The 89,168-nt window shown below is 60.8% G+C and carries 81 protein-coding genes; 37 read left to right on the forward strand and 44 right to left on the reverse strand.

Features of this window, described 5'->3' with window-relative positions:
* Window positions 1-134: 134 nt before the first annotated feature.
* On the reverse strand, window positions 135-1,676 hold the full coding sequence (locus AC3WMV_RS25110; protein ID WP_027611209.1) for a phosphoenolpyruvate carboxykinase: 1,542 nt from the start codon (window positions 1,674-1,676) through the stop codon (window positions 135-137).
* A gap of 181 nt (window positions 1,677-1,857) precedes the next feature.
* Complete coding sequence (hslO, locus tag AC3WMV_RS25115) at window positions 1,858-2,760, reverse strand: Hsp33 family molecular chaperone HslO (RefSeq protein WP_103368669.1); 903 nt, start codon at window positions 2,758-2,760, stop codon at window positions 1,858-1,860.
* A gap of 104 nt (window positions 2,761-2,864) precedes the next feature.
* Between hslO and AC3WMV_RS25120 the strand changes: the two genes are divergently transcribed.
* The gene (locus AC3WMV_RS25120) at window positions 2,865-3,665 is read left to right on the forward strand and encodes a phosphatase PAP2 family protein (protein WP_103368668.1); all 801 of its coding nucleotides are present in this window, start codon (window positions 2,865-2,867) and stop codon (window positions 3,663-3,665) included.
* Window positions 3,666-3,754: 89 nt separating this feature from the next.
* On the opposite strand, the gene AC3WMV_RS25125 is transcribed toward AC3WMV_RS25120, so the two are convergent.
* Window positions 3,755-4,159 (reverse strand): RNA-binding S4 domain-containing protein, encoded by a 405-nt coding sequence (locus tag AC3WMV_RS25125; RefSeq protein WP_027611206.1) that lies wholly within the window; start codon window positions 4,157-4,159, stop codon window positions 3,755-3,757.
* Window positions 4,160-4,375: 216 nt separating this feature from the next.
* Between AC3WMV_RS25125 and rimB the strand changes: the two genes are divergently transcribed.
* Both rimB and rimK read left to right on the forward strand, forming a co-directional pair.
* Window positions 4,376-4,855: a retropepsin-like aspartic endopeptidase RimB gene (rimB, locus tag AC3WMV_RS25130; RefSeq protein ID WP_003220644.1), complete on the forward strand. Its 480-nt coding sequence runs from the start codon at window positions 4,376-4,378 to the stop codon at window positions 4,853-4,855.
* The gene (gene rimK / locus AC3WMV_RS25135; RefSeq protein ID WP_007949201.1) at window positions 4,852-5,757 is read left to right on the forward strand and encodes a 30S ribosomal protein S6--L-glutamate ligase; all 906 of its coding nucleotides are present in this window, start codon (window positions 4,852-4,854) and stop codon (window positions 5,755-5,757) included. The genes rimB and rimK overlap by 4 nt, the downstream gene beginning before the upstream one ends.
* Before the next feature lie 200 nt (window positions 5,758-5,957).
* On the opposite strand, the gene AC3WMV_RS25140 is transcribed toward rimK, so the two are convergent.
* Window positions 5,958-7,271, reverse strand: coding sequence for an ATP-binding protein (locus AC3WMV_RS25140; RefSeq protein ID WP_027611205.1), 1,314 nt, complete (start codon window positions 7,269-7,271; stop codon window positions 5,958-5,960).
* A 114-nt stretch (window positions 7,272-7,385) separates the two neighbouring features.
* Window positions 7,386-8,126 carry an osmolarity response regulator transcription factor OmpR gene (gene ompR, locus AC3WMV_RS25145; protein ID WP_003220637.1) on the reverse strand — a complete coding sequence of 247 codons (741 nt, stop codon included), beginning with the start codon at window positions 8,124-8,126 and terminating at the stop codon, window positions 7,386-7,388.
* A gap of 358 nt (window positions 8,127-8,484) precedes the next feature.
* Between ompR and AC3WMV_RS25150 the strand changes: the two genes are divergently transcribed.
* The 7 genes from AC3WMV_RS25150 to tauD all read left to right on the forward strand — a co-directional run bounded on the left by AC3WMV_RS25150 (window position 8,485) and on the right by tauD (window position 16,871).
* Window positions 8,485-10,809: a Tex family protein gene (locus AC3WMV_RS25150; protein ID WP_103368667.1), complete on the forward strand. Its 2,325-nt coding sequence runs from the start codon at window positions 8,485-8,487 to the stop codon at window positions 10,807-10,809.
* Entirely contained in the window at window positions 10,809-11,192 is a 384-nt protein-coding gene (locus tag AC3WMV_RS25155; RefSeq protein ID WP_086793980.1) for a PaaI family thioesterase, read from the forward strand. Before AC3WMV_RS25150 ends, AC3WMV_RS25155 begins: the two co-directional genes overlap by 1 nt.
* 270 nt (window positions 11,193-11,462) lie before the next feature.
* A complete protein-coding gene (gshA, locus tag AC3WMV_RS25160) occupies window positions 11,463-13,046 on the forward strand; it encodes a glutamate--cysteine ligase (RefSeq protein WP_103368666.1) in 1,584 nt (527 codons plus the stop codon).
* A gap of 221 nt (window positions 13,047-13,267) precedes the next feature.
* Window positions 13,268-14,245: a taurine ABC transporter substrate-binding protein gene (gene tauA / locus AC3WMV_RS25165; RefSeq protein ID WP_103368665.1), complete on the forward strand. Its 978-nt coding sequence runs from the start codon at window positions 13,268-13,270 to the stop codon at window positions 14,243-14,245.
* A 16-nt stretch (window positions 14,246-14,261) separates the two neighbouring features.
* Window positions 14,262-15,056: a taurine ABC transporter ATP-binding subunit gene (gene tauB, locus AC3WMV_RS25170; protein WP_103368664.1), complete on the forward strand. Its 795-nt coding sequence runs from the start codon at window positions 14,262-14,264 to the stop codon at window positions 15,054-15,056.
* Window positions 15,053-15,886: a taurine ABC transporter permease TauC gene (gene tauC / locus AC3WMV_RS25175; RefSeq protein WP_103368663.1), complete on the forward strand. Its 834-nt coding sequence runs from the start codon at window positions 15,053-15,055 to the stop codon at window positions 15,884-15,886. The genes tauB and tauC overlap by 4 nt, the downstream gene beginning before the upstream one ends.
* A gap of 142 nt (window positions 15,887-16,028) precedes the next feature.
* Window positions 16,029-16,871, forward strand: coding sequence for a taurine dioxygenase (gene tauD, locus AC3WMV_RS25180; RefSeq protein WP_103368662.1), 843 nt, complete (start codon window positions 16,029-16,031; stop codon window positions 16,869-16,871).
* A gap of 159 nt (window positions 16,872-17,030) precedes the next feature.
* Here the strand turns inward: tauD and mgrA are convergent, their stop codons facing one another.
* The 3 genes from mgrA to AC3WMV_RS25195 form a co-directional block, all read right to left on the reverse strand.
* Window positions 17,031-18,068 (reverse strand): L-glyceraldehyde 3-phosphate reductase, encoded by a 1,038-nt coding sequence (gene mgrA, locus AC3WMV_RS25185; RefSeq protein ID WP_103368661.1) that lies wholly within the window; start codon window positions 18,066-18,068, stop codon window positions 17,031-17,033.
* 174 nt (window positions 18,069-18,242) lie between these two features.
* Complete coding sequence (locus AC3WMV_RS25190; RefSeq protein WP_103368660.1) at window positions 18,243-19,562, reverse strand: LLM class flavin-dependent oxidoreductase; 1,320 nt, start codon at window positions 19,560-19,562, stop codon at window positions 18,243-18,245.
* A 1-nt stretch (window position 19,563) separates the two neighbouring features.
* Window positions 19,564-21,789 carry a TonB-dependent receptor gene (locus tag AC3WMV_RS25195; RefSeq protein WP_103368659.1) on the reverse strand — a complete coding sequence of 742 codons (2,226 nt, stop codon included), beginning with the start codon at window positions 21,787-21,789 and terminating at the stop codon, window positions 19,564-19,566.
* Between the two features lie 205 nt (window positions 21,790-21,994).
* Between AC3WMV_RS25195 and AC3WMV_RS25200 the strand changes: the two genes are divergently transcribed.
* A complete protein-coding gene (locus tag AC3WMV_RS25200) occupies window positions 21,995-23,032 on the forward strand; it encodes a LacI family DNA-binding transcriptional regulator (RefSeq protein WP_103368658.1) in 1,038 nt (345 codons plus the stop codon).
* Between the two features lie 35 nt (window positions 23,033-23,067).
* Here the strand turns inward: AC3WMV_RS25200 and AC3WMV_RS25205 are convergent, their stop codons facing one another.
* Window positions 23,068-23,469: a type II toxin-antitoxin system HicB family antitoxin gene (locus AC3WMV_RS25205; RefSeq protein ID WP_003220616.1), complete on the reverse strand. Its 402-nt coding sequence runs from the start codon at window positions 23,467-23,469 to the stop codon at window positions 23,068-23,070.
* A gap of 59 nt (window positions 23,470-23,528) precedes the next feature.
* Window positions 23,529-23,711, reverse strand: a complete 183-nt coding sequence (locus tag AC3WMV_RS25210) for a type II toxin-antitoxin system HicA family toxin (RefSeq protein WP_027611194.1) — start codon at window positions 23,709-23,711, stop codon at window positions 23,529-23,531.
* 299 nt (window positions 23,712-24,010) lie between these two features.
* On the opposite strand from AC3WMV_RS25210, the gene AC3WMV_RS25215 reads away from it, so the two are divergent.
* The gene (locus AC3WMV_RS25215; protein ID WP_025110994.1) at window positions 24,011-24,271 is read left to right on the forward strand and encodes a hypothetical protein; all 261 of its coding nucleotides are present in this window, start codon (window positions 24,011-24,013) and stop codon (window positions 24,269-24,271) included.
* 24 nt (window positions 24,272-24,295) lie between these two features.
* Here AC3WMV_RS25215 and betT read toward each other — a convergent pair whose 3' ends face one another.
* Together betT and epsC are read right to left on the reverse strand one after the other, a co-directional pair.
* Entirely contained in the window at window positions 24,296-26,257 is a 1,962-nt protein-coding gene (betT, locus tag AC3WMV_RS25220) for a choline transporter BetT (protein ID WP_166496387.1), read from the reverse strand.
* A gap of 402 nt (window positions 26,258-26,659) precedes the next feature.
* Window positions 26,660-27,586, reverse strand: coding sequence for a serine O-acetyltransferase EpsC (gene epsC, locus AC3WMV_RS25225; protein ID WP_103368657.1), 927 nt, complete (start codon window positions 27,584-27,586; stop codon window positions 26,660-26,662).
* A 190-nt stretch (window positions 27,587-27,776) separates the two neighbouring features.
* On the opposite strand from epsC, the gene AC3WMV_RS25230 reads away from it, so the two are divergent.
* From AC3WMV_RS25230 to AC3WMV_RS25285, 12 genes are all read left to right on the forward strand, one after another.
* Entirely contained in the window at window positions 27,777-28,775 is a 999-nt protein-coding gene (locus AC3WMV_RS25230; protein ID WP_103368656.1) for a D-cysteine desulfhydrase, read from the forward strand.
* A 332-nt stretch (window positions 28,776-29,107) separates the two neighbouring features.
* Window positions 29,108-29,908: a cystine ABC transporter substrate-binding protein gene (tcyJ, locus tag AC3WMV_RS25235; protein ID WP_103368655.1), complete on the forward strand. Its 801-nt coding sequence runs from the start codon at window positions 29,108-29,110 to the stop codon at window positions 29,906-29,908.
* Window positions 29,908-30,573 carry a cystine ABC transporter permease gene (tcyL, locus tag AC3WMV_RS25240; RefSeq protein WP_003220607.1) on the forward strand — a complete coding sequence of 222 codons (666 nt, stop codon included), beginning with the start codon at window positions 29,908-29,910 and terminating at the stop codon, window positions 30,571-30,573. The genes tcyJ and tcyL overlap by 1 nt, the downstream gene beginning before the upstream one ends.
* 4 nt (window positions 30,574-30,577) lie before the next feature.
* The gene (gene tcyN / locus AC3WMV_RS25245) at window positions 30,578-31,327 is read left to right on the forward strand and encodes an L-cystine ABC transporter ATP-binding protein TcyN (protein ID WP_103368654.1); all 750 of its coding nucleotides are present in this window, start codon (window positions 30,578-30,580) and stop codon (window positions 31,325-31,327) included.
* A gap of 465 nt (window positions 31,328-31,792) precedes the next feature.
* Window positions 31,793-32,557 (forward strand): hypothetical protein, encoded by a 765-nt coding sequence (locus tag AC3WMV_RS25250; RefSeq protein ID WP_103368653.1) that lies wholly within the window; start codon window positions 31,793-31,795, stop codon window positions 32,555-32,557.
* Between the two features lie 395 nt (window positions 32,558-32,952).
* The gene (locus AC3WMV_RS25255; protein ID WP_103368652.1) at window positions 32,953-34,194 is read left to right on the forward strand and encodes an SfnB family sulfur acquisition oxidoreductase; all 1,242 of its coding nucleotides are present in this window, start codon (window positions 32,953-32,955) and stop codon (window positions 34,192-34,194) included.
* Between the two features lie 23 nt (window positions 34,195-34,217).
* Window positions 34,218-35,411, forward strand: a complete 1,194-nt coding sequence (locus AC3WMV_RS25260) for an SfnB family sulfur acquisition oxidoreductase (RefSeq protein ID WP_096797454.1) — start codon at window positions 34,218-34,220, stop codon at window positions 35,409-35,411.
* A complete protein-coding gene (locus tag AC3WMV_RS25265; protein ID WP_103368651.1) occupies window positions 35,411-36,763 on the forward strand; it encodes an LLM class flavin-dependent oxidoreductase in 1,353 nt (450 codons plus the stop codon). The genes AC3WMV_RS25260 and AC3WMV_RS25265 overlap by 1 nt, the downstream gene beginning before the upstream one ends.
* A 118-nt stretch (window positions 36,764-36,881) precedes the next feature.
* A complete protein-coding gene (locus AC3WMV_RS25270; RefSeq protein ID WP_083367342.1) occupies window positions 36,882-37,691 on the forward strand; it encodes a MetQ/NlpA family ABC transporter substrate-binding protein in 810 nt (269 codons plus the stop codon).
* A gap of 2 nt (window positions 37,692-37,693) precedes the next feature.
* A complete protein-coding gene (locus AC3WMV_RS25275; RefSeq protein ID WP_103368650.1) occupies window positions 37,694-38,815 on the forward strand; it encodes a methionine ABC transporter ATP-binding protein in 1,122 nt (373 codons plus the stop codon).
* A complete protein-coding gene (locus AC3WMV_RS25280) occupies window positions 38,805-39,449 on the forward strand; it encodes a methionine ABC transporter permease (protein WP_027611182.1) in 645 nt (214 codons plus the stop codon). The genes AC3WMV_RS25275 and AC3WMV_RS25280 overlap by 11 nt, the downstream gene beginning before the upstream one ends.
* Window positions 39,450-39,621: 172 nt before the next feature.
* The gene (locus tag AC3WMV_RS25285) at window positions 39,622-40,251 is read left to right on the forward strand and encodes a class I SAM-dependent methyltransferase (protein ID WP_103368649.1); all 630 of its coding nucleotides are present in this window, start codon (window positions 39,622-39,624) and stop codon (window positions 40,249-40,251) included.
* A gap of 101 nt (window positions 40,252-40,352) precedes the next feature.
* On the opposite strand, the gene AC3WMV_RS25290 is transcribed toward AC3WMV_RS25285, so the two are convergent.
* The 3 genes from AC3WMV_RS25290 to AC3WMV_RS25300 are packed head-to-tail and all read right to left on the reverse strand — an operon-like array spanning window position 40,353 to window position 45,567.
* Window positions 40,353-43,406: an efflux RND transporter permease subunit gene (locus AC3WMV_RS25290; RefSeq protein ID WP_027611180.1), complete on the reverse strand. Its 3,054-nt coding sequence runs from the start codon at window positions 43,404-43,406 to the stop codon at window positions 40,353-40,355.
* On the reverse strand, window positions 43,403-44,467 hold the full coding sequence (locus tag AC3WMV_RS25295; RefSeq protein ID WP_103368648.1) for an efflux RND transporter periplasmic adaptor subunit: 1,065 nt from the start codon (window positions 44,465-44,467) through the stop codon (window positions 43,403-43,405). The genes AC3WMV_RS25290 and AC3WMV_RS25295 overlap by 4 nt, the downstream gene beginning before the upstream one ends.
* The gene (locus AC3WMV_RS25300; RefSeq protein ID WP_096797448.1) at window positions 44,464-45,567 is read right to left on the reverse strand and encodes an efflux RND transporter periplasmic adaptor subunit; all 1,104 of its coding nucleotides are present in this window, start codon (window positions 45,565-45,567) and stop codon (window positions 44,464-44,466) included. Before AC3WMV_RS25300 ends, AC3WMV_RS25295 begins: the two co-directional genes overlap by 4 nt.
* 202 nt (window positions 45,568-45,769) lie before the next feature.
* Here AC3WMV_RS25300 and AC3WMV_RS25305 point away from each other — a divergent pair, with 202 nt between their 5' ends.
* Window positions 45,770-46,966 carry an AAA family ATPase gene (locus AC3WMV_RS25305; protein WP_103368647.1) on the forward strand — a complete coding sequence of 399 codons (1,197 nt, stop codon included), beginning with the start codon at window positions 45,770-45,772 and terminating at the stop codon, window positions 46,964-46,966.
* Window positions 46,967-47,086: 120 nt separating this feature from the next.
* Here AC3WMV_RS25305 and AC3WMV_RS25310 read toward each other — a convergent pair whose 3' ends face one another.
* The 15 genes from AC3WMV_RS25310 to AC3WMV_RS25380 all read right to left on the reverse strand — a co-directional run bounded on the left by AC3WMV_RS25310 (window position 47,087) and on the right by AC3WMV_RS25380 (window position 60,899).
* Window positions 47,087-47,959: a transporter substrate-binding domain-containing protein gene (locus tag AC3WMV_RS25310; RefSeq protein WP_103368646.1), complete on the reverse strand. Its 873-nt coding sequence runs from the start codon at window positions 47,957-47,959 to the stop codon at window positions 47,087-47,089.
* Window positions 47,956-48,738: an amino acid ABC transporter ATP-binding protein gene (locus AC3WMV_RS25315; protein WP_103368645.1), complete on the reverse strand. Its 783-nt coding sequence runs from the start codon at window positions 48,736-48,738 to the stop codon at window positions 47,956-47,958. The genes AC3WMV_RS25310 and AC3WMV_RS25315 overlap by 4 nt, the downstream gene beginning before the upstream one ends.
* Window positions 48,735-49,394 (reverse strand): amino acid ABC transporter permease, encoded by a 660-nt coding sequence (locus tag AC3WMV_RS25320; RefSeq protein ID WP_027611174.1) that lies wholly within the window; start codon window positions 49,392-49,394, stop codon window positions 48,735-48,737. Before AC3WMV_RS25320 ends, AC3WMV_RS25315 begins: the two co-directional genes overlap by 4 nt.
* On the reverse strand, window positions 49,375-50,040 hold the full coding sequence (locus AC3WMV_RS25325) for an amino acid ABC transporter permease (protein ID WP_027611173.1): 666 nt from the start codon (window positions 50,038-50,040) through the stop codon (window positions 49,375-49,377). Before AC3WMV_RS25325 ends, AC3WMV_RS25320 begins: the two co-directional genes overlap by 20 nt.
* 653 nt (window positions 50,041-50,693) lie before the next feature.
* Window positions 50,694-51,491, reverse strand: a complete 798-nt coding sequence (locus AC3WMV_RS25330) for a MetQ/NlpA family ABC transporter substrate-binding protein (RefSeq protein ID WP_027611172.1) — start codon at window positions 51,489-51,491, stop codon at window positions 50,694-50,696.
* Between the two features lie 167 nt (window positions 51,492-51,658).
* Entirely contained in the window at window positions 51,659-52,591 is a 933-nt protein-coding gene (locus AC3WMV_RS25335) for a sigma 54-interacting transcriptional regulator (protein WP_027611171.1), read from the reverse strand.
* 56 nt (window positions 52,592-52,647) lie between these two features.
* Window positions 52,648-53,229, reverse strand: a complete 582-nt coding sequence (locus AC3WMV_RS25340; protein ID WP_003220572.1) for an alpha/beta hydrolase — start codon at window positions 53,227-53,229, stop codon at window positions 52,648-52,650.
* 291 nt (window positions 53,230-53,520) lie between these two features.
* Window positions 53,521-53,922 (reverse strand): ExbD/TolR family protein, encoded by a 402-nt coding sequence (locus AC3WMV_RS25345; RefSeq protein WP_003220570.1) that lies wholly within the window; start codon window positions 53,920-53,922, stop codon window positions 53,521-53,523.
* Between the two features lies 1 nt (window position 53,923).
* A complete protein-coding gene (locus AC3WMV_RS25350; protein WP_027611170.1) occupies window positions 53,924-54,649 on the reverse strand; it encodes a MotA/TolQ/ExbB proton channel family protein in 726 nt (241 codons plus the stop codon).
* Window positions 54,650-54,693: 44 nt separating this feature from the next.
* Window positions 54,694-55,509, reverse strand: coding sequence for an energy transducer TonB (locus tag AC3WMV_RS25355; RefSeq protein WP_103368644.1), 816 nt, complete (start codon window positions 55,507-55,509; stop codon window positions 54,694-54,696).
* Window positions 55,510-55,783: 274 nt separating this feature from the next.
* Window positions 55,784-56,119, reverse strand: coding sequence for a hypothetical protein (locus tag AC3WMV_RS25360; RefSeq protein ID WP_103368643.1), 336 nt, complete (start codon window positions 56,117-56,119; stop codon window positions 55,784-55,786).
* Between the two features lie 50 nt (window positions 56,120-56,169).
* Window positions 56,170-56,493 (reverse strand): hypothetical protein, encoded by a 324-nt coding sequence (locus tag AC3WMV_RS25365; protein WP_103368642.1) that lies wholly within the window; start codon window positions 56,491-56,493, stop codon window positions 56,170-56,172.
* A 162-nt stretch (window positions 56,494-56,655) separates the two neighbouring features.
* A complete protein-coding gene (locus AC3WMV_RS25370; RefSeq protein WP_103368641.1) occupies window positions 56,656-56,982 on the reverse strand; it encodes a hypothetical protein in 327 nt (108 codons plus the stop codon).
* A gap of 189 nt (window positions 56,983-57,171) precedes the next feature.
* Window positions 57,172-58,515 (reverse strand): aryl-sulfate sulfotransferase, encoded by a 1,344-nt coding sequence (locus AC3WMV_RS25375; protein WP_103368640.1) that lies wholly within the window; start codon window positions 58,513-58,515, stop codon window positions 57,172-57,174.
* A 23-nt stretch (window positions 58,516-58,538) separates the two neighbouring features.
* Entirely contained in the window at window positions 58,539-60,899 is a 2,361-nt protein-coding gene (locus AC3WMV_RS25380; protein ID WP_103368639.1) for a TonB-dependent receptor, read from the reverse strand.
* Between the two features lie 165 nt (window positions 60,900-61,064).
* Between AC3WMV_RS25380 and AC3WMV_RS25385 the strand changes: the two genes are divergently transcribed.
* Together AC3WMV_RS25385 and AC3WMV_RS25390 are read left to right on the forward strand one after the other, a co-directional pair.
* Window positions 61,065-62,009, forward strand: a complete 945-nt coding sequence (locus AC3WMV_RS25385) for a LysR family transcriptional regulator (protein WP_027611164.1) — start codon at window positions 61,065-61,067, stop codon at window positions 62,007-62,009.
* 215 nt (window positions 62,010-62,224) lie between these two features.
* On the forward strand, window positions 62,225-63,841 hold the full coding sequence (locus tag AC3WMV_RS25390) for an alkaline phosphatase family protein (RefSeq protein WP_103368638.1): 1,617 nt from the start codon (window positions 62,225-62,227) through the stop codon (window positions 63,839-63,841).
* Between the two features lie 110 nt (window positions 63,842-63,951).
* On the opposite strand, the gene AC3WMV_RS25395 is transcribed toward AC3WMV_RS25390, so the two are convergent.
* Window positions 63,952-64,872 (reverse strand): TauD/TfdA dioxygenase family protein, encoded by a 921-nt coding sequence (locus AC3WMV_RS25395; RefSeq protein ID WP_103368637.1) that lies wholly within the window; start codon window positions 64,870-64,872, stop codon window positions 63,952-63,954.
* Between the two features lie 181 nt (window positions 64,873-65,053).
* Here AC3WMV_RS25395 and AC3WMV_RS25400 point away from each other — a divergent pair, with 181 nt between their 5' ends.
* Window positions 65,054-65,974: a LysR family transcriptional regulator gene (locus tag AC3WMV_RS25400; protein ID WP_096797773.1), complete on the forward strand. Its 921-nt coding sequence runs from the start codon at window positions 65,054-65,056 to the stop codon at window positions 65,972-65,974.
* A gap of 122 nt (window positions 65,975-66,096) precedes the next feature.
* On the opposite strand, the gene AC3WMV_RS25405 is transcribed toward AC3WMV_RS25400, so the two are convergent.
* Window positions 66,097-67,110 carry an ABC transporter substrate-binding protein gene (locus AC3WMV_RS25405; protein ID WP_097086835.1) on the reverse strand — a complete coding sequence of 338 codons (1,014 nt, stop codon included), beginning with the start codon at window positions 67,108-67,110 and terminating at the stop codon, window positions 66,097-66,099.
* Between the two features lie 408 nt (window positions 67,111-67,518).
* Between AC3WMV_RS25405 and AC3WMV_RS25410 the strand changes: the two genes are divergently transcribed.
* From AC3WMV_RS25410 to AC3WMV_RS25420, 3 genes are read left to right on the forward strand one after another with little or no spacing between them, the layout of a single operon-like run.
* The gene (locus AC3WMV_RS25410) at window positions 67,519-69,117 is read left to right on the forward strand and encodes an ABC transporter permease (protein WP_103368636.1); all 1,599 of its coding nucleotides are present in this window, start codon (window positions 67,519-67,521) and stop codon (window positions 69,115-69,117) included.
* On the forward strand, window positions 69,114-69,929 hold the full coding sequence (locus AC3WMV_RS25415) for an ABC transporter ATP-binding protein (RefSeq protein WP_027611158.1): 816 nt from the start codon (window positions 69,114-69,116) through the stop codon (window positions 69,927-69,929). The genes AC3WMV_RS25410 and AC3WMV_RS25415 overlap by 4 nt, the downstream gene beginning before the upstream one ends.
* Window positions 69,930-69,942: 13 nt before the next feature.
* Window positions 69,943-71,553, forward strand: a complete 1,611-nt coding sequence (locus AC3WMV_RS25420) for an arylsulfatase (protein ID WP_103368635.1) — start codon at window positions 69,943-69,945, stop codon at window positions 71,551-71,553.
* Window positions 71,554-71,656: 103 nt separating this feature from the next.
* On the opposite strand, the gene AC3WMV_RS25425 is transcribed toward AC3WMV_RS25420, so the two are convergent.
* Window positions 71,657-72,730 carry a fatty acid desaturase gene (locus AC3WMV_RS25425; RefSeq protein ID WP_027611156.1) on the reverse strand — a complete coding sequence of 358 codons (1,074 nt, stop codon included), beginning with the start codon at window positions 72,728-72,730 and terminating at the stop codon, window positions 71,657-71,659.
* A gap of 100 nt (window positions 72,731-72,830) precedes the next feature.
* Here AC3WMV_RS25425 and AC3WMV_RS25430 point away from each other — a divergent pair, with 100 nt between their 5' ends.
* Window positions 72,831-73,835 (forward strand): AraC family transcriptional regulator, encoded by a 1,005-nt coding sequence (locus AC3WMV_RS25430; RefSeq protein ID WP_103368634.1) that lies wholly within the window; start codon window positions 72,831-72,833, stop codon window positions 73,833-73,835.
* Window positions 73,836-73,838: 3 nt separating this feature from the next.
* On the opposite strand, the gene AC3WMV_RS25435 is transcribed toward AC3WMV_RS25430, so the two are convergent.
* From AC3WMV_RS25435 to AC3WMV_RS25450, 4 genes are all read right to left on the reverse strand, one after another.
* Window positions 73,839-75,062: a type II toxin-antitoxin system HipA family toxin gene (locus tag AC3WMV_RS25435; protein ID WP_103368633.1), complete on the reverse strand. Its 1,224-nt coding sequence runs from the start codon at window positions 75,060-75,062 to the stop codon at window positions 73,839-73,841.
* Entirely contained in the window at window positions 75,055-75,303 is a 249-nt protein-coding gene (locus AC3WMV_RS25440) for a helix-turn-helix domain-containing protein (protein ID WP_103368632.1), read from the reverse strand. Before AC3WMV_RS25440 ends, AC3WMV_RS25435 begins: the two co-directional genes overlap by 8 nt.
* Window positions 75,304-75,416: 113 nt before the next feature.
* Entirely contained in the window at window positions 75,417-76,805 is a 1,389-nt protein-coding gene (locus AC3WMV_RS25445; RefSeq protein WP_103368631.1) for a heavy metal sensor histidine kinase, read from the reverse strand.
* A complete protein-coding gene (locus tag AC3WMV_RS25450) occupies window positions 76,795-77,475 on the reverse strand; it encodes a heavy metal response regulator transcription factor (protein WP_027611153.1) in 681 nt (226 codons plus the stop codon). Before AC3WMV_RS25450 ends, AC3WMV_RS25445 begins: the two co-directional genes overlap by 11 nt.
* Before the next feature lie 136 nt (window positions 77,476-77,611).
* Between AC3WMV_RS25450 and AC3WMV_RS25455 the strand changes: the two genes are divergently transcribed.
* Together AC3WMV_RS25455 and uraH are read left to right on the forward strand one after the other, a co-directional pair.
* Entirely contained in the window at window positions 77,612-78,097 is a 486-nt protein-coding gene (locus tag AC3WMV_RS25455; RefSeq protein ID WP_103368630.1) for a GlcG/HbpS family heme-binding protein, read from the forward strand.
* Between the two features lie 11 nt (window positions 78,098-78,108).
* Entirely contained in the window at window positions 78,109-78,519 is a 411-nt protein-coding gene (gene uraH, locus AC3WMV_RS25460) for a hydroxyisourate hydrolase (RefSeq protein WP_097086822.1), read from the forward strand.
* 126 nt (window positions 78,520-78,645) lie between these two features.
* Here the strand turns inward: uraH and AC3WMV_RS25465 are convergent, their stop codons facing one another.
* Complete coding sequence (locus tag AC3WMV_RS25465) at window positions 78,646-79,323, reverse strand: Crp/Fnr family transcriptional regulator (RefSeq protein WP_097086821.1); 678 nt, start codon at window positions 79,321-79,323, stop codon at window positions 78,646-78,648.
* A gap of 82 nt (window positions 79,324-79,405) precedes the next feature.
* Between AC3WMV_RS25465 and AC3WMV_RS25470 the strand changes: the two genes are divergently transcribed.
* Window positions 79,406-79,930 (forward strand): Mpo1 family 2-hydroxy fatty acid dioxygenase, encoded by a 525-nt coding sequence (locus AC3WMV_RS25470; RefSeq protein ID WP_096796908.1) that lies wholly within the window; start codon window positions 79,406-79,408, stop codon window positions 79,928-79,930.
* An 81-nt stretch (window positions 79,931-80,011) separates the two neighbouring features.
* On the opposite strand, the gene AC3WMV_RS25475 is transcribed toward AC3WMV_RS25470, so the two are convergent.
* The 6 genes from AC3WMV_RS25475 to dibA all read right to left on the reverse strand — a co-directional run bounded on the left by AC3WMV_RS25475 (window position 80,012) and on the right by dibA (window position 86,510).
* Window positions 80,012-81,001, reverse strand: coding sequence for a sulfate/molybdate ABC transporter ATP-binding protein (locus tag AC3WMV_RS25475; protein WP_003220514.1), 990 nt, complete (start codon window positions 80,999-81,001; stop codon window positions 80,012-80,014).
* Between the two features lie 3 nt (window positions 81,002-81,004).
* Entirely contained in the window at window positions 81,005-81,877 is an 873-nt protein-coding gene (cysW, locus tag AC3WMV_RS25480) for a sulfate ABC transporter permease subunit CysW (protein ID WP_103368629.1), read from the reverse strand.
* 12 nt (window positions 81,878-81,889) lie between these two features.
* Window positions 81,890-82,708: a sulfate ABC transporter permease subunit CysT gene (cysT, locus tag AC3WMV_RS25485; protein ID WP_007952818.1), complete on the reverse strand. Its 819-nt coding sequence runs from the start codon at window positions 82,706-82,708 to the stop codon at window positions 81,890-81,892.
* A 229-nt stretch (window positions 82,709-82,937) separates the two neighbouring features.
* Complete coding sequence (locus AC3WMV_RS25490) at window positions 82,938-83,951, reverse strand: sulfate ABC transporter substrate-binding protein (protein WP_027611146.1); 1,014 nt, start codon at window positions 83,949-83,951, stop codon at window positions 82,938-82,940.
* Between the two features lie 147 nt (window positions 83,952-84,098).
* Window positions 84,099-84,281: a sulfur starvation response protein OscA gene (gene oscA / locus AC3WMV_RS25495; protein ID WP_039772974.1), complete on the reverse strand. Its 183-nt coding sequence runs from the start codon at window positions 84,279-84,281 to the stop codon at window positions 84,099-84,101.
* A gap of 309 nt (window positions 84,282-84,590) precedes the next feature.
* Window positions 84,591-86,510, reverse strand: a complete 1,920-nt coding sequence (gene dibA, locus AC3WMV_RS25500) for a phosphodiesterase DibA (RefSeq protein WP_103368628.1) — start codon at window positions 86,508-86,510, stop codon at window positions 84,591-84,593.
* Between the two features lie 147 nt (window positions 86,511-86,657).
* On the opposite strand from dibA, the gene desA reads away from it, so the two are divergent.
* Window positions 86,658-87,842: a delta-9 fatty acid desaturase DesA gene (gene desA / locus AC3WMV_RS25505; RefSeq protein WP_027611144.1), complete on the forward strand. Its 1,185-nt coding sequence runs from the start codon at window positions 86,658-86,660 to the stop codon at window positions 87,840-87,842.
* 247 nt (window positions 87,843-88,089) lie between these two features.
* Window positions 88,090-89,079, forward strand: coding sequence for a GGDEF domain-containing protein (locus AC3WMV_RS25510; protein ID WP_103368627.1), 990 nt, complete (start codon window positions 88,090-88,092; stop codon window positions 89,077-89,079).
* Window positions 89,080-89,168: the final 89 nt, after the last annotated feature.

Here is an 89,168-nt window from a genome sequence, read left to right on the forward strand (position 1 = left end):
GCTCCGCCTTTTTCCGGTATCCATTGAATCCTCCTGAAGATTGGTCAGAAGGTGTAAACCTTATTCAGGACGCGACAACACCCACAAAAAAGCCGCCCCTAAGAGGCGGCTTTTTCATTCACCAGAACTAAATCTTACAACTTAGGCCCGGCAGCCTTGATCGCATCGCTCACTTCGAACTTCTTGAAGTTCTCGATGAACAGACCGGCCAGCGCCTTGGCCGCTTCGTCGTAGGCAGCTTTGTCAGCCCAGGTGTTGCGTGGGTTGAGCAGGTTGGTTTCAACGCCCGGTACGGCCAGTGGCACGTCGAGGTTGATGGTGTCCAGGTGCTCGGTGGCGGCACCGATCAGCGCGCCGCTCTGGATCGCTGCGATCACCGCACGGGTGGTCGGGATGTTGAAGCGTTTGCCGACGCCATAGCCACCGCCGGTCCAGCCGGTGTTGACTAGGTAGACCTTGGAGCCGAAGCCGCGGATGCGCTTGATCAGCAGTTCAGCGTATTCGCCAGCCGGACGCGGGAAGAACGGTGCGCCGAAGCAGGTGGAGAAGGTCGACTTGATGCCGCTGCCCGAACCCATTTCAGTCGAGCCCACCAGCGCGGTGTAGCCGGACAGGAAGTGATAGGCCGCTTGTTCTTCATTGAGGATCGACACTGGCGGCAGCACGCCGGTCAGGTCGCAGGTCAGGAAGATCACCGCGTTTGGCTCGCCGCCCAGGTTCTTCTCGGAACGCTTGGCAACGTGCTCCAGCGGGTAGGCCGCGCGGCTGTTCTGGGTCAGGCTGACATCGGCGTAGTCGGCATGCTTGGCGTCGTCGATGACCACGTTTTCCAGCACAGCGCCGTGCTTGATGGCTTTCCAGATGACCGGCTCGTTCTTCTCCGACAGGTCGATGCACTTGGCATAGCAACCGCCTTCGATGTTGAACACCACGCCTTCGCCCCAGCCGTGTTCGTCGTCACCGATCAGGTAACGGCTTTCGTCGGCCGACAGGGTGGTTTTACCGGTGCCCGACAGACCGAAGAACAGGGTCACGTCGCCTTCTTCGCCGATGTTGGCAGCGCAGTGCATTGGCAGCACGTCAGCGGCCGGCAGCAGGAAGTTCTGCACGGAGAACATGGCTTTCTTCATTTCACCGGCGTAACGCATACCGGCGATCAGCACTTTCTTCTGCGCGAAGTTGATGATCACGCAACCGTCGGAGTTGGTGCCGTCACGCTCAGGCACGCACTCGAAGTTGGCCACGTTGAGCACTTGCCACTCGTCACGACCGGCCGGGTTGTACTGGGCCGGGTTGATGAACAGGCAACGACCGAACAGGTTCTGCCAGGCAGTCTGGGTGGTCATTTTGACGGCCAGGTAGTGATCTTCAGCCGCACCTACATGCACGTGGGAAACAAAGTGCTCTTGCGCGTTGTTGAACGCCTCGACACGAGCCCACAGCGCGTCGAACTTGTCGGCCGGGAACTTGCGGTTGATCGGGCCCCAGGCGATAGCGGCCTGGGTGGAAGGCTCTTCAACGATGAAACGATCGACTGGCGAACGGCCGGTGCGATGACCGGTGCGGACTACCAGAGCGCCGGTATCGGCAAGCTCGCCCTCACCGCGTTGCAGGGCTTCTTTAACCAGATCATCAACACTCAGATCGGTGTACACGGCGTTATTGGCTTGCGTCATGAGGTTCCCCGTCGGCCAGTGGCCGAGTGTGCTCCAAACGTTTTGTAGTAGAAAGTCGTGCACTACTACCGCGAAAAAAGTGGGCCGGATTATGCCAGAAAAGCCCAAAAAGAGTAGGGTCCTCCCGTCGTAACGGCGAAATTCCGTCGTTACGCAGTGAATTTACCTGCGCTGAACCGTTTTAGTGCCGGGTATCTGACGGCGTGTCGACGCCTGCGCCAGCGAACAATTGAGCAATATCGGCCGCATCAAACAGGTAACGCTGGTTGCAGAACTGGCAATCGATCTCGACTTCACCACCGCGCTCAGCCACCAGTGCCTGCGCATCTTCCAGACCCAGACTGACCAGCGCATTGCCTGAGCGTTCCCGCGAGCAGCTGCAACGGAAGCGCAGGTTCTGCACATCGAACAGGCGCACCTGTTCTTCGTGGTAGAGGCGATGCAGGACGGTTTCGTTGTCCAGGCTGAGCAATTCATCGGCAGTCAGGGTGCTGGCCAGGGCGGTGATGTGCTGCCAGCTGGCAGCGCGGTCTTCTTCGTCTTTCAGGCGGTCGGCCGGTAGTTGCTGCAGCAGCATGCCACGGGCACGACGGCCGTCGGCGAACAGCTTGAAGCGCGTGCCGACCTGTTGCGACATGACGAAATAGTTGGTGAAGCACTCAGACAGGGTTTCGCCGTCGAGATCGACGATGCCCTGGTAACGCTGGCCGATCGTCGGGTCGACGGTCAGGGTCAGGTCACCGCCCGGCATCAGGTCGGCAAGCGTGGCATCCGCAGCGATCTGCTCGGCGTTGTATCGCGCCAGACCACGGATCTCGCGCTCGCTGGAGCATTCGATCATCAGCAGCGGAATCGGCCCTTCAGAGCGTGCCTGCAAAATCAGCAAGCCGTCGAACTTCAGGGTGCCCACGAGCAGCGAGGCGGCCGCCATCAGTTCGCCCAGCAACTGCGCGACCGGCTCCGGGTACGGGTGCTTGGCGAGGACTTCGGCGTAGCTGCGTTCAAGCGCAACCAGTTCGCCGCGCGTGTCGCTGTCATCGAAGATGAAACGTTGAGTGAAATCGGTATCCGCTAGGTCGGTCATAATTTTGGGTATCTGAATGTGGTGACAAAATGGTTACAAGACGTGAAAATTTGCGCTTCTTGGCACTCTTTTTGGTGCCAGCGCTAAGCCATGGGAGGCATTTTATGAACAATCCGGGTTTGTTCCAATCAAGGTGGAACCTCGGCCGGCTGGTTCTGTGCAACGTAGTGCCACTGGCGCTACTGGCTTTCTGGTTATGGCCTACGGGCAACTCGCTGTGTGTGATTTTCGACGAGTGGCTGTTCCGCTCGCTCAATGCACCACTGGCCAGCAACCCCATATGGCTCCACATCTGGGCAATTGCAAGTCTGCGTCCGTTCGACATCGTCGTCGGACTGATTCTGCTGACGCTGCTGATCAAGGGTGACTGGGTGTTCAAGGCGATTGATGTACGTCGCGCCTTCTTCGGTTTTTTCTCGATTCTGCTGCTGATGGTGGTGATTCGCGCGCTGTTTTCCAAATTCGCCGATCACATGGACTGGCAGCACAGCAGCCCATCGATGGTGCTGGAAGGCGCGGTGCACCTGAGTGACTACTTCCCGCATCTGGAAAAAGCCTGGGAACTGAAGGATCGCTCGAGCCAGAGCTTCCCCGGTGACCACGCTTCGGTGTTGCTGATCTGGGCGCTGTTCATGGGGGTCTTCAGTCGCTCAGTCGGCCAGTTCCTGACGATCTGGGGCCTGGCGTTGCTGTTCATGCTGCCACGTCTGGTGGCCGGCGCGCATTGGGGCCAGGACGATTACATCGGCGGCATGCTGCTGGCGGTGTGGGCGTTGGGTTGGGGTTACTACACACCGTTCGCTTATCACGCCGCCAACTTCTGGCTGAAGGTGACTGCGCCGATTTTCGCTTTGCTGGGCAAGCTGCCGCTGGTTTCGCGGATGAGTGTGGTGTCTGCCCGTTAATGGGTTGAATGCTGAAAAGATCGCAGCCTGCGGCAGCTCCTACATGTGAATACATTTTCCTGTAGGAGCTGCCGCAGGCTGCGATCTTTTTATTCGTGGCTGTTCCCACGAAATTTAAACAGATCCCGCCGCTGCTTCTTGCTCGGTTTGCCGTCGGTACTCACACCTAACGCCCCGGCCTTGCGCATCGCCGCTGCCGCTTCACGTTTGGCAATACTCGCCTCGGTCTCGGTATACAGCGTCTGCGCCTCGGGTGCGCCGCGACGTACGATCGACAAGGCTTCAACCCTCACCGTGCGCTCTTCAAAGCCGGTACGAATCTCGAATTCATCGCCAATGCGTGGCTCTTTGCCAGGCTTGCAGCGGTCGCCTCGGCAATGCACCTTGCCACTTTCGATGGCCGCTTTGGCCAGGGCCCGGGTTTTATAAAAGCGCGCCGCCCACAACCACTTGTCGAGACGGACCTTGTCGTCCTCTTCGCTTTTTTGTGCCATGGAATTTCCTCATTCTGAAATATTGATGAACTGTACTACCGTTTCTGTCGTGCCATGAATGACCCCGTCCCGGATTAGAATGCACACCAGCCGACACCTGCTTGAGGGGTCGGCGATCCGGGCCGTAGATATCTGTCGCCTTTTAACCCTTATTCTGCGTGAATACCGCGAATTCGGCCGCACGCGGCCCGAGCGGTTTCTGCCGGCTGAGCACCTTTGAAGACATTTGACCATTTGACCGTTGTCGGTCTGCGCGAGTGGGTGGCGCTCCCTGATCTGGGAGTCGCCGGCCTGCGGGCGAAAATCGATACCGGCGCCAGCACCTCCAGCCTGCATGCCACCGACATCGAGCCGTTCGAACGCGACGGCGAGAAGTGGGTGCGTTTCACCGCGCACCTGGGCACGGTGGTGCAGTTACGTCACCGGCGCTGCGAAGCGCCGCTGGTTACGCGCAAAACCATTAAAAGCTCCAACGGCCAGGCGCAGGTGCGCTATGTGATCAGCACCACCCTGGCCCTCGGTGATCGGGTCTGGGCAGTCGAGTTCACCCTCGCCTGCCGCAAGTCCATGCGCTATCGCCTGTTGCTCGGTTCCAAAGCCCTGATCGATGGCCAACTGGTGGTCAATCCGGGCATCAAATATGTACAAGACAAGCCGGTGTTCCCGGTATCTACCTCCTCCACAGGTGTTGCATGAAGATCGCTGTGCTGTCGCGGAATCCGCGTCTGTATTCCACCCGTCGTCTGGTCGAGGCCGGCACCGAGCGCGGGCATGAAATGGTGGTGATCGACACTTTGCGCGCCTACATGAACATCGCCAGCCACAAGCCGCAGATCCACTATCGCGGCAAGCCGCTGGAAGGCTTCGATGCGGTAATCCCGCGGATCGGTGCGTCGGTGACGTTCTATGGCTGCGCGGTGTTGCGCCAGTTCGAAATGATGGGGGTGTTTCCGCTCAACGAATCGGTGGCCATCGCCCGCTCGCGGGACAAACTGCGTTCGCTGCAACTGCTGTCGCGGCGTGGCATCGGCCTGCCGGTCACCGGCTTCGCTCACTCGCCGGATGACATTCCCGACCTGATCGACATGGTCAACGGGGCGCCGCTGGTGATCAAGGTATTGGAAGGCACTCAGGGCATCGGCGTGGTGCTGTGCGAAACCGCGACCGCAGCCGAATCGGTGATCGAGGCGTTCATGGGCCTGAAGCAGAACATCATGGTTCAGGAATACATCAAGGAAGCAGGCGGTGCGGACATCCGCTGCTTCGTGGTCGGCGACAAGGTGATCGCAGCGATGAAGCGTCAGGCCAAGCCTGGGGAATTCCGCTCCAACTTGCACCGTGGCGGCAGCGCCAGCCTGATCAAGATCACCCCGGAAGAACGCATGACCGCGTTGCGCGCGGCCAAGGTCATGGGGCTGGCCGTGGCGGGTGTGGATATCCTGCGTTCGAACCACGGGCCGCTGGTGATGGAAGTGAACTCGTCGCCGGGCCTGGAAGGGATCGAGACCACCACCGGCAAGAACGTGGCGGGGATCATCATCGAACACCTTGAGAAGAATGGCGGGCCGAATATGACCCGGACCAAAGGCAAAGGCTAAAGCGAGGAGCAAGAGCCCTCACCCTCACCCTCTCCCAAAGGGAGAGGGGACTGATTGGGGGATGCTTAAAAGATACGTCGACCTGATCCTACTGTGCCGAATCCGCAATCGCCCCAGTCTTTCAGGTCGATGTATGACGCCAGACACCTCGGTCAGCTCCCTCTCCCTCTGGGAGAGGGCTGGGGTGAGGGTTTTATGGTTTAAACGGCATCCCGAGGCAACATCAACCCCAGCGGTAACCTGACTCGCGCTTCCAGTCCGCCCCCGGAGCGGTTGCGCAGCTCGACATTGCCGCCATGCATCGAAGCAATCCGCTTCACGATCGCCAACCCCAGCCCGGTACCTTTCCCGCCCCGGGCACGATCGCCACGGGTGAACGGGTTGAAGATCGCCTCAAGCTCCGACGGATCGATCCCCGCGCCACGGTCCATCACGCTCAGCACCACATACGGCGCGCTGGTATCACCGGACACATAAGCCGCGACCTCGACGCCGCTGCCGGCATGGTTCAGGGCGTTGCCGATCAGGTTGTTCAGCAGGCGTTTCATCGACACCCGGCGCAGCGGAAACGGCTGGATCGGTTCCAGACGCAGACGCACTTTCTCTTCGCTCTGGTTGTACGGCGCGGCCACTTCACGCACCAGATCGCTCAGATCGACTTCCTCCACCGACTCGTCACGACCGTCGCGAATGAACGCGAGGAACTGATCGAGAATCGCGTCCATGTCTTCGATGTCGCGCACCATGTCGTCGGTCAAATCGTTGCGATCGCCCATCAGTTCCAGCGACAGACGCAAGCGGGTCAACGGTGTGCGCAAGTCATGGGAGACCCCCGCCAGCATCAGCTCACGCTCGCGACCGGCCTGTTCGACGTCTTCGGCCATCTGGTTGAAGGCGCGATACACCTCGGTCATCTCGCTCGGTGTGTCGCTGATCGGCAGGCGCACGCTGCGACCCTGACCGAGTTGCCGCGCGGCATATACCAGACGTTTCAACGGCTGGTTGAGCTGACTGACGAAAATCCATGCAGAGGCGGTGGACAGCAAACCGATGGCGAGGAACCAGCCGAGTACGTTCCAGATTTTCTGCCCGCGCAGCGGATGCGGGTACAGCGGCACTTTCAGCCAACCGTCGCCGAGGCTTGGCGCACGCACCCACAGCGCCGGCGGCGAGTGCATGCGCAAACGCACTTCGGTGTCGGCGCCCAGCTCCGCCTGCATCTGCCGCTGATAGATTTCACTGTACGGCCAGTGCTGCTCGCCCTCCGGCACTCCGGCGCCGACCACCCGGATCAGGGTCGCGGCATCGGCGATCTTCGCGCGGTTTTCTTCATCAGCCGCCCAATAGGCGCGCAGCGTCAGGGCGACGCCGTGGCTGTATTGGCGATCCACCAGCACGTCCTCGTTCATCAACAGATAAACCAGGGTCAGCGCCTTGGAAAACAGCACGACGATGAGCACCAGCCAAAGGGTGCGGGAGAAAAAACTTTGGGGGAACCAGACGGGGGTTTTCATCGATAACCGTTACACACTTGCAGGAGCGAGCCATGCTCGCATATTGCGGATTGCGAGTCTGCGTAGAGGGTCGATCAACCCGATCGGCGCAGACCCGCTCCTACAAATCGCCGATCACTTGGTGGCGGCGCCGTCCGGTACGAACACGTAGCCCACACCCCAGACAGTCTGGATATAGCGTGGTTTCGACGGATCCGGCTCGATCATCCGGCGCAGGCGGGAAATCTGCACGTCGATGGAACGCTCAAGGGCATCCCACTCGCGACCACGGGCCAGGTTCATCAGTTTGTCGCGGGTCAGCGGCTGACGCGCGTTCATTACCAGCGCCTTGAGTACCGCAAACTCACCGGTGGTGAGCATGTGCACTTCTTCGCCACGTTTCAGTTCGCGGGTCGCCAGCGACAGCACGTAATCACCGAAGGTGACGTTTTCGTCTTCGCTGCCCGGCGCGCCCGGCACCGGTGCGGCCTGACGCCGCAGAACGGCTTTGACCCGTGCCATCAGCTCGTCCGGGTTGAACGGCTTGGCCAGATAGTCATCGGCGCCCAGTTCCAGGCCCTTGATGCGGCTCATCTCATCGCCCTTGGCGGTGAGCATGATGATCGGAATCTGATTGTTCGCCGCCCGCAGGCGACGGCATGCGGTCAGGCCGTCTTCGCCCGGCAGCATCAGGTCGAGGACGACCAGATTGAACACTTCACGCGACAGCAGACGGTCCATTTGCTCGGTGTTCGGTACGGCACGGGCGCGGTAGCCCTTGCTGACGAAAAAGCGTTCCAGCAGGCTGCTCAGCCCCGGATCGTCGTCAACAATTAGAATTTTTTCGCCTTCAGCATTGTTTGCAGTGCTGCTCATTGGATGCTCCTTTTAGCTCGGCGCGCATTATGGCGTAGCTGCCGTTATACGCACCGTGTGCATTGTTAGCAGATTTTTCCTTCACTGCCAGAAAACCGGGGTTTCTACCTACAGACTGCTACACCCCCGAATGACAGAACGCTGGTTATAATGCGCGGCGTTTTGTGCCAGGCAACGTCTGAATCGTTACCGCAGGTGGCCGCGATATTTTCCGGGCCTGCGCAGTAATTATTCGATTTCACGGGTCAATGGGGTGCCTTTTGACCCAGGCAGCGGCAATTTTCTAGCCGCTCAACCAGACTCCGGGCCTTTATTTCCGTGCCTGCGAGCCTGCTTTCACAATATGTCAGGTGGTTTTATGGACAGCATCAACAGCCGCATCGCCGAGGAACTCGGCGTACGCCCGCAACAGGTCGAAGCGGCCGTCGCGCTACTCGATGAAGGCTCTACCGTTCCCTTCATCGCCCGTTACCGGAAAGAAGTCACCGGCAGCCTCGATGACACCCAGTTGCGTCATCTGGAAGAGCGTCTGCGCTACCTGCGAGAACTCGACGAACGGCGCATCAGCATCCTCGCCAGTATCCAGGAGCAGGGCAAACTCACCCCTGCCCTCGAACGCGACATCAAGCTCGCCGACACCAAGACCCGCCTCGAAGACTTGTACCTGCCGTACAAGCAGAAGCGCCGCACCAAGGGCCAGATTGCCCTGGAAGCCGGCCTCGGCGAGTTGGCCGATGGCCTGTTCAACGACCCGAACCTGACGCCAGAAACCGAAGCCGCACGCTTCGTCGACGCCGAGAAAGGCGTAGCCGACGTGAAAGCTGCGCTGGAAGGCGCCAAGTACATCCTGATGGAGCGTTTCGCCGAAGACGCCAGCCTGCTGGAAAAGCTGCGCAACTTCCTCAAGCAGGAAGCGACCATCAGCGCCCGCGTGATCGCCGGCAAGGAAGAAGAAGGCGCGAAGTTCCGCGATTACTTTGAACACGACGAGCCGCTGAAAAGCATGCCGTCGCACCGCGCACTCGCGATTTTCCGTGGCCGCAACGAAGGAATTCTCAGCTCCGCGCTGAAAGTCGGCGACGAACTGCCGGGCACCATGCACCCGTGCGAGGGCATGATCGGCCAGCAATTCGGCATCCAGAACCAGAACCGCCCCGCCGACAAATGGCTCGGCGAAGTGGTGCGCTGGACCTGGAAGGTCAAGCTTTACACCCACCTCGAAACCGACCTGCTCGGCGAACTGCGCGACAGTGCCGAAACCGAGGCGATCAACGTCTTCGCCCATAACCTGCACGACCTGTTGCTGGCCGCTCCGGCCGGCCCGCGCGCCACCCTGGGCCTCGACCCGGGCCTGCGTACCGGCTGCAAGGTCGCGGTGGTCGACTCCACCGGCAAGCTGCTCGATCACGCCACGGTTTACCCGCACGTGCCGCACAACAAATGGGATCAGACCATCGCGATTCTGGCCGCCCTGTGCGCCAAGCACTCGGTTGACCTGATCGCCATCGGCAACGGCACCGCCAGCCGCGAAACCGACAAACTGGCGATCGAGCTGATCAAAAAATACCCAGCAATGAAGATGACCAAGGTCATGGTCTCCGAGGCCGGTGCATCGGTGTACTCGGCGTCGGAACTGGCGGCCAAGGAATTCCCGGATCTGGACGTGTCGATCCGTGGCGCGGTGTCCATCGCCCGTCGTCTGCAGGATCCACTGGCCGAACTGGTGAAGATCGATCCGAAATCCATCGGTGTCGGCCAGTACCAGCACGACGTGTCGCAGTTGAAACTGGCGCGTGGTCTGGATGCGGTGGTCGAGGACTGCGTAAACGCCGTCGGCGTCGATGTGAACACCGCCTCGGTGGCCTTGCTGGCGCGGATCTCCGGCCTCAACGCGACCTTGGCGCAGAACATCGTCGCTCACCGTGACGAGCACGGCGCCTTCAAAACCCGTGCGGCACTGAAAAAAGTTGCGCGTCTGGGCGAGAAAACCTTCGAACAGGCCGCAGGCTTCCTGCGCGTGATGAATGGCGACAACCCGCTCGATTCCTCGGCCGTTCACCCGGAAGCCTATCCGCTGGTACAGCGCATCGCCGCTGAAACCGACCGCGACATTCGCTCGCTGATCGGCGACGCCGCGTTCCTCAAGCGTCTGGACCCGAAGAAGTTCACCGACGAGACCTTCGGTCTGCCGACCGTCACCGACATCCTGCAAGAACTGGAAAAACCCGGTCGCGACCCGCGTCCGGAGTTCAAGACCGCAGAGTTCCAGGAAGGCGTCGAAGACCTGAAAGACCTGCAACTGGGGATGATCCTCGAAGGCGTCGTCACCAACGTGACCGCGTTTGGCGCATTCGTCGACATCGGCGTGCATCAGGACGGCCTGGTGCACATCTCGGCGCTGTCGGAGAAGTTCATCAAGGACCCACGCGAAGCAGTGAAGGCCGGTGACGTGGTGAAAGTGAAGGTCATGGAAGTCGATATCCCGCGCAAACGCGTCGGTCTGTCGATGCGCATGAGCGACACCCCGGGCGAGAAGATCGACGGTGCCCGTGGTTCGCGTCCGGGCTCGGCACCGCGCCAGTCTTCGGGCAACACGCCGCGCAAGGAAACGCCCGCAGCGGCGCCGGTGAACAACGCCATGGCTTCACTGTTCGCCAACGCCAAGCAGTTGAAGAAACGCTGATGGAGATTCCGGCCGGGCTCGTCGAGAGCGCGTTTTTCAAGCTGTTGGGCTGCCGCCTGCACAGCCTGGAAACCGGGGTGGCGCAAGTCGCCCTGGTGCTGGAACCGCAACTGCGCAATCGCGGCGGCAAATTGCACGGTGGCGCGCTGTTCAGTCTGGTCGATATCGCCATGGGGCTGGCCTGTTCCAGCACCCACGGCTTCGATCAGCAGAGCGCGACCATCGAGTGCAAGATCAACTACATCCGCGCCGTATCCGACGGCGAGGTGCTGTGCACGGCGCGGGTGATCCACCCGGGCCGCCGCACGCTGGTGGTCGAGGCCGACGTGATGCAGGGCGACAAACTGGTCGCAAAAGCGCAAGGCACGTTCGCTGTCCTGTAGATGTTGTTCATCATTTTGAGTTAATTTCGGCGCAACGAATCCTGTGGGAGCGAGCCTGCTCGCGAAGACGGTGTGTCAGTCGACGGTGATGTTGGCTGCAATACCCTCTTCGCGAGCAGGCTCGCTCCCACAGGGATTGTGCAGTTCTTGACTGACCGGCAAATGGCCTGCCGCTACAAAACCAGGCGAAAACGCCAGTTTCAACTTCACCCTTGTAGACCGTCCTGCCCACCCCCATATTGGGGCGACTGACGCGTGAAGGAATCCAAATTGAGCGAACTTCTCAACCGCCGCCTGGCTCTGCTCGGCGAGCGCGCCAACCTCTCTCTGCTCGAACAGTGCCTCCACGGTATCGAACGTGAATGCCTGCGCGTGACCAGTAAAGGTCGTCTGGCGCAAACGCCGCACCCGGAAGCCTTGGGTTCCGCGCTGACCAATGAACAGATCACCACCGACTATTCCGAGTCGCTGCTGGAATTCATCACCCCCGCCCTGCCCGATCCGGCCGATACGCTGGCGAGCCTGGACAAGATTCATCGCTTTGCCTACAGCAAGCTCGGCAACGAGTACCTGTGGAGTCCATCGATGCCGTGCCCGTTGCCGGCCGAGGAAGACATCCCGATCGCCTATTACGGCACCTCCAACATCGGTCAGCTCAAGTACGTTTACCGCAAGGGCCTGGCCCTGCGGTACGGCAAGACCATGCAGTGCATCGCCGGGATTCACTACAACTTTTCCCTGCCGGAAAAGCTCTGGCCGCTGCTGCGCGAAGCCGAAGGTTTCGTCGGCACCGACCGCGATTTTCAGTCGTCGTCGTACATCGCGCTGATCCGTAACTTCCGCCGCTACAGCTGGCTGCTGATGTACCTGTTCGGGGCTTCGCCAGCGCTGGATGCGGGCTTCCTGCGCGGCCGTTCGCACCAGTTGGAACAACTGGATCCGGACACCCTGTACCTGCCGTACGCCACCAGCCTGCGCATGAGCGACCTCGGTTACCAGAGCAACGCCCAGGCCGGCCTGACGCCGTGCTACAACGATCTGGCGAGCTACACCGACAGCCTGCGCAAGGCCGTGGCCACGCCATACCCGCCGTACGTGGAAGTCGGCACGCACCAGGATGGCGAGTGGGTACAGCTCAACACCAACATCCTGCAGATCGAAAACGAGTACTACTCCAACATCCGCCCGAAACGCGTGACCTACACCGGCGAGCGACCGATCCAGGCCCTGATGGCCCGTGGCATTCAGTACGTCGAAGTGCGTTGCCTGGATATCAACCCGTTCCTGCCGATGGGCATCGACGTCACCGAATCGCGCTTCCTCGACGCGTTCCTGCTGTACTGCGCGCTGAACGACAGTCCGCTGCTGACCAACACTTCGTGCGGCAATGCCACTTCGAACTTCCTCAGTGTGGTCAAGGAGGGTCGCCGTCCGGGCCTGCAATTGCAGCGCGACGGTGAAGCGGTCGAATTGAAGGTTTGGGCAGCCGAGCTGCTGGAAAAAATCGCCCCGCTGGCGGCATTGCTCGATCAGAGCCATGGCGGCGACGCACACAGCAAGGCGCTGGATGCGCAACTGGCCAAGGTCAAGGATTCGTCCCTGACCCCGTCGGCCCAAGTGCTGGCGGCCATGGCCGAGCACAAGGAAAGCTTCGCGCAATTCTCCCTGCGCCAGAGTCAGGCGCATGCCGAGTTCTTCCGCAGCGAGCCATTGGCGGCGGATGAACAGGCGAAGTTTGAGGAGCTGGCGCGTTCTTCGCTGGCGCAACAGGAGGAGCTGGAGCAGAACGAGGTCGGTGATTTCGACGTGTTTGTCGGGTCGTATCAGGCGAGCATTCTGGCGATCAGCAACTGACATCAGAAGGTTCTTCGAACCTTTTCGCGAGCAGGCTCGCTCCCACATTAGATTGCAATCTCCTGTGGGAGCGAGCTTGCTCGCGAATGACCGCGCAGCGGCCAGGCTTAGATTTTTCCGCTCATAAGCTAAGTCTAAAAAGTTATTTATTTTTAGATTCTTAGATCATTTAGGCTCCTTTCACGCCGATCGTCGGTCGCCTGATTTGGAGCACTCCCCCCATGAAACTGAATTTCCCGCTTCGCCTGCTGGCCGTGGCCTCGTTGGCTGCTGCGAGCTTTCTGGCGCAGGCCGCCGACCTCACCGTCGCCTACCAGACCACCGTCGACCCGGCGAAAGTCGCCCAGGCCGATGGCGCCTACGAAAAAGCCACCAAGGCCGACATCAGCTGGCGCAAGTTCGACAACGGCGCCGACATCATCGCCGCCATCGCGTCCGGTGACGTGCAGATCGGCTACCTCGGTTCCAGCCCGCTGACCGCTGCGATCACCCGCAAGGTTCCGGTGGAAACCTTCCTCATCGCCACCCAGATCGGCGCCGCCGAAGCACTGGTCGCCCGCGACGGTTCCGGAATCAAGAGCCCGCAGGATCTGGTCGGCAAGAAAATCGCCGTGCCGTTCGTGTCCACCGGTCACTACAGCCTGCTCGCGGCGTTGAAGCACTGGAACATCGATCCGTCGAAAGTCACCGTACTCAACCTCGCCCCGCCAGCGATCATCGCCGCGTGGAAACGCGGTGACATCGACGCGACTTACGTTTGGGATCCGGCCCTCGGTGTGGCCAAGGAAAACGGCAAAGTGCTGATCACCTCCGGTGAACTGGCCAAGTTTGGCGCGCCGACCTTCGATGCCTGGATCGTGCGCAAAGACTTCGCCGAGAAGCACCCGGAAATCGTCACCGCGTTCGCCAAGGTCACCCTCGACGCCTACGCCGATTACCGCAAGGATCCACAAGCCTGGCTCGCCGACCAGTCACACGTCGACAAGCTGGTGAAGCTCTCCGGTGCCAAGGCCAGCGACATTCCATTGCTGCTGCAGGGCAACGTCTACCCGCTGGCGGCTGATCAGGTGATCACTCTCGGCGCGCCGACCACCAAAGCCATTACCGATACCGCCGCGTTCCTCAAGGAGCAAGGCAAGGTCGAAGCCGTACTGCCGGACTACGCGCCGTACGTCAGCGCCAAATACATCACCAATTGATCGGGAGTGGACTGCGATGGCCTTGCTACAGCTGGAGCGCATCAGCGCACAGTATCCCGGCAGCCCGGAACCGGTGCTGGCGGACATTTCCCTGACCCTCGGGCCTCAGCAATTGCTGGCCGCCCTCGGCCCGTCCGGCAGTGGCAAGACTTCGCTGTTGAACCTGATTGCCGGCTTCGTCGAACCCAGCGCCGGGCGCATCACCCTCGACGGCGTGCCGGTCAAAGGCCCGAGCGCCGAACGTGGCGTGGTGTTTCAGGATGACGCCCTGCTGCCGTGGCAGGACGTGCTGGCCAACGTCGCGTTCGGTCTGGAACTGGCCGGTGTCGCCAAGGACAAACGCGAAAAGATCGCCCGGGAAATGCTCGCGCTGGTCGACCTCACAGGTTTTGAACACCGCCGAATCTGGCAACTCTCCGGCGGCCAGAAACAGCGCGTCGGCCTGGCCCGCGCCCTCGCCGCCGACCCGCGCGTGCTGCTGATGGACGAACCTTTCGGCGCCCTCGACGCATTCACCCGCGAGCAGATGCAGGAGCTGTTGCTGCAAGTCTGGCAGCGCACTGCAAAACCGGTTTTCCTGATTACCCACGACATCGAAGAAGCGGTATTCCTCGCCACTGACCTGATTCTGCTGGCGCCGAATCCGGGGCAGATCGTCGAGCGTCTGCATCTGGATTTCGGTCAGCGCTACGCTGCCGGTGAGTCGGCGCGGGCGATCAAATCCGACCCGCGTTTTATCGAAACCCGCGAGCACGTGCTGAGCAAAGTGTTCTCGCAACGCAGCGCCGTACAACGGCAGGAGCGCGCATGAGCAGTTACGACGTTTCCGCCCCGGCAGTGAAAACCCCATCGGTGGCGATTCCCGTGCGGCGCAGCCTCAGCACGCGGTGGATCAGCCTGCTGACCCTGTTCGCCTTGCTGGTGATCTGGTGGGCCGTGACTGCCAGCGGTTTGATCGAACCGCTGTTCCTGCCGCCACCGTCCGCCGTCCTGCAAAAAGGCTGGTTGCTGGCGACCACCGGTTACATGGATTCGACCCTGTGGCAGCACCTGGGCGCGAGCCTGAGCCGCATCGGTCTGGGCCTGGGCTTCGCGATTCTGACCGCGGTGCCGGTAGGCATTGCCATCGGCGCCAACCGTATTGCCCGTGGTGTGCTTGATCCTTTGATCGAGTTCTACCGGCCGATTCCGCCATTGGCTTATCTGCCGCTGATCGTGATCTGGTGCGGTATCGGCGAGCTGTCGAAAGTGCTGCTGATCTACCTGGCGATTTTTGCGCCGATCGCCATCGCGACAGCCACCGGTGTGCGCACTGTAGACCCGGCGAAATTGCGCGCTGCGCAGTCGCTCGGTGCCACTCGCGCACAACTGATCCGCCATGTGATTTTGCCCAGCGCCCTGCCGGACATTCTCACCGGTGTGCGAATTGGTCTGGGCGTTGGCTGGTCGACCCTGGTCGCCGCCGAACTGATCGCCGCCACCAGCGGTTTGGGGTTCATGGTGCAGTCGGCTGCGCAATTTCTGGTCACCGATGTGGTGGTGCTGGGGATTCTGGTGATCGCCCTGATCGCCTTCGCAATGGAAATGGGCCTGCGCGCCCTGCAGCGCAAACTGGTGCCGTGGCACGGCCAAACCCACTGACATATTTGATGTGAATCCCCTGTAGGAGTGAGCCTGCTCGCGATTGCGGTGTGTCATTCACCCCAGCATTGACTGCCAGCCTGCAATCGCGAGCAGGCTCACTCCTACAAAAGCTCTATCCCCGAATTCGAAGAGAAAGACCATGAGCAGCCTGACCATCACCCCATTAAGCTCGGCTCTCGGCGCGCAGATCAGCGGCGTCGACGTCAGCCAGCCGTTGAACCGGGAACAGCGCGACGCCATCGAGCAGGCGCTGCTCAAGTACCAAGTGCTGTTCTTCCGCAACCAGCCGATCGAGCCTTCGCAACAGGCGCGTTTCGCCGCGTACTTCGGCGACCTGCACATCCATCCGATCTACCCGAACGTGCCGGAGCAGCCCGAAGTGCTGATCCTCGACACCGCGGTCACCGATGTCCGTGACAACGCGATCTGGCACACCGACGTGACCTTCCTGCCAACGCCGGCGATGGGCGCAGTGCTCAGCGCCAAACTGCTGCCAGAGTTCGGCGGCGACACGTTGTGGGCCAGCGGGATTGCCGCCTACGAAGCACTGTCGGCGCCGATGAAAACCTTGCTCGAAGGGTTGACTGCAACTCACGATTTCACTCGCTCGTTTCCGCTGGAGCGCTACGGCAACACGCCGGAAGCGCTGGCACAGTGGGAAGAAGCAAGGCGCAAGAATCCGCCGCTGTCGCACCCGGTAATCCGCACTCACCCGGTGAGCGGACGCCGCTCGTTGTTCGTCAACGAAGGCTTCACCTCGAAGATCAACGAACTGTCGGACACCGAGAGCGAAGCGATTCTGAAATTCCTGTTCGCCCACGCGACCCGGCCGGAATTCACCATTCGCTGGCGCTGGCAGCAGGACGACATTGCGTTTTGGGATAACCGCGTGACCCAGCACTACGCGGTGGATGATTACCGCCCGGCACGACGGGTGATGCAGCGGGCGACGGTGTTGGGGGATGTGCCGTTCTTCAGATAAGACCCGATTTCCTCGTTGTCTGAACTGGCCCCTTCGCGGGCAAGCCCGCTCCCACAGGACAGCACCGTTCACAGACTTTGTGTACGACTGGAACCCTGTGGGAGCGGGCTTGCCCGCGAAAGCGTCAAAGCAGGCGCCGAATAATTCGGCGCCAGTCACTTATTCAGCGGTCGACGGCTTCTCCCACAGATTGATCCCGCCCTCCTGGGCAAACCGGTCGATCTCCGCCAGTTCCTCAGCACTGAAACTGAGGTTCTTCAACGCTACGACGTTCTCGATGATCTGCTCCGGCCGGCTCGCGCCGATCAGCGCCGAGGTCACCCGTGGATCACGCAGGGTCCAGGCCAGTGCCAGTTGCGCCAGGCTCTGGCCGCGACGTTTGGCGATCTCGTTCAACGCGCGCACGTGGGCAATGTTGGCCTCGGACAAGTGCGAAGCCTGCAGTGAACCGCCACCCGGGCGATTGACCCGCGCATCCGCCGGCACGCCGTTGAGGTACTTGTCGGTCAGCAGACCTTGCGCCAGCGGGGTGAAGGCGATCACGCCAGTGCCGAGTTCTTCGGTGGTGTCGAGCAGGTCTTTTTCGACCCAGCGATTGAGCAGGTTGTACGCCGGCTGATGAATCAGCAGCGGCACTTTCCATTCCTTGAGCAGCGCAGCGATCTCGCGGGTTTTCACCCCGGAGTACGACGAGATGCCGACGTACAGCGCCTTGCCCTGTTGCACGGCGGTGGCGAGGGCGCTGGCGGTTTCTTCCAGCGGGGTGTCCGGGTCGAAGCGGTGCGAGTAGAAGATATCCACATAGTCCAGACCGAGGCGCTGCAGGCTCTGGTCGAGGCTGGCCAGCATGTATTTGCGCGAGCCGCCGCCCTGACCGTACGGGCCGGGCCACATGTCCCAACCGGCCTTGCTCGAGATGATCAGTTCATCGCGGTACTGCTTGAAGTCTTCGCGCAGCAGGCGACCGAAATTGATCTCGGCGCTGCCGTATGGCGGGCCGTAATTGTTGGCCAGGTCGAAGTGGTTGATCCCCAGATCGAACGCGGTGCGCAGCAGGGCACGTTGGGTGTCGATCGGCGTGCTGTCGCCGAAGTTGTGCCACAGGCCCAGCGACAGCGCCGGCAGCACCAGACCGCTGCGGCCGACGCGGCGGTAAGGGATGGAGTCGTAGCGATTTTCGGCAGCGGTGTAAGTCATCGAATCCTCTCTTGTTTGATGAACAGCAAATTGAGGGTGAATTTCAACTTTGTGGTGAGGGGATTTATCCCCGATGGACGGCGTAGCCGTCCCAAAAAAAATCGCGAATTTGAATACAGATTTGGGGGTGGCTTTCGCCACCCATCGGGGATAAATCCCCTCACCACAGGGTGTTTACACAAATCTGTTTTGCGGTCGGGCAAGGCCCAGGTTTTCGCGCAAGGTCCGGCCCTCATACTCGGTTCTGAACAGCCCACGTCGCTGCAGTTCCGGGACCACGCCATTAGCGAAGTCTTCGAGCCCGCCCGGCAGGTGCGGCACCAGCACGTTGAAGCCATCCGCCGCGCCCTGTTCGAACCACTCCTGCAAGCGATCGGCGATCTGCGCCGGTTTGCCGACCAGACTGTAATGCCCTCGTCCGCCGGCAATCTTGCGGCCCAATTCGGCGAGGGTCAGATTTTCCCGGCCCGCCAGTTCAGTCAGCAATCTCTGCCGGCTCTGCTGGCCGCTGTCGGTCAGCGGCAAATCCGGTAGCGGGCCGTCCAGCGGGTACTTCGACAAGTCGAAGTTGCCCAGCATACGCCCAAGCAAGGCGACGCCAACCTCCGGTTCGACCAATTGCTGAAACGTTTCACATTTTTCCTGCGCTTCGGCTTCTGTCTGGCCGACGACGACAAACACTCCGGGCATGATTTTCAGCGAATCGGCACTGCGCCCGTACTTGGCCAGGCGCCCCTTGAGGTCGGCGTAGAACGCCTGTGCGCCGGCCAGCGAAGTCTGCGCGGTGAACACCACCTCAGCGGTCTGTGCCGCCAGTTCACGCCCGGTTTCGGATGAACCGGCCTGCACGATCACCGGTTGCCCCTGCGGCGAGCGCGCGACGTTCAGCGGGCCTTTCACCTGAAAGTGCTCGCCGACGTGATCCAGCACATGCAGCTTCGCAGGGTCGTAATAGGCGCCGCTGGCTTTGTCGCGGACAAAGGCATCGTCCTCCCAACTGTCCCACAGCCCGGTGACCACCTGATGAAACTCGCGGGCACGGCTGTAGCGTTCGGCGTGGCCGATGTGCTCGTCGCGACCAAAATTCAGCGCCTCGGCGGCGTTGTCCGAGGTCACCAGATTCCACCCGGCGCGGCCACCCGACAGATGATCGAGCGAAGCGAATTTACGCGCCACGTGGTACGGCTCGTTGTAGCTGGTGGTCGCCGTGGCGATCAGGCCGATGCGCTCGGTCACCGCGCTCAGGGCCGAGAGCAAGGTCAGCGGTTCGAAGTGATCGGAGCGCGCCATGCGGCTGGCGATGTCCTGCGTCGGCGCGGCCACACTGTCGGCGACAAACAGCGTGTCGAACTTCGCCGCCTCGGCAATCTGCGCCAGACGCTTGTAGTGGGCGAAATCCAGACCGGCATTGGCCGGTACCTGCGGGTGCCGCCACGCGGCGACGTGGTGCCCGGTGGCCATGAGAAAGGCGCCAAGTTTCAGCTGTCTGCTCATCTCAGAAATCCTTGCGCAGTTGCACGCCGAAGTAGCGCTCGTCATCCCGTGGCACGGCGCGGTAGATGTAGCTGCCGCCGCTGGCCAGCAACGGTGAGTAGGACTTGTCGGCGAGATTCTTGCCCAGCAGCGCCACGCGCCAGCCGTTGCTGTAGTCGGCCAGCGCCACACTGGCATTCCAGATGCCGTAGGCGCCCTGCTTGGTATCGGCGTTCTGGCTGATGTCGTACTGCACTTCGCTCTGCCAGCTGTAGTCGGTGCCGAGCTCGATATCCAGACCGTTGTCCAGCGGGATGCTGTAGTCGGCGCGCACGTAGCTTTTCCAGTCCGGGCTGAACGGCAGTGGCTTGCCATTGACGTTGCACGAGGCTGCAGCGCCCGCCGGGCAGCTGAATTGGTCGATGCGCGCGCGGGTGTAGGCCAGCGCCCCGGAGAACTTCAGTTGCTGGGTCGCCTGCAAGGCGTAATCGAGTTCGACGCCTTCGGTGCTGACGCTGCCGGCGTTGATCAGGCGCGTTACCACTTGCCCGGCAACGGTGTCGAAAAAGTTCGCCTGATAGTTGTCGTAATCGCTGTGGAACACCGCGAGGTTGGTGGTCAGCCGGTTGTTCCAGCTGGTGGCCTTGATCCCCGCCTCCCAAGTATTCGAGGTCTCCGGCTTCAGCGCTTCGGTGTCACGCGGCTGCATGTTGAAGAACACGTTGTAGGCCGGGCCTTTGTAGCCGCGCGAGTAGGTCAGGTACGTGGTGACTGCATCATTGAGGTCGTACTGCACGCCGAGCCGGCCGGACCAGCCGTCCTCGTCCACCGAACCGGAACTGCTGGTGGCCGGCTGGATGCCGCTGACCGTGGTCGCCGATGTCGAGACGCGGCGGTGATCGTATTCCAGATCATCGTGGGTGTAGCGCAGGCCGGCGATGCCACGCAAGTCCGAGGTGAAGTTCAACGTGGCTTCGCCGAACGCGGCGTAGCTGTCGCTGGTGGTGCTGTAATCGGCGACGCCACGGTCGGTGCGCGTGGTGGTGGTCAAAGTGCGCTGATAGGTCTCGTCATCCTTGCCGTGCATGTAGAACAGGCCACCAACGTATTCAAGGAACTCACCTTTCGGCGAGGCCAGGCGCAGCTCTTGCGAGTACTGGTCGAAGGCCAGCTCGCCCTTGTCGGCGGTGCCGGGGAACGCTGCAGTGATCGTGCTCAGCCGATCGCCATCCTGATATTGGGTGTTGTCCCAGCCGCGCCACGCGGTGATCGAGGTCAGGGTGTAATCGCCCAGTTGCCAGTCGAGCTGGCCGGACAGGCCCTTGTTGGTGTCCTCGACATGGCTGCGGGTATCGGTGTTGATGTCGCGGTTGTGGTTGCTCGCATAGATCGGGCTCAGCGCGTTGGCGAAGGCCGGGGTCAGCGACTTGCTGACGACACCGTTGGGACCGTCGTCGTGGGACTGCATGTAGTCGGCGATCAGGGTGAAGGTGACGTCGTCATTCGGGGTGAATTCAAGCTTGCCGCGCACCCCGCGATGGTTGTAGCCGTTGACTTCCTGGCCGTTGTGCTTGTTATCGACGTTGCCGTCGTAAGTGCCGAACAGGGTGCTGATCGACCCCTTGAGCGTGTCCGGAATCAGGCTGCCGCCAATGCCGAAGCGGGTGCGGCTTTCATTGCCGCTGTAGTACGACTGGTCGATGTAACCGTGGGTCTCGTTGGTCGGCGCCTTGCTGGTGATGTTGAGCACACCGGCCGAGGCATTCTTGCCGAACAGTGTGCCCTGCGGGCCGCGCAGCACTTCGACGCGCTCCAGATCCAGCAGGTCAAGGGTCGATTGACCGGGGCGGGCGTAGACCACGCCATCGATCACCGTGGCCACCGTTGGCTCGACGCCGGGCGAGGTGGAAATCGTGCCGACGCCTCGCACAAACAACGAGGTGTCCTTGTTCGAGGCGCCGGTACGGAAATTCAGCGACGGCACTTGCTGGACGATGCTCGCCACGCCGTTGCGGTTGTCGCGTTCCAATTGTTCGCCGTCGATCACCGAGACTGCCACCGGCACCTTCTGCAGCGACTCTTCACGGCGGGTGGCGGTGACTGTGACGGACTTGAGGGTCGGCTCTTGTTCGCTGCTGTCGGCGGCGAAAGCCGTGGGCAGCGGCAACGCCGCCAGCCCGGTGAAAATCCAGCCAGCGGCGCGAATCGACTGCGCCAGTTTGTGTGTCGCCCCAGGAATGTTGTGCATGATTGCCCGCTCGAAATTGGCCCTGAACCGCTGCCGTTCTGCGACGACAGCGCCTGAATCGGTGTCTTGGGCATTCGCTCGAGCGAGTAGCAGACAATGCGCATTGTTAGCGCTAACATCGGCAGTATTGGCAAGCTCGGCATAGAGCGTCCAATACTGAAAAATTACTTTTATATGCGTTTTGGTTTTTAAGAAGGATCGAGCCTTGACCCAGGAAAAGCCCCGCAAACGCCGTGGCGCCGGACGCGTGACCCTGAATGCGGTGGCGCGCGAAGCGGGAGTTTCGGCGATTACCGTGTCGCGCTACTTCAATCAGCCGGAATCGGTCTCGCCGGAGCGCCGCGAGCGGATTGCAGCGGTGGTGGCCGAGCTGGGTTACGTGCCAAATCTGGTGGCCGGCGGACTGGCCTCGGCGCGGGGCAAAATCGTCGGCATGGTGATTCCGAACATCTCCGGGCCGATCTTTGCCAACACCATTCAGGGCTTCAGCGACACCCTCAGCCGCCACGGTTATCAGCTGCTGCTGGCGTCGAGTTACTTCAGTACCGAGCAGGAAGAAAACGCCGTGCGCGCGTTTCTCGGCTGGTCGCCGGCAGCGCTGGTGCTGACCAGCCATTTCCATAGTGCGGGCACGGAAAAGATGATCGCCGAAGCGGACGTTCCGGTGATCGAAACCTGGGATTACCAGCCGGATCGCGAGCCGATGCAGATCGGCTTTTCGCACTATGAAGTCGGCGTGACCGCTGCGCGTTATCTGCATGACAAAGGCTATCGCCGCATCGCCTTCGTGCAGAACAGCGCCCCTGGTGACCTCAGTGCCCTCGAACGTCGCGACGGTTACGCCGCCACCGTGCGCGAGTTCGGACTGCAGCCGTGGGTATTCGCCCCGGACGCCGACCGCGCGCCGTTCGAAGCCGGCAAGCAAGCGATGGAAGCGCTGATGAACGCCTCCCCGCGCCCCGACGCGATCATCTTCGCCAACGACAACCTCGCCGCCGGCGGCTTGCTCGCCGGGCAACGCGCAGGCATCAAGATCCCCGAAGACTGCGCCGTGCTCGGCTTCGGCGATTACCCGTTCGCCGAGATGCTGTTGCCCAGCCTGAGCACGATCAAGCCACCGGCACTGGAGATCGGCGTACTGGCGGCAACGCGGGTATTGGAAAGCCTTGGGGTGTTGCCGAGCGATGATGTGCAGCGCCTGAATCTGTTGCAGTGCAACGTGATCGAGCGCGAGAGCACCTGACATACATGCCTGCGGCAGCCCCTACAGGTTGTTCGTCATGCCGACAATTCGCGTAACGCAGCTGCGGCCAGAAATCCGGAGCGGGAACTGTAGCGTTGATCACGCCGGACTGTTTGATCAATACGCTCCAGCAGTTGCTCGGGCAGCGTGGCGTTGAAGCGTACCGACTTGCCGAAATAGGGCGTGATATCAAAGTCGACAACACCCCAGATTCCACCCGCGTAATCCGGGTTGTCGAGATGTGCATCAATATCCTGAACTCGAGGCAACGGTGCACCATCAGCCACCAGCCCCTCATAGTGCAGGGCCAGAGCCTCCTGAGTGTTTTCAAAAGCTTCGGCTACCGTGCTCCCTGCGGAGAAGCACCCCGGTACATCCGGGACAATCACTCCGTAGTCCGAGTCGGCATCCTTGTGCAAAACGACCGGGAATTTCATAAACGTGAATCCTTCCTCTGACGTGTCCATAAAAGGACTTTCACTTCCAATAACGGGCTTCATTTCAACCCCGCCTGTTTCAAAATGCTGTTGATCGTCCCTTTGGGAAGGTCTGAATCCGGATGCTTGATCGTCACCCGACCCGGCTTGCGCGGATGCTTGTACTGATGGTGACTACCCTTCACTGCAACCAGATACCAACCATCCTCCTCGATCATCCTGATCATTTCCCGACTACGCATTTCCTTCGCCCTTTTCGACAGCAAGAGCTGGTCACTCTAGGGCGTGGACAACCGATTCATACACACAATACACACTCGGATAAATATTAGCTGAGTGAACAAACACCCGATTATTGGTTCGACCAACGGCAGACGCGGGCCAGCGAGAAAGGGCCTTCTCGTCCAGATACATTTGAATGAGTCGCGAAATATGTCGATCGAGAAGGGTAGGCTCGTATGGTTGTGGGCTGACTTGTCTATGCTCTAAATGACACCGCGAAAGCGTCCGATCAAGCACCGCATAACCCGCAGGCACGCCTATGCACACCGCCATCATCATCTTCTTCGGCCTGGTCCTGCTGGCCCTGATGCTCTACATCGGCGAGCGCATTGGCTTCAGTCGGCAAACGTTGGCCTACAGCTTCGCCGCGCTGTGGCTGGCGTTGACGGTGATCAATGGTGCGGTGGGGGTGGTGCATGCCGGGCAGCCGCTGGGTTCGGAGATCGCGGTGGGCAGTGCGGTGTTCGGGGTGCCGATGGCGGCGATGGTGTTGTTCATGGTGCTGAGCGCCGAGTCGTGAAACGTCCCGGCGCTCAGCCGCCGATCAACGCACCAGATGCAGGAACTGCATGTGGCGTTCGTACTGGTCGAGGATGTCGTTGATGATCTGCTCCTTGGTGTAGCCGACCAGATCGTAGTCCTGACTGCCCTCGCTCAAGTGCACTTCAGCGCGGTAGTAGCGGCGGTTGTTGAGTTGCTTGGAACCCATGCCGCCACGGGCGAACGACGGCGTGAAGTAGCCGCGCATCTGCACCTGGTAGATGAACGGATGCTGCTCACCGTGGCCTATTTCCAGGCTGATGTTGTCGTGCGCCGGGTCCGGCTGGGTGACCACGTTCAAGCCTTTCTCGACGAACACCGCCGTCACTTCTTCGATTGCCGGGCGCACCGTGGTGTCCATGAAGCGGTACACCTCGTCGCGTGACGGGAAGTGCACCGCCTGACTCAGGCGCTGGCGCCAGCCGCCCGTGCCACGCCGCGAACCGGAGACCGGTGCCAGCGAATGCAACTGCGCGATCTGCTTCTGCGACTCCAGATAGAACGCCTTGTGCAGGCCCCACATCATCAGCAGCAAAATCATCGAGAACGGCAGCGAGGTCAGCACCACCGCCGATTTCAGCGCATCGATGCTGCCGGAGAACAGCAGCGCACTGGTGATCAACGCGGTCATCGCGCCCCAGAACACTCGCAGCCATTTCGGCCCGTCTTCGTCCGGGTTGCCGCCCTTGGCCGACAGGGTCGAGAGCACCACGGTGCCGGAGTCGGCGGAAGTGACGAAAAACACGAAGCTGATGAACACCGTCACCGCGATGACAGTCTTGCTCCACGGGTAGGTTTCCAGTAGCAGATAAAGGCTCATCGACGGATTGTCGAGGGCCGACATGCCCAGCGCCGACATGCCGTGGTTGAGCACCTGATCGATGGCGCTGTTGCCGAAGATCGACATCCACGCCAGGGTGAAACCGAGCGGAATCAGCAGCACGCCGAAGACGAATTCGCGGATGGTGCGGCCACGGGAAATCCGCGCGATGAACAGGCCCACGAACGGCGACCATGCAATCCACCAGGCCCAGTAGAACACGGTCCAGCCGCCGAGCCAGTCGCTTGGCTTGTCGTAGGCGTAGAGGTCGAAACTCTTCATCGGCAAGGCGCCGAGGTAATCGCCGAGGTTCTGGATCAAGGTGTTGAGCAGGTGCTGGGTAGGTCCGGCGAACAACACGAACAGCAGCAGCGCACAGGCCAGCAGCATGTTGATGTCGGACATCACCCGCACACCCTTGTCCACACCCGACACGGCGACGATGATCGCCGCACCCATCATCAACGTGATCAGGCCGACCTGAATCCACTGGGTGTGAGCGATGCCGAACAGGTAGTCGAGACCGGAATTGAGGTGCAATACGCCGAAGCCCATGTCGGCGCCCAGACCGAACACCGTGGCGATGATGCCGAAGCCGTCCACCGCGTATCCGATGGGGCCGTTGATGCGCTTGCCGATCAGCGGGTACAGCGCCGAACGCAAGGCCAGCGGCAGGTTATGCCGGTAGGCGAAATAGGCCAGCGCCATGCCGACGAAGGCGAACACGCCCCAGCCGTGCAGGCCCCAGTGCAGAAACAGAATCTGCATCGCCTGCCGCGCCGCATCGGCGGTGCCGGCCTCGCCTTGCGGCGGTTGGGCCAGGTGCGTCAGTGGCTCGGATACGCAAAAGAAAAACAGCGTGATGCTGATCCCGGCGGCAAACAGCATGCCGGCCCAGGACAGGTAACTGAACTCGGGTTCGTCGTGGTCGGCACCGAGTTTGATCTTGCCGTAGCCCGATAACGCGGTGACCACCACGAAGACCAGATACAGGGTCATCGCGAGCATGTAGTACCAGCCGACCGTGTTGGCCGCCCAGTTTTGCGCAGCCAGCAACCAGGCGCCGGCCTGCTCCGGCATGGCGATGACAACCAGACCAAACAGCAGAATCACCGTCGCGGCGAAGTAGAACACCGGCGGATTCATGCGCACCAGACCGCTGGCGGGGGTAGACGATGCACTCATGAAACGTGCACCTCGAGGGGTTGAAACGTGGCTGAAATGATCGGACTCAGCAAAGGCAAGCCTCCTGTTGTGAGCGGGCAGCGAACCACCGGTTTAACTTGAATGAACGTTCAAGTTAAACATGGATAGGGTGGTAAGGACTAATCGCAGGGCCAGGCGGTAGTTTTCCTACAATAGCCCAAGGAGGGGTATGACGCGGGTTTGAGGGGATTCGTTCAATGGAGAATTGGCTGAATGCCATTATCTCGATCTGACCCAAAAAACCATTCGCGAGCAGGCTCGCTCCCACATTTGAAACGCATTCCAGTGTGGGAGCGAGCCTGCTCGCGAAGAGGCCTGACGCGGCAACGCAGATTCAGGAACTTACTTCTGCGTCCCGTCATCATGCTGCAGATTGGCCTGAGTCAGGTTGCTCCCTGCCGGCACGCTGCGCGTCAGCCACACATTACCGCCGATGGTCGACCCTTGGCCGATAGTGATCCGTCCCAGAATCGTCGCGCCGGCATAAATCACCACGTCGTCCTCGACAATCGGATGGCGTGGATGGCCCTTCTGCAACTGCCCGTCTTCATCCGCCGGGAAGCGCTTGGCGCCCAAAGTCACGGCCTGATAGATCCGCACACGCTCGCCGATGATCGCGGTCTCGCCGATCACCACACCGGTACCGTGATCAATGAAAAAGCTGCGGCCGATCTGCGCGCCCGGATGGATATCGATGCCGGTGGCGGAATGCGCAATCTCCGCGCTGATCCGCGCCAGCAACGGCAACCCGGCGCGATACAAATGGTGCGCCAGACGATGGTGAATCACCGCCAGAATTCCCGGATAGCACAGCAACACTTCATCGACGCTGCGCGCCGCCGGATCACCGTGATAGGCGGCCAGCACGTCGGTATCGAGCAGGCTGCGCAGGCCCGGCAAGGCCAGGGCGAAATCCTGAATGATACGGATCGCCTGAGCTTCGACGTCGGCATCGCCTTGAGCGCTGTGCCGCGCGACATAACGCAACTCCAGCCGCGCCTGCGCCAGCAACGCATTCAGGGCTGCATCGAGGGTATGCCCGACATAGAAGTCCTCACTCTCCTCACGCAGGTCCACCGGCCCCAGCCGCATCGGGAACAACGCGCCACACAGCGCTTCGAGAATCTCGGCCATCGCCGCGCGGGACGGCAACTCACGACCACCCTGCTCGCCGCTGGCCCGGCCATTCTGGGTACGCCACTGATCCCGCGCGGTACGCAGTTGGCTGACGATGGTCTGCAATTGCCAATGGCTGGAACGCTCGCTCACGGTAAAGACTCCTCACGGGCGGCCGGACGGTCTGGCCGCGTCAACGGCGACTACTTTACGGCAAGCCCGTGAGGGCGAATTAAGAACCGATAGTGCTGGACTAAGCACATTTGGCTATAAGCGATTCACGGTTGCCCCGCTAAAACGGCGTGCCTATAGTCCTGTCATCTTTCTCCGCCAGTACGGACTCATGATCAAACAACAGCTGGATCGCTTTAACCGTCTCGACCTGCTCGGCCAACCCACGCCGCTGGAAAAACTTGAACGTCTGTCCGCCTGGCTGGGCCGCGATGTGTACATCAAACGCGATGACCTGACGCCGCTGGCCATGGGCGGCAACAAGCTGCGCAAACTCGAATACCTCGCCGCCGATGCCCTCGCTCAGGGCGCCGACACGCTGATCACCGCCGGCGCCTTGCAATCGAATCACGTACGCCAGACCGCCGCATTGGCGGCCAAACTCGGCTTGGGTTGCGTGGCGCTGCTGGAGAATCCGCTGGGCACCGACGACAGCAACTACACCGGCAACGGCAACCGCCTGCTGCTCGATCTGTTCGACACCAAGGTCGAGCTGGTGGACAACCTCGACAACGCCGACGAACAACTGGCCGCACTCGCCGTGCGCCTGCGCAGCAATGGCAAGAAACCGTATCTGGTGCCGATCGGTGGCTCGAATGCCCTCGGTGCATTGGGCTACGTACGTGCCGGTCTGGAACTGGCGGAACAGATCAAGGACACCGGCCTGAATTTCGCCGCCGTGGTGCTGGCCTCGGGCAGCGCCGGGACCCACAGCGGTCTGGCGCTGGCCTTGAGCGAAGCGCTGCCGCAGTTGCCAGTGATCGGCGTGACCGTCTCGCGCAGCGAAGAAGATCAGCGCCCGAAAGTGCAGGGTCTGGCCGAACGCACGGCGGAGCTGCTGGGTGTGAAATTACCAGTGAACTTCAAGGTCGAGTTGTGGGACGAATACTTCGGCCCGCGTTACGGCGAACCGAATGCCGGGACACTGGCGGCGGTGAAACTGTTGGCCAGTCAGGACGCGGTGCTGCTCGACCCGGTATACACCGGCAAGGCCATGGCCGGGTTGCTCGACGGGATCGGCCGCCAGCGTTTCGACGAGGGCCCGATCATCTTCCTGCATACCGGTGGGGCGCCGGCGTTGTTTGCCTACAAGGATTCGCTGACAAGCTGATCCTCCCAACTGCAAGAATTTCTGTGGTGAGGGGGTTTATCCCCGTTGGACTGCGCAGCAGTCCCCTGCTCTTCAAGTCAGAAGAGAGGGCCGCTTCGCGCCCCATCGGGGATAAATCCCCTCGCCACAATTGATCACACATATTCGAAACTGGAATAACAGAAAGATCATTAAGTATTTTCAAGTCTAAAGGAGACATCTTATAGTCTCGCCGCAGGCGAATTTCGGGCAAGACGCATAAGCTGCTTTAGGGCACGATAACGCAGTCGTTCAATTTCCGGATTCGCCAACCTTCCTTAAGCGTCTTCCATAAGAAAACACAGGGGCTTGTCATGAATTTTTCCGCACTACGTCGCACTCTGCTGGTAGGTTCGCTGGGCCTTGCACTGAGCGCCGGCCTGATCGGCCAGGCATCCGCCGGTGAGCAGCTGCAACAGATCAAGGACAAAGGCGTCATCAATGTCGGCCTGGAAGGCACTTACCCACCGTTCAGCTTCGTTGACGAGAACGGCAAACTGTCCGGTTTCGAAGTCGAGCTCTCCGAAGCCCTGGCGCAGAAACTCGGCGTCAAAGCCAAGATTCAGCCGACCAAGTGGGACGGTATCCTCGCTGCGCTGGAATCCAAGCGTCTGGACGTCGTGGTCAACCAAGTGACCATCTCCGACGAGCGCAAGAAGAAATATGACTTCTCCGAGCCGTACACCGTTTCCGGGATCCAGGCACTGGTGCTGAAGGACAAGGAAGCCAAGTTGAACATCAAGACCGCTGCCGACCTGTCCGGCAAGAAAGTCGGTGTCGGCCTGGGCACCAACTACGAACAATGGGTTCGCGCCAACGTGCCGGGCGCTGACGTGCGCACCTACGACGATGATCCGACCAAGTTCGCCGACCTGAACAACGGCCGCACCGACGCCATCCTGATCGACCGTCTGGCCGCACTGGAATACGCCAAGAAAGCCCCGAAAACCGTGGCTGCCGGTGAAGCGTTCTCCCGTCAGGAATCCGGTATTGCCCTGCGCAAGGGCGAGCCTGAGCTGCTGGCTGCGGTGAACAAGGCGCTCGACGAGCTGCGTGCCGACGGTACCCTTGAGAAGCTGTCGAAGAAATACTTCAACGCTGACGTCACCAAATAATGGAAGAAGCTTTCCAACTCGCACTGGACTCCGCGCCCTTTCTGCTCAAGGGCGCGTATTACACGGTCATCCTCAGCCTGGGCGGCATGTTCTTCGGCTTGCTGCTGGGCTTCGGCTTGGCCTTGATGCGCCTGTCGCGCTTCAAACTGGTGAGCTGGATTGCCCGCATCTACGTGTCGTTCTTTCGCGGCACGCCGTTGCTGGTGCAACTGTTCGTGATCTATTACGGCTTGCCGCAATTGGGTCTGGAACTGGATCCGCTGCCAGCAGCCCTGATCGGCTTCTCGCTGAACATGGCCGCCTACGCCTGTGAAATTCTGCGTGCCGCGATCGGTTCCATCGAACGCGGACAGTGGGAAGCCGCTGCGAGCATCGGCATGACCCGCGCGCAAACCTTACGCCGGGCCATCCTGCCGCAAGCCATGCGCACGGCATTGCCGCCGCTGGGCAACAGCTTCATCTCGCTGGTCAAGGACACGGCACTGGCCGCCACCATTCAAGTGCCGGAACTGTTCCGCCAGGCGCAACTGATTACCGCCCGGACTTTCGAAGTCTTCACCATGTATCTTGCCGCCGCGCTGATCTACTGGATTCTGGCCACGGTGCTGTCGCACCTGCAGAACAAGTTGGAAGAGCGGGCCAATCGGCACGACCAGGAGTCCTGACCCCATGATTGTCGTGGAAAAACTGACAAAGCAGTTCAAGGGTCAAGAGGTGCTCAAGGGCATCGATCTTGAGGTGAAGGAAGGCGAGGTCGTGGCCATCATCGGCCCCAGCGGTTCGGGTAAAACCACGTTCCTGCGCTGCCTGAACTTCCTTGAACAACCCACCAGCGGCCGGATCAAGGTCGGCGATATCGAAATCGATACCAGCCGCCCGCTGAGCCAGCAGCAGAGTCTGGTGCGCAACCTGCGCCAGCACGTGGGTTTCGTGTTCCAGAACTTCAACCTGTTCCCCCACCGCACCGCACTGGAAAACGTCATCGAAGGGCCGATCGTGGTCAAGAAGATGGCGCGCGAGCAAGCCGTTGCCCTGGGCATGAAGCTGCTGGCCAAGGTCGGTCTGGCCGGCAAGGAAGATGCGTATCCGCGTCGTCTGTCCGGTGGTCAGCAACAGCGCGTGGCGATTGCCCGGGCGCTGGCGATGGAGCCGGAAGTGATCCTGTTCGACGAGCCGACTTCGGCCCTCGACCCGGAACTGGTGGGCGAAGTACTGGCGACCATTCGCGGTCTCGCGCAAGAAAAACGCACCATGGTCATCGTCACCCACGAAATGGGTTTCGCCCGCGACGTGGCTAACCGTGTGGTGTTTTTCGACAAGGGCGTGATCGTCGAGCAAGGCGAAGCCAAGGCGTTGTTTGCCAACCCGAAAGAAGAACGCACCAGACAGTTTCTCAGCAAGTTCCTGAATCACGCCTGAGATACTTATTGTCTTGAGTCATTAACTTCCATGGACGGAAGTTTTACTTACCGCGCCTGAAAACTTCCAAATCCCTCCAGCTTAAACCTGTCAAAACAATACATATATGTTCTGCAACAGATACAAGTAATCTGCGGCGCGCTTTCGTGCCTGTGAAATGATCTAAATCGACCGGCACAAAAATCGCAAAACTCGCGAAAAACCGTAGTTCCATTCGCCATCACCGCTAGGCAGGATGCCTCATCAGCGTAGGACGCTTCTGATTAATCGGTAATTCACAGATTAACTAAGGCACTCTATTGACACTCTTTCCGGCACGCTCTTATCTAGTCGCCAACCGGCACCCATTAGTTGAATCAACGCTTACTCAGCCCGAACAAAGTTCACGGTTGTATTACCGATTCATCACGCCTTTTGTTGTTTCAAGAAACGGAATTCGCTGCAAGACTTCAAGGAGAGAACCCGATGACCCGCACTTCGCACGCCCCCGAACTGGCAGCGCCGAATCTGGCGTCCGCATCCAAAAACGCCATCAATCTGGCCGCTGCCGCGCATTTGCTGATCGATGTCCTGCCCTACTCCGGCATGGACGCCGGTGATCTGATCGAACTGTTCTGGAACAACTGCTACGTCGCCTCGCGAGTCTTGACCAGCGAAGACGTCCGCGCCTCGATCAGCCTGCGGGTGCCGGAAAGCTTTATCGCCAGTGGCACTGCACGGATCCACTATCGGGTAATGCAGGTCGGTCAGGGACCGGCACTGTCGGCGGCCACGCGGGTCCAGGTCAAGCTCGACTGCCCTGGCGGCCAGCCTTCGCCGCTGTGCGGTGACGAGAATCAGCAACTGGCGCCCGTCACGCTGCCCGACACCATTCGCCGCCAGGGCGTGAACCCCAGTCAGATCAAACGCGGTGTGCCGCTGACCATCGAGCCCTACCTGAACATGGCCGAGGACGACGCCATCACCTTGCGCTGGGGCGACGTGCGTATGGACCTGGCCCGGATCACCGCTGCCGATGTCGGCCTGCCGATTCAGGTCTGGGTGCCACCGGCAGTGATCGTCGAGGGCGGTGAGGATCTGCGCCTGGACGTGACCTACTGCGTCATCGACTGGGTGGGCAACAACTCACGCTGGGCGCCGCCACGGACGCTGAAGATCGGTTGCGTGAATCCTTATCTGAAGGTGCCGCTGCGCCAAGCGCTGAAGGCTGCTGAATCGACCAAGGATTGATGCCGCATTCCTGTGCTCATGGGGCTTTGTAGTGAGGTGATTTAGCGAAACGTCGCACCGCCCCGATGGACTGCGAAGCAATCCCGTTTTTTATGACTCAGAAAAGGCCGCTGCGCGGCCTGTCGGGGATGAATCCCCTCACCACAGGTTGTATTGCCACGGCTGAGAGACTGTTAACCAACCCGACCACCACCCCTTCTATACATATTCCTAAAAGTTAGTTTATTTAATATTTATACACGCTTAGGGTATATGAACCGGACCACCGGACATTCTTTCGTTCGCCGCACTTTTGCGGCGTTTTTCATAAGATGTGAGGTAGGTAGTATGGTCCGGAACACAATCACCCCAGTGCAGATCGCCAGGGCATTGCGTGCAGCCAAGGAGCGGCACTGATGTCCAGTCTGGCCGATGCAAACGTCCAGTCGGATCTGGACATCGCCCCGTTGTTGTCGCCCGCGCAGGTCTTGCGCAACGACGCCCAAGCCATCAAGGCTGCCCACGAACTGGCGCAAGTCGCCCGCGCGCAGGCCGCCAAACGTGATCGTCAGCGCAAGCTGCCGTGGTCGGAAATCGAACAGTTCACCCGCAGCGGCCTCGGCAGCATTGCCATCCCGCGTGAGTACGGCGGCCCACAGGTTTCATTCGTCACATTGGCCGAAGTGTTCGCAATCATTTCCGCGGCCGATCCGGCGCTGGGACAGATCCCGCAGAACCAGTTCGGCATCATCAACCTGGTACTCGGCAGCGCCACCGAAGCGCAGAAAAAACAGCTGTTCCAGAGTGTTCTGGAAGGTTGGCGCATCGGCAATGCGGGTCCTGAGCGCGGAACCAAAAATACCCTGGAATTGAAAGCCCGCATCACCGCCGACGGCGATGACTACGTGATCAACGGCCAGAAGTTTTATTCCACCGGCGCGCTGTTCGCGCACTGGGTGGCGGTCAAGGCGCTCAATGACGACGGCAAACAAGTGCTGGCCTTCGTCCGCCGTGGCACCCCGGGCCTGCGCATCGTTGATGACTGGTCGGGTTTCGGTCAGCGCACCACCGCCAGCGGCACGATTCTGCTGAACAACGTGCGCGTCGAGTCGAGCCTGGTCGTCGATAACTGGAAAATCAACGAGAAGCCCAATACCCAAGGCGCCGTGTCGCAACTGATTCAGGCGGCCATCGACGCCGGCATCGCCCGTGGTGCCATTGACGACGCCATCGAATTCGTCAAAACCCGCTCGCGGCCCTGGATCGACGCCAAGGTCGAGCGCGCCAGCGATGACCTCTATGTGATCGCCGACATCGGCAAGCTGAAAATCGAACTGCACGCGGCTGAAGCACTGCTGCGCAAGGCCGGGCAAATGCTGGATCAGGTGCACACCGCGCCGCTGACCGCCGAATCCGCCGCCCGCGCTTCAATTGCGGTGGCCGAAGCGAAAGTGCTGACTACCGAGATTTCCTTGCTCGCCAGCGAGAAGCTTTTCGAACTGGCCGGCAGCCGCGCGACCCTCGCCGAATTCAACCTCGACCGCCACTGGCGCAACGCCCGGGTGCACACCCTGCACGACCCGGTGCGCTGGAAGTATCACGCGGTCGGCGCCTATCGCCTCAACGGCACTCTACCGGCTCGCCATTCCTGGATTTAACGACCAGACATCTGGAGAAGCATATGACTTATTCTCACCCCGTCGCGGTCATCACCAGCGATGAGCAAGCCCTGATCGTCGCCAGCGACCTGGCCGAAGATTTCAAACGCGACAGTGCCGTGCGCGACCGTGAACGCCGCCTGCCACTGCCGGAACTCGACGTATTTTCCCGCTCTGGCCTGTGGGGCATCAGCGTGCCCAAGGAATACGGCGGCGCCGGCGTGTCCAACGTGACCCTGGCCAAAGTCATCGCCCTGATCGCTCAGGCCGACGGCTCCCTCGGACAGATTCCGCAGAACCATTTCTACGCCCTCGAAGTGCTGCGCGTTAACGGCAGCCACGAGCAGAAACAGCGGCTGTACGCCGAGGTGCTGGCCGGTCAACGTTTCGGCAACGCCCTGGCGGAACTGGGCACCAAAACCGCCCACGACCGCGTCACCCGCCTCACGCGTGACGGCGACGGCTATCGCATCAACGGGCGCAAGTTTTACGCGACCGGCGCGATCTACGCGCAGCGTATCCCGACCTCCGTGGTCGATGAAAATGGCGTGCAGCAACTGGCCTTCGTCCCGCGTGACAGCAAGGGCCTGACGGTGATCGACGACTGGAGTGGTTTCGGTCAACGCACCACCGGAAGCGGATCCGTGGTGTTCGAAGACGTCTACGTTGCCGCCGAGGACGTAATACCGTTTCAGAGCGCTTTCGAGCGTCCGACCACGGTCGGCCCGCTGGCGCAGATCCTTCACGCCGCCATCGACACTGGCATCGCTCGCGCCGCTTACGAAGATGCCCTGCACTTCGTGCGCAGCAAGACCCGTCCGTGGATCGACTCCGGTAACGACAAGGCCACCGAAGACCCACTGACCCTGAAGAGCTTCGGCCACCTGAGCATTCGTCTGCACGCCACCGAAGCACTGCTGGAACGCTCCGGCGAATTCCTCGACAAGGCCCAGGCCGAGACCAATGCCGAAACCGTCGCTGCCGCGTCGATTGCCGTCGCCGAAGCACGGGCGATCAGCACCGAAATCTCGCTCGCCGCAGGCAGCACGCTGTTCGAACTGGCCGGCAGTCAGGCCACCCTGATCGAGCACGGCCTTGACCGTCACTGGCGCAACGCCCGGGTGCACACCCTGCACGACCCGGTACGCTGGAAGTATCACGCGGTGGGCAATTACTACCTTAACGATGAAAAGCCGCCACTGCGGGGCACTATCTGATGAGCAAGAAAAAGATCCTGCTCAACGCGTTCAACATGAACTGCATCGGCCACATCAACCACGGGTTGTGGACGCATCCACGCGATACCTCGACGCGCTACAACACAATTGAATATTGGACCGAACTGGCACAGTTGCTGGAGCGCGGGCTGTTCGACGGGCTGTTCATCGCCGACATCGTCGGTGTGTACGACGTCTACCAGAACTCGGTGGACGTCACGCTCAAAGAGTCGATCCAGTTGCCGGTCAACGACCCGCTGTTGCTGGTCTCGGCCATGGCGGCGGTCACAAAAAACCTCGGCTTCGGCCTCACCGCCAACCTCACCTACGAACCGCCCTATCTGTTCGCCCGTCGCATGTCGTCGCTCGATCATCTGAGTCGTGGGAGGGTCGGCTGGAACATCGTCACCGGTTACCTCGACAGCGCCGCCAAGGCCATGGGCCTGCGCGAACAGGTCGAGCATGACCGTCGTTATGATCAGGCCGACGAGTACCTCGAAGTGCTCTACAAACTCTGGGAAGGCAGTTGGGAAAACGGCGCGGTGCTCAATGACCGTGAGCAGCGCATCTATGCGCAGCCGGAGAAGGTGCACAAGGTCGAACACCACGGCGAGTTCTATCAGGTCGAGGGTTATCACCTCTGCGAGCCGTCGCCGCAGCGCACACCCGTGCTGTTCCAGGCCGGCAGTTCGGACCGCGGTTTGCTGTTCGCCGGGCGTCACGCCGAATGCGTGTTCATCAGCGGCCAGAACAAACCGTCGACCAAAGTGCAGGTGGACAAGGTCCGCGCCAGCGCCGTCGAAGCCGGACGCAATCCCGAGGACATCAAGGTGTTCATGGGCCTCAACGTGATCGTCGGCGCGACCGAAGAGGCCGCGTGGGCCAAGCACGCCGAGTACCTGAGTTATGCCAGCGCCGAGGCCGGCGTCGCGCATTTCTCGGCCTCCACCGGCATCGACTTTTCCCAGTACGAAATCGACGAACCGATCCAGTACGTCAAGAGCAATGCCATCCAGTCCGCGACCAAGAACCTGCAGAACAACGACTGGACCCGACGCAAATTGCTCGAGCAGCACGCCCTCGGTGGCCGCTACATCACCGTGGTCGGCTCGCCTGAGCAGGTGGCGGATGAACTGGAAGCGTGGATCGCCGAAACCGGGCTGGACGGCTTCAACCTCACGCGCATCGTTACCCCGGAAAGCTATGTCGATTTCATTGAGCTGGTGATTCCGGAACTGCAACGGCGTGGGTCGTACAAGACTGCGTATGACAGCGGCAGTTTGCGCGAAAAGCTGTTTCACGGTGAGGCGCATTTGCCTGAGCAACACACCGGCTCTTCATACCGCCGCTAAAAGCATCGCGAGCAGGCTCACTCCTACAGGGGAATGCATTCCAAATGTAGGAGTGAGCCTGCTCGCGATGAGGCCCGACCAGACACCACAAAATTCAGCACTGACTGGAAACCACACCATGACCCAGAAATTCCTGTCCCACCCAGTCAAAGCACTGGCCCTGGCCTTCGGCCTGTTCAGCTCGGCGGTGTTCGCCGCCGATGCACCCCTTAAAATCGGCACCACCGCCGCCTTCGCGATTCCCCTGGAAGCCGCCGTCGAAGAGGCCTCCAAACAAGGCCTGAAAGTCGAGCTGGTGGAGTTCACCGACTGGATCGCACCGAACGTCAGCCTCGCCGCCGGCGACATCGATGTGAATTACTTCCAGCACATCCCGTTCCTCGAAAACGCCAAGGCTGCCTCCGGTTTTGACCTGGTGCCGTTCGCCCCGGGGATCATCAACAACGTCGGCCTCTATTCGAAAAAATACAAAAGCTTCGACGAGTTGCCGGAAGGCGCCAGCGTCGCCATCGCCAACGACCCGATCAACAGCGGTCGCGGTCTGCAACTGCTGGCCAAGGCTGGTCTGATCACCCTGAAACCGGGGGTCGGCTACAAGGCCACCGAAGACGACATCGTCGCCAACCCGAAGAAGATCAAGATCCTGCAAGTCGAAGCCGTGCAACTGGTGCGCGCCTACGATGACGCCGATCTGGTCCAGGGCTACCCGGCCTACATCCGTCTGGCGAAAACCTTCGATGCCGGCTCGGCGCTGCTGTTCGACGGTCTCGACCACAAGGAATACGTGATCCAGTTCGTCATCCAGCCCAAGAGCAAAGACGACCCGCGCCTGATCAAATTCGTCGACATCTACCAGCACTCGCCGGCCGTTCGCGCCGCGCTGGATAAGGCTCACGGCAAGCTGTATCAGGCCGGTTGGGAAAGCTGAACATGACGGCCGCGATCCAACGGCGACTGGAGATTCCAGAGCCAGAAAATGCTGAAAAAACCGAACTGCATCCCGAGCTGAATCGCGCCCACGTGCGCTTCATCGGCCTGGGTAAAACCTACGAAGGTCGACAAGGCCCGGTGGCGGCCCTGCAAGGCATCGACCTCGCGATCCAGCGCGGCGAGGTGTTCGGCATCATCGGGCGCAGCGGCGCCGGCAAGTCGTCGCTGATCCGCACGATCAATCGTCTGGAACAACCGACTGCGGGGCGGGTGCTGATCGATCAGGTCGACATCGGCGAGTTCGATGAAGACAGGCTGGTCACGCTGCGGCGACGCATCGGCATGATCTTCCAGCACTTCAACCTGATGTCAGCCAAGACCGTGTGGCAGAACGTCGAACTGCCACTGAAAGTCGCGGGTGTACCGAAGGCGCAACGCGAGCAGAAGGTTCGTGAACTGCTCGAACTGGTCGGCCTGCAAGCCAAGCACAAGGCCTATCCGGCGCAGCTCTCCGGTGGGCAGCAGCAGCGTGTCGGCATCGCCCGCGCATTGGTGCATGACCCGGACATTCTGCTGTGCGACGAAGCCACTTCGGCGCTCGATCCCGAGACCACTCAGTCGATCCTCGGCCTGCTGCGCGAGATCAATCAGCGCCTGGGCCTGACCATTGTGCTGATCACTCACGAAATGGCGGTGATCCGCGAAATCTGCGACCGCGTGGTGGTCCTGGAACACGGGCGGATCGTTGAGCAAGGCCCGGTCTGGGAAGTGTTCGGCAATCCGCAGCACGAGGTCAGCCAGACCTTGCTCGCGCCGCTGCAACACGCACTGCCGGAAGAATTGCAAAGCCGTCTGCATGCTCAGCCACCCTCCCCGGGCGCGGCGGTGGTGCTGCGTTTGCAGTTCACTGGCAGTGCCGCCGATGAGCCGGATCTGGCAGCGCTGTTCGCCGCCCTCGGCGGACGCGTGAAGTTGCTGCAGGGCGGCGTCGAGCGGATTCAGGGCCACGCGCTGGGACAACTGTTGCTGGCGGTCAGCGGCTCGGCCCTGAGCGCCGAACAATTGCGCGAGCGCGCCGGGCAGTGGGCGCAACGAGTGGAGGTATCGGGTTATGTGGTTTGATCGTTTGCTGCAGGGATTCATCGACACCTTCCTGATGGTCGGCGTGTCGTCGCTGATCGCGTTGCTGGTGGGGATCCCGATGGCGGTGATTCTGGTCACCAGCGACAAGGGCGGGATCTATCAGGCGCCGCTGCTCAACCGGGCGCTGGGCGCGTTCGTGAATCTGTTCCGCTCGATCCCGTTTCTGATTCTGATGGTCGCGCTGATTCCGTTCACCCGGCTGATTGTCGGCACCACGTACGGTGTGTGGGCGGCGGTGGTGCCGCTGACCATCGCCGCGACGCCGTTCTTTGCGCGGATTGCCGAAGTGAGTCTGCGTGAGGTCGATCACGGCTTGATCGAGGCGGCGCAGGCCATGGGCTGCCGACGCTGGCACATCGTCTGGCATGTGCTGTTGCCTGAAGCGCTGCCGGGGATCGTCGGCGGGTTCACGATTACGCTGGTGACAATGATCAACTCGTCAGCCATGGCCGGGGCGATTGGTGCCGGCGGTTTGGGCGATATCGCTTACCGCTACGGGTATCAGCGCTTTGACAGCCAGATCATGCTGACGGTGATTGTGTTGCTGGTGGCTTTGGTGGCGGTGATTCAGTTGGGTGGAGATCGTCTGGCACGGGGCCTGAACAAGCGCTGATTTCAGCAGGGCTCATTCGACGCTTTTGAAACCGCTTTCGCGAGCAGGCTCGCTCCCACATTTGGAATGCGTTCCCCTGTGGGAGCGAGCCTGCTCGCGAATGGCTGCGCAGCAGCCCCAGACCTGATGGCGTATATTCGGCAAATCCTCATTGCCCGCGCAGCCCTCGACCATGAAGCAAACGCCCTCCGATCTGGAACAGATCACCGCCACCACCCTCGGCCACTACAACTCGGTGGCCGAAGACTTCCGCGAAGGCACCCGCGATCACGATGTCAGCCAGAACATCGACGCGCTGCTACGGCACATCCACGGCGCTGCACCGCTCACGATTCTCGATTTCGGCTGCGGCCCGGGGCGCGACTTGCAGGCGTTTACCCGCCTGGGCCATGTCGCGGTCGGTCTCGATGGCGCGGAAAAATTTGCGCAGATGGCCCGCGAAGACAGTGGCTGTGAAGTGTGGTGTCAGGACTTTCTGAAACTCGATCTGCCAGCTGAGCGCTTCGACGGGATCTTCGCCAATGCGGTGCTGTTTCATGTGCCGTTGCAGGAATTGCCGCGAGTGCTCAAGCAGTTGCATGGCACGCTGAAACCGGGCGGGGTGTTGTTCAGTTCCAATCCGCGCGGGGATAACCGTGAGGGCTGGAATGGGCCACGCTACGGCTCATATCACGACCTGGACGCGTGGCGCGGGTTGCTCACGGCAGCGGGGTTTGTCGAGCTGGAGCATTACTACCGGCCGGCGGGATTGCCGCGCGAGCAGCAGCCTTGGCTGGCCAGCGTCTGGCGTAAATCTGCGTAGTCAGTTCTGACGCCTTCGCGAGCAAGCCCGCTCCCACAGTTGGAATGCGTACCTCCTGTAGGAGCGGGCTTGCTCGCGAATAGAGTGCGCAGCACTCGCTTTTAGCGGGTCTCTTTCTGCGGTTCGCGAATCTTGTACCAGGCCACATACAGCGCCGGCAAAAACAGCAGGGTCAGCAACGTCGCCACCACGATCCCGCCAATCATCGCGTAGGCCATCGGCCCCCAGAACACTTCCCGGGCAATCGGGATCATGCCCATGCTCGCCGCCGCCGCGGTCAGCAGGATCGGCCGGCGCCGGTGCTCGGTCGCTTCCACCACCGCATCCCACGGCGCGGAGCCGTTGCGCTCGAACTCATCGATCTGCGTCACGAGGATTACCGAGTTGCGGATGATGATACCGATCAGCGCCAGAATCCCGAGGATCGCCACAAAGCCCATCGGCGTACCGGTGGGCACCAGCGCCAGCACCACGCCGATCAGCCCCAGCGGCGCGACACTCGCCACCAGGAACATCTTCTGCACGCTGTGCAGCTGGATCATCAGGAAGGTCGCCATCAAAAACAGCATCAACGGCAGCACCTTGGCGATCGGTCCCTGGGCCTTGCCGCTTTCCTCGACCGTACCGCCGGTGGCGACTTTGTAGCCGACCGGCAGTTTTTCAGCGAAGGCATCGATCGACGGCTTGAGCAGTTTCACCAGGTCGGTCGGCTGGATCTCGTCACGCACCGAAGCCTTGATGGTGATGGTCGGCAAACGGTCGCGACGCCACACCAGCGGCTGCTCAAGCTCATACCGCACGGTGGCGAAGGCCAGCAGCGGAATCGACGTGCCGTTGGGTGTGACGATCTGCAGGTTCTGCAGGGTTTCCGGCGTGCCGCGTTCCGAGTTCACCGCCCGGCCGACCACGTTGATCAGGTAAATGTCGTCGTTGACCTGGGTCAACGGCGAGCCGCTGACGATGCTGTTCATCAACTTCGCCACATCTTCCGAGGACAGCCCGAGCTGACGCGCCTTGTCCTGGGCGATGTCGATGCGCAGGACTTTGCCCGGCTCGTTCCAGTCGTAAATGATCTCGCCGATGTGTTCGTTCTTGTCCAGCTCGGTCGCCAGATCGATGGCGTGCTTGCGCACCTGATCGATGTCCTTGCCGCTGACCCGATACTGAATCGGACGTCCCACCGGCGGGCCCATTTCCAGCGCCTGCACGTAACTGCCGATGCCGACGAAGTCCTTGTGCAGACGCTCGCGCAAGCGTTGGCTGAGGGCTTCGCGGGCCTCGAAGTCTTTGCTGACGATCACCAGTTGCGCGTAGTACGGGTTCTGCAATTGCTGGTCGAGCGGCAGGTAGAAACGGATCGCGCCCTGACCGATGTAAGTGCTCCAGCGCACGATGTCCGGGTCGCCCTTGAGCGTGGCTTCGAGCTTGTCGACAGCCTTGCGGGTTTCGTCGATCGAGGCGTTTTGCGGCAGGTTCAGATCGACGAGGATTTCCGGGCGGTCGGAGGACGGGAAGAATTGGTTCTGCACAAAGCGCATGCAGAACACCGCCAGCACAAACAGCAGCACGGTGATGCCGATCGCCCACCAGCGGTTGCGCATGCACCACAGCAAACCACCGTTGAACGCCCGACCGATGCGGCCCGGCTCGGCTTCATGGGGTTTCACGTTGGTGCTGAGGATGTGCACGCCGATCACCGGCGCAAAGAACACCGCCACCACCCACGACACCAGCATCGCCACCGCGATCACCGCAAACAGGGTGAAGGTGTACTCGCCGGCGGAGCTGGCATTGAGGCCAATGGGCACGAAACCGGCGACGGTCACCAGCGTACCGGTGAGCATCGGGAACGCCGTCGAGGTGTAGGCGAACGTCGCCGCTTGTTCCTTGGTCTCACCCATTTCCAGGCGCGTGACCATCATCTCCACGGTGATCATCGCGTCGTCCACCAGCAGGCCAAGGGCGATGATCAGCGCCCCGAGGGAAATCCGCTGCATGGTGATGCCGCTGTATTCCATGAACACGAAGACCATCGCCAGCACCAGCGGAATCGAGCAGGCCACCACCAGCCCGGCGCGCACGCCGAGGCTGATGAAGCTGACCACCAGCACGATCACCACCGCTTCGAACAGCGCACTGGTGAAACCGCCGACCGCTTCTTCCACCACCACGGCCTGATCGGACACCGTATGGACGCCGACGCCAACCGGCAAATCAGCGGTGATCTGGTCAATCCGCTGGTGCAGCGCCTTGCCGAATTCCTGGACGTTACCGCCCTTCTGCATGGCAATCGCCAGACCGATTGCCGGCTTGCCATCGAAACGGAATTCCGGCGTGGCCGGGTCAACGTAACCGCGACTGATGTCGGCGACGTCTGCCAGGCGATAGAAGCGGTCATTGAGTTTGAGATTGACCTCGGCCAGATCCTTCTCCGAAGCGAACTGCCCCGAGGTGCGCACCGAAATGCGCTCCGGGCCGGCTTCGATCACCCCCGCCGGGGTCACGGCGTTCTGCGATTGCAGGCTCTGCACCACCTGACGCTGGTCGATGCCCAGCGCGGCGAGTTTGCGGGTGGAGAAGTTCAGGTAAATCACTTCGTCCTGCTGGCCGATCATTTCGATCTTGCCCAGCCCCGGGACGTTGCGGATCTCGGCGCGGGCCTGCTCCACGTAATCGCGCAACTGGCGCATGGTCAGGCCGTCGGCGGTAAACGCGTAGACCGAACCGTACACATCGCCAAACTCGTCGTTGAACCCGGGGCCTTGAATGCCCTGGGGAAACTGGCCGCGAATGTCATCGATCTTCTTGCGCACCTGGTACCAGATCTCTGGAATGTCCTTGGCGCTGGTGGTGTCGCGCAGGTACACGTAAACCGTTGATTCGCCGGGGCGCGTGTAGCTTTTCACGTAGTCGAGGGAGTCGAGCTCCTCGAGTTTTTTCTCGATGCGGTCGGTGACCTGCTTGAGGGTTTCCTCCTGGGTCGCGCCCGGCCATTTGGTCTGGATCACCATGGTCTTGATGGTGAACGAAGGGTCTTCTTCGCGGCCCAGATTGAAGTACGAAAACACCCCCATCAGCAGCGCGACGAACATCAGATACCAGACGAACGACTGATGCTTGAGGGCCCATTCGGAGAGATTGAAAGAGCCTTTCATTGACTGTCCTCGTCGAGTTTCACGGCTTGTCCGGGTTTGAGACTGTTGACGCCTGCGGTGACCACCTGCTCGCCGGATTTGACTCCGCCGGCCAGCACCACCGTGCCGTCGGTACGCCTGATCACGCTGACGTCACGGGGCGCGACGGTTTTGCTTTGGGTGTCGATCACCCAGATGCGGGTCTTGCCATCGGTTTCCTGCAGGGCGGTGGCGGGTAATTCGATGCGCGGCTTGATCGCCGAACTGAGGGTCACGCTGATCGCCGTGCCGAGACGGAAACCCTCCGGCGTGTTGGCCAGGGTCAGCCGCGCGCGGCGGGTGCGCGTGGCGCTTTGGGCCTGCGGTTCGATTTCGCGAATGGTTGCGGTGGTGTTGATGCTCGGGTCGAGTTGCCCGGCCACCAGAAACACCACGTCGGAAGGAATTTCATCGACCAGCGTGTCCGGCAGATCGATCACCGCTTCCTTGATGTCCGGTTGCGCCAGAGTCACCACTTGCTGACCTGCTGTCACCACTTGCCCGGCCTCGGCATTCCACGCGGTGACCACGGCTTTGTGGTCGGCGCGCAGTTCGGTGTAGCCGAGCTGATCCTGGCTCTGATTGACCGCCGCCCGCGCCTGATCGAGCGAGGCCTGGGTGGTTTTCAGGTCGGTGGTGGCGATGTCCAGTTGCGCCTGCGCGCCAACCCCGCGATCGAACAGCGCCTGCTGCCGACGGGCATTGGCCTGGGCGTTGATCAGTTGCGCCTGGACCTTGGCCAGGTCGCCTTGGGCCGAACGCAACTGGTTCTGCTGATCGGACGGGTCGAGGGTCGCCAGCAGCGTACCCTTTTGCACCTCGGCGCCGACATCGACGTTGCGACTGGCAATGCGCCCGCCGACACGGAACCCGGTGTTGCTCTCGTAACGCGCCTGAATGCTGCCGGCGAAACGCCCGAGGGTTTCCTCGTTCAGCGCCTGTACCTTGATCGACAATACCGGCCGAACCGGCTCCGGCGGTGGCTCGCTTTTCGAGCAGGCGGCCAGCAGCACACCAATGGACAACAGCCCCAGACGCTTCATGGCTGCGCTCCCGGTTGCAGACCTTCGTAGGTGTTTTCGGCGATTTCGACTTTCATGCCCGGGTGCAGCAGTTGCCCACCCGCGACAATCACTTTCTCACCGCCCTTGAGGCCGTCGCTGATGATGACCTTGCCGATCAGGTAGCGGCTGACGGTGACGTTGTGCAGCTGCGCTTCGCCCTTGTCGTCAACCATCCACACCGCCGGATCGCTGATGTTTTTGGTCAGCGCCGACCACGGCAATTCCACCGCCGACTTGCCGCTGCCCTTGGCCGTGGCGCTGACCACCGAGCCGAGCTGCATGCCCTGTGGCAGGCTGTCGAGGGTGACCTTGACTTGCACCGTGCCGGACTGCGCCGACACCGCCGGGGTGATTTCGCGCACGGTACCGGTGGTCTTGATGTTGGGGTTGTCGAGCAGGCTGACGACAATCGAACGCTCCGCCGGGCGCTCAGCCAGCAACGATTCATAAACGTTGAACACCGCGTCACGATCGCCATCGCGGGCCAGTTTGAAAATCGGCGCGGTGGCCTGGACCACTTGGCCGACTTCGGCTTGGCGCTCGGTAATGATGCCGGGGGCGTCAGCGACCAGCGAGGTGTAACTGAGTTGATCCTTGGCATTGGCCAGTTGCGCCTGCGCCGCGCTCAGGGCGCTCTGGCTGCTGCGCAAGGCGGCTTGTGCGGAATCGAATTCGCTCTGGCTGGTGTAGCCTTTGGGCAGCAGCTTCTGCTGACGCACGAACGCCGCCGCGCTCTGCTTGACCCGCGCCTGTTCGGCGATGACCTGGGCTTGCGCGGAATCGACGTTGGTCTGCAAATCCTTGGGATCGAGTTTGGCCAGTACCTGCTTGGCGCTGACCCGGTCGCCGACATCCACCATGCGCTGAATGATCTTGCCACCGACCCGGAACGACAGTTCGGTCTGCACCCGCGCCTGCACGTCACCGGTGAGAGTCACGGCAGCGGCATAGTCCGCCGGTTTGACCTCTTGCACAAAGACCCGTGGCAGGTACTCCGCCGGGGCTTCTTTCTTGCCGCAAGCGGTCAGCAACGTGAGCAGGCTCAGCACGACAACTGTTTTCAATCCGGGACTCGCCATGCAGACTCCTTCCTGTGTACGAACGTGCAAGTGACGATACGACTGTGAGCTTAGAACAGGGTTCAACGTTCGCCTGCGTGATCTCCATATTTCCCCTGTAGGAGCTGCCGCAGGCTGCGATCTTTTGACTTTACAAAAGCAAGATCAAAAGATCGCAGCCTTCGGCAGCTCCTACAATGGTCGCCTCAAGAGAAGGATTTTCATGCTCAAGACCCTCGCGGTGGCCAATTACCGCTCGATCAACAAACTGGTGATTCCGCTGGGCCGGCTGAACCTGATCACCGGCCCCAACGGCAGCGGCAAGTCCAATCTCTATCGGGCCTTGCGCCTGCTGGCGGAGACCGCCCAGGGCGGCGTGGTCAATGCACTGGCCCGCGAGGGCGGGCTGGATTCGACGTTCTGGGCCGGCCCGGAAACCATCAGCCGGCGCATGCGCAACGGCGAAGTGACGGTCGAGCCGACGGTGCGTCAGGGCGTCAAACGTCTGCGCCTGGGGTTTGCCGGCGAGGATTTCAGCTATTCGATCAGCCTCGGATTGCCCGACTCCAACGGACATTTCATGCTGCCGGGGGACACTCATCCCAGCCCCTCGCGCTTCAGTCTCGATCCGCAGATCAAACGCGAATGCATCTGGGCCGGACCGCTCTATCGTCCGGCCAGCCTGCTGGTGGATCGCAACGGCCCGATGATTCGCGCCCGCGAAGGCCGCAGCTGGGACGTGCTGGCACAGCACACGCCGAATTTCGACAGTCTGTTCGATCAGATCGGCAGCCTGCGCAGTTCGCCGGAAGTGTTCCAGATGCGCGAGTTCATTCGCCGCTGGCGCTTCTACGATCACTTTCGCAGCGACGCCGACGCCCCGGTGCGCCAACCGCAACTGGGTACGCGCACGCCGGTGCTGCACCACGACGGTCGCGACCTCGCCGCAGCCCTGCAGACCATCAATGAAATCGGCGACCCCGAGGCGTTGCAGGCGGCGATCAGCGACGCGTTTCCCGGCGCAAGACTGAACATCGCACCGCTGGCCGGCGGACGCTTTGCCATCGAGTTCTTTCAGGAGGGGTTGCTGCGGCCACTGTCGGCGGCGGAGCTGTCGGACGGCACCCTGCGTTATCTGTTGCTGATCGCCGCGCTGCTGACGCCACGCCCGCCGTCATTGATGGTGCTCAACGAACCGGAAACCAGTCTGCATCCGGATCTGTTGCCGGCGCTGGCGCGCTTGATCATTCGCGCTTCGCAGGCGTGTCAGGTGTGGGTGGTGTCGCATGCGCGACGGTTGATTTCGGCGTTGCAGGAAGATTCCGAATGCAACTGCATCGTGCTGGAGAAGACGCTGGGGCAGACCGGAATTGTTGGCCAGCGGGTGCTGGATGAGCCGGCGTGGAACTGGCCGGATTGAGCGGCACCTGAGCGAGCGCTTTCGCGAGCAGGCTCGCTCCCACAGTTGGAATGCGTACCCCTGTGGGAGCGAGCCTGCTCGCGAAGAGGACCTTCAGGTCAGCGCAGATTTAACGGCCAATCACCCCTGCCACTTGCCACCCTCGACAATCACACTCTCAGGCTGGGTGTCATCGCTCAGTTCTTTACGCACATATTGGTCATACAGCTTGAGCAGATATTTCTCCTCACCCAACTTGGCCAGCTCGGTATTCACCCAGTCACGCAGCTCGACGTTGCCCTTCTTCACTGCCGGGGCAATCGGTGCTTCGGCGCCGAGTTTTTCGTCCAGCACGCGGTAGCCCGGGTTCTGCTTGGCCCAGCTGAACAGCACCAGATTGTCCTGCGCGTAGGCATCGCCGCGACCGTTGGCCAAGGCTTGCAACGACTCGGAATTTTTCTCGAACTTCAGCAGTTTCCAGTCCGGATGATTCTTGGTCAGCCAGATGTCGGCGGTGGTACCGGTGGTAACGATGGTGGTGCGAGTGGCCAGGTCATCCAGATTTTTTACCGCGCTGCTTTGCGGCACCAGCGCCTGCACCGCGACCTTGAGGTTCGGGTTGGTGAATTCCACCGCCTCCTTGCGCTCCGGGGTCACGGTCATGTTGGCGAGGATCAGGTCGACCTTGTCGCTCTGCAGGAACGGAATGCGGCTCGCCGGTTCCACGGCCACGAACTCGACCTTGTTCTCATCGCCCAACAGATCCTTGGCGAAGCGCCGACCGATATCGGTGTCGAAGCCGACGTAGCGCCCGGCTTCATCGACGAAACCGAACGGTGGCTTGTCGGTGAATACACCGACGATCAGTTTGTCGCGGGCCTTGATCTTGTCCAGGTAACCGGCTGGCGCGGTGCTTGCGCTGGCGACTTTCGGCTTCGGCGGTTCTTCGGTTTTGCTGCAACCGGCAAGCAAGGCAAGGCTGAGCAGAGGCAGTAAAAAAGCGACAGTTTTCATAACAGTTCCAGTTCCTTTGTCGGATTCGTTTGAGGCAGTGTTGCAACGAAGGAGAACTTCTCCAGAAACTGCTGCGCGCGTGCGGTTTGCGGGTTCGTAAAGAAAATCTCGGGCGGGTTCTGTTCAAGGATGCGTCCGGCATCCATGAACACGATGCGGTCGGCCACCGCGCGGGCGAAGGCCATTTCGTGGGTGACGATCAGCAGGGTCATGCCCTCGCGGGCCAGGCCCTGAATCACTTGCAGCACTTCCTTGACCATCTCCGGATCGAGGGCGGCGGTGACTTCATCGAAGAGCATGACCCGCGGGTTCATGCACAACGAGCGGACGATGGCGATGCGTTGCTGCTGGCCGCCGGAGAGCTGGCGCGGGAAGGCGTCGCGCTTGTCCGCCAGGCCCACCCGTTCGAGCAAGGCTTCGGCTTGCTGCTGCGCTTCACGGCGCTGGCACTTTTGCACCTTGAGCGGGCCGAGCAGCAAATTGTCGAGCACGCTCATGTGCGGAAACAGGTGATAACTCTGGAACACCATACCGATCTGCTGACGCACTTCACGCCAGTCGGTGGCCTTGTCCAGCAGCTCGCGCCCGGCAAATTTCAGGCTGCCGCTATGGGCGCTTTCCAGGCCGTTGAGGCAACGCAGCAACGTGCTTTTGCCACAACCGCTGGGGCCGAGGATGACGATCACTTCGCCGCTGCGCACTTGCAGGTCGATGCCGTTGAGCACCTGCTGCTCGCCGTAGAATTTGTTGAAGCCCTGAAACTCGATCAATGCGCTCATGCTTGCGTCCAGCGCCGCTCCAGCACGCGCGAGGCGGCCGACAGCGGGTAGCAGATGAAAAAGAAAAACAGAAACAGTGCGCCGTAGATCAGCACCGATTCGTAGGTGCGCTCGATGATCTGCTGGCCGACCTTGATCACATCGACCACGCCAATCAGCACCGCCAGCGAGCTGGTCTTGATGATCCGCGTGTAGACGTTGATGGTCGGTGGTGTCATGCGTTTCAGCGCCTGCGGCAGCAGCACGTAGACATAGAGTTGCGCCGCATTGAGACCGATCGACAACCCGGCTTCACGCTGCCCGCGCGGCAAAGAATGCAACGCACCGCGCGCCACCTCGCCAACCTCGCTGGCGCCCCACAGCGACAGCACCAGCACCGCGCACCAGAAACTCGGCAGGCTCAGGCCGAAGAAAATCGGCAGACCAAAAAACAGCAGGTACAGCCAGACCAGCACCGGGATCGCCCGGAACAGTTCCAGATAGATCCGCAGGATCGCGTTCAGCCACGCCACGTTGAGCGTGCGCAGTACGCCGTAGAGCACCCCGCCAACGGTGCTGATAGCGATGCTCAGGAACGAGATCGACAGGGTTTGCCCGGCGCCTTTTGCCAATTGCGGCAACGACACCCAGAGCAGTTCAAGACCCGAACTGGCCATGCTGGAGCCTCCTTTCCAGACGACTGAGCAACAGCGACAGCGGCAAGAACAACAGCACGCAGATCAGCGTCAGCACGGCGAGCATTTCGTAGGTTTTGTAATAGAGCGCGATGTAGCTCTTGGTGGTGTAGAGGATTTCCGGCACGGCCACCGCCGAGACCACGGTGGTTTCCTTGAGCAGGAAAATGAAATTGGCGAACAGCGACGGCAAGCTGAGAATCCCCGCTTGCGGCAGGATTACGTAGCGCAGCAACTGGCCGTGGGACAGGCCGATGGAACGCCCCGATTCGAGTTGCGCCTGCGGCACCGCGTCGACGCCCGCGCGCAGCACTTCAGTGAGGTAGGCGCCACCGAGAAACGTCATGGTGATGATTGCCGCGGTGAATCCGGAAACCTGGATGCCGATGGCCGGCAAGGCGAAGTAGACGAAGAACAGTTGAATCAGCAGCGGCGTGTTGCGCGCCAACTCCACATAAAGGCCCACCAGTTTTTGCAGGTACGGTGTGCGGAACACCAGGATCGTTGCATTGAGCAGCGCCACCAGCAGCGACGTGCCGATGGCGATGAACCCGACTTGCAGCGTCACGCCCACAGCCTTGAGAAAGGCCGGCAGGGTACTGAGGATAAATGCGTAATCGAAAGTCATGAAGCATCCTGGACGTCGCTCGGTAAGCGACGGTCATGCAGTCCATGGACAGCGGGTAACTGTCCGGCAGGCGCTGACTTTATAGGTATAAAAACAAGAATTTAAATACCGTTAAAGCATATTGATATCACGCAAAAAACTATCCTGTGGGTTTGCCGGGAAGGAATAAGAAGGCTATTTTCCCTTGCGCTGTAGGAAGGATCTTTTTTGCACGAAAGCCCTCCAAGGACGAACAGCTTTTGGCCAGACTCCCCCGGCCAAACCATTACAAGGAAGACAACATGGACGTAAAAGTGCCGCAGCGACTGGATCCGCAGGACATCGTGAAATTGCTCGTGGCGTTGCGCCGGGCGTTGAAGGCTCAGGTAACCTGAGGTCAGGATCAACAGCACCCTCACCCCAGCCCTCTCCCCGAGGGAGAGGGGGCCGACCGCAGTGTCTGGCGATTAACATCGACCTGAAAGATCGAGTCGATTATGGATTCGGCAGAAAACTTTCACGTCGGTGTACTTCTACAGCATCCCCCAATCAGTCCCCTCTCCCTTTGGGAGAGGGCTAGGGTGAGGGGCTTTTCAACGCACGCACAAAAACGCCGATGACCATCACTGGCCATCGGCGTTTTCATACCTTGAAGGGGTGGTTCAAGCGGCGAATCAGAACGCCGGCAATACCGCGCCGTTGTACTTCTTCTCGATGAACGCTTTGACTTCCGGGCTGGTCAGGGCAGCGGCCAGTTTCTTGATGGCGTCGCTGTTCTTGTTGTCCTCACGGGCCACCAGGAAATTCACGTAAGGCGAGTCAGCGCCTTCGATCACCAGCGCATCCTTGGTCGGGTTCAGCTTGGCTTCCAGCGCGTAGTTGGTGTTGATCATGTCCAGATCAACTTCCTTCAGCACACGTGGCAGCAGGGCCGATTCCAGTTCCTTGAACTTGAAGTTGTGCGGGTTCTTGGCGATATCTTTCGGGGTCGCCAAGGCGTTTTTCGGATCTTTCAGTTCGATCAGACCCGCCTTCTGCAGCAGGATCAGCGCACGGCCGCTGTTGCTGCCTTCGTTCGGGATGGCGATGGTCGCGCCGTCTGGCAGATCAGCCAGTTTCTTGTACTTGCTCGAGTAGCCACCGAACGGTTCAACGTGGACGCCTTGCACGGTCACCAGGTACTTGGACTTGTCGTCCTTGTATTTGCCGGCGTTGAAGCTGTCCAGGTAAGGCTTGGTCTGGAAGTAGTTGGCATCCAGACGCTTCTCGCCAACCTGCACGTTCGGCTGCACGTAGTCGGTGAAGACCTTGATTTCCAGATCCACGCCTTCTTTGGCCAGGGTCGGTTTGATCAGCTCGAGAATTTCCGCGTGCGGCACCGGAGTCGCCGCCACCACCAGTTTCTCGCCGGCCTGGGCCAGGGAAGCAGTCAGAGCAGCCGCCAATGCGGTAAACAACAGAACCTTTTTCATGCAGTGTCCTTATCGAGAATCACGGTCGCGAATGGCGACGGCTATTAATACGAGTGCCAGTGAAGTGCTATCTCTGGCGTGATGCGGACAATACCGGGATTTTTTATTCCCGGACAATAACGTTTATTCACTTTGATATTCCATTTCGTTCATACAGAACCTGACGGCTACAACTGCTGGCTCAAACCAATCAGCAGATCTTTCAAAGCCTTACGTTCGTCGACGCTGCCGCCGATGTTGATTTGTGCCACCAGTCGTTCGATCTGAAGCTGCGGCTCAGACGCTTCGGGCAGGTTCAGGTGCTCCGGCAGGATTTCATCGCCGGTACTGACCAGCAGCGCAAAGTGGATGACGTTTTCCAGCTCACGGGTGTTGCCCGGCCAACTGTGGCGCTCCAGCAGGTGCTGCGCCGCTTCGCTGATCAACGGCACCGGCAGATCAAGGCGCTGGCTGTAGATGCCGAGGAAATATTCCGCCAGCGACAGGATGTCGCCGATTCGTTCGCGCAGGGCCGGCAATTCCAGCTGACCTTCGCTAAGGTAGTGGTAAAGCCGTTCGTGAAATTTCCCCGCGTCCACCGCTTGCGCCAGATCAATGCTGGTTGCCGCCACCAGCCGCACATCCACCGGGCTTGGCTGATGTGCGCCGACGCGGGTGACTTCGTGGTTTTCCAGGGCGGCGAGCAGTTTGATCTGGATCGGCAACGGCAAGTCGCCAATCTCGTCCAGATACAAGGTGCCGCCATTGGCCGAACCGAACCATCCGGCGCGACTGCTCGCCGAACCGGTGTAACTGCCGGCGGCATAACCGAACAGCTCGGCATCGGCGTAAGTAGGACTGATCGCGCCGCAATTGACCGAGACGAACAGACCGCTGCGATCACTGGCTCGGTGAATGTGACGGGCGAGCAACTCTTTACCGGTGCCGGTCTCGCCGCGAATAAGCACCGAGATGGCACGCGGCGCCAGGTGTTCCAGCTCTTCGCGCAACTTGCGGGAGCGGGGATCGACGAACACCAGCGCCTTGGCGCGAATGCTCAGGGGACTTTTTTCCGCATCGGGAAAGGTCAGCAACGGCTGACCGAACGTTTCGAAACTCATGGCAGACTCCCGCCCAGAACCGCCGGCAGACGGGGGCGTTCAAAAAAGAAAAAGGTTCAAGCGCGACGCCGGGCGTGGTGTTCCATGCGGTTCTGCAGGCGGTACAGATAAGCAAAACCCTGCTCCCAACGCTGATGCCCGGACTTGACGTTGATGTGCCCGGCTCCGGCAAGAATTCCCGCCTCGGCGCCCCAGTTGCGCGCCAGCTCCAGGGCACGCGGGGCGCTGACGGCGGCGTCGTTGTCGGAACTGACCACCTGACTGGGGAACGGCAGCAAGTCGGTGGGGATCGGCGCGAAATTGCGCAGTGCAGGCGCGCAGGCCGGACGCTCGACATCCGCCGGCGCCACCAGCAACGCACCGCGCACCTGACGCAGGTATTGCACAGGCGCGGTAGCCGCCCAATGTGCAACGGTGATGCAACCCAGGCTGTGAGCAATCAGGATCACCGGCGTGCTGTCGGCGGCAATCGCTTCGGCCAGCGCCGCAACCCAGTCTTCACGGCGCGGTGTCAGCCAGTCGGCCTGCTCCACGCGTGCGCTGTTGGGCAGGCTGTTCTGCCAGTGGGTTTGCCAATGATCTTCTGGCGATCCTTGCCAGCCCGGCACAATAAGGTAGCGGATTGATTCGTTGCGCATGGGGAGCTCTCCTGCGTCGTGTCTGTTCCTGATCGAGTATAGGGACGGGATTTATATTCGTTAAGGAATAAGAAGCTATTTATTAAGACTCGAAAAGAATATTAAATGCAAACCTGTGGGAGCGGGCTTGCTCGCGAAAGCATCAGCTGCATCGACATAGATGTTGGCTGAGCCACCGCATTCGCGAGCAAGCCCGCTCCCACAATAGGTCGGTGGGGTGGCTGGTTTTGCGGGATAAAAAAAGGGCCGCACCCTGCCAAGGAGACGGCCCCGGAAAAACGTAAATCCTGTTTACCGCGCAGTGATCACCGACAATTTGGTAATCCCCGCCCGCTCGATCGAAGCCATGGCACGCGCCACTTCGCCGTAGTTCACCCCGTCGTCGGCCTGCAATTGCACGCGCACTTCCGGGTCTTTTGCCTTGGCCGATTTGAGGTTGAATTCCAGCAAGTCCGGCTGGATCTCATCCTTGTTGATGAACAGTTTGCCGGCGCCGTCGATGCTCACCACCAGCGGGTCTTTCTGCTCGACCGGCGCCACCGCTTCGGTCTTCGGCAGGTTAATCGGGATCGCGTTGGTCAGCAGCGGCGCGGTGACGATAAACACCACCAGCAGCACCAGCATCACGTCCACCAGCGGTGTCACGTTGATCTCGCTCAGCACCTCGTCGCTGTCTTGTGTGGAGAAGGCCATGTCAGGACGCCTCCTTCACTTTTGTCGCGTTGCCCGGTGCCGCGACCTTGTGCGCCGTCGGGTGGATCAGCACGCGAAACGAGCTCTTTTGCGCCAGGCTGTAGAAGTCGTGGGCGAAGTCATCCAGGTCCGCCGCTGTCAGTTTCAGACGCCGCAAAAAGTAGTTGTAAACCAGCACCGCCGGTACCGCGACGGCGATCCCCACACCGGTGGCGACCAGTGCCGCGCCAATCGGACCGGCGACGGTTTCCAGGCTCGCCGAGCCTGCCGCGCTGATGCCTTTCAACGCCTCCATGATTCCCCACACCGTGCCGAACAGACCAATGAACGGCGAGGTGCTGCCAATACTTGCGACCACTGCCAGACCGGTTTCCAGCGAACGGCGTTCACGGACGATCTGCTGACGCAGGGCACGCTCCAACCGATCCTGATGGTTGATCGCCTGGCTCAGGTCATTGGCCTGCGGCGCCTCACCCACCTGAATCGCCGCGTAACCGGCCTGTGCCACCCGGGCCGCAGCGCCAGGTTGGGTTTCGCTCAACTCAGCGGCGGAATCCAGACTCGACGCTGCCCAGAAGCGTTTATGAAACTTGCGATCCTGCGCCTTCAGACGACCGAACTGCACAGCCTTGAGCAGCGCCAGTCCCCAGGTGGCAACGGAAAAAACCACCAGCAGCCAGATCACCGCGCTTTCGATGGATTCCAGTGGAGAGGCCAGTAACGTCATGATGTATTCCCTCGTGTAAACATTTAGCGCGAATAGGTTTCGGTTTAATGAATCTTGAAATCGATGGGCACGCTGACCCAGCCGTCCTGGGCGACATCACCCTGCTTGGCCGGCACAAAGCTCCACTGTTTGACGGCATTGAGTGCCGCATCGTCGAGCTGTTGCCGACCACTGCTTTTCTGAATCTGGATCTCGCCCGGTTTGCCATTGGCCAACACGTGCACCCTTAACAACACCGTGCCTTCCCAGCCGCGACGCTGGGCCAGCGACGGATATTCCGGCGCCGGGTTCTTCAAATACGCGGCGTTGGCCGAGGCCGGTGTCACTGGCGCGGGAGCCGGTGGCGCGGGCGGTGCCGGGGCGGCAACCGGAGCGGCCGGTTGCGGCGGCGCGGGCGGTTGTTCAACAGCTTTGGGCGCCGTTTTCGGCACCGGTTTGGCCACCGGTTTCGGCTTGGGTTTGGGAATCGGTTTGGGTGGCGGAGGCTTCACCGCCAACTCGTCTTCAACCGGTGGTGGTGGCTCCACGACCGGTGCCGGTGGCGGCGGTTCGACCACCGGCGGCGCGGGTGGCGCCGGCCGCGAAAACTCGATGGTCATCGGCGGAATTTCCGGCGGCACGATTGGCAACGCCGGCGTCGGATGCTGGTTGATCCAATAGATCACCGCGCCGTGCACCAGCAGCGCCAGCACGCCGAGCAGAATGGTTTCACGGCGGCTCAGAATGCCCTTGGGCGCACGCTGCAAACGCAGCTGCCCCAGCGGCACACGATGCGGCCGGCCGAGATCGACCAGTTCGCCACTCGGCGTCTGACGCCACAGCAATTCCTGTGCGCTGGCGGCGGTCTGGACATTGCCCATTGATTCACTCCCTGCGGTCTTTTTGCGAAGTACCCGACAGGTCGCCGCAAACATCCCCCGGGCGACCGGTCGTTGGGTGAATCATTGGAGCAATCGCTTATCTCCGAAAGTAACTTTTATCGATGTGTTTAGATTTTTTACGAATATAGGTTTTCGTAGATTGTCGCAAAGCCACGGCCTGCAAGGGCTGGCGCCGAGGGCTGAATTTACAATGCTTTTCAAGCATGAAAATTATTCGGCGAAGGCATGCGAAACCCGCTCATTTCGCGCTTCTTCAGCGGTTTTGCCGGATGAATTCCAGGCCATTCAACCCGGTGTTGCCCATCATGTCCGCCGCGCTGCCCAGTGCCCGCAAGCGTGTGTAGGCCTGATCGGGCGAGAACATCACCCAGGCATGCGCCGTGCCATCGGCCGTCAGCGTATTGAAAGAGATAGCGACCGGGCCTGTTGAAAAGCCATGCCTGAAATGAAAATTGCCAAATGCGATCGGGTAATCGGTGCCGGACACGGACAACGTGCCGGTGAAACTGCCGGTGCGGTCATCGCCCTCGGTCAGGGTCAAGGTTGTATCTGAAGGTTCATGACGATAAACGCCATTGATCGTGGACATGTGCAGCATCCTTGCTTGTGTTTGAGAAGAAATCTGGCGCTGGCTGCGCCTCATGCGTGGCGAACGAAGTCGCCCGGCAGGCTGCTGACCACGCCGTCATAGGTAACGCGCACGCAGTGCCCCTGCAGTTCATGAGTGCCGCGACTTGGCGAGAACAGGGTCAGGGCGAAATAACCGTGATCCTGGTTATTGGCAATCAGCGTGACCACGGTTGGCGGCTGGTAGCCGTTGAGGCTGGCATAACGGCCACTGACAATGCCGTAGTTGATGCCGTGGTGATGCAACGTGCCGCCGAAGACCCCGGTGCGGTCATCGGAATCGACAATGGTCAGAGAGGGCCCATCGAGGGTGTTGGAATAAAGCGCGTTTTGCATGTAAGCGTCCTGCTCGAATGATTGAGTTCACCTCGAGCTTAGAATCAGACGCCAGCAAACGCTGTCATCCATAGGAAGCGCAACCAACATGAAAATGACTTATTTCATGTAAGAAAAAAGCCGCCAGGCTCAATAGCATGACGGCTTTTTTGTGACACAAAATTACTGTTTAACAAACTCTCCAGCCAGACTAACAACATCACCATCAAAGTTGGTGCGCGAACCCGCCGCACGAACTTTCGAATAGGTGTGATCCGGCGAGAACAGCGCCCAGGATTGATAACCCGTGCCGTCATTCAGAGCCGCGAAGGTGATGATCGTAGGCTGCCCGGTGCTGTTCTGGAAATGGTAATGCCCGTAAGCGATGTCGTAGTTCACGCCGTTCTGGTTCAACTTGCCGCTGAAGGTGCCGTTGGAGTCGTTGCCATCGGTAATCGTCAGTTTGGCGCCAGCGTTAGCGTTTACATAAATTCCATTAATGCTCGACATAACGTGATTTCCTTTATCGTTGGATAAGTGTCTTCCGATGAGAGCAAGTTCCCTCCTGGAAACTCACGACACTCAGGATGGTTGGCCATTCACTTATTGTCCACGCGACTTTTCAACGAAATTGCAATAAGCACTATTCATCTCGCACATAACTTATCGCGATTCACTCGAGCATTAATTCCATTTCAACTAACGACTGGCACTGGTCTGCTGCGCCGCCGATGCCGGGGCAATCACGGCGGTCTCGGAGCGCGGCGTACCCTTCGGCACCCAGTCGTAACTCACAGGCAACGCCCGATAGACCCAGTTGCTGATCGCGTCGCTGCCCGGTGCTTTACCCAGATAAGGACTGACGTATTCCCAGACGTTTTCGCCGCCGGCCGTGACCTGGAAAAAGCGCCCGTTCATGCCTTCGTCGATCAGCGTATTGCCGTTGGGCAAACGTCGCGCGCTGCTGATGAACGAGCTATAGAACGCCCACCCCGGCTGCTTCGAATTCGCCGCGCTGTACTGCCAGACGATTTCATTTTTCTGCGGGTCGATTTCCAGCACTCGCGAGCCGGAAATCAGCCCGAGGGTGACGTTCGGATACCCCGCCGAACCCTGGTTGTCGAACACCAGCAGGTTGCCCGCACCGGGCAGCCCGACAGGGATGATGTGCGCGTCGTGCTGGCCGACAAATTGATCCACCGGACGCGGCAGTTTCTGTGCGGTTTTCGGGTTGATCAGCGGCAGGTTCGGGCCGAGGCGCCAGACCACTTTGCCGCTGTGTTTGTCGATGATTGCGATGAAGTTGGCGTTGCGTGAATCGAGCAACAGGTTGTCTGGATTGAAGCGCTTGTCCCCGGCATCGAACCACTTGTTCGGCCCGACCACGCTGAGGTTGTTGATGTGCAGGTAATCCGGGTTGTCGCTGGCGCGCACCAGCTTCAGTTGCTCCGGGGTGAAGCCGAATTCGTTCAGGTGTTCCGAGGCCAGCCACTGCCATTTCACCTGCCCGTCGGGGCTGATTTCATAGATTGCATCGTCGATCACCTCAGGGACTTTGAAGCCTTTGACCTTATGCACCTTGTTCGCCAGCACCACGGTGTTGCCGTTGCTCAGGCGTCGCTGATCATGGTGTTGCTGCGCTGCGCCGCCGGGCGCCTTGTCGCCCCACTGCCAGACCACTTTGCCGTTCCAGTCCAGCTCGCCGACGCTCTGATTGCCCAGGCCGTTACCGGCGGAGCCGAGCTTGCCCGGATCCTTGTCGCTCAGTTGCAACAGCACATGCCCGCGCTCGCCGCCGACCAGTTGCGGGTCGATGATCGCCGACGGAAACCCCGCCTGCGGCCAGGTTTTCACCTCGTTGCCGTTCATGTCGATCAGGTGCGTCTGCTTGTCGGCACCACTGAAAATCACGTATTGGTTGAACGCCTTGTTCGGGTCGTAGCGGGTGACGCCGGTCGGGTACACGCTGGGTGCGGCGAACACCGAGGTACTCAACGCTGCGCCGGATAACAACAGCGCTAAAGCGGTTTTGCCTGGCAACATGATGCAGCTCCTTGAATGACAGATCAGAAGTCGTAGCGACCGGTAACGCCGAGGGTGCGCGGCGTACCGAGCAGGCCTTCATAACCGCCGTTGCCGCCGGTCCACAGGGTCGTGTAGTAGGTCTTGTCGAAGGCGTTTTTCAGCCACAGCGAAACGTCCCACTGGCCCTGATTGAAATCGCCGCGCAGACCGGTGGACAGGTTGACCACCGCGTAGCTCGGGATCTGCCCGTAGTCGGAATCTTCGACCGTGCCCACCGCTTTGGAGCGGAACGCGTAGCTGCCGGTGACGTAGGGTTGCAGACCGTTGGCCAGATTCCATTCGTATTTGCCGTTGGCGTTGCCGATCCATTTCGACGCGCCGACCACCTGGTGCCCGCTGAGGTCGCAGGACGCCGGTGCGCCCGGTGCCTGGCTGACTTCCGGTGGGCACGGCGCATCTTTGTACGAGAGGTAGCTGACGTCGTTGTACGAGCCGTTGAAGTTCAGGGTCAGGCCGCGCAACGGGATCACCGTGCTTTCGAATTCGACGCCGCGCGAGCGCACCGAGCCGGCGTTGGTCAGGTATTGCACGCGGTTGACGTCGTCGTAGGCGTTGGTCTGATAGGCGTTGACCTGAGTCCAGAAAACGTTGGCGTTGAGCTGCAGACGCCGGTCCCACAAGGTGCTTTTGAAACCGAGTTCGGCGTTGTTGGCGCGCTCGGTGCCGATCAGCAGCGAGTCGGCGCCGGCGGTTGGCGCCGAACCCACTGCGAGGTTCACCCCACCGGATTTTTCGCCGTGGGACAGCGTGGCGTAGCCGAGTAGATCATCGGTGATGCGATAGCTGAGGTTGAGCAATCCGGAGGGGCTTGAGCTGTACTGATTCAGATCGCCGGAATCGTATGCACCAGTGCGTCCGCGGCGTGCCGTGGCCGCTGCGCCGGTGACAGTGGCACCACCGACCGGCGCATCGCGGGTGACCCAGGCGTTCTTCTCTTCATAGGTGCCGCGCACCCCGGCGGTGAAGTCCAGGCGCTCAGTGAGGTGCCAGGTGCCTTGGGCGAACAGGGCGAAGCTGTCGGTCTTGATGTGGCCGTTGCCGACGCTGCCGACGTTGGCCAGCGCACCGCGTGGCGTGCCGTTCCAGATGTCGGCCTGCGGGCCGTAATAGGCGAAGGATTTGTTGTCCAGATCCGAGCCGAAGTAGTAAGCGCCCACCACGTAATCGAAGAACTCGCCCTTGGGCGAGGCCAGACGAAATTCCTGCGAGTACTGTTTGTCTTCGACCGAAACCCCGGCATTGTAGGTCGCCGCAACGTTGAGACCGTCGTCGTTGGCCGGGGTGAAATTCCAGAAGCGATAGGAGCTGATCGAGGTCAGGGTGAAATCGCTCGGCAGCGTCCAGTTGGCCTCCACCGACGTGCCGCCCTGATGCACGGTGACGTGCTGGTCGTTGTCCAGATTGACCTTGCGGTGCGAGCCGTTGACCAGCGTCGCGCCGGCGGCATTGGCCCGCGATTGGTAGAGGTTGACGCCGTTGATGGTCGGTCCGGTGTTGTACAGCACGCGCGTGCCGGCGCTGGAGTCCTCTTCGTTGTAATCGCCGATCCAGCGCAGATTGAAATCTTCGTTGGGCTTGAACAGCAATTGCGCACGGAAGCCATCGCGCGAGCCTCCGTTCAGCTCATGGCCGTTGTATTCGTTCTTTATATCGCCGTCGCTGCGGGTGCGATAGGCCGAAAAGCGCCCGGCCAGTTCATCGTTGATCGGCCCGGAAATGGTGCCCTTGGTCTGGAAGTAGCCGTCCTCGCCGAACGAGGTTTCGATGCTGCGCTCAGGGGTGAACGTCGGTGCGCGTGTGCTGATGTTGATCACCCCTGCGGTGGTGTTCTTGCCGAACAGCGTGCCCTGCGGCCCGCGCAGGACTTCGAGCTGTTCGATGTCCATCAGGTCGAACACCGCCATCCCCGGACGACCCAGATACACGTTATCGATGTACAGACCGACGCTGCCTTCCAGGCCGTCGCTCGCCGGGTTGTTGCCCAGGCCACGAATCGACACGCTGGACTGGCGCGCGTGCATGTAGGCGACGTTGACGCTCGGCACCAGTTGCTGCAAATCCTGAATCCGGTAGACCCGCTGCGTCTCCAGATTCTGCCCGCTGACCACGCTCATCGGCGTCGGCACGTCTTGCGAACTTTCTTCGCGCCGGCGCGTGGTGACGGTCACGGTTTCCAGCTGCGAGCTGTTGGCCGCCGGTTTGCCGGCCGGCGCCGGTGGCGGTGCTTCGGCCTCGTCGGCGTAGCTGTGAGTCCAGCTGGCGCTCCCCGCCAGCAACAGGGCCAGAGGCAGGCGTTTGAGCCGTCGTGGCGTTAAGGGTGACGCAAGGTTCAACGGACTCATGGCGCGGCTCCTGGTCAAAAAACACACAGACATCTTCAGCGCTGCATATTCTTTTCGGTTATTTATTTATGGATTTACAAATATTTACTGCATAAGAGATTGCCTTTATAAGGAGTCGACCTAATGCATATCCAATGCATTTCCCGGATATTTTTTATGTGAAAAATGCATATCGACTTGCGCCAACTTCGTCACTTCATCGCCCTCGCCGAACAACGCAGCTTCGTCGCCGGCGCGCAGGCGGTGAACCTGTCGCAGTCGGCGTTCAGCCGCAGCATTCAGGCGCTGGAACACAGCGTCGGCTGTCAGTTGGTCGATCGCGGGCGCAAGGATCTGCCGCCGACCAAGCAGGGTCAGGTGCTGCTCGAACATGCACGGCGACTGGTCAGCGGCGCGCAGCAGATGGCCAACGAGATCAGTCAGTTCAATGGTCTGGAGGCGGGCGAGTTGCGCTTCGGTTGCGGCCCGGCGCCGGCGGCCGGATTGATCCCGCGCGCGATCGGCGCGTTCATCGGGCGCTACCCGAAAGCGCGGGTGCAATTTCAGGTCGATGACTGGCAGAGCCTGAGCAAACGCCTGCTCAGCGAGGAGTTCGAGTTCTTCGTCGCCGACACTCGACACTTCGAGGCCGATCCGGATTACCTGACGTACCGCTTGCGGCCGCGCAAATGGCATTTCTGTTGCCGTGCCGGGCATCCGTTAGCGGCATTTGAACGGGTTTCGGCCGAGCAATTGATGAGCTATCCACTGGCAGTGAGCATTCGTCCGCCGAACTTGCGCAAGGTCATCGTCGACCTCAGCGGCCGCCCGGATTTCACGCCGAATGTGGAATGCGAAAACAGCTCGAGCCTGCTCAGCGTGGTGCTGCGTTCGGATGCGATCGGCATTGTCGGGGCGTATTCAGATGCGCTGCATCAGGCCAAGGGTGAGCTGGTGTGTTTGCGGATCGACGGCCTGGCGGATGATCTGGAAGAGCTGTACACCCGCTATGGGATTGTCAGTCGGGCGGGGTATCGCTTGTCGCCGCTGGCCGAGGCGATGATTGAGCAGATCAAGGCGATTGATGCGGTGGATGAGGAGGTGTGTTCGCTGGAGAATTTTGCAGTCTGATCCACCGCCTTCGCGAGCAGGCTCGCTCCCACAGAGTTAGCGTCGATCACAAATTCTGCGCTCACCACAATCCACTGTGGGAGCGAGCCTGCTCGCGAAGAGGCCGTTACAGGCGCCAATGCAATCCCCGCATAAAACCCATTCCCCAAATGCACTTGCCGAACACCCCCGCCGAAAGCGACAACCCTCGCCTGTCTTTCTGACCGGTGAATCTCATGTCCAATCCGCAAAACCCTGTGCGCAATGTGCTGTACATCATGTGCGATCAGCTGCGCCGCGATTACCTGTCCTGTTACGGTCATCCGCATCTGCACACGCCGAACATCGATCGCCTGGCCGCCGCTGGCGTGCGCTTCAGCCGCGCTTACACCCAGGGCACGATCTGCGGCCCGTCGCGGATGTCGGCCTACACCGGGCGCTACGTCAGCAGCCATCAGGTCACGTGGAACGCCGTGCCGTTGCCGCTGGAAGAACTGACGATCGGTGATTACCTGCGCCCCCACGGCATCCGCACCGCGCTGGTCGGCAAGACCCACGCCACGGCCAATGTCGACGCCCTGCAGCGTCTGGCGATCAACCCGGACAGCGCGCAGGCCGAAGCGCTCAACGAGGTCGGTTTCGAGCCGTACTTCCGCCACGACGGAATCTTCCCCGACGACCCGCTGTTCGACGACAAACGCGAGTCCGCGCCCTACACCCATTACCTGCGCGAGCAGGGCTTCGCCGGGCGCAACCCCTGGCACGACTGGGCCAACGCCGCCGAAGGCGAGAACGGCGAAATCCTCAGCGGCTGGCACATGCGTCATGCGCATTTGCCAGCGCGAATTCCCGAGCAGTTCTCAGAGACTGTCTACACTACAAATCGAGCCATCGACTTCATCACCGAGCAAGGTGAGAAATCCTGGTGTTTACACCTCTCCTACATCAAACCGCACTGGCCCTACATCGTACCGGCGCCATACCACGCCTTGTACAGTACGAAATCGATTCTCGAACCGGTCCGCGCGACGCCCTCCGAAGCGAGCAAACACCCCGTATACGCGGCGTTTCGCCAGCATGAGGAAAGCCTCAACTTCTCCCGTGATTCAGTACGATTGAATGTAATCCCCACCTACATGGGCCTGATCAAGCAAGTGGATGATCAGCTCGGGCGGCTGTTCGATTTTCTGCAGAGCAACGGTCGTTGGGATGACACCTTGATCGTGTTCACCAGCGATCACGGCGACTTTCTCGGCGACCACTGGCTGGGCGAGAAGGAGTTTTTGCTGGAACAGGCAGTGGGCGTGCCATTGATCGTGCGCGACCCGCGCACGGCGGCGGACATCACCCGGGGCACGGTGGATGAGCGGCTGGCGGAAACCATTGATGCCTTGCCAACGTTTCTCCAGGCGCTGGGCCTTGCGGGCGCCGAGCATCGCCTGGAAGGACGCTCGCTGATCCCGCTGTTGCACGGCGAAAATCCCGACTGGCGCCGCTACGCCATCAGCGAATACGACTACGCCTTCCAGGCCCCGGCACGCGAGCGACTTGGCCAGCCGATCGACCGCTGCCGCATGACCATGGTGCGCAGCGAGCGCTGGAAATACCTGGCGTACGACGGCTTCCGGCCGCAGTTGTTTGATCTGCTGAATGATCCGCAGGAGTTGCGCGATCTGGGTGATGATCCTGATTACGCTGCAGTGCGCGAGGAGCATGCGGGATATCTGTTCGAGTGGGTACGCGGCTTGAAGCGGCGGACCACGATCAGTCATCAGGAGATTGATTTGCGTGGACAGCGGTTTCGCTATGGCGAGCCGGAGACCGAGAAGGTCGTGCAGATTGGCGTTTGGTGAATTAAAAGCTTCGCGAGCAGGCTCGCTCCCACAGGGCCATATGTTGTTCACATCCATTGTGTTCAACACACTTCCAATGTGGGAGCGAGCCTGCTCGCGAAAGGGCCCGATCAAACGCCGCCGATATCAAGCCCTTTGATGGTTTGACTACGCTGCCCCGATGCCCCAACCGGCACCTCACCCTTGAGCGTCACCCGCCGCACGATACGATCCTGAGTGCCGTAATCATCAATCGCATAATGCTGAGTCGAACGGTTATCCCAGATCGCCACATCACCGGCCTTCCAGCGCCAGCGCACGGTGTTTTCCTGACGGATCACATGGCTCTGCAACAGGCCAAACAAATGTGCCGAATCGGCTTGCGAATAACCCTTGATGCGTTTGACGAAGTGCCCCAGCAACAAACTTTTCTCGCCGCTGATCGGATGCACACGCACCACCGGATGCTCGGTCTCGTAGACGGTCGAGGTGAAGACCTTGCGATAGCGCTCAAGCTTCTCCGGCGACACGTCTGGCTTGGCCCCGGCGTAGTCGTATTCGTTGCTGTGTACGGCGACCAGTTTGTCCGCCAGTTCACGCAGCTCGCTCGGCAGTTCGTTGTAGGCAGTCGCGGTGTTGGCCCACAGGGTGTCGCCACCGAAGGCCGGCGCCACCACCGAGCGCAGGATCGAGGCTTTCGGGTAGGCGTCGACGAAGGTCACGTCAGTGTGCCAGGAGTTGGCGCGCTGGCCTTCGGCCCCGTCCAGCTCCAGCAGATAACGCGTGCCTTCACGCACCGGTACGGTCGGATGCGCCACCGGCTCGCCGAGCAGATGGGCGAAGGCTTCCTGGCGCTGATCGTCGAGCTGGGTCTGCTCGCGGAAGAACACCACCTTGTACTGAATCAGCGCCTGCTGAATGGCTTCGACCGTGGCGGCGTCCAGTTCACCGGACAGGTGCACGCCACGAATCTCGGCGCCGATACGGCCGGCCACCGGATGGATTTCCAGCGCGTGGACAGCAGGTTTTACAGCGAGTGCGGCATTGCTCATGGGTAGACCCTCATCGACTGCTTGCGGTTAGGCGGCAGCGAAACATCGCTCTATCTATATTCCATTTACATCTAATAGATATTCACATGCTTCGTTGACGGAATAAGAGCTTGCATTTAAAACCTCAAGCAACCCTCGTCGCAAATGCCTTCGAGCTATTTTTAGGATGCCGGAAAAGCATATGGATCTTCGCCAGTTGCGCTACTTCATCGCCCTCAACGAACACCGCAGTTTTGTCCGTGCGGCGGACGCGATGGGCATCACTCAACCGGCGTTCAGCCGCAGCATTCAAGGGCTGGAGCAAGAGTTCGGCTGCGTGCTGGTGGATCGCGGCAACAAGGATCTGCGCCCGACACCCGAAGGCCAGGTGGTGCTGCAACACGCCCTGACCCTGGTGCAAGGCGCGGCGCTGCTCAGCGCGGAAGTGACGCAGATGACCAAGCTCGATGCCGGGGAACTGCACTTCGGCTGCGGCCCGGCCCCGGCGGTGAAACTGGTGCCGGACGCGGTGGCGCAATTCATCAACGCGCACCCGAAAGTGCGCACCTGTTTTCAGGTGGATAACTGGGAAAAACTCAGCCGTGCGCTGAGCCGTGAAGAGATCGAATTCTTCATCGCCGACATCCGCCACTTCGAAGCCGACCCGAACTTCCAGACCCAGGCCCTGACGCCCAAGCGCGGGGTGTTTTTCTGCCGACCCGGGCATCCGCTGCTGGCCAAGGAAAGCCTGTCGACCAACGACATGTTCGACTACCCGCTGGCGACCACGCTGATCCCGCCAGGGATTCGCAAACTGCTGGCGAACCTCAGCGGCCGGATCGATTTTTCGCCGACCATCGAGACCGAGCATTTCCCGGCGCTGGTGAAAGTGGTGCTGCAATCGAATGCCATCGGCATCGGTACGGAAGAAGCGTTTTACGAGGACATTGCCCAGGGTTCACTGGCGCTGCTGCACTGGCGCAATCTGCCGCAGAATCTGGAGAGCATGAACGCGCGCTGCGGGATTGTCAGTCGCACAGGATTTCGCTTGTCGCCGGCAGCGAGAGCGATGATCGAGACGTTGGTGGCGGTGGATAAACAGGCAATCAGTGTCGCGGTTTGAGGACGCCTTCGCGAGCAAGCCCGCTCCCACAGGGGATCGTTGTGAATACAAAATCTGTGTTCACTGAAGATCCCTGTGGGAGCGGGCTTGCTCGCGAAAAGGCCCGTCCAGACACTGGAGATTCAGAGCTTGGCCGCCGCCAGTTCAGGCGCCACCCAATCACTGACCTTGAACGGCTTGCGAATCAGCTTCTGCTGCGCCGCCAGGTCTACCGAGTCCTGCAACTTGCCGAGGAACACCGGGTCCAGCGTCGACGGGAACACTTCGCTGAGTTTCTGATCCTGAAGGTCCTGGGTCAGGATCACCGGTGGATAACTCGCCAGCCCCGACACCAATTGCACGTAGGCAGCCTTGTTGCTGTCCTGAGTCAGCCACTCAACCGCCTGCTGCTGCGCCTTGAGCAGTTTTGCCACGACCTCCGGGTGCCCGTCGACGAACTTGCCGGTGCCGACCAGCACTGACTGCACGCTGCCGGCGCCACCCAGATCCTTGGTATTGAGCGGCAATTCCGCCAGCCCCTTGGCTTGCAGCGCCGTCAGCCCTGAACTGCCCCACGACGCGTCAATCTGTTTCGCCGCCAATGCCGCGACCGCGCCGCTGAAGTCGAGATTGATCACTTTCAGATCCTTCTCGCTCAAGCCCTGACTGGCCAGCGCCGCATCAAACGACAGCTGCGTGGCGGTGCCACGGAAGATCGCCACGCGCTTGCCTTTCAGATCCTGCAGTGTCTTGATCCCCGACCCCGGCACCACGCCCAGATACTGTTTCACCCCACGCGCACTGGCGCTGAGCAAACGCGTGTCGAGGCCATTGGACTTGCCGATGATCGCCGCAAGGTCGCCCAGATATGCCAGATCGACCTGACCATTGGCAAACGCTTCGTTGATCACCGGCCCGGCGCCCTTGAAGAAGCTCCACTGAATCTTGATGCCCTGATCGGCGAAGGCTTTTTCGAAGATCTGCTGGTCACGCAGCACGTCCACCACACCGCCGCCGCTGTGCTGGGTGCCGGCGCTCAGGTCAGGCACGGCGATCCTGATTTCCTTGAGTTCGTCAGCCTGCGCGTTAAACGCCAGCAGGCCCGCCAGTGCCGGAATGGCAAACAGACTGAAGACTCGTTTGAAGGGAAGGTTCATGGGTACGGCTCCTAGATCACGACAGGCGTTGAGGAGCCGAAAGTAGGCCGAAGCATGACCTTCGCTTAAATACTATAAATGCACATTTTTATAGCCTTTAGCGCTAAGCGTGAAATCACGCGGGCTGCAGCGGCGTATGCATTAACAGCATCGAAAATATTCTTCGAATGCATTGGATGCGCGTCGCGCTGCAAGCCTTAAATGGTCTGGCTTATCTCTCAATAGAATTGATTTGAATTTTTATAGATCAATTTTGCATACACCGCTAGCCAATTGTGGGAGCGGGCGTGCTCGCGAAGAGGCCGTGTCATTCACCATCATCGGTGCCTGACACTCCGTCTTCGTGAGCAAGCCCACTCCCACACAGGCACAGCGGTTCGCCATGCAACCCGACAACGGAGGTCACCCATGGCCCGTGATTCCCTGCTCAGCCTGCCGCTGCCCGCGCCACCTCTGAAAAGCCGGCGCGCGTGGCCGAGCCTCAACCAACGTCTGTTGCCATGGCTGTTGCCGATCAGCCTGTTCGCTCTGTGGTGGCTGGCCGCACGCAATCAATGGATGAGCGAGCAGATCCTGCCGGCGCCATCGCTGGTGTGGAACAGCGCCATCGAGCTGTCCCAGGGCGAGTTGTGGAGTCATTTGTGGATCAGCCTGCAACGTCTGCTCTGGGGCTTGCTGGCAGGGATCTCAGCTGGTGCGCTGCTGGGTGCCGCGCTGGGCTTCAGCCGTCGCCTCGAACGCCTGGTCTTCCCGACGTTCGCCGGTCTGGCACAGGTACCGACGCTGGCGTGGATTCCGCTGTTCATGGTGTTTTTCGGCATCGGCGAAGTGCTGAAACTGGTGGTGCTCATCAAGGCCATCGTGGTGCCAGTGACCCTGCACACCCTGGTCGGCGTTCGTGATGCGCAACCGAAACTGCGCGAAGCCGCCGCCGTATTGCGCCTGCCGTCGTATTTGCTGATCCGGCGCCTGGTGCTGCCCGCTGCACTGCCGGCGTTCATGGCCGGCGTGCGTCTGGCCCTGGCCGCTGGCTGGACTTCATTGCTGGCGGTGGAGCTGTTGGCGTCCAGCGAAGGCATCGGCTACCTGATGGTCTGGGCACGGCAACTGTTCATGCTCGACATCGTGTTCGTGTGCATCGTGGTCATCGGTGTGCTCGGTGTCGCGATGGATCGCGGCATCGGTTTTCTCGACCGCAAACTGGTGCACTGGCCGCACCCGGCGACTGCGGAAATCCGCCGAGGCCCACGTTATCAAGGCTGGCAACGGCTGCAACCGTGGCTGTTGCCCCTGAGCCTGATCGGCGTCTGGCAAGTGGCGAGCGATCAGCAGTGGGTCGATGTGAATATTCTGGTCAGCCCGCTGGCGGTACTGGAAACGACCAGGAACGGTCTGCTCGACGGCACGCTGATCAGCGGCATGGCCTTGAGCCTCGGTCGTACCCTTGGCGGGTTGCTGCTGGGCGGCGGACTCGGTTTCGCCCTCGGCCTGTTGCTGGGTCTGTCGCGCACCAGCGAACGGCTGCTCGGCCCGACTCTCGCCGCCATTCGCCAGATCGCGATTTTCGCCTGGGTGCCGCTGCTCACCGCGTGGTTCGGATTGGGTGAATTGGCGAAGTGGGTGTTCGTCGCCCTCGCCGCGTTTTTCCCGCTGTTCATCGCCACCCAACGCAGCGTCGCCAACCTCTCGCCACAACTCAACGAAGCCGCGCAGGTGCTGCGCCTGAGCCTCGGTCAGCGCCTGCGCCGTCTGGTGCTGCCGGGGGCGGCGCCAGGGATTTTCGCCGGGCTGCGCCTGAGCCTGATCTACGCCTGGCTCGGCACCATCGGCGCCGAATATTTCATGCCGTCCAACGGCGGCATCGGCAGCCAGATGATCGGCGCCCAACAACTGCTGCGCATGGATCTGATCATGGCCGCGATGCTGCTGGTCGGCCTCACCGGCGCCCTGCTCAACCTCATCGGCCAACGCCTGGAAATTCGCGCTACTCGCTGGAGACACGCATGAACGCACCGATTGTCAGCTTCACCCACGTAGGCAAATCCTTCGACGTCGACGGTTTCGAACTGGAGGCGATTCGCGAATTCAACCTCGACATCGCCGAGGGCGAATTCGTCGCCATCGTCGGCTCCAGCGGTTGCGGCAAATCCACCTTGCTGCGTTTACTGGTGGGTCTGGATACGCAGTTTCGCGGGCAGATCAGTGTCGATGGCAAAGCCGTCAGCGGCATCGGCGGCGAGCGCGGCATCGTGTTTCAGGAGCATCGGCTGTTCCCGTGGCTGACCGTGGCCGACAACATCGGTCTGGGCCTGGTCAACGAGCCGCTGAGCACCGCCGAAAAGCAGCAGCGCATCAACGATTTCATCGATCTGGTCGGCCTTCGCGATTTCACCCGCGCCTATCCGCACCAGCTCTCCGGCGGCATGGCCCAGCGCGTGGCGATTGCCCGTGGACTGGTCGCCAGCCCACGGATTCTGCTGCTCGACGAACCGTTCGGCGCCCTTGATGCGTTGACCCGTCAGCAAATGCAGGACGAGCTGCTGGCGATCCGCGACCGGGCGAAAATCACCACGATCCTCGTCACCCACGACGTCGAAGAAGCGATCTTTCTCGCCGATCGCGTGGTGGTGATGGAGCCGCGTCCGGGACGGATCAAGCAAGTGGTCGACATCGCCTTGCCGCACCCGCGTCAGCGCAGCAGTTTCGACTTCCATCAGTTGCGCGAAGAGCTGCTGCACGAACTGACCAGTGACGACCATTACCAACCGAGCCTGCCGGTCCAGATCCGCGATCTGCCGCTGTCGTTCATTGCCTGCTGAGAGGAGCTTTTCGATGCCGCAACGCCCCAACTTTCTGGTGATTCTGGCCGACGATCTCGGCTTTTCCGACATCGGCGCCTTCGGTGGCGAAATCGCCACGCCGAACCTCGATGCCCTGGCCAATAACGGCCTGCGCCTGACCGATTTCCACACCGCACCGACCTGCTCGCCAACCCGTTCGATGCTGCTGACCGGCACCGACCACCACATCGCCGGCATCGGCACCATGGCCGAAGCGCTGACCCCGGAGCTGATCGGCAAACCGGGTTACGAGGGCTACCTCAACGACCGCGTCGTCGCCCTGCCGGAGCTGCTGCGCGAGGCCGGTTATCAGACGTTGATGAGCGGCAAATGGCACCTCGGCCTGACTGCTGAACTGGCACCGCAGGCTCGTGGTTTCGAGCGTTCGTTCTCGCTGCTGCCGGGTGCGGCCAACCATTATGGTTTCGAGCCGACCTACGATGAACACACCCCTGGCCTGCTGAAATCGACCCCGGCGCTGTACATCGAAGACGACACCTTTATCGACAAATTACCCAAGGATTTCTACTCGTCGGATGCCTTCGGCGACAAGCTGCTGCAGTATCTCAAGGAGCGCGATCAGAGCCGGCCATTCTTCGCTTATCTGCCCTTCTCCGCACCGCACTGGCCGTTACAGGCACCGGCCGACATCGTCGAAAAATACCGTGGTCGCTACGACGCCGGTCCCGAAGTCTTGCGTCTGGAGCGCCTGGAAAAACTCAAGGCGCTGGGCCTCATCGAGCCGGATGTCGAGCCGCATCCACTGATTCAACTGAATGCGCAATGGGCTGCGCTGAGTGATGAGCAACGGCAGATTTCCGCGCGGGCCATGGAGGTCTACGCGGCCATGGTCGAGCGCATGGACTGGAACATCGGCCGGGTGGTCGATTACCTGCGCCAGCAGGGCCAACTCGATAACACCTTCATCCTGTTCATGTCCGACAACGGTGCCGAGGGCGCACTGCTGGAGGCGTTTCCCAAGTTCGGCCCGGAACTGCTGACCTACCTCAATCAGCATTACGACAACAGCCTCGACAACATCGGCCGCGCCAATTCCTACGTCTGGTACGGGCCGAGCTGGGCGCAGGTGGCGACCGCGCCGTCACGGCTGTTCAAAGCCTTCACCACCGAGGGCGGGATCCGCGTACCGGCGCTGCTGCACTATCCGCAATTGCCAATCAAAGGGCAGATCAGCCACGGCTTCGGCACGGTGATGGACATCACCCCGACGATTCTCGATCTGGCCGGCGTGCGCCATCCGGGCAAGCAATGGCACGGCAAACCGGTGGCGCCGCTGCGCGGTAAATCGTGGCTGGGCTTTTTGTCCGGCGAGACGGCGCAGGTGCATGACGAGCACACCGTGACTGGCTGGGAGTTGTTTGGCCGGCGGGCAATTCGCCAAGGGTCGTGGAAAGCCGTGTGGATCCCCGGGCCGGTGGGGCCGGCGACCTGGCAGCTGTATGACCTGAGCAGCGATCCGGGGGAAATTCATGATCTGGCGTCGAGTCAGCCGGACAAGCTCAGCACCTTGATTGGGCATTGGCAGAAATATGTGGAGGAGACCGGGGTGATTCTGAGTGCTTCGCCGTTTCAGCCGGATTGAGGTTGCCTGATCCGACGCCTTCGCGAGCAAGCCCGCTCCCACAGTTGGAATGCGTTCCCCTGTGGGAGCGGGCTTGCTCGCGAAGAGGCCCGCAAATTCACCATCAAGCCTGAGCCGTACGCGCCTCCTCCGCTACCACTTCATCCCGCCGAACAAACCGGTTCGCCCGCCCGAACGTGCCGAAATCATTGAACCGCACGCCCATCTCGCGCATCACCTTGTGCGCCACCGGCACGGTCATCTGCCGGATGTAAAACGGTTCCTTCACCACAAAATGATGAATCCCGTGGCTGCTGCCGAAGTTGAAGCAGAACGCCTGCAACGGCCACAACCACCACGGGTTCAACACCTGGCATTGCTGCAGCACGTTGCCCGCCTCGATGTCGCCGTAGTAATGCATGTTCGAGCTGATGAAGTGCAGGCAAAAGGTGCGCAGCACGTTCGGACCGATGATCACCACTGCCGCGATATCGATCACCTGCATCACCGACAGCGTGGTCGCCGACCATTCAATCGGCGAACCCATGAGGTAGGCGATGCCATTCGCCGCATGAAAACCGAGAAACACATACCACGCGCCCCAATGCACCAGCGCCAGCGGCGCGTAAACCTTCAGGGTACGTTTGATGATGTTGAATTTGTGCGCCCAGGTCTTGGCCCGCAGCATGCGGATGAACGCCGACATCACGTTGTCGCCGACCATCAGCAAGCGCGCAAAACCCCAAGGCTCGCCGTTGGTGATCGCCCGCTCCTCCATGTCGGTTTCAGTGCCGGAGACCTTGTGGTGGTTGAGGTGCAGATGGCGGCGGATCCACGGGTTGATCGTGCTCGGCCGCGCCAGCCAGACCAGGCCCATCATCAAATTGTGCGGCACACGCTGCTTGCGAAAATACATGCTGTGGATCAGGTCGTGCTCCAGCTCGTGGGTCAAGGACGCGAAAAACGCATTCAGCAGCAGGCACACCCACCATGCCATGTGACCCGTGATGTACAGCGTCGCCGAACCGATCATCCCGGCCAGGGCGAAGGCCAGAATCCCCGCGCCGAGGGCGTCCTGGTGTTGCAAAATCGGATAGCGCTGACGCAACTCGACGCCCTTGGCCAGCACCACTTCGCGAATATGCGCTGATCGCTGGGCAGCATTGTGTCGCTGGGGACTTGCAGAAGTACGGTCCATGCTTCCATCCTCTGGTTATTGATGTTCGCATCCTGCCTTGCGAAAGCTTTATTGATGGTAGCCGTGAACGCCAACCTGTTGACCGGAAGCGCCAATCAGCATGAAGGAACCGACCTCGCTCGCCAGCTGGACCCGTGCCTTGCGCAAGCAACTCGATGCGCTGGGGCTGGACAGTCTCGGCCTGTGCCAACAGGCCGGACTCGATCCGCAGTTGATGGACGACCCGAACGCGCGTTATCCGTTGTCCGGCACCACGCGCCTGTGGCAACTGGCAGTGCAGTTCAGCGGCGATCCCGCGATCGGCCTGCGAGTGTCGCGCTTCGTTAGCCCGACCACGTTCCATGCGCTGGGTTATGCGCTGGTGGCCAGCGGCAGTCTGCGCGAAGTGTTCGAACGCATCGTGCGTTATCACCCGGTGGTCAGCGATGCATTGGAACTGGAGCTGAGCCGCAGCGATGACCGCTATCTGTTTCGTCTGAAAATTCCGTCAGGCAATCCGGCGCCGGCCTTCGAAGCCATCGATGCGTTTGCCGCGATCTACGTGCGTACTTGCCGCAATCGCCTGGGTCGCGATTACGCGCCGCTGGCGGTGTACCTGCGCCGCCCGGAACCGTCCGATGCGCATCAGTGGCACAGGGTGTTCCGCGCTCCGGTGCATTTCTCCTGCGCCGAAGATCGCCTGGAGTTTGCCCTCGCCGACTTCGACAGCCACCTCGACGACGCCAACCCGGAACTGGCCGAACACAACGAAGCGGTGCTCAAGCGCACCCTGGCCCAGCTCCAACCGCTGACCTGGGAGCGCAAGGTGCGCGACGCTATCGAAGAGCAACTGCCTGAAGGCGAACCTAGCGCCGAACGCATCGCCCAGGCCTTGCACCTGAGCCTGCGCAGCCTGCAACGGCACTTGGCGGATGAGGGCTGTCGCTTCGACACGCTGCTCAACGAGAGCCGCGAAAACCTCGCGCTGCTGCACCTGCGCGATCCGCAGTGTTCGTTGAGTGAAGTCAGTTACCTGCTGGGGTTTGCCGACACCAGCAGCTTCAGCCGCGCGTTCAAGCGCTGGACGGGAATGACGCCGGGGCAGTTTCGCGATCAGTTGCGCTGAACATCAGCCCTTGATCAAGCTGCGTTGCAGGCCGGAAGTCCACTGTTCGACCATCGCCTCGCCTACTTCGGCAAAATCGGGGTACTTGCGGCTGTGTCTGGCCATTTCCTCGATCGCCATCTGCATGCCGTGAGCCACTTGTTGCAGTAATTCGTTGCAACGCGCCTCGGTCAGGTTGCATGCCGTACGACCGAACCGCACCAGCATCTTGTACTTGGGCCAGGCTTTTGAACCGCCCAGCAGCAGCGCCATGCTGTCGCTCTTGATATAAACCGACGTTGTGATGATGTCGTACGCCGGCGCGAGCCTGACGGATGACTGCTCTGCACAATCTTCGTAAAGCACGCCGAAATTCTTCAGATGCGCATCACCGTTTTTCAGCCCCGCAGACAACGCGACAATCTTGAAAAACGCTTCCAGGGCAGAGCCCAGCAACTGCGGCGAAACGAATGCCTTGATCTGCCGCGCGGCACCTTCATAGGAACCGTCGTATTTGGCTTTCGACGGCCACCCATTCAGTACACAGAAATCCTCGAAACCGAGGTACCCCGAATCGCTCAGGTCAAAACGCTCGACCACCAGAAATTTGCCGCGCTCGCTGAGCTCGAATGTTGGCACTTCGAGGCCGCAGTGCTGTGCCGCCCGCATACAGAAATATTCATTGGTTGCCAGCTGCGGATACTCTTCGGCGCGAAAGGCCTTGACCAGATGAGTCGCCCCCCGATGAGTCAGGCGATCAATCGCGGCAGCGCTGTCACGCACCAGCACTTTGGGCTGCACGCCTGACACTCCGGAATACTGACCGTAGGTCTGTAACAGATCTTCGAACAGCCCCTGAGCACCATCGTGCACCAGCAGATCGCTGAGGGATGTTGCCGGAGGCTGATCAGTCGCCGGTGTGCTGGCAATTGCCAGACGGCCGAGCTGATGTGGGCCAACGATAGCCAATAAAGCAAAATCATCGAAGCCACGCACGGCTTTACTGAAGCGCCGCATCAACTCCTCACGCAGCGCGCCTTCGGGCAAGTTCATCTCGAAGACGGGGTGAATACCATGTTCCCAGCCATAGCTGTCCAGGCGAGTGGGCATCGTCAGCGATACCGCATTGTCGGCGCTGGCATCTTCGCGATAACTGAACACACTGTCGTCGCGAATCTGCCCGCGCCCCAGCGTCCCGACCACCTGCTCACCTACACGGATTTGCAACCTGTCCGGCGTTTCAGTCATGGAAATTCACTTTTTGCAGAGCGTCGAGGGTTGGGCGATTGGACTTACGGGGAACGGCAACCAACTCGTAACCGAAGCCATTGAGTATCGCCTCAACCTTGCGCAGGCCGATTTCGGAGACCGTGTTGTTTTCGATCCCCGAGATGGTGGCGCGGCTCATGCCGTATTGTTGAGCCAGTGCCTGCTGAGAGAGTTTGCGCGCCTTGCGCAAGCTTCTGATCACTTCGCCGATCTGTTCCATTGCACAAACCTGCACTGTTTACGATGCATTTATAGATAAATAAATGAAATGCATCACATGCGATGCACTAGTCACCAAACTCTAGCTGAGTTTCAGAATACTTGCACGGCGCATCATTGGCTCAGGACAAAACCCAACTCAAACACTGTGCCACTCGCATCACTGCTCACCCTGACCTGCCCGCCATGCAACAGCATGATCGACTGCACGATCGCCAGCCCCAGCCCACCGGAATCCCCAGGCTGCGCCCGTGAAGGATCGACGCGATAGAAGCGGTCGAACAGTTTGCCCAGATGTTCTGGCGCGATGACCGGGCCGTGGTTGTGGACCTGCAACCAGCATACGCCCGGCTCATCGTGGCGGCGCAGGCTGATCAGTGTGCCTTCATCGGCGTGACGCACCGCGTTGGCCAGCAGATTACCCAGGGCACGTTGCAGCAGTTGCTGATCGGCCAACAGTTCGCCGTGCAGCCGGTTTTCCAGGCGCAACTGGCGATCATCGGCCAAGGCTTCGAAGTAATCGCACAGCTCGCTGCCGACGCTGTGCAGATCCAGGGTTTGCAAGTCGAGCGCGCGCTCCGCCTGTTCGGCGCGGGCGAGGAACATCAGGTTCTCGGCCATGCGTTTGAGGCGTTCGAATTCTTCCATGTTCGACGCCAGCAGCTCCTGATACTCCGCCGTGCTGCGCGGGTGATTCAGCGCCTGGCCGTTGCTGGCGAGCAAGGTGTGCAGCGGGGTGCGGATCTCGTGGGCGAGGTCGGCGGAGAACTGAGAGAGGCGCTGCACGCTGTCGTCCAGCCGCGCGAGCATGCCGTTGAGCGCCTGCACCGGTTCGAGCAGTTCGGCGGGGGTGCCACTGGCGGGCAGACGCTGGTCTAGGCTGCGCAGATCAATGCCGCGCACCGCCGCGCTTAACTGGCGCAACGGTTGCAGACCACGGCGCAGCAAAACCAGGCCCAGCGCGAACGCCAGCAACGCGCCAAGCCCGACGGCCAGGTACAGGCGCAAGCGATAACTGGCGAGCATCTGTTCACGTTCGGTCAGTACCTTGCCCGCGATCACCGTCAGCGGTTCGCCGTTCGGCCCTTGGGCTTCACCGGACAACAGCGCCAGCTCAGCGCCGTCCGGCGCTTGCCAGGTCAGCACATCGCGACGCTGCGGCGTTTGCTCGCGTGCGATTGCGTTCAATGGCGGTAGGTCGCGCTGGCGCGGGTTGATCGCAATCACGTTCGAGCCATCGGCGCGCCGCACCAACAGCAGGCTGTCGAGGTTACCGAGCATGTTCTGATAGAGACGTGGCCGCGCCTGCAAGGCGCCGAGGCTGTCACTGTCGGCGAGCAAGGCGCGCACCTGCTCCAGACGGCCGAGCAACGCCAAGTCATCCCGATAGGCGATCTCCGCGTCGAGCGAGCGGTAGAGAAACACACCGATCGCACTCAACACCAACGCGCAAACCACGGCGAACGCCAGCGCCAGACGCCAGGCGATCGACCTAGACCGCATCGTCGGGCGCCTCCAGCTGATAGCCGACCCCGCGCACGGTGTGGATCAGTTTCGGCATGTACGGGTCATCGACCTTGGCCCGCAGGCGGCGCACTGCAACTTCGACCATGTTGGTGTCGCTGTCGAAATTCAGGTTCCACACCTGCGAGGCGATCAGCGTGCGCGACAGCACTTCGCCCTGACGGCTGGCGAGCAATTGCAGCAAGGCAAATTCCTTGTTGGTCAGGGCAATGCGCTGACCGCCCCGACTGACCCGACGCCGTAGCACGTCGATTTCCAGATCGGCGATGCTGTAGGACTCGGCCTCGCGCAGCGGCCCGCGGCGCAGCAGGGTGCGCACGCGCGCGAGCAATTCGGCGAAGGCGAAGGGTTTGAGCAGGTAATCATCGGCGCCCAGTTCGAGGCCGCGCACGCGGTCTTCGATGGCGTCCTTGGCGGTCAGGAACAACACCGGGGTGGCGCCGCGCTGGCGGATCAGTTGCAGCAGCTGCCAGCCATTGAGGCCCGGCAGCATCACGTCGAGGATGATCAGGTCATATTCCTGCTGCTCGATGAAATAGCGCCCATCGAGACCATTGAGCGCCACGTCCACGGCAAAACCCGACTCGCCCAGGCCCTTGGCCAGGAAATTCGCGGTTTTGGCTTCATCTTCTACGACCAGCAAACGCATGGTACACCTCGATTGATCAGGCACACAGGCTAGGCGCCTTCGGCCCGATTGCCCATTACAAACTTGTAATCCGGCTGACGGGGTTCTGACGAAGAGCGGCGGCTAAGGTGATGTCCTTCGCTTTCGGAGCCTGTTCATGACCGCCAAATACCTTGCAGCCAGCCTCGCCCTCGGCCTCAGCACCAGCGTTTTCGCCGCCCCTGAACTGTCGCGTCACGCTGACCTGGATCTGAAAACCGCACGCCTGCTGGCCGACACGGCGCTGAGCAATTGCACCGCCACGGTATCGGTGCTCGACCGTGGCGGCAACTTGCTGGTAACCCTGCGCGGCGACGGCATCGGCCCGCACAACACCGCTGCCAGCCAGCGCAAGGCCTACACCGCGCTGTCGACGAAAACCCCGACCCGGCTGTTCGCCGAGCGCGCCCGCAGCAATCCGGAAACCGCCAACCTCAACACCCTCGATGAGCTGCTGTTGCTCGGCGGCGGGATTCCGTTGTTCGCCGCTGATGAACTGGTCGGCGCCATGGGCGTGGCCGGTTCCGGCGGCGGCGAGCAGGACGAAAACTGTGCGATCAAGGCCGCCGAAAACGCCGGCCTGACCATTACCCGTTCCCAATAAGGAGACTGACCATGACTACCCTGCGCATGACCTTCGCTGCACTCGGCCTGAGTGCCTTCTCCAGCCTGGCGCTGGCCGCCGGCAACCCGCTGAGCGTGCACGTGCTCAACCTGGAAAACGGCCTGCCCTCGCCGGGCGTCAACGTGACCCTGGAAAAACACGTCGGCCAGAACTGGCAGCCACTGGCCCAGGGCACCACCAACGAACAGGGACGCATCGCTGAACTGTTCCCGGCCAAACAGCCTTTCGAAGCGGGCGAATACCGGGTGGTGTTCAAGACCGGCGAGTATTTCGAGAAGAACAAGCGCGAGACGTTTTTCCCGGAAATCCCGGTGATCTTTCAAGTGAAGCAGACTGACCAGCACTACCACATCCCGCTGCTGCTCAGCCCGTATGGCTTCTCGACCTATCGCGGCTCCTGAATCAACACAGATCAAAAATGTGGGAGCGAGCCTGCTCGCGAAGGCGTCGGTTCACTCGACATCACCGTTGAATGACCCACCGCTTTCGCGAGCAGGCTCGCTCCCACAGGGGATCTCAGGTGCCCGTCAAATTGTGGCCAGCGCGCGCAATCGCTCGGCATCGAGAATCTCGATCTCGCCATACCCCAACCCGATAATCCCCTGCCCCTGCAGATCCTTGAGGATCTGGTTGGTGGTCTGCCGTGACAGCGACAGCATCGACGCCAGCTGCTCCTGGGGCAATTGCAGGACCCGGCGTGGCGCATCGATTTCACCGTAGCCCTCGGCGATCATCAGCAAGCGATGCGCCAGGCGTGCCGGGGCCGGCAGCAGGCTCAACTGTTCGAGATTGATAAAGGTCAGGCGCAGTTTGTGGCTCATCAGCAATGCCAGATGGCGCCAGTACACCGGCTGTTCGTCGAGGATTTTCAGCAGCGTGGCCTGCGGGATATTCAGCAGGCTGCACGGCCCGACCGCATACGCATCATGAGTGCGTGGCTGGCCGTCGAACAGGCAGATTTCGCCGAACCAGTGCGGCGCCTCCACCAGGCTCAGCAACGCCTCCTTGCCCTGCTCGCTCACCGCGCCGATTCGGATCGCGCCGTCGAGCACCGCGTACAGGCCGCAGGGCGGATCACCGCGCTGGAACAGGCGCTGCCCCGCCGTCAGCCGCCGCTCCCGGGCCGCCGCCAACAGACTATCCTGAAAGGATGCCGGCAGATGACTGAACCATTGCCCGGTCAGCAGCCGTGAACGCTTATCCATGATCACTCCCAATTGTCGCCTGCCTGACAGAGCGAACGCCGAACCCGAGGCATGCTGCACGCACCCTACAGGAGGAACAACAATGAAAAGCCTCGTCGACCATCTCAGTCAATACGCCGCCTACCACCGCGACCCGCGCAACATCGCCAGCCACTTTATCGGCATTCCGCTGATCGTGGTGGCGGTGGCGGTGTTGTTGTCGCGACCAGAATGGTCACTGGGCGGCTTGTGGATCTCTCCGGCGGTGCTGCTGGCGCTGGCGTCGGCGTGGTTCTACCTGCGCCTGGAACTGAAGCTGGGCGTGCTGATGACGCTGTTGATGGGGCTGTCGGTCTGGGCCGGGCACACGCTGGCGCAGCAGAGCACCATGGTCTGGCTGAGCAGCGGGCTGGCGATGTTTGTGATCGGCTGGGTGATCCAGTTTGTCGGCCACCACTACGAGGGGCGCAAACCGGCGTTTGTCGATGATGTCAGCGGGTTGATTGTCGGGCCGCTGTTTGTGGTGGCGGAAGTGGCGTTCCTGCTCGGCATGCGCCATGAGTTGAAAGAGCAGATCGAGGCGCGGGCGGGGGTGGTGCGGGTCAATCCGAATCGCGCGGCTGTGTAGAGCGCTTTCGCGAGCAGGCTCGCTCCCACATTTGGAATGTATTTCCCTGTGGGAGCGAGCCTGCTCGCGAAGCTTTTGCTCTTAAAGGCTGGCGACTTTCTGCCAGACCTTCGGCTTGAAGAACAGGGTTTCACCCTTGGCCAGACCAATCAGGCTGTCGTGGTCCTTCACCACTTCCGCCTCGATCAGATCGGTCTGCCCTTCCACCTTCAACGTCACTCGCGTGGTCGCACCCAACGGGCGAATATCACGCACTTCAGCGGCGTGGTGGTCTTCCAGTTCATGCTTGGACAACGACACTTCGTGCGGACGGAACAGCACATGGTTGTCGTCGCTGAGCAGCAAGCGGTTCGAGTCGCCGAGGAAGTGATAAACGAAATCGCTGGCCGGGTTTTCGTAGACGTCGCCCGGTGAGCCGATCTGCTCGATCACGCCCTTGTTCATCACCACGATGCGGTCGGCGACTTCCATCGCTTCTTCCTGGTCGTGGGTCACGAACACCGAGGTCAGGTTGATGTCTTCGTGCAGGCGCGCGAGCCAGCGACGCAGCTCTTTACGCACCTTGGCGTCGAGAGCGCCGAACGGCTCGTCGAGCAGCAGCACTTTCGGTTCCACCGCCAACGCGCGGGCCAAAGCGATACGCTGACGCTGGCCGCCGGACAGTTGCTCCGGGTAGCGATCCGACAGCCAGTCCAGCTGCACCATGTTCAGCAGTTCGTGGACCTTGGTCGCGATCTGGCTTTCACTCGGGCGCTGGTTTTTCGGTTTCATGCGCAGGCCGAACGCGACGTTGTCGAATACCGTCATGTGCCGGAACAGCGCGTAGTGCTGGAACACGAAACCGACGTTGCGATCACGCACGTCGTGGCCGGAGACGTCTTCGCCGTGAAACACGATATTGCCCTGATCCGGGGTTTCCAGGCCGGCGATGATCCGCAGCAGCGTGGTCTTGCCGCAGCCGGACGGGCCGAGCAGCGCCACCAGTTCACCGCTGTGAATGTCCAGGCTGATGTTGTCCAGCGCCTTGAACGCATTGAAATTCTTGCTGACGTTACGCACTTCGATCGACATGAATTATTCCTCCGCGGCGGTGGTGCGCAGGCGGTTGATACGGTTTTCGCTCCACTGCTTGAGCAGCAGGATGAAGAGCGCCAGGATCAGCAACAGGCTCGCCACGGCGAACGCGGCCACGTGGTTGTATTCGTTGTAGAGGATCTCGACGTGCAGCGGCAAGGTGTTGGTCACCCCGCGAATGTGCCCGGAAACCACCGACACCGCACCGAACTCACCCATGGCCCGCGCGGTACACAGCACCACGCCATAGATCAGGCCCCATTTGATGTTGGGGACGGTGACATGCCAGAACATCTGCCAGCCATTAGCGCCGAGCAGCCGCGCGGCTTCTTCTTCCTGCGTGCCTTGTTCCTGCATCAGCGGAATCAGCTCACGGGCCACGAACGGCACGGTGACGAAGATCGTCGCCAGCACGATGCCCGGCAGAGCGAAGACGATCTGAATGTCGTGATCCTGCAGCCACGGGCCGAACAGGCCCTGAGCGCCGAACATCAGCACGTAGACGAGACCTGCGATCACCGGCGACACCGAGAACGGCAGGTCGATCAGCGTCACCAGCATGCTCTTGCCGCGGAACGAATACTTGCTCACGCACCATGCGGCGCTGACCCCGAACACCAGGTTCAGCGGCACCGAAATCAGCACGGCGATCACCGTGAGTTTCAGCGCCGACAAGGCGTCCGGTTCAAAGATCGCCGTGAAGAATGCGCCGAGGCCATTCTTCAAACCTTGCGACACCACGATGAACAGCGGCAGTACCAGAAACAGGAAAAAGATCAGCCAGCCGAGACCGATCAGCACGCGCCGTGACGTAGCACTGCCACGGCGTGCAGCGTTGGCCGAGGACGCGGCCGCAATAGACGATTGGAACATGTTCGCGCCTCCTTATGGGGTTTCGATGCGCCGCTGCAGCAAGTTGATCAGCAGCAACAGGACGAAGGAAACCACCAGCATCAGCACGCCGATGGAAGTGGCGCCGGTGTAATCGTACTGGTCGAGTTTGACCATGATCAGCAGCGGCAGGATCTCGGTTTTCATCGGCATGTTGCCGGCAATGAAAATCACCGAACCGTACTCGCCGACCCCGCGGGCGAACGCCAGGGCAAAACCGGTCAGCCAGGCGGGCAACAGCGCTGGCAGCAGGATATGGCGGAACACCTGCAACGGTTTCGCGCCGAGGCAGGCGGCGGCTTCTTCGACTTCACGGGGAATGTCGGCCAGCACCGGTTGCACCGTGCGCACCACGAACGGCAGGGTGACGAAAGTCAGCGCGAGGGTAATACCCAGCGGGGTGTAGGCGATCTTGAAACCGAGGTCGGCGGCAAACTGGCCGACCAGACCGGTCGGGGTGTACAGCGCGGTCAGGGCGATACCGGCCACCGCCGTCGGCAGGGCGAACGGCAGGTCGATCATCGCGTCGATGACCTTGCGCCCCGGGAAGGTGTAACGCACCAGCACCCAGGCCAGCAGCGTGCCGATGATGCCGTTGATGATCGCCGCACACAGCGCGGTGCCGAAGCTCAGCTTCAGAGCAGCCAGCACGCGCGGTGCGGAGATGATCGTCCAGAACTGATCCCAGGTGAGTTGGGCGGCGTGGACGAACATCGCCGCCAGCGGGATAAGCACAATCAGGCTGAGGTACACCAAGGTGTAACCCAGCGTCAGCCCGAAGCCGGGTATGACGGGGGAGATACGACGCGACATAAAAGTCCTTGGTTAAAAACGCATCAATGTGGGAGCGAGGCCTGTGGTGAGGGGATTTATCCCCGATGGGCAGCGTAGCTGCCCCAAAACCAGAGCTCGCGGTAGATTTGATCCACCGCAAAGGTCGGCATTGGGGCTGCTGCGCAACCCATCGGGGATAAATCCCCTCACCACAAAAGCTCACTCCCACATCTCAAGTGCCTGAACTTCAGGCTCATTTTGATTCAGATTACTGCGCCTGATAGATCTGGTCGAACACGCCACCGTCGTTGAAGAATTTCGGCTGTGCGGATTTCCAGCCGCCGAAGTCCTTGTCGATGGTCACCAGCTCCAGTTTCGGGAACTGCTGGGCGTACTTCGCCGCCACGTCCTTGTCGCGTGGACGGTAGAAGTTCTTCGCGGCGATCTCCTGACCGGCCGGGCTGTACAGGTGCTTCAAGTAAGCTTCGGCAATCTGTTCGTTGCCCTTTTTCTCGGCGTTCTTGTCGACCACCGCCACCGGTGGCTCGGCCAGAATCGACAGCGACGGCACGACGATGTCGAACTTGTCAGCGCCGCCGTCTTCTTTCAACGCCAGGAACGCTTCGTTTTCCCAGGCCAGCAACACGTCACCCTGACCGTTGTTGACGAAGGTGATGGTCGAGCCACGAGCGCCGGTGTCCAGCACAGGCACGTGCTTGAACAGGGTCTGTACGTATTCTTTGGCTTTTTCTTCGCTGCCGCCGTTGGCTTTCAGGCCATAGGCCCACGCGGCGAGAAAGTTCCAGCGTGCACCACCGGAGGTTTTCGGGTTCGGGGTGATCACCGAGACGTCGTTCTTGACCAGGTCGCCCCAGTCCTTGATGCCTTTCGGGTTGCCCTTGCGCACCAGGAACACGATGGTTGAGGTGTACGGGGTGCTGGCGTCCGGCAGACGCTTCTGCCAGTCGGCCGGCAGGGTCTTGCCGAGCTTGGCGATTTCGTCGATGTCGCCGGCCAGTGCCAGGGTCACGACGTCGGCGCGCAGACCGTCGATCACCGCCCGGCCCTGCTTGCCCGAACCACCGTGGGACTGCTGGATTTTCACGGTGTCGCCGGCATGATCCTTCTGCCAGAACTTGATGAATTCGGCGTTGTAGTCCTGATACAGCTCGCGCGTCGGGTCGTACGACACATTGAGCAGTTCGTAATCCTTGGCAACTGCAGAACCGGCAAACACGGCGCTGGCCAGGGCGGCCAAAGCGTAACGGCGAATCGACGACATGGTGAAAGCTCCTGGAATTCTTGGTGGTGGCTTTTTCTTATGTATTTCGGAAATCGGGGTGCCGGTTCAAAGGTCGCAGCCTGCGGCAGCTCCTACACACAGCCCCCTGTAGGAGCTGCCGCAGGCTGCGATCTTTTGATCTTCAAATCAGCTCGGTTTGTTACCCGGCTGCTGCAGACGGAATTTCTCTTTGCGCTCGATCTGCACGACCTGGGCGTTGTGCACAGTGATCTCCACCGCGCCGAAACGCAGATCGCGCAGGGCGCTCTGGATTTCCCGCAAGATGGTGCTTTCGTCCTGACCGTCAACGCTGCGAAGGGATGCGCTCATGGTGCTGCTCCTTTGAATGGGATATGCCTGGCAGTGGGCGGCACTGCGTTCGGCGTGGGAGCAATATAAGAGAGGCGCAGATATTCTTAAAAAGACTATTTAAGAATGTTTATATAACTAGAAAACATTATCTGACGGGGCAAGGGTTTGCGCGGTGTTCACCGTGTTTGAAGCCTTTATGAAACCTTGTGGTGAGGGGCTTCATCCCCGATGGACTGCGTAGCAGTCCCTGTTTTTCAGGGCCGCTGCGCGACCCATCGGGGATGAATCCCCTCACCACAGGTTTTTGTGTCAGCCATGACAGGACTGTTAACCGATAACAGGGGCTTTCGCCCAATCAATCTCCCCCGCCGACACCGGCCGCCCAAACCAGTACCCCTGCCCCAGATCACATTCCTGCTCCAGCAGAAACGCCGCCTGCTCGGCCTGCTCGATGCCTTCGGCATGCACCTGCATGCCCATGCTGCGAGCCAGGGCGACGATCACGCGAACGATGGCTGCGTCGTCCTCGTCCCACGGCAGACCGGCGACAAAACCCTGATCGATCTTGAGCTTCTGCACCGGCAAGCGCTTGAGCCGCAACAACGACGAGTACCCGGTGCCAAAGTCATCGATGGCCAAGCGAATGCCCAATTCACGCAAGCGATGCATCTGCTCCAGCGCCACTTCCGGGTCATCCATCACCGCGCTTTCGGTGACTTCCAGCTCCAGATACGCCGGATCCAGCCCGGTCTCGTGCAGCACCTGCGCCACCTGCTGATACAGCTCACGCCGGGCAAACAGGCGCGACGACACATTCACCGCGACAAACGACAACACAATCCCGGCCTGCTGCCATTGACACATCTGCGAACACGCCTGACGCATCACCCAGGCGTCGATTTCGGCGATCAGCCCGGTGCGCTCGGCGATCGGGATGAATTCCGCCGGTGACACCAGACCGCGCTGCGGATGCTCCCAGCGCACCAGCGCTTCGACGCCGATCAGCCGACTGCTGTGCAAATCGTGAACCGGTTGGTAATAGACGCGCAGCTCCTGCTGCTCCAGCGCGCGACGCAGCTCGAAGGCAATCTCGACCCGTTGCTGCGCATGGGCGGTCAACTCTTCGGTGTACAGCGCGTAGCCGTTGCGCCCGCTGCTCTTGGCCTTGAACAGCGCGGCGTCGGCATTGCGCAGCAATTGATCGGCACTCAATGCATCACTGGGGAACAGGCTGATACCGATACTGGCGTTGATGAACAGCTGATGCCGCTCGATGCTGAACGGTTCCTTCAGCGCATCGAGAATGCGCTGGGCCAGCGCCGCTGCCTGAACCAGTTGTGGACAACTTTCCGCCAGCACCGCGAATTCGTCACCGCCGAGCCGTGCCAGGGTAATCCCGGGGCCGAACAGGTCCTGCAGGCGCGCCGCCACCGCTTTGAGCAGGCGATCGCCGACGTTGTGCCCGAGGCTGTCGTTGATCATCTTGAAGTGATCCAGATCGATCATCAGCAGGGCGCAGCCACGCTTGTGGATCTGCGCCGAGGCCAGCGCCTGCTCGGCGCGGTCGCTGAACAACAGGCGATTGGGCAGGTCGGTCAGCGGGTCGTGGTGTGCGAGGTGCTTGAGCTCGTGTTCGGAGTCCTTGATCGCACTGATGTCGGAAAATACCGCCACGTAGTGACTGAGCCGGCCCTGATCATCGTGAATCACGCGGATGGTCTGCCACTGTGGATAAATCTCGCCGCTCTTGCGCCGGTTCCAGATCTCACCGCTCCATTCGCCCTCGCTCTCCAGCGTGGCGAACATCGCCCGGTAAAAGCCCGGCGGATGGTGGCCGGACTTGAACAGGCTTGGCTGATGGCCGAGAACTTCGTCGTACTGGTAGCCGGTGATTTCCATGAACGCACGGTTGACGTGCACGATCAGGCCCTGACGGTTGGTGACCAGCACCCCTTCGCGGGTGCAATCGAACACGGCTGCCGCCTGACGCAAGCGTTCACGGTCAGACTGACGCTCGCGTAGCCGCGCACCAATGCCGAGAAATTCGCACAATCTGGCCCGTGCCAGGAAAATCAGGCCAGCGCTGACGGCAGCCCAGACGTAACCGTTGATCAGTTGCCATCGCTGCAGATCGACAGACTCATCAAAGAAACTGTTCAATAAGTAACCAGTTCCCTGCAGCCAGACCACAGCAAGCAACAGGTAAAGCAGCGCTGCACGCAAGGCATCGCGGTAAGTGGCAGGCATTCGGCTGTCCATGTCCCTACAAAAAAGGTTGGAATTATAGGTCAAGAAACATCCAGCGACTCTTATCTGAAAGGGCGACTGGTTTTATCTGTGTGCTTGGTGATAATGCAACGGCTGTTTTTATCTTTATCGAGGGCCCTATAGCCTATGTGGTACGAAGGTTTTCTTGGCTTGTCGGCCTGGTCTCTGGTCGCGGTCACCCTGCTGATGACCCACGTGACAATTGTCGCCGTCACGGTCTATCTGCACCGTTACTCGGCCCATCGCTCGCTCGAGCTGAATGCCGGCCTGAAACACTTTTTCCGTTTCTGGCTGTGGCTGACCACGGCGCAGAACACCCGCGAGTGGACTGCCATCCACCGCAAACACCACGCCAAATGCGAAACCGAAGATGACCCGCACAGCCCGGTCATCAAGGGTCTGTCCACCGTGCTGCGCAAAGGCGCCGAGCTGTATCGCGCCGAAGCCGAGAACCCGGAGACCCTGCGCATCTACGGCAAGAACTGCCCCGAAGACTGGATCGAGCGCAACCTCTACAGCCGCTACCCGTTGCTGGGCGTGGCGATCATGGGCGTCATCGACCTGCTGCTGTTCGGCACCATCGGCATCACCATCTGGGCGATCCAGATGATGTGGATCCCGGTCTGGGCGGCCGGCGTGGTCAACGGTCTGGGTCACGCCATCGGCTACCGCAACTTCGAATGCCGCGACGCGGCGACCAATCTGGTGCCGTGGGGCATCCTGATCGGCGGCGAAGAACTGCACAACAACCATCACACCTACCCCAACTCGGCCAAGCTGTCGGTGAAGAAGTGGGAGTTCGACCTCGGCTGGGCGTGGATCAAGGTCTTCAGCTTCTTCGGTCTGGCCAAGGTGCAGCGTGTGGCACCGATTGCCCACCGCGTCGAAGGCAAGGGCCATCTGGACATGGACACCGCCATGGCGATCCTCAACAACCGCTTCCAGATCATGGCCCAGTACCGCAAATTGGTGATCGGCCCGCTGGTCAAGCAGGAGCTGGACAAGGTCGATCATTCGGTACGCCATCAATTCCATCGGGCCAAGCGCCTGCTGTCGCGGGAAACCAGCCTGCTGGAAGACCGTCATCACTTGCGCATCCAGAACATGCTCGAGCACAGCCAGGCGCTGAAGGTCATTTACGAAAAACGCCTGGCCCTGCAGCAGATCTGGGTCAAGACCAGCGCCAATGGCCACGACATGCTCGCCGCCATCAAGGAATGGGTGCACGAGGCCGAAGCCAGCGGCATCCAGTCCCTGCGTGAATTCGCCGACCAGCTGAAAACCTACTCGCTGCGCCCCGCCGCAGCCTGACCGCCATGAACGAATCCCCTGTGGCGAGGGGATTCATCCCCGATAGGTAGCGCAGCTACCGCAAATTTGTCGACGCGTTCTCATTGCTGAAACGCGTCATCTCTACCGCCCGGCGGGAGCAGGCTCCCTCTCTACAAAAGCGCGGAACTTAGCACCGAAAGCCCTATCTCAAAGACACTTCGCCACCCCGGCGGGCTGTACTGTGGCCGTTGTCGAAATTGCGGCACACCTTTTGAGAAATGTGCCGATGGTCAACAACAATCAAAAAGACTCATCCCTTGCGCAGTGGCCCGAGGCCGCGCAAACCCTGATGGCGCTGATGCACGCTCAAGGCGAAGTCGCCCGGCTGAGCGAGCGCGAACAACTGTTCAGTTCATTACTGGTGAGCGTCAACGCGGTGCTCTGGGCGTTCAATTGGGAAACCCGTCAGGTGCTGTATGTCAGCCCTGCCTACGAGCGGATTTTCGGTCGCTCCGCAGGCCTGTTGCTGGCCGACTACAACCAGTGGCGCGACAGCATCTACCCCGACGACCTGGATTACGCCGAACGCAGCCTTGCCGAAGTGCTGCACAAGGGGGCGGTGGAAGACCGCGAGTACCGGATCATCGCCGCCGACGGTCAGGTGCGCTGGCTCAGCGACAAGTGCTTCATCAACCGTCAGGACGAACCCGGGCAACCGGTGATCATTGTCGGCATCGCCGAAGACATCACCGACAAGAAGCGCATGGAAACCGAACTGCATCGCCTGGCGACCACCGACGTGCTGACCCAGAGCAGCAACCGCCGGCACTTCTTCGAATGCGCCCATCGCGAATTCGAGGAAGCACGCCTGCAAGGTGCCCCCCTGGCCTTTCTGCTGCTGGACATCGATGACTTCAAGCTGATCAACGACAGCTACGGCCACCCGGCGGGTGACAACGTGCTGCAACGGATTGCCGAATGCGGACGTGGGTCGTTACGCCGGGGCGATCTGTTCGGGCGCATTGGCGGCGAGGAGTTCGCTGCGGTGTTTCCCGGTTGCGCACCGGACATGGCGCTGCAAGTGGCCGAGCGGCTGCAGCAGGAGATTCAGCGCCTGAGTTTCAACCACGAGGGGCAGACATTCGGCATCACCGTCAGCCAGGGCCTGACCAGCCTCAGGGATGGCGACGACAGTCTCGAGAGCCTGTTCGCCCGGGCGGATGCGGCAATGTATGAGGCCAAGCGTCAGGGCAAGAACCGGATCATCTCTGCCTGACTGCACATTTCAGCCACCCAGAAATCCAATGTGGGAGCGGGCTTGCTCGCGAAGGCGGTAGGTCATTCAGCATCTGTGTTGCCTGACAC

The sequence above is a fragment of the Pseudomonas sp. FW305-3-2-15-E-TSA4 genome (assembly GCF_058787295.1).

Bases quoted from the DNA above. Each gene is read 5' to 3' on its own strand.
- AC3WMV_RS25110 (WP_027611209.1), bottom strand. From the start codon at position 1,676: ATGACGCAAGCCAATAACGCCGTGTACACCGATCTGAGTGTTGATGAT.
- hslO (WP_103368669.1), bottom strand. From the start codon at position 2,760: ATGACCGACCTAGCGGATACCGATTTCACTCAACGTTTCATCTTCGAT.
- AC3WMV_RS25120 (WP_103368668.1), top strand. From the start codon at position 2,865: ATGAACAATCCGGGTTTGTTCCAATCAAGGTGGAACCTCGGCCGGCTG.
- AC3WMV_RS25125 (WP_027611206.1), bottom strand. From the start codon at position 4,159: ATGGCACAAAAAAGCGAAGAGGACGACAAGGTCCGTCTCGACAAGTGG.
- rimK (WP_007949201.1), top strand. From the start codon at position 4,852: ATGAAGATCGCTGTGCTGTCGCGGAATCCGCGTCTGTATTCCACCCGT.
- AC3WMV_RS25140 (WP_027611205.1), bottom strand. From the start codon at position 7,271: ATGAAAACCCCCGTCTGGTTCCCCCAAAGTTTTTTCTCCCGCACCCTT.
- ompR (WP_003220637.1), bottom strand. From the start codon at position 8,126: ATGAGCAGCACTGCAAACAATGCTGAAGGCGAAAAAATTCTAATTGTT.
- AC3WMV_RS25150 (WP_103368667.1), top strand. From the start codon at position 8,485: ATGGACAGCATCAACAGCCGCATCGCCGAGGAACTCGGCGTACGCCCG.
- AC3WMV_RS25155 (WP_086793980.1), top strand. From the start codon at position 10,809: ATGGAGATTCCGGCCGGGCTCGTCGAGAGCGCGTTTTTCAAGCTGTTG.
- tauA (WP_103368665.1), top strand. From the start codon at position 13,268: ATGAAACTGAATTTCCCGCTTCGCCTGCTGGCCGTGGCCTCGTTGGCT.
- tauB (WP_103368664.1), top strand. From the start codon at position 14,262: ATGGCCTTGCTACAGCTGGAGCGCATCAGCGCACAGTATCCCGGCAGC.
- tauC (WP_103368663.1), top strand. From the start codon at position 15,053: ATGAGCAGTTACGACGTTTCCGCCCCGGCAGTGAAAACCCCATCGGTG.
- tauD (WP_103368662.1), top strand. From the start codon at position 16,029: ATGAGCAGCCTGACCATCACCCCATTAAGCTCGGCTCTCGGCGCGCAG.
- mgrA (WP_103368661.1), bottom strand. From the start codon at position 18,068: ATGACTTACACCGCTGCCGAAAATCGCTACGACTCCATCCCTTACCGC.
- AC3WMV_RS25190 (WP_103368660.1), bottom strand. From the start codon at position 19,562: ATGAGCAGACAGCTGAAACTTGGCGCCTTTCTCATGGCCACCGGGCAC.
- AC3WMV_RS25195 (WP_103368659.1), bottom strand. From the start codon at position 21,789: ATGCACAACATTCCTGGGGCGACACACAAACTGGCGCAGTCGATTCGC.
- AC3WMV_RS25205 (WP_003220616.1), bottom strand. From the start codon at position 23,469: ATGAAATTCCCGGTCGTTTTGCACAAGGATGCCGACTCGGACTACGGA.
- AC3WMV_RS25210 (WP_027611194.1), bottom strand. From the start codon at position 23,711: ATGCGTAGTCGGGAAATGATCAGGATGATCGAGGAGGATGGTTGGTAT.
- AC3WMV_RS25215 (WP_025110994.1), top strand. From the start codon at position 24,011: ATGCACACCGCCATCATCATCTTCTTCGGCCTGGTCCTGCTGGCCCTG.
- betT (WP_166496387.1), bottom strand. From the start codon at position 26,257: ATGAATCCGCCGGTGTTCTACTTCGCCGCGACGGTGATTCTGCTGTTT.
- AC3WMV_RS25230 (WP_103368656.1), top strand. From the start codon at position 27,777: ATGATCAAACAACAGCTGGATCGCTTTAACCGTCTCGACCTGCTCGGC.
- tcyJ (WP_103368655.1), top strand. From the start codon at position 29,108: ATGAATTTTTCCGCACTACGTCGCACTCTGCTGGTAGGTTCGCTGGGC.
- tcyL (WP_003220607.1), top strand. From the start codon at position 29,908: ATGGAAGAAGCTTTCCAACTCGCACTGGACTCCGCGCCCTTTCTGCTC.
- tcyN (WP_103368654.1), top strand. From the start codon at position 30,578: ATGATTGTCGTGGAAAAACTGACAAAGCAGTTCAAGGGTCAAGAGGTG.
- AC3WMV_RS25250 (WP_103368653.1), top strand. From the start codon at position 31,793: ATGACCCGCACTTCGCACGCCCCCGAACTGGCAGCGCCGAATCTGGCG.
- AC3WMV_RS25255 (WP_103368652.1), top strand. From the start codon at position 32,953: ATGTCCAGTCTGGCCGATGCAAACGTCCAGTCGGATCTGGACATCGCC.
- AC3WMV_RS25260 (WP_096797454.1), top strand. From the start codon at position 34,218: ATGACTTATTCTCACCCCGTCGCGGTCATCACCAGCGATGAGCAAGCC.
- AC3WMV_RS25265 (WP_103368651.1), top strand. From the start codon at position 35,411: ATGAGCAAGAAAAAGATCCTGCTCAACGCGTTCAACATGAACTGCATC.
- AC3WMV_RS25270 (WP_083367342.1), top strand. From the start codon at position 36,882: ATGACCCAGAAATTCCTGTCCCACCCAGTCAAAGCACTGGCCCTGGCC.
- AC3WMV_RS25275 (WP_103368650.1), top strand. From the start codon at position 37,694: ATGACGGCCGCGATCCAACGGCGACTGGAGATTCCAGAGCCAGAAAAT.
- AC3WMV_RS25280 (WP_027611182.1), top strand. From the start codon at position 38,805: ATGTGGTTTGATCGTTTGCTGCAGGGATTCATCGACACCTTCCTGATG.
- AC3WMV_RS25285 (WP_103368649.1), top strand. From the start codon at position 39,622: ATGAAGCAAACGCCCTCCGATCTGGAACAGATCACCGCCACCACCCTC.
- AC3WMV_RS25290 (WP_027611180.1), bottom strand. From the start codon at position 43,406: ATGAAAGGCTCTTTCAATCTCTCCGAATGGGCCCTCAAGCATCAGTCG.
- AC3WMV_RS25295 (WP_103368648.1), bottom strand. From the start codon at position 44,467: ATGAAGCGTCTGGGGCTGTTGTCCATTGGTGTGCTGCTGGCCGCCTGC.
- AC3WMV_RS25300 (WP_096797448.1), bottom strand. From the start codon at position 45,567: ATGGCGAGTCCCGGATTGAAAACAGTTGTCGTGCTGAGCCTGCTCACG.
- AC3WMV_RS25305 (WP_103368647.1), top strand. From the start codon at position 45,770: ATGCTCAAGACCCTCGCGGTGGCCAATTACCGCTCGATCAACAAACTG.
- AC3WMV_RS25310 (WP_103368646.1), bottom strand. From the start codon at position 47,959: ATGAAAACTGTCGCTTTTTTACTGCCTCTGCTCAGCCTTGCCTTGCTT.
- AC3WMV_RS25315 (WP_103368645.1), bottom strand. From the start codon at position 48,738: ATGAGCGCATTGATCGAGTTTCAGGGCTTCAACAAATTCTACGGCGAG.
- AC3WMV_RS25320 (WP_027611174.1), bottom strand. From the start codon at position 49,394: ATGGCCAGTTCGGGTCTTGAACTGCTCTGGGTGTCGTTGCCGCAATTG.
- AC3WMV_RS25325 (WP_027611173.1), bottom strand. From the start codon at position 50,040: ATGACTTTCGATTACGCATTTATCCTCAGTACCCTGCCGGCCTTTCTC.
- AC3WMV_RS25330 (WP_027611172.1), bottom strand. From the start codon at position 51,491: ATGAAAAAGGTTCTGTTGTTTACCGCATTGGCGGCTGCTCTGACTGCT.
- AC3WMV_RS25335 (WP_027611171.1), bottom strand. From the start codon at position 52,591: ATGAGTTTCGAAACGTTCGGTCAGCCGTTGCTGACCTTTCCCGATGCG.
- AC3WMV_RS25340 (WP_003220572.1), bottom strand. From the start codon at position 53,229: ATGCGCAACGAATCAATCCGCTACCTTATTGTGCCGGGCTGGCAAGGA.
- AC3WMV_RS25345 (WP_003220570.1), bottom strand. From the start codon at position 53,922: ATGGCCTTCTCCACACAAGACAGCGACGAGGTGCTGAGCGAGATCAAC.
- AC3WMV_RS25350 (WP_027611170.1), bottom strand. From the start codon at position 54,649: ATGACGTTACTGGCCTCTCCACTGGAATCCATCGAAAGCGCGGTGATC.
- AC3WMV_RS25355 (WP_103368644.1), bottom strand. From the start codon at position 55,509: ATGGGCAATGTCCAGACCGCCGCCAGCGCACAGGAATTGCTGTGGCGT.
- AC3WMV_RS25360 (WP_103368643.1), bottom strand. From the start codon at position 56,119: ATGTCCACGATCAATGGCGTTTATCGTCATGAACCTTCAGATACAACC.
- AC3WMV_RS25365 (WP_103368642.1), bottom strand. From the start codon at position 56,493: ATGCAAAACGCGCTTTATTCCAACACCCTCGATGGGCCCTCTCTGACC.
- AC3WMV_RS25370 (WP_103368641.1), bottom strand. From the start codon at position 56,982: ATGTCGAGCATTAATGGAATTTATGTAAACGCTAACGCTGGCGCCAAA.
- AC3WMV_RS25375 (WP_103368640.1), bottom strand. From the start codon at position 58,515: ATGTTGCCAGGCAAAACCGCTTTAGCGCTGTTGTTATCCGGCGCAGCG.
- AC3WMV_RS25380 (WP_103368639.1), bottom strand. From the start codon at position 60,899: ATGAGTCCGTTGAACCTTGCGTCACCCTTAACGCCACGACGGCTCAAA.
- AC3WMV_RS25385 (WP_027611164.1), top strand. From the start codon at position 61,065: ATGCATATCGACTTGCGCCAACTTCGTCACTTCATCGCCCTCGCCGAA.
- AC3WMV_RS25390 (WP_103368638.1), top strand. From the start codon at position 62,225: ATGTCCAATCCGCAAAACCCTGTGCGCAATGTGCTGTACATCATGTGC.
- AC3WMV_RS25395 (WP_103368637.1), bottom strand. From the start codon at position 64,872: ATGAGCAATGCCGCACTCGCTGTAAAACCTGCTGTCCACGCGCTGGAA.
- AC3WMV_RS25400 (WP_096797773.1), top strand. From the start codon at position 65,054: ATGGATCTTCGCCAGTTGCGCTACTTCATCGCCCTCAACGAACACCGC.
- AC3WMV_RS25405 (WP_097086835.1), bottom strand. From the start codon at position 67,110: ATGAACCTTCCCTTCAAACGAGTCTTCAGTCTGTTTGCCATTCCGGCA.
- AC3WMV_RS25410 (WP_103368636.1), top strand. From the start codon at position 67,519: ATGGCCCGTGATTCCCTGCTCAGCCTGCCGCTGCCCGCGCCACCTCTG.
- AC3WMV_RS25415 (WP_027611158.1), top strand. From the start codon at position 69,114: ATGAACGCACCGATTGTCAGCTTCACCCACGTAGGCAAATCCTTCGAC.
- AC3WMV_RS25420 (WP_103368635.1), top strand. From the start codon at position 69,943: ATGCCGCAACGCCCCAACTTTCTGGTGATTCTGGCCGACGATCTCGGC.
- AC3WMV_RS25425 (WP_027611156.1), bottom strand. From the start codon at position 72,730: ATGGACCGTACTTCTGCAAGTCCCCAGCGACACAATGCTGCCCAGCGA.
- AC3WMV_RS25430 (WP_103368634.1), top strand. From the start codon at position 72,831: ATGAAGGAACCGACCTCGCTCGCCAGCTGGACCCGTGCCTTGCGCAAG.
- AC3WMV_RS25435 (WP_103368633.1), bottom strand. From the start codon at position 75,062: ATGACTGAAACGCCGGACAGGTTGCAAATCCGTGTAGGTGAGCAGGTG.
- AC3WMV_RS25440 (WP_103368632.1), bottom strand. From the start codon at position 75,303: ATGGAACAGATCGGCGAAGTGATCAGAAGCTTGCGCAAGGCGCGCAAA.
- AC3WMV_RS25445 (WP_103368631.1), bottom strand. From the start codon at position 76,805: ATGCGGTCTAGGTCGATCGCCTGGCGTCTGGCGCTGGCGTTCGCCGTG.
- AC3WMV_RS25450 (WP_027611153.1), bottom strand. From the start codon at position 77,475: ATGCGTTTGCTGGTCGTAGAAGATGAAGCCAAAACCGCGAATTTCCTG.
- AC3WMV_RS25455 (WP_103368630.1), top strand. From the start codon at position 77,612: ATGACCGCCAAATACCTTGCAGCCAGCCTCGCCCTCGGCCTCAGCACC.
- uraH (WP_097086822.1), top strand. From the start codon at position 78,109: ATGACTACCCTGCGCATGACCTTCGCTGCACTCGGCCTGAGTGCCTTC.
- AC3WMV_RS25465 (WP_097086821.1), bottom strand. From the start codon at position 79,323: ATGGATAAGCGTTCACGGCTGCTGACCGGGCAATGGTTCAGTCATCTG.
- AC3WMV_RS25470 (WP_096796908.1), top strand. From the start codon at position 79,406: ATGAAAAGCCTCGTCGACCATCTCAGTCAATACGCCGCCTACCACCGC.
- AC3WMV_RS25475 (WP_003220514.1), bottom strand. From the start codon at position 81,001: ATGTCGATCGAAGTGCGTAACGTCAGCAAGAATTTCAATGCGTTCAAG.
- cysW (WP_103368629.1), bottom strand. From the start codon at position 81,877: ATGTTCCAATCGTCTATTGCGGCCGCGTCCTCGGCCAACGCTGCACGC.
- cysT (WP_007952818.1), bottom strand. From the start codon at position 82,708: ATGTCGCGTCGTATCTCCCCCGTCATACCCGGCTTCGGGCTGACGCTG.
- AC3WMV_RS25490 (WP_027611146.1), bottom strand. From the start codon at position 83,951: ATGTCGTCGATTCGCCGTTACGCTTTGGCCGCCCTGGCCAGCGCCGTG.
- oscA (WP_039772974.1), bottom strand. From the start codon at position 84,281: ATGAGCGCATCCCTTCGCAGCGTTGACGGTCAGGACGAAAGCACCATC.
- dibA (WP_103368628.1), bottom strand. From the start codon at position 86,510: ATGCCTGCCACTTACCGCGATGCCTTGCGTGCAGCGCTGCTTTACCTG.
- desA (WP_027611144.1), top strand. From the start codon at position 86,658: ATGTGGTACGAAGGTTTTCTTGGCTTGTCGGCCTGGTCTCTGGTCGCG.
- AC3WMV_RS25510 (WP_103368627.1), top strand. From the start codon at position 88,090: ATGGTCAACAACAATCAAAAAGACTCATCCCTTGCGCAGTGGCCCGAG.